The organism is Microbacterium wangyouchuni, assembly GCF_054072595.1.
Map to the genome: position 1 here is coordinate 166,936 of NZ_JBSVRM010000005.1, position 114,286 is coordinate 281,221.

General features: G+C 65.2%; 106 protein-coding genes and 1 tRNA gene (2 of these 107 running past the window's edge). 52 read left to right on the plus strand and 55 right to left on the minus strand.

The window, feature by feature from the left end; genetic code table 11:
• On the minus strand, positions 1-310 hold the 5' end (the start) of the coding sequence (locus ACW5CM_RS10380; RefSeq protein WP_457124947.1) for a DUF4166 domain-containing protein. It extends 311 nt beyond the left edge of the window; the window shows 310 of its 621 coding nt (coding positions 1-310); the start codon lies at positions 308-310; its stop codon lies off the left edge, out of view.
• Between the two features lie 25 nt (positions 311-335).
• A complete protein-coding gene (locus tag ACW5CM_RS10385; protein ID WP_438254981.1) occupies positions 336-767 on the minus strand; it encodes an Lrp/AsnC family transcriptional regulator in 432 nt (143 codons plus the stop codon).
• Positions 768-895: 128 nt separating this feature from the next.
• Between ACW5CM_RS10385 and ACW5CM_RS10390 the strand changes: the two genes are divergently transcribed.
• Together ACW5CM_RS10390 and ctlX are read left to right on the plus strand one after the other, a co-directional pair.
• Positions 896-1,924, plus strand: coding sequence for an ornithine cyclodeaminase (locus ACW5CM_RS10390; RefSeq protein ID WP_457124948.1), 1,029 nt, complete (start codon positions 896-898; stop codon positions 1,922-1,924).
• A 31-nt stretch (positions 1,925-1,955) separates the two neighbouring features.
• On the plus strand, positions 1,956-2,861 hold the full coding sequence (gene ctlX / locus ACW5CM_RS10395) for a citrulline utilization hydrolase CtlX (protein WP_457124949.1): 906 nt from the start codon (positions 1,956-1,958) through the stop codon (positions 2,859-2,861).
• A gap of 51 nt (positions 2,862-2,912) precedes the next feature.
• Here ctlX and ACW5CM_RS10400 read toward each other — a convergent pair whose 3' ends face one another.
• The 18 genes from ACW5CM_RS10400 to hrpA all read right to left on the minus strand — a co-directional run bounded on the left by ACW5CM_RS10400 (position 2,913) and on the right by hrpA (position 23,865).
• Entirely contained in the window at positions 2,913-3,959 is a 1,047-nt protein-coding gene (locus ACW5CM_RS10400) for an NYN domain-containing protein (RefSeq protein ID WP_457124950.1), read from the minus strand.
• Entirely contained in the window at positions 3,952-4,953 is a 1,002-nt protein-coding gene (locus ACW5CM_RS10405; protein WP_457124951.1) for a Gfo/Idh/MocA family protein, read from the minus strand. The genes ACW5CM_RS10400 and ACW5CM_RS10405 overlap by 8 nt, the downstream gene beginning before the upstream one ends.
• Positions 4,954-4,957: 4 nt before the next feature.
• Positions 4,958-6,016, minus strand: coding sequence for an LLM class flavin-dependent oxidoreductase (locus ACW5CM_RS10410; protein ID WP_457124952.1), 1,059 nt, complete (start codon positions 6,014-6,016; stop codon positions 4,958-4,960).
• 13 nt (positions 6,017-6,029) lie between these two features.
• Positions 6,030-7,322: an O-acetylhomoserine aminocarboxypropyltransferase/cysteine synthase family protein gene (locus tag ACW5CM_RS10415; RefSeq protein ID WP_457124953.1), complete on the minus strand. Its 1,293-nt coding sequence runs from the start codon at positions 7,320-7,322 to the stop codon at positions 6,030-6,032.
• Entirely contained in the window at positions 7,319-8,038 is a 720-nt protein-coding gene (locus tag ACW5CM_RS10420) for an alpha/beta hydrolase (RefSeq protein ID WP_438254992.1), read from the minus strand. Before ACW5CM_RS10420 ends, ACW5CM_RS10415 begins: the two co-directional genes overlap by 4 nt.
• Before the next feature lie 64 nt (positions 8,039-8,102).
• Positions 8,103-8,939, minus strand: a complete 837-nt coding sequence (locus ACW5CM_RS10425) for an ABC transporter ATP-binding protein (protein ID WP_439255968.1) — start codon at positions 8,937-8,939, stop codon at positions 8,103-8,105.
• A complete protein-coding gene (locus tag ACW5CM_RS10430; protein ID WP_457124954.1) occupies positions 8,932-9,744 on the minus strand; it encodes an ABC transporter ATP-binding protein in 813 nt (270 codons plus the stop codon). Before ACW5CM_RS10430 ends, ACW5CM_RS10425 begins: the two co-directional genes overlap by 8 nt.
• Complete coding sequence (locus ACW5CM_RS10435; protein WP_457124955.1) at positions 9,741-10,601, minus strand: ABC transporter permease; 861 nt, start codon at positions 10,599-10,601, stop codon at positions 9,741-9,743. The genes ACW5CM_RS10430 and ACW5CM_RS10435 overlap by 4 nt, the downstream gene beginning before the upstream one ends.
• A complete protein-coding gene (locus ACW5CM_RS10440) occupies positions 10,598-11,557 on the minus strand; it encodes an ABC transporter permease (protein WP_457124956.1) in 960 nt (319 codons plus the stop codon). The genes ACW5CM_RS10435 and ACW5CM_RS10440 overlap by 4 nt, the downstream gene beginning before the upstream one ends.
• 18 nt (positions 11,558-11,575) lie before the next feature.
• Positions 11,576-13,117, minus strand: a complete 1,542-nt coding sequence (locus tag ACW5CM_RS10445) for an ABC transporter substrate-binding protein (RefSeq protein WP_457124957.1) — start codon at positions 13,115-13,117, stop codon at positions 11,576-11,578.
• A gap of 53 nt (positions 13,118-13,170) precedes the next feature.
• A complete protein-coding gene (locus ACW5CM_RS10450; protein ID WP_457124958.1) occupies positions 13,171-14,562 on the minus strand; it encodes an LLM class flavin-dependent oxidoreductase in 1,392 nt (463 codons plus the stop codon).
• A 332-nt stretch (positions 14,563-14,894) separates the two neighbouring features.
• Complete coding sequence (locus ACW5CM_RS10455; RefSeq protein WP_457124959.1) at positions 14,895-15,158, minus strand: hypothetical protein; 264 nt, start codon at positions 15,156-15,158, stop codon at positions 14,895-14,897.
• Between the two features lie 82 nt (positions 15,159-15,240).
• Positions 15,241-16,185 (minus strand): quinone oxidoreductase family protein, encoded by a 945-nt coding sequence (locus ACW5CM_RS10460; RefSeq protein WP_457124960.1) that lies wholly within the window; start codon positions 16,183-16,185, stop codon positions 15,241-15,243.
• A 71-nt stretch (positions 16,186-16,256) separates the two neighbouring features.
• A complete protein-coding gene (locus ACW5CM_RS10465) occupies positions 16,257-17,084 on the minus strand; it encodes a MetQ/NlpA family ABC transporter substrate-binding protein (protein ID WP_457124961.1) in 828 nt (275 codons plus the stop codon).
• Between the two features lie 34 nt (positions 17,085-17,118).
• On the minus strand, positions 17,119-17,862 hold the full coding sequence (locus ACW5CM_RS10470; protein ID WP_438255006.1) for a methionine ABC transporter permease: 744 nt from the start codon (positions 17,860-17,862) through the stop codon (positions 17,119-17,121).
• The gene (locus ACW5CM_RS10475; RefSeq protein WP_457124962.1) at positions 17,859-18,836 is read right to left on the minus strand and encodes a methionine ABC transporter ATP-binding protein; all 978 of its coding nucleotides are present in this window, start codon (positions 18,834-18,836) and stop codon (positions 17,859-17,861) included. The genes ACW5CM_RS10470 and ACW5CM_RS10475 overlap by 4 nt, the downstream gene beginning before the upstream one ends.
• 127 nt (positions 18,837-18,963) lie before the next feature.
• Positions 18,964-19,791 (minus strand): alpha/beta fold hydrolase, encoded by an 828-nt coding sequence (locus ACW5CM_RS10480; RefSeq protein ID WP_439255976.1) that lies wholly within the window; start codon positions 19,789-19,791, stop codon positions 18,964-18,966.
• A 30-nt stretch (positions 19,792-19,821) separates the two neighbouring features.
• Positions 19,822-23,865, minus strand: a complete 4,044-nt coding sequence (gene hrpA / locus ACW5CM_RS10485) for an ATP-dependent RNA helicase HrpA (RefSeq protein ID WP_457124963.1) — start codon at positions 23,863-23,865, stop codon at positions 19,822-19,824.
• A gap of 114 nt (positions 23,866-23,979) precedes the next feature.
• Between hrpA and ACW5CM_RS10490 the strand changes: the two genes are divergently transcribed.
• The 5 genes from ACW5CM_RS10490 to ACW5CM_RS10510 all read left to right on the plus strand — a co-directional run bounded on the left by ACW5CM_RS10490 (position 23,980) and on the right by ACW5CM_RS10510 (position 28,310).
• Entirely contained in the window at positions 23,980-24,642 is a 663-nt protein-coding gene (locus ACW5CM_RS10490; RefSeq protein ID WP_457124964.1) for a hypothetical protein, read from the plus strand.
• On the plus strand, positions 24,639-24,932 hold the full coding sequence (locus ACW5CM_RS10495; protein ID WP_457124965.1) for a transcriptional regulator: 294 nt from the start codon (positions 24,639-24,641) through the stop codon (positions 24,930-24,932). Before ACW5CM_RS10490 ends, ACW5CM_RS10495 begins: the two co-directional genes overlap by 4 nt.
• Before the next feature lie 58 nt (positions 24,933-24,990).
• Positions 24,991-25,827 (plus strand): aldo/keto reductase, encoded by an 837-nt coding sequence (locus ACW5CM_RS10500; RefSeq protein WP_457124966.1) that lies wholly within the window; start codon positions 24,991-24,993, stop codon positions 25,825-25,827.
• Between the two features lie 76 nt (positions 25,828-25,903).
• Positions 25,904-26,473: an FMN reductase gene (msuE, locus tag ACW5CM_RS10505; RefSeq protein WP_439255981.1), complete on the plus strand. Its 570-nt coding sequence runs from the start codon at positions 25,904-25,906 to the stop codon at positions 26,471-26,473.
• A gap of 37 nt (positions 26,474-26,510) precedes the next feature.
• Complete coding sequence (locus ACW5CM_RS10510; protein WP_457124967.1) at positions 26,511-28,310, plus strand: thioredoxin domain-containing protein; 1,800 nt, start codon at positions 26,511-26,513, stop codon at positions 28,308-28,310.
• A 15-nt stretch (positions 28,311-28,325) separates the two neighbouring features.
• On the opposite strand, the gene ACW5CM_RS10515 is transcribed toward ACW5CM_RS10510, so the two are convergent.
• Positions 28,326-28,919 (minus strand): HAD-IA family hydrolase, encoded by a 594-nt coding sequence (locus ACW5CM_RS10515; RefSeq protein ID WP_457124968.1) that lies wholly within the window; start codon positions 28,917-28,919, stop codon positions 28,326-28,328.
• Positions 28,920-29,018: 99 nt separating this feature from the next.
• Here ACW5CM_RS10515 and ACW5CM_RS10520 point away from each other — a divergent pair, with 99 nt between their 5' ends.
• The gene (locus ACW5CM_RS10520) at positions 29,019-30,473 is read left to right on the plus strand and encodes an HNH endonuclease signature motif containing protein (protein WP_457124969.1); all 1,455 of its coding nucleotides are present in this window, start codon (positions 29,019-29,021) and stop codon (positions 30,471-30,473) included.
• 36 nt (positions 30,474-30,509) lie between these two features.
• Here the strand turns inward: ACW5CM_RS10520 and ACW5CM_RS10525 are convergent, their stop codons facing one another.
• Entirely contained in the window at positions 30,510-32,063 is a 1,554-nt protein-coding gene (locus ACW5CM_RS10525; protein ID WP_457124970.1) for a dolichyl-phosphate-mannose--protein mannosyltransferase, read from the minus strand.
• A gap of 36 nt (positions 32,064-32,099) precedes the next feature.
• On the opposite strand from ACW5CM_RS10525, the gene rsmI reads away from it, so the two are divergent.
• Positions 32,100-32,921, plus strand: coding sequence for a 16S rRNA (cytidine(1402)-2'-O)-methyltransferase (gene rsmI, locus ACW5CM_RS10530; protein ID WP_457124971.1), 822 nt, complete (start codon positions 32,100-32,102; stop codon positions 32,919-32,921).
• Here the strand turns inward: rsmI and ACW5CM_RS10535 are convergent.
• A complete protein-coding gene (locus ACW5CM_RS10535; protein ID WP_457124972.1) occupies positions 32,913-33,494 on the minus strand; it encodes a hypothetical protein in 582 nt (193 codons plus the stop codon). The genes rsmI and ACW5CM_RS10535 overlap by 9 nt on opposite strands.
• A 107-nt stretch (positions 33,495-33,601) precedes the next feature.
• Here ACW5CM_RS10535 and ACW5CM_RS10540 point away from each other — a divergent pair, with 107 nt between their 5' ends.
• The 12 genes from ACW5CM_RS10540 (at position 33,602) to ACW5CM_RS10595 (ending at position 48,254) form a co-directional block, all read left to right on the plus strand.
• Positions 33,602-34,804 carry a sensor histidine kinase gene (locus ACW5CM_RS10540; RefSeq protein ID WP_457124973.1) on the plus strand — a complete coding sequence of 401 codons (1,203 nt, stop codon included), beginning with the start codon at positions 33,602-33,604 and terminating at the stop codon, positions 34,802-34,804.
• Positions 34,797-35,441: a response regulator gene (locus tag ACW5CM_RS10545; RefSeq protein WP_457124974.1), complete on the plus strand. Its 645-nt coding sequence runs from the start codon at positions 34,797-34,799 to the stop codon at positions 35,439-35,441. Before ACW5CM_RS10540 ends, ACW5CM_RS10545 begins: the two co-directional genes overlap by 8 nt.
• 32 nt (positions 35,442-35,473) lie before the next feature.
• Positions 35,474-37,066 carry a methionine--tRNA ligase gene (metG, locus tag ACW5CM_RS10550; protein WP_457124975.1) on the plus strand — a complete coding sequence of 531 codons (1,593 nt, stop codon included), beginning with the start codon at positions 35,474-35,476 and terminating at the stop codon, positions 37,064-37,066.
• 21 nt (positions 37,067-37,087) lie between these two features.
• Positions 37,088-37,984, plus strand: coding sequence for a TatD family hydrolase (locus tag ACW5CM_RS10555; RefSeq protein ID WP_457124976.1), 897 nt, complete (start codon positions 37,088-37,090; stop codon positions 37,982-37,984).
• Positions 37,985-38,126: 142 nt separating this feature from the next.
• On the plus strand, positions 38,127-38,975 hold the full coding sequence (rsmA, locus tag ACW5CM_RS10560; protein ID WP_457124977.1) for a 16S rRNA (adenine(1518)-N(6)/adenine(1519)-N(6))-dimethyltransferase RsmA: 849 nt from the start codon (positions 38,127-38,129) through the stop codon (positions 38,973-38,975).
• Positions 38,976-38,984: 9 nt separating this feature from the next.
• Positions 38,985-40,052, plus strand: a complete 1,068-nt coding sequence (mgrA, locus tag ACW5CM_RS10565; protein WP_438255039.1) for an L-glyceraldehyde 3-phosphate reductase — start codon at positions 38,985-38,987, stop codon at positions 40,050-40,052.
• A 7-nt stretch (positions 40,053-40,059) separates the two neighbouring features.
• Entirely contained in the window at positions 40,060-40,995 is a 936-nt protein-coding gene (locus tag ACW5CM_RS10570) for a 4-(cytidine 5'-diphospho)-2-C-methyl-D-erythritol kinase (protein WP_438255041.1), read from the plus strand.
• 143 nt (positions 40,996-41,138) lie between these two features.
• Positions 41,139-42,152 carry a LacI family DNA-binding transcriptional regulator gene (locus ACW5CM_RS10575; RefSeq protein ID WP_457124978.1) on the plus strand — a complete coding sequence of 338 codons (1,014 nt, stop codon included), beginning with the start codon at positions 41,139-41,141 and terminating at the stop codon, positions 42,150-42,152.
• Positions 42,153-42,293: 141 nt separating this feature from the next.
• The gene (gene mmsA / locus ACW5CM_RS10580) at positions 42,294-43,844 is read left to right on the plus strand and encodes a multiple monosaccharide ABC transporter ATP-binding protein (protein WP_457125047.1); all 1,551 of its coding nucleotides are present in this window, start codon (positions 42,294-42,296) and stop codon (positions 43,842-43,844) included.
• Positions 43,841-45,196, plus strand: a complete 1,356-nt coding sequence (gene mmsB / locus ACW5CM_RS10585; RefSeq protein ID WP_438255044.1) for a multiple monosaccharide ABC transporter permease — start codon at positions 43,841-43,843, stop codon at positions 45,194-45,196. The genes mmsA and mmsB overlap by 4 nt, the downstream gene beginning before the upstream one ends.
• Before the next feature lie 39 nt (positions 45,197-45,235).
• The gene (locus ACW5CM_RS10590) at positions 45,236-46,360 is read left to right on the plus strand and encodes a substrate-binding domain-containing protein (RefSeq protein ID WP_457124979.1); all 1,125 of its coding nucleotides are present in this window, start codon (positions 45,236-45,238) and stop codon (positions 46,358-46,360) included.
• An 85-nt stretch (positions 46,361-46,445) separates the two neighbouring features.
• The gene (locus tag ACW5CM_RS10595) at positions 46,446-48,254 is read left to right on the plus strand and encodes an ABC-F family ATP-binding cassette domain-containing protein (RefSeq protein WP_457124980.1); all 1,809 of its coding nucleotides are present in this window, start codon (positions 46,446-46,448) and stop codon (positions 48,252-48,254) included.
• Here the strand turns inward: ACW5CM_RS10595 and ACW5CM_RS10600 are convergent.
• Both ACW5CM_RS10600 and ACW5CM_RS10605 read right to left on the minus strand, forming a co-directional pair.
• Positions 48,247-49,206, minus strand: a complete 960-nt coding sequence (locus tag ACW5CM_RS10600; protein WP_457125048.1) for a pseudouridine synthase — start codon at positions 49,204-49,206, stop codon at positions 48,247-48,249. The genes ACW5CM_RS10595 and ACW5CM_RS10600 overlap by 8 nt on opposite strands.
• A gap of 19 nt (positions 49,207-49,225) precedes the next feature.
• Positions 49,226-49,720: a MarR family winged helix-turn-helix transcriptional regulator gene (locus ACW5CM_RS10605; protein ID WP_438255056.1), complete on the minus strand. Its 495-nt coding sequence runs from the start codon at positions 49,718-49,720 to the stop codon at positions 49,226-49,228.
• Between the two features lie 79 nt (positions 49,721-49,799).
• Between ACW5CM_RS10605 and ACW5CM_RS10610 the strand changes: the two genes are divergently transcribed.
• From ACW5CM_RS10610 to ACW5CM_RS10630, 5 genes are all read left to right on the plus strand, one after another.
• Positions 49,800-49,871 (plus strand) — tRNA-Gln (locus ACW5CM_RS10610).
• A gap of 1 nt (position 49,872) precedes the next feature.
• Positions 49,873-51,303 carry a bifunctional UDP-N-acetylglucosamine diphosphorylase/glucosamine-1-phosphate N-acetyltransferase GlmU gene (gene glmU / locus ACW5CM_RS10615; protein WP_439255992.1) on the plus strand — a complete coding sequence of 477 codons (1,431 nt, stop codon included), beginning with the start codon at positions 49,873-49,875 and terminating at the stop codon, positions 51,301-51,303.
• A gap of 8 nt (positions 51,304-51,311) precedes the next feature.
• Positions 51,312-52,346, plus strand: coding sequence for a ribose-phosphate diphosphokinase (locus ACW5CM_RS10620; RefSeq protein WP_439255993.1), 1,035 nt, complete (start codon positions 51,312-51,314; stop codon positions 52,344-52,346).
• Between the two features lie 31 nt (positions 52,347-52,377).
• Positions 52,378-53,949, plus strand: coding sequence for a flavodoxin reductase (locus tag ACW5CM_RS10625; RefSeq protein WP_439255994.1), 1,572 nt, complete (start codon positions 52,378-52,380; stop codon positions 53,947-53,949).
• A 246-nt stretch (positions 53,950-54,195) separates the two neighbouring features.
• Positions 54,196-55,023, plus strand: coding sequence for a DUF559 domain-containing protein (locus ACW5CM_RS10630; RefSeq protein ID WP_457124981.1), 828 nt, complete (start codon positions 54,196-54,198; stop codon positions 55,021-55,023).
• Positions 55,024-55,216: 193 nt separating this feature from the next.
• On the opposite strand, the gene ACW5CM_RS10635 is transcribed toward ACW5CM_RS10630, so the two are convergent.
• Genes ACW5CM_RS10635 through ACW5CM_RS10645 form a run of 3 tightly spaced genes read right to left on the minus strand, consistent with a single transcriptional unit; the run spans position 55,217 to position 58,250 of the window.
• The gene (locus tag ACW5CM_RS10635) at positions 55,217-56,722 is read right to left on the minus strand and encodes a sensor histidine kinase (RefSeq protein ID WP_457124982.1); all 1,506 of its coding nucleotides are present in this window, start codon (positions 56,720-56,722) and stop codon (positions 55,217-55,219) included.
• The gene (locus ACW5CM_RS10640) at positions 56,719-57,447 is read right to left on the minus strand and encodes a response regulator transcription factor (protein WP_438255065.1); all 729 of its coding nucleotides are present in this window, start codon (positions 57,445-57,447) and stop codon (positions 56,719-56,721) included. The genes ACW5CM_RS10635 and ACW5CM_RS10640 overlap by 4 nt, the downstream gene beginning before the upstream one ends.
• Positions 57,448-57,491: 44 nt before the next feature.
• The gene (locus ACW5CM_RS10645) at positions 57,492-58,250 is read right to left on the minus strand and encodes a FadR/GntR family transcriptional regulator (RefSeq protein ID WP_438255067.1); all 759 of its coding nucleotides are present in this window, start codon (positions 58,248-58,250) and stop codon (positions 57,492-57,494) included.
• Between the two features lie 137 nt (positions 58,251-58,387).
• Between ACW5CM_RS10645 and ACW5CM_RS10650 the strand changes: the two genes are divergently transcribed.
• From ACW5CM_RS10650 to manD, 7 genes are all read left to right on the plus strand, one after another.
• Positions 58,388-59,704 (plus strand): ABC transporter substrate-binding protein, encoded by a 1,317-nt coding sequence (locus ACW5CM_RS10650; RefSeq protein ID WP_438255069.1) that lies wholly within the window; start codon positions 58,388-58,390, stop codon positions 59,702-59,704.
• 74 nt (positions 59,705-59,778) lie between these two features.
• Positions 59,779-60,705 carry a carbohydrate ABC transporter permease gene (locus ACW5CM_RS10655; RefSeq protein ID WP_457124983.1) on the plus strand — a complete coding sequence of 309 codons (927 nt, stop codon included), beginning with the start codon at positions 59,779-59,781 and terminating at the stop codon, positions 60,703-60,705.
• Entirely contained in the window at positions 60,702-61,586 is an 885-nt protein-coding gene (locus tag ACW5CM_RS10660; protein WP_438255072.1) for a carbohydrate ABC transporter permease, read from the plus strand. The genes ACW5CM_RS10655 and ACW5CM_RS10660 overlap by 4 nt, the downstream gene beginning before the upstream one ends.
• A gap of 2 nt (positions 61,587-61,588) precedes the next feature.
• Positions 61,589-62,116 (plus strand): gluconokinase, encoded by a 528-nt coding sequence (locus ACW5CM_RS10665; RefSeq protein WP_457124984.1) that lies wholly within the window; start codon positions 61,589-61,591, stop codon positions 62,114-62,116.
• Positions 62,113-63,264 carry a galactonate dehydratase gene (gene dgoD, locus ACW5CM_RS10670; RefSeq protein WP_438255074.1) on the plus strand — a complete coding sequence of 384 codons (1,152 nt, stop codon included), beginning with the start codon at positions 62,113-62,115 and terminating at the stop codon, positions 63,262-63,264. The genes ACW5CM_RS10665 and dgoD overlap by 4 nt, the downstream gene beginning before the upstream one ends.
• Positions 63,265-63,285: 21 nt before the next feature.
• Complete coding sequence (locus ACW5CM_RS10675; RefSeq protein ID WP_457124985.1) at positions 63,286-63,957, plus strand: bifunctional 4-hydroxy-2-oxoglutarate aldolase/2-dehydro-3-deoxy-phosphogluconate aldolase; 672 nt, start codon at positions 63,286-63,288, stop codon at positions 63,955-63,957.
• Positions 63,954-65,192 (plus strand): D-mannonate dehydratase ManD, encoded by a 1,239-nt coding sequence (gene manD, locus ACW5CM_RS10680; protein WP_457124986.1) that lies wholly within the window; start codon positions 63,954-63,956, stop codon positions 65,190-65,192. Before ACW5CM_RS10675 ends, manD begins: the two co-directional genes overlap by 4 nt.
• A 77-nt stretch (positions 65,193-65,269) precedes the next feature.
• Here the strand turns inward: manD and gndA are convergent, their stop codons facing one another.
• Positions 65,270-66,721: an NADP-dependent phosphogluconate dehydrogenase gene (gene gndA, locus ACW5CM_RS10685; protein ID WP_438255078.1), complete on the minus strand. Its 1,452-nt coding sequence runs from the start codon at positions 66,719-66,721 to the stop codon at positions 65,270-65,272.
• A 112-nt stretch (positions 66,722-66,833) separates the two neighbouring features.
• The gene (locus ACW5CM_RS10690) at positions 66,834-66,959 is read right to left on the minus strand and encodes a hypothetical protein (protein ID WP_438255079.1); all 126 of its coding nucleotides are present in this window, start codon (positions 66,957-66,959) and stop codon (positions 66,834-66,836) included.
• A gap of 224 nt (positions 66,960-67,183) precedes the next feature.
• Here ACW5CM_RS10690 and ACW5CM_RS10695 point away from each other — a divergent pair, with 224 nt between their 5' ends.
• Together ACW5CM_RS10695 and pth are read left to right on the plus strand one after the other, a co-directional pair.
• Positions 67,184-67,789 (plus strand): 50S ribosomal protein L25/general stress protein Ctc, encoded by a 606-nt coding sequence (locus tag ACW5CM_RS10695; RefSeq protein WP_438255080.1) that lies wholly within the window; start codon positions 67,184-67,186, stop codon positions 67,787-67,789.
• Positions 67,790-67,873: 84 nt separating this feature from the next.
• Positions 67,874-68,455, plus strand: coding sequence for an aminoacyl-tRNA hydrolase (pth, locus tag ACW5CM_RS10700; protein ID WP_438255081.1), 582 nt, complete (start codon positions 67,874-67,876; stop codon positions 68,453-68,455).
• An 8-nt stretch (positions 68,456-68,463) separates the two neighbouring features.
• Here pth and ACW5CM_RS10705 read toward each other — a convergent pair whose 3' ends face one another.
• From ACW5CM_RS10705 to sdhC, 8 genes are read right to left on the minus strand one after another with little or no spacing between them, the layout of a single operon-like run.
• Positions 68,464-69,063 carry a hypothetical protein gene (locus ACW5CM_RS10705; protein WP_457124987.1) on the minus strand — a complete coding sequence of 200 codons (600 nt, stop codon included), beginning with the start codon at positions 69,061-69,063 and terminating at the stop codon, positions 68,464-68,466.
• Positions 69,064-69,097: 34 nt separating this feature from the next.
• Positions 69,098-70,102, minus strand: coding sequence for a tryptophan--tRNA ligase (gene trpS / locus ACW5CM_RS10710; RefSeq protein WP_457124988.1), 1,005 nt, complete (start codon positions 70,100-70,102; stop codon positions 69,098-69,100).
• A 31-nt stretch (positions 70,103-70,133) separates the two neighbouring features.
• Complete coding sequence (locus ACW5CM_RS10715) at positions 70,134-70,973, minus strand: exodeoxyribonuclease III (RefSeq protein ID WP_438255085.1); 840 nt, start codon at positions 70,971-70,973, stop codon at positions 70,134-70,136.
• Between the two features lie 9 nt (positions 70,974-70,982).
• Positions 70,983-72,140, minus strand: a complete 1,158-nt coding sequence (locus ACW5CM_RS10720; protein WP_457124989.1) for a YihY/virulence factor BrkB family protein — start codon at positions 72,138-72,140, stop codon at positions 70,983-70,985.
• Positions 72,141-72,189: 49 nt separating this feature from the next.
• A complete protein-coding gene (locus ACW5CM_RS10725) occupies positions 72,190-72,951 on the minus strand; it encodes a succinate dehydrogenase iron-sulfur subunit (RefSeq protein ID WP_438255088.1) in 762 nt (253 codons plus the stop codon).
• 2 nt (positions 72,952-72,953) lie between these two features.
• Positions 72,954-74,759, minus strand: coding sequence for a succinate dehydrogenase flavoprotein subunit (sdhA, locus tag ACW5CM_RS10730; RefSeq protein ID WP_457124990.1), 1,806 nt, complete (start codon positions 74,757-74,759; stop codon positions 72,954-72,956).
• Between the two features lie 22 nt (positions 74,760-74,781).
• Positions 74,782-75,237 carry a succinate dehydrogenase hydrophobic membrane anchor subunit gene (locus ACW5CM_RS10735; RefSeq protein ID WP_438255090.1) on the minus strand — a complete coding sequence of 152 codons (456 nt, stop codon included), beginning with the start codon at positions 75,235-75,237 and terminating at the stop codon, positions 74,782-74,784.
• Positions 75,237-75,671, minus strand: a complete 435-nt coding sequence (gene sdhC, locus ACW5CM_RS10740; protein WP_438255091.1) for a succinate dehydrogenase, cytochrome b556 subunit — start codon at positions 75,669-75,671, stop codon at positions 75,237-75,239. The genes ACW5CM_RS10735 and sdhC overlap by 1 nt, the downstream gene beginning before the upstream one ends.
• A 166-nt stretch (positions 75,672-75,837) precedes the next feature.
• Here sdhC and ACW5CM_RS10745 point away from each other — a divergent pair, with 166 nt between their 5' ends.
• From ACW5CM_RS10745 to ACW5CM_RS10785, 9 genes are all read left to right on the plus strand, one after another.
• Positions 75,838-76,953, plus strand: coding sequence for a mannose-1-phosphate guanylyltransferase (locus ACW5CM_RS10745; RefSeq protein WP_438255093.1), 1,116 nt, complete (start codon positions 75,838-75,840; stop codon positions 76,951-76,953).
• Positions 76,954-77,080: 127 nt separating this feature from the next.
• Positions 77,081-78,178, plus strand: a complete 1,098-nt coding sequence (locus ACW5CM_RS10750) for a BMP family lipoprotein (protein ID WP_439256004.1) — start codon at positions 77,081-77,083, stop codon at positions 78,176-78,178.
• Positions 78,179-78,288: 110 nt separating this feature from the next.
• Positions 78,289-79,833 (plus strand): ABC transporter ATP-binding protein, encoded by a 1,545-nt coding sequence (locus ACW5CM_RS10755; RefSeq protein ID WP_457124991.1) that lies wholly within the window; start codon positions 78,289-78,291, stop codon positions 79,831-79,833.
• The gene (locus ACW5CM_RS10760; protein ID WP_439256005.1) at positions 79,830-81,110 is read left to right on the plus strand and encodes an ABC transporter permease; all 1,281 of its coding nucleotides are present in this window, start codon (positions 79,830-79,832) and stop codon (positions 81,108-81,110) included. The genes ACW5CM_RS10755 and ACW5CM_RS10760 overlap by 4 nt, the downstream gene beginning before the upstream one ends.
• Positions 81,107-82,387, plus strand: coding sequence for an ABC transporter permease (locus ACW5CM_RS10765; protein WP_438255099.1), 1,281 nt, complete (start codon positions 81,107-81,109; stop codon positions 82,385-82,387). The genes ACW5CM_RS10760 and ACW5CM_RS10765 overlap by 4 nt, the downstream gene beginning before the upstream one ends.
• Positions 82,388-82,394: 7 nt before the next feature.
• Entirely contained in the window at positions 82,395-82,793 is a 399-nt protein-coding gene (locus ACW5CM_RS10770) for a cytidine deaminase (protein ID WP_438255100.1), read from the plus strand.
• Positions 82,790-84,085 (plus strand): thymidine phosphorylase, encoded by a 1,296-nt coding sequence (locus ACW5CM_RS10775; RefSeq protein ID WP_438255101.1) that lies wholly within the window; start codon positions 82,790-82,792, stop codon positions 84,083-84,085. The genes ACW5CM_RS10770 and ACW5CM_RS10775 overlap by 4 nt, the downstream gene beginning before the upstream one ends.
• A gap of 72 nt (positions 84,086-84,157) precedes the next feature.
• On the plus strand, positions 84,158-85,276 hold the full coding sequence (locus tag ACW5CM_RS10780; RefSeq protein WP_457124992.1) for an adenosine deaminase: 1,119 nt from the start codon (positions 84,158-84,160) through the stop codon (positions 85,274-85,276).
• Positions 85,277-85,300: 24 nt separating this feature from the next.
• On the plus strand, positions 85,301-86,455 hold the full coding sequence (locus ACW5CM_RS10785; RefSeq protein ID WP_438255104.1) for a polysaccharide deacetylase family protein: 1,155 nt from the start codon (positions 85,301-85,303) through the stop codon (positions 86,453-86,455).
• On the opposite strand, the gene ACW5CM_RS10790 is transcribed toward ACW5CM_RS10785, so the two are convergent.
• The 10 genes from ACW5CM_RS10790 to ACW5CM_RS10835 form a co-directional block, all read right to left on the minus strand.
• Positions 86,456-87,190, minus strand: a complete 735-nt coding sequence (locus tag ACW5CM_RS10790) for an alpha/beta hydrolase (protein WP_457124993.1) — start codon at positions 87,188-87,190, stop codon at positions 86,456-86,458.
• A 40-nt stretch (positions 87,191-87,230) separates the two neighbouring features.
• Positions 87,231-88,202: an SDR family oxidoreductase gene (locus ACW5CM_RS10795; RefSeq protein WP_457124994.1), complete on the minus strand. Its 972-nt coding sequence runs from the start codon at positions 88,200-88,202 to the stop codon at positions 87,231-87,233.
• A complete protein-coding gene (locus ACW5CM_RS10800; protein ID WP_438255108.1) occupies positions 88,199-89,149 on the minus strand; it encodes a bile acid:sodium symporter family protein in 951 nt (316 codons plus the stop codon). Before ACW5CM_RS10800 ends, ACW5CM_RS10795 begins: the two co-directional genes overlap by 4 nt.
• Entirely contained in the window at positions 89,146-90,435 is a 1,290-nt protein-coding gene (locus tag ACW5CM_RS10805; protein ID WP_457124995.1) for a flavin-containing monooxygenase, read from the minus strand. Before ACW5CM_RS10805 ends, ACW5CM_RS10800 begins: the two co-directional genes overlap by 4 nt.
• Positions 90,436-90,511: 76 nt before the next feature.
• Positions 90,512-91,669, minus strand: a complete 1,158-nt coding sequence (locus ACW5CM_RS10810) for a mannitol-1-phosphate 5-dehydrogenase (RefSeq protein WP_457125049.1) — start codon at positions 91,667-91,669, stop codon at positions 90,512-90,514.
• 14 nt (positions 91,670-91,683) lie between these two features.
• A complete protein-coding gene (locus ACW5CM_RS10815; RefSeq protein ID WP_438255111.1) occupies positions 91,684-92,118 on the minus strand; it encodes a PTS mannitol transporter subunit IIA in 435 nt (144 codons plus the stop codon).
• Positions 92,119-92,179: 61 nt separating this feature from the next.
• Positions 92,180-93,742, minus strand: coding sequence for a PTS mannitol transporter subunit IIBC (locus tag ACW5CM_RS10820; protein WP_438255112.1), 1,563 nt, complete (start codon positions 93,740-93,742; stop codon positions 92,180-92,182).
• A complete protein-coding gene (ptsP, locus tag ACW5CM_RS10825) occupies positions 93,739-95,424 on the minus strand; it encodes a phosphoenolpyruvate--protein phosphotransferase (protein ID WP_457124996.1) in 1,686 nt (561 codons plus the stop codon). Before ptsP ends, ACW5CM_RS10820 begins: the two co-directional genes overlap by 4 nt.
• Positions 95,421-95,705 (minus strand): HPr family phosphocarrier protein, encoded by a 285-nt coding sequence (locus ACW5CM_RS10830; protein WP_438255114.1) that lies wholly within the window; start codon positions 95,703-95,705, stop codon positions 95,421-95,423. Before ACW5CM_RS10830 ends, ptsP begins: the two co-directional genes overlap by 4 nt.
• Positions 95,702-96,019, minus strand: a complete 318-nt coding sequence (locus ACW5CM_RS10835; RefSeq protein WP_438255115.1) for a PTS sugar transporter subunit IIB — start codon at positions 96,017-96,019, stop codon at positions 95,702-95,704. The genes ACW5CM_RS10830 and ACW5CM_RS10835 overlap by 4 nt, the downstream gene beginning before the upstream one ends.
• A gap of 151 nt (positions 96,020-96,170) precedes the next feature.
• On the opposite strand from ACW5CM_RS10835, the gene ACW5CM_RS10840 reads away from it, so the two are divergent.
• Positions 96,171-98,093: a BglG family transcription antiterminator gene (locus ACW5CM_RS10840; RefSeq protein ID WP_457124997.1), complete on the plus strand. Its 1,923-nt coding sequence runs from the start codon at positions 96,171-96,173 to the stop codon at positions 98,091-98,093.
• A gap of 16 nt (positions 98,094-98,109) precedes the next feature.
• Here the strand turns inward: ACW5CM_RS10840 and ACW5CM_RS10845 are convergent, their stop codons facing one another.
• The 3 genes from ACW5CM_RS10845 to ACW5CM_RS10855 all read right to left on the minus strand — a co-directional run bounded on the left by ACW5CM_RS10845 (position 98,110) and on the right by ACW5CM_RS10855 (position 100,988).
• Positions 98,110-98,373 carry an HPr family phosphocarrier protein gene (locus ACW5CM_RS10845; RefSeq protein ID WP_457124998.1) on the minus strand — a complete coding sequence of 88 codons (264 nt, stop codon included), beginning with the start codon at positions 98,371-98,373 and terminating at the stop codon, positions 98,110-98,112.
• 87 nt (positions 98,374-98,460) lie between these two features.
• The gene (locus ACW5CM_RS10850) at positions 98,461-100,158 is read right to left on the minus strand and encodes a phospho-sugar mutase (RefSeq protein WP_457124999.1); all 1,698 of its coding nucleotides are present in this window, start codon (positions 100,156-100,158) and stop codon (positions 98,461-98,463) included.
• The gene (locus ACW5CM_RS10855; protein ID WP_439256014.1) at positions 100,155-100,988 is read right to left on the minus strand and encodes a purine-nucleoside phosphorylase; all 834 of its coding nucleotides are present in this window, start codon (positions 100,986-100,988) and stop codon (positions 100,155-100,157) included. The genes ACW5CM_RS10850 and ACW5CM_RS10855 overlap by 4 nt, the downstream gene beginning before the upstream one ends.
• Positions 100,989-101,046: 58 nt before the next feature.
• Here ACW5CM_RS10855 and ACW5CM_RS10860 point away from each other — a divergent pair, with 58 nt between their 5' ends.
• Positions 101,047-102,486, plus strand: coding sequence for an NAD(P)H-quinone dehydrogenase (locus tag ACW5CM_RS10860; RefSeq protein WP_438255122.1), 1,440 nt, complete (start codon positions 101,047-101,049; stop codon positions 102,484-102,486).
• Between the two features lie 61 nt (positions 102,487-102,547).
• Here ACW5CM_RS10860 and ACW5CM_RS10865 read toward each other — a convergent pair whose 3' ends face one another.
• Both ACW5CM_RS10865 and ACW5CM_RS10870 read right to left on the minus strand, forming a co-directional pair.
• A complete protein-coding gene (locus tag ACW5CM_RS10865; RefSeq protein ID WP_438255123.1) occupies positions 102,548-104,314 on the minus strand; it encodes an acetyl/propionyl/methylcrotonyl-CoA carboxylase subunit alpha in 1,767 nt (588 codons plus the stop codon).
• Between the two features lie 78 nt (positions 104,315-104,392).
• A complete protein-coding gene (locus ACW5CM_RS10870; RefSeq protein ID WP_457125050.1) occupies positions 104,393-105,034 on the minus strand; it encodes a Maf family protein in 642 nt (213 codons plus the stop codon).
• Positions 105,035-105,057: 23 nt separating this feature from the next.
• Between ACW5CM_RS10870 and ACW5CM_RS10875 the strand changes: the two genes are divergently transcribed.
• From ACW5CM_RS10875 to ACW5CM_RS10900, 6 genes are all read left to right on the plus strand, one after another.
• A complete protein-coding gene (locus tag ACW5CM_RS10875; protein WP_457125000.1) occupies positions 105,058-106,272 on the plus strand; it encodes a class I SAM-dependent RNA methyltransferase in 1,215 nt (404 codons plus the stop codon).
• A 28-nt stretch (positions 106,273-106,300) separates the two neighbouring features.
• Positions 106,301-106,963 (plus strand): response regulator, encoded by a 663-nt coding sequence (locus tag ACW5CM_RS10880; RefSeq protein WP_439256017.1) that lies wholly within the window; start codon positions 106,301-106,303, stop codon positions 106,961-106,963.
• Complete coding sequence (locus ACW5CM_RS10885; protein ID WP_457125001.1) at positions 106,953-108,182, plus strand: sensor histidine kinase; 1,230 nt, start codon at positions 106,953-106,955, stop codon at positions 108,180-108,182. The genes ACW5CM_RS10880 and ACW5CM_RS10885 overlap by 11 nt, the downstream gene beginning before the upstream one ends.
• Positions 108,179-109,183 (plus strand): hypothetical protein, encoded by a 1,005-nt coding sequence (locus ACW5CM_RS10890; protein ID WP_457125002.1) that lies wholly within the window; start codon positions 108,179-108,181, stop codon positions 109,181-109,183. Before ACW5CM_RS10885 ends, ACW5CM_RS10890 begins: the two co-directional genes overlap by 4 nt.
• A gap of 219 nt (positions 109,184-109,402) precedes the next feature.
• On the plus strand, positions 109,403-110,656 hold the full coding sequence (locus ACW5CM_RS10895) for an ROK family transcriptional regulator (protein WP_457125003.1): 1,254 nt from the start codon (positions 109,403-109,405) through the stop codon (positions 110,654-110,656).
• Between the two features lie 96 nt (positions 110,657-110,752).
• Positions 110,753-113,755 (plus strand): alpha-mannosidase, encoded by a 3,003-nt coding sequence (locus ACW5CM_RS10900; RefSeq protein WP_457125004.1) that lies wholly within the window; start codon positions 110,753-110,755, stop codon positions 113,753-113,755.
• 110 nt (positions 113,756-113,865) lie between these two features.
• Here the strand turns inward: ACW5CM_RS10900 and ACW5CM_RS10905 are convergent, their stop codons facing one another.
• Complete coding sequence (locus ACW5CM_RS10905) at positions 113,866-114,084, minus strand: acyl-CoA carboxylase subunit epsilon (protein WP_438255130.1); 219 nt, start codon at positions 114,082-114,084, stop codon at positions 113,866-113,868.
• On the minus strand, positions 114,081-114,286 hold the 3' end of the coding sequence (locus ACW5CM_RS10910) for an acyl-CoA carboxylase subunit beta (protein ID WP_438255132.1). It continues 1,393 nt past the right edge of the window; the window shows 206 of its 1,599 coding nt (coding positions 1,394-1,599); the start codon falls outside the window, past its right edge; it ends in the stop codon at positions 114,081-114,083. The genes ACW5CM_RS10905 and ACW5CM_RS10910 overlap by 4 nt, the downstream gene beginning before the upstream one ends.

Sequence of the window (114,286 nt, forward strand, 5' to 3'; positions counted from 1 at the left end):
CACGCATCGTCCACCCCTGACCGGGGAGGAGAAATTCTCGCTCGCTGACCACGCGGCCGTCGATTAAGCGGTTGGTGACGCGGAAGGGAACGCTCAGCTGCCACCCGGCGTAGATCACACCGCGCTCGTGCAGCGGGCGCAGCAGCGGCCACAGCCACCGTCGCGGTGTGCCGACTCGGCTGAAGGTGCCTTCGCCGATACCGATGTGCCCCTCGGGCAGCGACGAGAAGTATTCACGCAGGTGCGGATGTAGCTGATCCAGGCGATCGCCGAGTATCTCGGCGTAGGGCGATTGCGAGACGTGGCGCACGCTCTGAGCCTATCCGCCGGAGTGCTCAGCGCAGCACACTGGACAGCAGCAGGCTCGTCTGCGAGTTCTGCACGCCCTCGATCGAGCGGATCAGCCCGAGCAACCGGTCGAAGTCACCGAGGGTTTCCATGCGCAGCTGGGCGACCAAATCCCACCCGCCGTTGGTGCTGTGCAGGGCGATGATCTCGGGGATGCCGCGCAGGCGCCGAATGACCGTGTCGGTGGTGCGCCCCTCGACCTCGATGAGCGCAATGGCGTGGATCGTCAGCGGATCGGCTTCATCGCGCACACGCGCTGTGAAGCCGATGATCGTGCCGTTTTCCTGCAGCCGGTCGATGCGGGCCGACACGGTCGCGCGCGAGACATCCAGCATTCGCGCCAGGGCCGCACTGGATGCCCGACCATCCTGGCGCAGTGCCGCCAGCAGCCGGCGGTCGAGGTCATCGAGGTGTTTCATGTACACATCGTAAAGCGATACTGACCAGAATGCGCATGTTCTGATGATCCGCTCGGCAATGTGCGCATTGATCTTGCATATCGCCAACGCGTACCGTGGGGACGGAACAACGACAAAAGGGGAAGATCATGACGCGCTTGGTCGATGTCCGCAACATGAGCCGGTGGATCGCAGATCATGGTCCCCAACGCTGCATCACGGGAATGATCGACTACCTCGACGCGGACTTCCGTCGCTGGGAGCAGTTCGACAAGACGCCCCGTGTTGCCAGCCACACCCCCTTCGGCGTGATCGAGCTGATGCCCACCAGCGATCACGAAACGTACGGCTTCAAATACGTCAACGGGCATCCCTCCAACCCGCAGCGCGGATTCCAGACCGTCACCGCCTTCGGCGTCCTCGCCGACGTGCACAACGGCTATCCGACCTTCCTCGCCGAGATGACCCTGCTCACGGCTCTCCGCACGGCCGCCACCTCAGCCCTCGCCGCCCGCGCTCTGGCTCGCCCGGATTCGCAGGTCATGGCGATGATTGGAACCGGCAGCCAGGCGGAGTTCCAGGCGCTCGCCTTCCGGCAGGCGCTCGGCATCGACACGCTACGGGTCTATGACGTGGATCCGGATGCCATCGCCAAGCTCGCTCGCAATCTGACACCGCTCGGCTTCAGCATCGAGGCCGCCTCATCGGCAGCTGACGCGGCTCGCGGTGCAGACATCATCACGACATGCACGGCCGACAAGCAGCTCGCCACAGTGCTGCACGATGCCGATGTCGCAGCGGGGATGCACGTGAATGCCATTGGCGGAGACTGCCCCGGAAAGACTGAGCTTGACCCGGCGATCCTCGACCGTGCACGCGTGTTCGTCGAGTACACGCCGCAGACCCGCATCGAGGGTGAGATCCAGCACCAGAGCGACGACTTCCCCGTCACCGAGCTGTGGGAAGTGCTGCTCGGCCGTAAGGAAGGGCGCACCTCCGCGGCAGATATCACCCTGTTCGACTCAGTCGGCTTCGCCATCGAAGACTTCTCGGCACTGCGCTACGTGCGTGACCAGGTCGCCGGTACGGACTACGAGAGCGAGATCGATCTCGTCGCAGCACCGGAGGACCCCAAGGATCTGTTCGGCATGCTCGGCGCGTTCTCTCCGGTCGGCTGAGGTGTCGGTCCAGGCGCCCAGTGCGGTCGTCATGGTGCGGCCGCAGCGATTCCTCCCCAACCCGGAGACAGCGGCCGACAACGTGTTTCAGGCGCTGCCGGAAGTTGCCCGCGATGAGGTCGCCCGACTGGCGCACGACGAGGTCACGCGCGCCGCACAGACACTCACCGAGGCGGGCGTGAGAGTTCACCTCTTTGACGACACCGATCCGCAGCGACCGGACAGCGTGTTTCCGAACAACTGGTTCTCCACGCATCCCGGCGGCCACGTCGCACTCTTCCCGATGTATGCGCCGAACCGGCGCACGGAGCGTCGGGCCGACATCGTCGAGATGCTGAAGAGGCAGTACCGGGTGCAGCAGGTGATCGACTACTCCGGGATGGAGCCTGACGGCCTCTTCCTGGAGGGCACCGGCGCGATGGTCATCGATCATGAGTTGCGCATCGTGTACGTGGCCCGCTCCCGGCGCGCCGATCCCGTGCTGCTGGAGAGATTCTGCTCCATGTTCGGTTATGAGCCGATGGTGATGGATGCCGTCGACCAGACCGGCGCACCGATTTATCACACCAACGTGATGATGACGATTGCCACGGACTTCGTGATGGTGGGCCTCGGACTCATTGCCGATCATGCTCGTCGTGAAGAGGTCGTCATGCGCCTGGGCGCACGCGGGCGGCGGGAGATCATCGACCTGACTGCCTCGCAGATCGCATCATTCGCCGGGAATGCGATTGAGCTGCAGGCGGACGGTCGTCGCATCCTCGCGCTCTCGACCCGCGCGCTCGCAGCGTTGCGGGACGATCAGCGCGCTGTCATCGAGCGCAGTTGCGAGATCATCGCCCTGCCGGTGCCGACGATCGAGCTCGCCGGCGGATCAGTGCGCTGCATGATCGCCGGTCTGCACCTCGACGCGCGGGAGCTGGTCCGCTGGCCCTAGAGGGGGAGAGCCTGGGGATCCCCGCCGTCAGCTCGGCAGCCTCCCCGCTGCCTAAGCGCCCTCGCGCAGGCGGACCACCCGCTCGTGGCCGGTCTCTTCAAGCTCGGTGATGTCGTCGCGAGACTTGAGGAAGTCCGAGAACGACCGGTAGCCGAGCGCCTTCTCACTGAACGACGGATCCATGCGGCGCATGTGCGTCTTCACCGCAGAGCTGTGCAGCCACTCATCCGCACCGGCTTTGTCGTGCCCGAGGCGAAGCGCGCGCTCAAGCAGCAGGGTGGCTTCTTCCTGCTCGGTGGTCGGAGTCGGCTCAGTCTCTTCGGCGGGCGCTGCGGGCTCGGCAGGCTTGGTCGCCTTCTTCGTGCGGCCCTTGGACGCGGCCTTGGGCTTCGTCGCGGGGGCTTCGGGCGCGGCATCCGGGGTGGTACGGGGCGCAGCCGGCTCGGCATCCGCAGTTTTCCGCGACGCAACCGGCTCGGTGACCTGCGGTGTCACAGGCTCAGCGGGTGGGGCCGCCTGCTTGGGCACGGGGCGTACGACACCCGGCAGCGAATCATAGGACTCGAATTCGTCGCACGCGGCGGCCAGCGACTTGGCTGTGGATCCTGCGACGCCCACGCCGATCACATAACGTCCGAGGCGCTTGCAGCGCTGTGCGAGAGGAACGTAGTCGCTGTCGCCAGCGACGATGACCACGTGGGTGAGGTCGGGGAGGCGGAACATGTCTTCCACAGCATCCACGGCCAGACGAATGTCGGCACCGTTCTTCGCGTACGCGGCGGCGGGGAACAGCTGCACAAGGTCGACCGCACGAGCGACGAGCTGCGAGCGGTACTCAGCATTCACGTGGGATGACCAGTCGGCGTAGGCGCGAGTGAGCACCAGCGTGCCGAAGGATGCGGCGTAGTCGATGATCGCACCGACCTCGATCATCGCGCCCCGGAGCCGCTCGATGACGTCAGGATCATTCGGGTTCTCGGTGATGCGCTGCCGGTCCTTGCCGTAGGCGTTTCGCCCGTGCACGCGGTCGTACCAAGAGATGACGATGTTGTCGAAGTCGAGGTAGACCGCGACGCGAGGGTCCTGGGGATCAGACATTTGCGTTCCTCTCGCTCGGGTAGCGGACGCCGATTTGGGCGCGGATCTCATCGAGCGTTCCCATGATCGCGACGGACTCCGCGAGGGGGAGCGGCAGCAGGGCACCCGCGGTGTCTCCAGCGGCTACTGCGCCTTCGGCGGCGAAGGCCTGGTACTGCATGCCGCGGCCGTCGATCTCTGACTCGTAGCTCTCGAGAACCGAGCCGTCCGGGCCGATCACACGGAACGAGGTCGGGCAGTACCAGACACGGTCGATCTCGATGCGCGCCTGGGTTCCGACGATCGTGGCGACGTTGGCACCGGCTGCCCGCGAGGAGGAGATGCTGGTTGATACGGCGCCGCCCTCGTGCGTCATGAGCGTTGCGACTTCGGCGTCGGCGCCGGTCTCCACCAGACGAGCGACGGCCTTGATGGAGGTCGGGGCACCGAGGATGTCCCAGATGAACGAGACCGGGTAGATGCCGAGATCCAGCAGTGCGCCGCCGCCGAGCTCCAGCGCGTTGAGGCGGTGAGTCGGGTCGGAGGGGAGCAGCTGCGTGTGATCGGCGGTGACAGCTCGGATCTCTCCCAGCGTGCCCTCGGCGATGATCTCGCGGATGCGCACCATGTGTGGCAGATACCGCGTCCACATCGCTTCCATCGCCAGCAGCCCGCGTTCGGTGGCGATGCGCTGCAGATCCTCTGCTTCGGCGCGGTTCAGTGTGAACGACTTCTCCACGAGCACGTGCTTGCCTGCTTCCAGAGCGAGCTTCGCGCCGGCATGGTGCATCGGGTGCGGGGTGGAGACGTAGATGATGTCAACATCCGGATCGGCGACCAGAGCCTCGTAAGAGGCGTGCGCACGCGGGATCGAGAACTCTGCCGCGAACTTATCGGCCGAAGCCTGCGAACGCGAGCCGACAGCGACCAGATCGAGTCCGGCGGTGCGCAGATCAGAAGCGAACGAATGGGCGATGCCGCCCGTGGCGAGGATTCCCCAGCGAAGACCAGTCATGCTTTCAGCGTAGAGCAGATGTGAGGGCATCCTGCGGGACCAGCGGAAATACCTGTTCGGCGATCCGCTCGAGCTCCTCATCCAGCGGGGAAGCCTGGATCAGCAGCAGCGTGATGCCGGCCTCGGCATATGCGTTGATGCGCTCGGCGACTTGCTCGGCGGTGCCGACCAGATCGGGTCGCAGACCGCGGGTGCCGACGGAGTACTCGCGCCTGCTGACCTCCAGCGAGAGCTGTGAATTCTCACGGAACTGCTCGAACGAGGCGTATCCGGGGGAGGCCGGATCGACCGTAGTGATCCGGTCGAGCTCTCGCCGCGCCTCGGCCTCGGTGTCGCGGACGATGACGTATGCCGGCATCCCGAATTCTGACACCGGCCGGCCATGCAGACGATCGGAGCGGGCATTCATATCGGCGACGTTGTCACGCACTTCGTCGAGTGTGCCGCCGTGCATGACGTAGGCATCGGCGAAGTCGGCGATCACCTCCCGGCCGGCCTCGCTCTCGCCGCCGGCGAAGACCACCGGATGCGTGGACGGCTTCGGCTCGACGATGGTGTCCTCGAACTCATAGTGGTCGCCGGCGAAGCTGAACGGCGTCCGCTCCCACAGCCCGTTGAGCACCTCGACGAACTCTTTCGCCTGGGTGTAGCGCGCATCGTGGGCGGGGAAGTTGCCGCCGAACTGCCGTGCCTCTTCAGCCCACCAGGCCGCGACGACATTGAGAGCGATGCGGCCGGGAGCTACCGTGTCGAGGGTGCTGACGGTCTTGGCGAGCACGGCGGGGAGATGGAAGCCGGGACGGACGGCGGTCATGACGCGCAGATGATCGGTGACGGCGAGGATCGCCGCCGACAGCGACCAAGCCTCCAGGCTGGGTGCGTCGATTCCCTTGCGGTCGTTCAGGTACAGCTCGGGAACGAGGGTGGTGTGGAAGCCGAGCCGATCTGCTTTCACCGACACTTCGCGGATGTAATCCCAGGTCGCAGCCATCCGCCCCTCGTCGGTGACGTTGCGCAGGAAGCCTCCGTAGACGGGTGTCCAGTATCCGAGGTTGATGCCCATGGTGCTCCAGTCGTCAGGCGTACGTGAGTGCGCGGTCGAGGTCGGCGATGATGTCGGCAGGATCTTCCAGACCGGCGCTGAGGCGGATGGTGTTCAGTGAGATGCCGGCGGCTGCCCGCTGCTGCGGATCCAGGTGCGAGTGCGTCATGGATGCCGGATGCGCGACGAGGCTGCGAGCATCGCCGATGTTCGCGACCAGCCGCACGGTCTCGAGGGCATCGATCACCCGGCCGGCGCGGGCTTGTGCCGCGTCGTTCTCGGGGCCGGCGAGATCGAAGGAGAACACGGAGGGAACACCCCGCGGCAGGTAGCGTTCGGCGAGTGGATGCCAACGGTTGTCAGCAAGGCCGGGGTGATGGACGGCCGCGACCTTCGGATGCTTCTGCAGATGCCGCGCGATCGTGAGCGCCGTCGTGCTCTGACGGGACACCCGCAGATCGAGCGTCTCGATGCCCTGCAGGATCTGCCAGGCATTGAACGGCGACAGCGACGGGCCGAGGTCGTGCACATACTTCGACTTCACGAGCGCCGCGAAGGCCAGTCCGATGCCGAAGCGCTCCCACAGGATGAGGTCTCCGAACCGCTTGTACGGCGCGGTGAACTGCGGCCAGCGCTCGGGCTCTGCGCCGAAATTGAAGGTGCCCTGGTCAACGACGACACCGCCGAGCGAAGTGCCGTGGCCGCAGAGGAACTTCGTCGCCGAATGCACAACGAAGTCGGCACCGTGCTCGCCGGGACGGATCAGATACGGCGTGCCAACAGTGTTGTCGACGACGAGGGGGATGCCGGCATCGTGGGCGATATCTGCAACTAGGCGGATGTCGAGCACCTGTGCCACGGGGTTCGCGACGGACTCGGCGAACAGAACACGGGTCTCCGGTCGGATCGCGGTGCGCCAGGCATCCGCATCATCCTGGTCGACGAACGACACCGTGATGCCGAAATCGTCGAGCGTGTCCTGGAGCAGATCGACCGTGCCGCCGTACAACTGGCTGGCGGCGACGATATGCCCACCGCGCGCAGCGAGAGCGAGCAGGGTGACGGCGACGGCGGCCTGCCCGGAGGCGACGGCGACGGCTGATGCGCCGCCCTCCAGCGTCGCCACGCGCTCCTCCAGAACCTGCTGGGTGGGGCTCGCGTTGCGGCTGTACAGATTGCCCGGGGTGCGCAGCGCGAACAGGCCTGCGGCATCCGCGAGCGAGGCGAACTCGTAGGCGGCGGTTTGATAGATGGGAGCGACGGCACTGTTCTGCGGCACGCCGGTGACGTATCCGGCCTGTACCTGCTGGGTCGCGAACGCGGTCATGCGTCGGCGGGTTCGTGTCGGTCTGCTCCCTGAACCTGTCGAAGGGCGCGAAGCACGGGTGTGTGCACGTCTCCGCCGCGCAAGCGCTCGAGCCACAGCACGATGGATGCTGCGACGCTGCGGTGCGAGACGTCGTTCAGTGCGTCGTGCAATCCGTCGATGGTCTCGACCAGCTCCAGATCGGGCACTGCGCTCAGCAGGGAGGCAGTTTCGGTGATCGGGGAAACCCGATCTGCCGAACCGTGGAAGGCGAGCACCGGAACGGCAACGGCGGCCAGGTCAGCGGATGCGGGGACAGGCTCGACGGCGACCGGCGCGGTGCGCGCCTCATCCGTGCCGAGCACGCCGAGGTGCAGCGGGCAGGCCGTGCGTTCCGCGTCGGTCGGCTGGGCGGTGACGGCGTCGCCCTCGGCATCGATCGGGGTCCCGGCGATGATGGCGGCATCGGCTGTGGCGCCCTGCGCGAGCACGCGGAGAACGGATGCAGCGCCGGAATCAGAGCCGACGAGCACGCGCGGTGCATCCACGGTGTCGAGCCACGCGCCTGCGGCATCAGCATCCGCTTCGAAAACGCCGACGGTGTATCCGTCGGCGCTGAGCCGGCGTCCGAATCGCTCGTACACGGCGGCGCGCTCGCCGCGGCCGGTGATAACGGCGAGTGTGCCGCGCACGCGGGCGGCAGGCCAGACGGCGGAGGGAGAGATGTTCGTGCTCATGCGATCCATCCTTGGGTCTGGGACCCCGCGGCGCGCGGGATGTGTCGAACTGTTGCGGTCCCGGTCATAGTGTGAAGCTCTGAAGTGCGGTTCGCAGCTCTTTCCGACGTTCTCGATTCGCGCCAGCTACCGTCAGCGTCGGAGCGGATTCGATGAGCAACTTTGTGTAGGGATGCTGCGGATTTGCGAGGACATCGATGGTGGGTGCATCCTCCACGATCTCGCCCTGGTACAGCACGATCAGCCGATCGGTAACGCCCGCGATGGAGCCGAGGTCGTGTGAGATGAACAGCTGCGCCAACTGCCGTTCAGTACCGGCGAGCCTGAGCAGATCGAGCACCTGGACCCGGCTGGAGGCATCGAGCGCGCTGACCGGCTCGTCAAGAATGAGCAGGTGCGGCGCCAGCACGAGTGCCCGAGCGAGCACGATCCGCTGACGTTGTCCGCCGGAGAGTTCGCTCGGAAGTCGGGCTCCGAGCGCCGGGTCAAGTCCGACGAGTCGGATTGCTTCTGCGACGCGTTCGCGTGATTGCGCGACCGAGATCCCACCACGAATTGCGAGTCCCTCTGCGACAGAGTGATCCACGCTCACGTCGGGGTCGAGGCTGCGCAAAGGATCCTGATAGACGTACTGCACCGTTCCGGATCGCCGAAATGCGCGTAGCGGCCGTCCCCGCAGGCCAGCGAGGTCGTTACCATCCACGGACACCGTGCCGGAGAACACCGTGGTGAGGCCGAGCAGACTGCGAGCAAGAGTGGACTTTCCTGATCCGGTTTCGCCGATCAGGCCGACTCGCTCCTCGGCGCCAATGGTGAGCGAGATGTCACGCAGTACGGCGCGGCCTCGCGTGCGGCCGCCATAGCCGAGCGTGGCGTTCTCAATGCGCACAAGATCAGACATGCGCGACTTCGCGATTCAGGAAGCGATCCAGCCCGTATTCCGCGTGAGCTGTGAGGAGAGAGCGCGTATACGGGTGCGCGGGTGACTGCAGAACATCGGCAGAGGTTCCGGATTCGATGATCCGACCGTGCTGCATGACGTGAATGCGTTCGCACAGGTGGGCGACGACAGGAAGATCGTGCGATACAAACAGCACGGCGAGCCCAGTCGTAGCGCGCAGGTCAGCGATTACATCGAGCACTTCGGCCTGCACCGTGACATCGAGCGCGGTGGTGGGTTCGTCGGCGATGAGTAGTTCCGGAGACTCTGCGATCGCAATCGCCAGAAGCACGCGCTGCAGCATGCCGCCGCTGAGTTCGTGGGGGAGTCGGTGAGCTGTTAGCTCGGGCGTGGACAGGCCGAGGTCTCCGAGAGCCGTGACTGCGCTGGACCAAGCATCGCGCCGACCGCGCCCATTTTTGAGCCGGTGTACCTCTGCGAGCTGTCGTCCGACACTGATCGAGGGATTCAGATAGGAGCCTGGATCCTGGAACACTGCGCCGATGCGCGTGCCACGGATTCGGCGCCACTGCGATGGCGTTGCGGACGCGAGGTCGACGTCATCGAAGACTATTCCGAGAGCAGTGACGTTCAGCGACTCCGGCACGATTCCGAGCACGGCGCGGCAGGACAGCGACTTGCCGCTGCCGGACTCACCGACGATGCCCAGGGCCTCGCCTCGCTCGAGACGGAAGGACACATCATCGACGAGCGCCAGAGCGTCATCGGTTGTGATCGTCAGATGCGAGACCTCGAGCAGTGTCATGCGGATACCTCCTGGGGTGTCGACGATTCAGCTGGTGTAGAAGCGCGGTGAGTCTGGGCGTCGCGCAGCGCATCGGCCAGAGCGTTGAATGCCCAGACGGTAGCGACGATTAATGCAGCCGGGGCGAGGGGACCGAGGGGACGCTGATACAGATACTTCAGGTCGCTCGCAAGCAGGCCACCCCACGTCGGTTCGGGCGGGACGACGCCGATCCCGAGGAAGGTCAGCGAGGCGACGATGACGAGCGCAGCTCCGGTGAGCCCTGCGGCCGTGACGGTGATGGCGGGCAAGACATGACGCCAGACGTGCCTGCGCAGAATCCAGAACGTGGACGCGCCCATCAACTCTGCGGCCTCGACATACTGCGAGTGCGATGCGGTCAACGCGGCCGCGCGCGTCACCCGGAAGAACGCGGGGGAGATGAGAATGCCGACGGCGCACATCGCCTGGGGTACTCCGTTGCCCAACAAAGCCGTCATCGCGATCGCGAACACGAGAAAAGGCAACGTCATGAGTGCGTCCGTCAGCCGGAGCGCGAACCATTCGAATGTGCGAGAGAGGTGAACTGACAGCAGCGCCGGAACGACGCCGAGGACAAGTCCGATCACGACGGCCATCAGCGCAGACAGTACCGAGAGCGGCGAGCCAGTGAGAAGTCGGCTCAGAACATCACGCCCCAATTCGTCGGTGCCCAGCAGATGAGCCAGGCTGGGCCCCTGCAACATCACGGATGTGTCCTGCGCGTACGGATCCTGCGGTGCCAGCAGCGGGCCGAACACGGTGAGCACCGCGATAAGCAAGAGAATCGCCAACGCCAGCTTCGCGCTCGTCGGGCGGATGACAGCGATGAACTTCATATCGCACTCCTTCGCGAAGCAGGCTGGAGAGCCGTCAGCGTAATGTTCACGAGGACGTTGAACAACAGCACCAGAACGATCGCGACGACCAGAGTGCCCTGCACCACAGGAACGTCGCCACGCAGTGCGGAATCGGCCGAGAGTAGACCGAAGCCCGGCATATTGAAGATCGTCTCGGTGACGACTGCACCTCCCAGAAGCGCAGGAATCTTCATTCCCAGCACGGCGACCGCGGGACCGGCCCCGTTGCGAAGTGCGTGGTTGAGCAGGATGCGCCGCGGATGAAGACCCCGCACAGTCGCACCGATGATGTATGGCTGATCCAGCGAATGTACGAGTCCGGTGCGAAGCTGACGGGCAATGTCCGCTGCCGGATCCAGGCTCAGCGCCACTGCGGGCATGATGATCAGCTGAAACCACAGGCCCGGGTTCTGGCCGAACGGAACGTACCCCGAAGATGGCAGCAGGTGCAGCCATACGCTGAATACGACGATCAGGCCGATCGAGACCACGAACGGAGGCAGCGTCGACACCACTGAGGTGACGGCTGTGATCGCACGGTCAATCGGGCGCCCCTGGTTCACCGCTGCGATACCGCCCAGCACTACGCCCGATACGATCCCCAAGACGAGGGCGACCGAGACGATCGAGGCGGTGATGGCCAGACGCTGTCCGATCAGCTCCGAGACGCTGAATCCGTTGTACCAGCTGGCGCCGAGGTCTCCGCTCAGCATCGACCCCATCCACGTGAAGTAGCGCAGCAGCACCGGCTGATCGAGGCCCAGTTCCGCGTTGATTTGCGCGATGCGCTCGGGTGTCGCCTCATCCCCCGACAGCGATGCGGCAGGGCTCAGACCGCTCGCTGCGCCGAGGACGAAGGTGATGAGCGTCGCGAAGATGAACACCGGCACGACTATGAGTGCTGTGCTGCCCAGTAGGCGCGCGAACTTCATCATGACGTCAGGTCTGCGGGTTCAACCGCTGACCTGCACTCCTTCCCAGCGCACCTGTGAGGGAAGCAGATTGAGTTCACTCACGCTGGAGCGAGAGACGAATACCCAGGGATTGCTGTACAAGTAGTTCGTCGGAGACTGCTCGACGCCCACACGCACGGCGTTCCACAGGACCTCCTGGTAATCCGGGGAGTCGATCGGCGTCGCGCGCACAGCATCCAAAGCCGCGAGGAACTCGTCTGAGGAATGCGGACCGCTCAGGTTCATGATGCCGTCAGGGCCGTATGTCGCGAGCAGGTTCGCGACGGGTGACTCGCGCCCAATCGTCCCGTCCAGAGCGAGCTGCGGCGACTTAGCGACGTAAACCTCGTCCTGCCATGTCGTGGAGCCGGTGGGCACCAGACTGATGGTGGAGTCGATGCCGATATCTGCGAGCTGTGACTGTGTGAGCTGTGCGTCCAACTCGCTGCCAGCGTGCGCGGTGATCTCGATCGAGAGGTCACCGTCTTCGTAGCCCGCGTCGCTGAGGATCTGGCGTGCCTTGTCGGGGTCGTAGCCCCAGATTTTCTCAATCTCCGGGTTGAAGGCGATGTACCCCTCCGGGAACGGCTGATGCGTGATCGTGCCGGTGCCGGCGGTGACGGCGTCAACGAAGGCCTGGCGATCGAACGCGTAGCGGAGAGCCGCGACGACGGCCGGGTCATCAAGCGGAGCCTGGTTGAGGTTGAGTGATGCGTCGCTGGCCGCGAGCGTGCCCGCGATGGTCACGGTGAGCCCCGCCTTCTCGGCCTGCTCGATCTGAGTGGCGGGCAGTCGTGCGACATCTACCGACCCGGACTGCACTGCGGATACGACGGTGGCGGCGTCCAATGCTGTCGTGAGCTTGAATCGATCGATGTGGATGTTGTCGGCGTCCCAGTAATCGTCGTTCTTCACGAATGACGCGTGCGATTCCGCGACGAAATCGGTGAGCACGAAGGGGCCGGCGCCGACCGGAGCGGCGGCGAGCTTCTTCGGGTCTTTTGCAGCGGTAGGACTCGCGATGGCGCCGGTGCGGCCGGCGACTAGATACGGGATCTGATAGTCGACCGTGGCGAGGTGCAGAGTGACCTCGGTCTCTGAATCAGCGGTGACGCTCTCAAGATCTGCCAGCTGGTCACGCAGATGCGAGCCTGACTGCTCCTTGCCTCGTTCGAAATGGGCCTTTACCGCTTCGGCATCCAACGCGGTGCCGTCACTGAAGGTCAGATCGTCTCGCAGCGTGAACGTGATCGCGGTCCCGGTGTCGTCATATGCCCAGGATTCGGCGAGGCTCGGTTCGACGTTTCCGTCCTCATTCAACCGGGTGAGCGAGGCGTAGGGGAGCGAGATGGTGTTGATGTCGTTGCCAGTGCGACTTGCCACCGGATCCCAGGAGGTCGGCAGGCCAAACGACCACCGCAGCACCGAATTATCTTCACCCGAGGCAGGACCATCGTCGCCTGCCGAAGCGCACGCCGACATACCCACGGTGAGTGTCACTGCGATAGCTGCTGCGGCGAGGGAGTGCCAGGATCTGGTCACGGTCGATCTTCTTTCTGTGGGGGGCGTGCGGAGTGCGGATGATGGCGGGATGCTCAGGCGATGACGCTGAGCGCGTCGGCCCGGGTGATTTCTGACTGAGCGGATGGCGTTGTGGCATGCCGATTCTCGAGGAAGGGCAGCCCGAGATGCTCGCGCAGGGTCGTCCCGGTGTAGTCCGCGCGGTGAAGGCCACGCTCCTGCAGGATCGGGATCACTTCGTTGACGAACCTGCGGAACTGAGACGGATGCGAGACGTAGACGTTGAAGCCGTCGACGGCGCCAGCTTCGAACCACTCCTGTAGTCGATCGGCAACGGTGGCGGCCGAGCCGACGAACGGCGATGGGCGCAGCGCAGACAGACGCTCGACTACCTGGCGCAGCGTGAACGAGTCCTTTTCGGCGAATCGGACGATCGATTCTGCGTTTGTTCGGAAGCTGCGCTGGGCGAGATGCAACACATCAGGGAACGGGGCATCCAGGTCATACTGCGTGAAGTCATGCCAGCCGAACGGTCGTCCCAGCTCGGCCAGCGTGATGTCGAAAGAGTTGCTCAATTCGTGCTGCGCACGCTCGATCGCTCGGGCGTCATTGTCGGTGTCGCCGACGACGATGCGCGTGCCCGGGAGGATCAGCACGTGATCAGGGTTGCGGCCGGCCGCTGCCGCGCGCCCTTTGACGTCTTCTGCGAAGGCGATGTCGTCAGGGATATTCGAGGCGTGTGTGAAAATTCCGTCGGCGAAGCGTGCGCCGAGATCACGACCGTCATTGCTGTCGCCAGCCTGGAAGATGACCGGCTGGCCCTGCGGGGAACGCTGGATATTGAGGGGACCGGCTACGCGGAAGAACTCGCCGTCATGGTGGAGCTCGTGAACTTTCGTGGGGTCGAGGAACACGCGGCTTTCACGATCACGCGGGAAGGCGTCGTCTTCGTAGCTGTCCCACAGCGCCTGCGAGACTTCGATGTGTTCGGCAGCCCTGCGGTACCGCGTGGGGTAGTCGAAGTGCTCATCGAGGCCGTAGTTGGTGGCGGTGCCGGCATCTCCGGTGGTCACCACGTTCCATCCGGCGCGGCCGCGACTGATCAAGTCGAGTGAGGCGAAGCGGCGGGCAAGGTTGTACGGCGTGTTGTAGGACGTGGTTGCGGTGCCGACGAGTCCGATGCGCTCGGTGGCGACCGCGAGGGCAGAAAGCAGCGTCAGCGGCTCAAGCCGGTTCAGGTAGTGCGGCGGGGAGTGCGGGGTGATGAACTGACTGTCGACGATGAACACCAGGTCGAACTTCGCCTGCTCAGCGAGCTGTGCGTACTCGATGTACCAGTCGATGTCGACGCTGGCGTCTCCGGGGATCTCCGGATCCAGCCAGCGCAGTTGATCACCGGGGCCACCGGTTCCGGTCAGAATCGCTCCGAACTTGATCTGACGCTGGGTGGTGTTCTCGTATGCCATGCCCTGTTCCTCTCATCGCTTTTGACGATTCTGAGGTGTGCGGTGGGCACAAGAGGGGTTCGTGTCACACTGTGTGGCTTCATGACGTCGCGTGACGCCACAACGTTGCTGACGTCAGGGAGATGCTGTGTGGCCGTTCGCGGCGACTGGTGCCGCTGCTCCGCGAAGGTGCTCGCCGGCGAGACGAGGCTCGTGCGGCCGCCTGAGAGCGTGCTGCCCGCCGGTGCCAGTTGTTCTTGCTACGGGCCGCGTACTGTTCGACAGCTCTGCGTGTGCGTCTGGGCCTGCCCGAGATCGCTTTCGTCGTGGCCGACAGTACCCATAGCCCGCGATCAGAACGGTGGGGTGCCGTAGGCCTTCTTGTAGCGCCGCTTCCAGACCTGTCGGACGAAGCCGATGTACATTCCGACAGCGCCGGGAACGACCCAGAAGATCAGCACAATTACGCCGGAGACGGCAGGGGCTGCCCCGCCTCCGTGCCTGGTGAACAGGAACACCGACAGCAGAATCCCCACAACGCAGAATGCGCCGAAAAATAGGATCTCGACGACCGGCTGCTGGAGTCGGGGGACACCGCTGCGTCCGGGAGCATTCATGAACGTGAATGGTTCCGGGGGGACTGATGAGTCGCTGGGATCCCTCAAACTTGGCACTGCCGGAGGCGACGGGCGCGGACGATCACGGCACCAGCGTTATCTTGCCGCGGGCGGAGTGTTCCTCGACCATGCGGTGGGCCACGGCGGCTTCGGCGAGCGGCAGCGTGGCGCCGAGCTCGATCTGGAAGTCTCCGGCCGCGATAAGTTCGATCGCTACACCGACGGCCTCTGCGCGCCAGGCGAGCTCCTGCGCCGTGAGCGGCTCGGGAGAGCCGCCGCTGAAAGCACGGATGCCGAAGCTGGCAGCATCCGGGCCGCGAACGATCGTCGCAATGCGATCGCGGTCAGTAACGAGTTCAAGGGAGGTCTCAATCGCCTCATCGGTGCCGATGCAGTCGAGCGCGACGGTGACGTCGCCATCCACAGCTGCCCGCACGCGGTCCGCGAGACCATCGCCGTATGCAACAGGGATCGCGCCGAGCTCGCGCAGATGCTCGTGGCGAGCCGGGCTTGCAGTGGCGACAACGGTTGCGCCCCAGGCGACAGCAAACTGAATCATGGCCTGTCCCACAGCGCCAGAACCGGCGTGCACGAGCAAGACATCGCCGTCTCCGACATTGAGCGAACGCAGGCACTGATAGGCGGTTCCGATCGGGATGCTGAGACCGGCGCCCTCGGCAGCGGTCACGGCATCCGGAAGCAGATCGAGATTCTCCACCTTCACGACGAGGTGAGTGGCGTACGTGCCCACAGTGCCGCCGATTGCCACACGGTCGCCGACGGCGAATTCGCTCACGCCCTCGCCGAGTGACTCGATCACTCCTGCGCCGTCGAAACCGACGCGGCGCGGCTGGGTGATCGGGGCGCCGGGGCGGGCGCCGCGGCGCAGCTTCGCATCCAGCGGGTTGACGCCCGCTGCCTCGATCCGCACCACGACCTCACCGGGGCCGGCGACAGGATCGGGGATCTCTACGAGCTGAAGGACATCAGGGGTGCCGAGTTCTGTGTACACGATCGCGTGAGCCATGACGCCAGGCTACCGGCAACGAGCAAAGCCCTCACATCCGAAGATGCGAGGGCTTCACAACGGCGCTGAGATCAGCCGACGGGGACGATGAGTCCCTTCCACGTCTCCAGGATGAACTCCTTGGTGCGGTCATCGTTGAGAAGTTCGATGAGAGCCACGATGCGCGGGTCATCCTTGAGCTCGGGACGAGTGGCCAGCACGTTGTAGTACTTGCTGTCGGTGCCCTCGAGGAGGATCGCCTGCTCGTCGGAGAGCCCGGCCGGAATCGCGAACGACGCGGTCACGAAGGCAGCGTCGTTGTCGGGCAGAGCGAGTGCGAGCGAAGCGTTCTCGATCTCGACAAACTTCAGATCCTTGGGGTTGTCGGTGATGTCGGTGATCGTGGTCGCGTTGTCCTTGATCTCGATGATGCCTTCGGCGGCGAGCAGCTCGAGCGCACGACCCTCGTTCGTCGGGTCGTTCGGGATCGCAACCGTGGCGCCCTTTTTGAGCTCGTCAAGGCTGTCGATCTTCTCGCTGTAGAAAGCTGCGGCCGGCAGGTAGATGTCGCCGAGGGAGATCAACTCGTCTCCGGCCTGCGTGTTGTAGGTGTCCAGGAACGTCGAGTTCTGGAACAGGTTGGCATCGATCGAGCCGTCCGACAGCGCCGGGTTCGGCGTGTTGTAGTCGGTGAACTCCTGCCACTCGATCGTGAGCCCCTTCTCCTCGGCGAGGTTCTCGGAGACCCACTTCAGCATGTCGCCGGCCGGGACCGGCAGAGCGCCGACCTTCAGCGTGCCGAGGCCCTCAGAGCCGTCGGCGGCCGGAGTGGAGTCCGATCCGGCACAGGCGGTGAGGCCGAGTGCAAGGGCGCCTGCGGCGGCGATGGCGATGCCGCGAGTGAGAGAGGAGAAAGACATGATGATGCTCCGGGGTGTCAGGGGTGAAAGGAAATCAGGCGCCGACGGCGATGACGTCGGCAGAGTGCGAGGCACGATTGGCGTGATCGAGACGGCGCGCAAGCACGTTGCATGCCCACTGCACCAGCAGCACGATCACGAACAGCACGATCACGACGGCGACGATGTGCACCCAGCTGTAGCGCTGGAAGCCGTAGGTGAGCGCGACGTTTCCGAGCCCGCCGCCGCCGACGACGCCGACCATGGCGGAGAAGTTGATGATTGAGGTGATGGTCGTTGCGATGCCGAGCACGATTGCCGGTCCGGTCTCGGGGAGGATGACGCGCCGCACGAGCTGCCAGCGGGTGGCCCCGAGCGAATCGGCCGCCTCGAGCAGACCCGAATCGACCTCCTTGACGGCGATCTCCACAACGCGCGCGAAGAACGGAATCGCGATGAGCGTGAGCGGGAAGATCGCAGGCCCCGTGCCGATGAACGAGCCGAGCAGGAGTCGGGTCAGCGGAATGAGCGCGATCATCAGAACGATGAACGGCACCGATCGACCCAGGTTCACGATGAACCCCAGCAGCCGGTTGATGATCACACCGGCCGTGGCGGAGCCGAACGGAGTCGCCAGGAAACGACCCTTCTCCGTGCCGACGAGCACGATGCCTAGCGGGAGACCGACGACGATCGTGATGAGGATGGCGACAGCGGTCATCCAGAGCGTTTCGAGCGTGCCCTTGAGCATGACGTCGAACAGATCGGGCCAGAAGTCCGGGGATGTGTAGTCGATCATGCTGCTTTCACCACTTCGACGGCTACGTCGTGCTCGGCGAGGAACGCCTGAGCGCGAGCGAGAACTGCGGGGTCAGCCGGAAGCGCCAGCCGAGTACGACCGGCCTGTGATCCGGCGATGTTCTCGATCGTGGCGCCGAGGATCGACACATCCAAATCCAGAGCGCGTGCGAGGAGCGTGATGGTCGGCCGCTCAGCCTCTTCGCCAGCAAAGGTGAGGTCGATGACCGCGGAGCCCGGCATCTCGGGGACATCGCCGAGTGGGAACAGGTCTCGTGCCAGACGGCTGCCCGGCGTGCGGATGAGATCGATCAGGGCACCCTGCTCGACCACGCGACCGTGCTCGAGGAGCGCTGCGGCATCACAGATCTGCTTCACAACAGCCATCTCATGTGTGATGAGCATGATCGTCAGTCCCAGCTCGCCCGACAGCCGCTTCATCAGAGCGAGGATCTGGCGGGTGGTGTCGGGGTCGAGTGCGCTGGTCGCCTCGTCCGAGAGCAGGACGCTGGGGCGGGATGCCAGGGCGCGGGCGATGCCGACGCGCTGACGCTGTCCGCCGGAGAGCTGCGCCGGGTAGGCACCGGCGCGGGAGGCGAGACCGACCAAGTCGAGCATTTCGAGGGCATCCTTCGTGCGGTCGCCACGTGCACGACCGACCGCTTCCAGCGCGAACTCCACGTTCTGGGCGATCGTACGGTTTCCCACCAGATTGAAGTGCTGGAACACCATGCCGATGCCGTGCCGGGCTGCGCGCAGTTCGTTGCCGGCCAGATGCGAGATCTGCACGCCGTCGACGACGACGCGTCCGGAGTCCGGGCGCTCGAGTGCATTGACGGTGCGCAGCAGCGTCGATTTGCCGGCACCGGACTGGCCGACGACGCCAAAGATCTGACCGCGGGGTATCTCGAGCGAGACATCGTCGAGTGCGCGGGTGCCGCCGAACGACCGGCTGACGTGCTCGATGGTGATCATAGGAATGCCAAGGGCCCCTTTCGGGGAAGAAGAGGAGGTGAGAAATCAATTCTCACCCGATCGCCCGGTTGGCGCTAATCGAGATGACGCCGTGTGACAGGCGCTCAGGCCTCGCGCAACACCTTTGTTATGCGCTGCGGCTGTGCGGTGTCGAGGCGACAAACTCGACGATGGCATCCAGCGTCGGCTGATGGCTTTCCAGATGCGGGAGATGAGCGACGCCGCGGAGCTCGATCAGTTGTGACTGCGGGATGGAAGCCGCGGCATGCCGCGCGTTCTCGCGGACGTGCTTCAGATCGAGGTCGCCGACGAGGAGGAGGGTCGGTACGGAGATCCGACCGAGTTCGGAGAAAGCATCGGGCGTGGCTGTGGGGTCTCCGGGATCAGCAGCAGCGAGCGCACGACCGTTCATCTCCAGGAAGCGTGTGCGCGCGGGCCCTGTGACGCGACCTTCGTGACCGGGCCCGTCCAGCCAGACGTGGGCCTCGAGCCGATTGATCTCATCGAGATCCCCACGCGAGTCGGCCGCATCGATCGCAAGATCAAGTTCGGCGACCACAGGCTCGAGTGCTGGTTCCGGAGCGCCGCTGATGGCGGGTGCGATCAGCACCAACGCTGAGACTCGCTCCGGATGCGCGAGCGCAAGATCGATCGCTGTGCGCCCGCCCATCGAGCAGCCCACGACGATCGCTCTGTTCACGTTCGAGGCATCCAGAACAGCGAGGGTATCGGTGACGGGCGACCACCCGTCGTCTGCGTCGTACGTGGTCTCGCCGTAGCCACGCGCGTCGTACCGGATGCTACGCACGCCCGCGCCGAGGTGCTCGACCAGATGATCCCAGGAACGCAGATCGGTGACGCCCGCATGGATCAGCAGTACCGCGGCGCCGTCAGTATTGCCGCTCGCTTCTGCGGACAACTGGGCAGCTCCTGACGGGACCGTTTGCCGATTCATCTCGCCAGGGTATCTCGCGCGACGTTTCGCTCAGCGTGCCGCGAGCACTTTCTGGATGCGCTGCGGCGAGACCGGCTGTGCGGTACCGAGCCGCTGTGCGAAGACGCTGATGCGGAACTCTTCCAGCAGCCAGCGCGCCTCCTCAAGCGCGGGGGCTGCATCTCGGGGGAGCGGCACCGTCCCCCCAGCATCCTCAAACGCCTTCGCCATACGTTCGTACTCGGTCATGCGGGTGCGATCCTTGCCCGGTTCGCTCTCGAGCGTCTTTAACCGGTCGAGCATGCCGTCAAGATAACGCGGGAAGTGCGCCAATCGCTCGGTGCCTGCCGCCGAGATGAATCCCGGATGCAACAGGCCACTGAGCTGCGTGCGGATATCGTTCAGCGGACCGAGCAGAGCAAGCGAGTTTTGCGACTTGATGCCGCGCTCGACCTCGCGCGACTTCGTGAGAATCTTCGCGACGAGGGAGACGGTCGTGAACAGCTGATCGACGTGCGTCGCGCTCACAGCATCCCGTGCGGCCACGAACTCCGACTCGGTGCGGATGATCGCATCCGATCGCAGCGCGGCGCGTACGACCGCGACTCTGGCATCTTCGATCAGAGCAGCGACCGACGAGTACGGCGATGCTGCCAGCGCGAGCTTCTCCTGCGAGGTGAGATGTCCCTGCACGTACGAGGCAGGAGAGGGAACGCTCAGCAGGATCAGGCGCACCACGCCGTCGCTGGTCGCGGCGTTTGCGGCATCCGCTGTCGACTCGACGCGGATCGACACGGTTTTACCCTGGTCAACGATCGCAGGATAGCCGCGGACGACACCGCCGGCGACCTTCGTGTCGAGCACCTCGGGGAGATCTCCGAAGGTCCACGAGGTGAGGCCGTCCTGCTCGATCGGCCCCCGTGCGGATGCTGCGGCAACAGCGTTTGCGTCGGGCCGGGGTCCTCGACGATTCTGCTCCGGCCGTGCGATCGACCGGGCGACACTCGCGCGGGCGCGATCTGACAGCTGCGACTGAAGGTCGCTGAGATCTCGTGCGGAACCTGCCACCCGGCCGCGTTCATCGACCGCACGGAAGTTCATCCGCAGGTGCCCGGGCACGCGCTCGTCGTCGAAGTCGGAGGCGTTCACCGGCTGATTCGCCAGTGGCTGGATCAGGCGGGCGAGTGCTTCTTTCATGGAGCGTTGCGGCCGTCCGCCGTGCCGCTCCGGCCCCTCTTCCGCAAGCACTTCGCCGAACTTGTCAGCCCAGTCCGCGGCCGGGACCACATGTCGGCGGATCGTCTTGGGCAGTGCTCGAAGAAGGGCCGTGACGAGTTCTGCACGCAGGCCCGGCACCTGCCAGTCAAAGCCGCGATCCTCGATCTGTGCCAGCAGCGCCAACGGCACGACGACGCTGACGCCGTCGTCCGCAGCACCGGGCTCGAAACGGTACGCGAGCCCGAGAACCTGATCGCCCTGCGTCCAGCGGGTCGGGAACTCATTCTGATCGGCGCGCTCATCGTCTTCGATCAGATCGCTCTCGCGCATGACCAGCAGCTTCGGGGTCTGTTGCAGCGATTCGCGCCACCACTTCTCGAACGAGCGCACGTCGAACACATCGGCGGGGACGCGCTCATCGTAGAAGCGGAACACCTCTTCATCGCCGGCGAGGATGTCGCGGCGGCGCTCGCGTTCCTCGAGCTTCTCGAGTCGCTTGCGCAATTCGTGGTTGCTGCGCCAGAACGCGCTGACGCGCTTGTCGAGTCGGCTCGGATCCCACTCTCCCTCGACCAGTGCATGACGCAGGAACATCTCTCGTGATGCGGCCCGGTCGACGCGGGCGAACTGAATGCGCCGACGCGGAACGATCTCGACGCCGAAGAGCGTGACCTTCTCGTAGGCGATGGCCGATCCGGCATCCTTGGACCAGTGCGGTTCCGAGATTGACCGCTTCGCGAGGTCACCGGCCAGAGACTCAGCCCACGCCGGGTCGATCGCGGCGACGGTGCGGGCGAAGGTTCGGGAGGTCTCGACGATCTCGGCGGCCATGACCGCCTGCGGCGCCTTCTTGCGCAGGCCCGAGCCTGGGAAGATCGAGAAGCGGATGCCGCGTGCTCCGCGATATTCGGCGATGCGACGCTTCGGATCTTTCTGGCTCTTCGCCTGCCCCTTGGGGGGTGTCTTGGTGTTGCGCTCATCGAGCGTTCCGATCTGAGACAGCAGCCCGGACAGCAGCGCGCGATGGATCGCGTCGGGGTCAGCCGCCGCATCCTCCTTCGATGACGTCCCCGTTTTCACGAGCGAGCGCAGCTGGCGGTGCACGTCGAACCACTCCCGCACGCGCACATAGTTCAGGTGCTCAGAACGGCACATCCGTCGAAAAGCGCTGGAGCCGAGCTCGCGCTGCTGCTCGCGCAGATGGTTCCACAGGTTCAGGATCGCGAGGAAGTCACTCGTCGGATCCGTGAATCGCGCGTGCATCTTGTCGGCGGAGTCGCGCACATTCTGCGGTGCATCCTGGGACGGCCGTTCGCGTACGTCTTGGATCGTGAGACCGGAGACGATCGCGAGGACAGCAGCGGTGACGTCGGCCCCTGAGCCCGCCGAAGGGGTCTGCGCCTCGAGCAACATTCGTGCGAAGCGGGGGTCGATCGGCATCCGCGAGATCTCACGGCCGATCTTCGTCAGCCGCGGGCTCTCAGGATTCGCTCCCTGAGCCTGTTGAAGGGTCACTGCACCGAGCTCGGTGAGCAGGTCGAAGGCCGCGCGGATTCCGCGGGAATCGGGCGGGGTGAGAAACGGGAAAGCCGTGATGTCGCCGAAGCCGAGTGACAGCATCTGCAGTACGACCGCAGCGAGGGATGTGCGCAGCACTTCGGGTTCGGTGAACTCCGGGCGCTTATCGAAGTCGTCTTCGCTGTAGAGGCGGATCGCGATGCCGTCGCTGGTTCGTCCCGCGCGTCCCGAGCGCTGGTTCGCCGACGCCTGCGAGATCGCTTCGATCGGCAGTCGCTGCACCTTCGAGCGGTTGCTGTAGCGGGAGACGCGTGCCGTTCCCGTGTCGATGACGTATTTGATGCCGGGGACGGTCAGGCTCGTCTCGGCGACGTTCGTAGCCAGAACGACGCGGCGCCGGACACCCGCAACGCGGCTTTTTTCGAAGACGCGGTGCTGCTCAGCGGCGGACAGGCGCCCGTACAGGGGGAGAACCTCCACCGGCGCCGATGCTGACGTGTACGCGGCGCGCACAGCATCCGCGGCATCCCGGATCTCGGCCTCGCCGGGCAGGAACACGAGCACGTCACCGGGCGCTTCACGATCGAGCTCGCGCAGCGCCGCAACGATCGCGGAGACCTCGTCCTCGGCTTCTCCGGCCGCTGTCGCCGCCGCTCCCGATGCATAACTCCTGAACTTCTTGCCAGAACGTGCTGAAGTCGGCCCGGGAGAGGCCCCGGCCGCGGTTTCTTCAGGAGTTGTGCTCGCGTCGGCCGGAGCTCGGTACCGAATCTCGACCGGATAGGTGCGGCCAGACACCTCGATGACAGGAGCCGGGATGCCGGCAGGGGACGCGAAATGCTTCGCGAAGCTCACCGGATCGATCGTCGCCGAGGTGATGATGACCTTGAGATCCGGGCGCTCCGGCAGGATGCGAGTGAGGTAGCCGAGCAGAAAGTCGACGTTGAGGGATCGCTCGTGGGCCTCATCGATGATGATCGTGTCGTATCGGCGCAGGAGCCGGTCCCGGTGGATCTCGTTGAGCAGGATCCCATCGGTCATCAGAGCGATCTTGGTTGTGGCCGACACTTTGTCGGTGAAGCGCACTTTGTATCCGACGCTGGTTCCCAGCTCCACCTGCAGCTCTTCCGCGATGCGCTCGGCGATCGTTCGTGCGGCGAGGCGACGCGGCTGCGTATGCGCGATGTTCTCTCGCCCGAGTTCGAGGCAGATCTTGGGCAGCTGCGTCGTCTTACCCGACCCGGTGGCTCCTGCCACGACCACGACCTGGTGATTGCGGATGGCATCAGCGATCTCATCCCGCGCGGCGCTGACGGGCAGTTCCGAGGGATAGGTGATGACGAAATCGGCAGTAGACATAGCCCTCCATCGTATGACGAGGCCGCCCTGATGTGCGCGCGGGCATTGACATGCAAAGTGGTTTGCAGTACAAAGTTAACCATGACCAGACAGACCCGAGAACGGAGTACGACCATGTCACTCGATGAAGAGCCTCTTGACCCGGCCGAGATGCTGGCGCTGATGAGGGATCAGCAGCGCAGCGTCGCAGGGCAAAAGGGTGCGTTCGTGCCGTTGATCCTGCTGTCGTGGGGCATCGCCTGGCTGTTCGGGTTCGGCGCGCTGTGGCTGATCGATGGCCGTGGTGCCGCGTTCTCGCTGCCGATTGGGGTGGCGATCGGCGCATTCGTCGTGCTTCTGGGCGGGGCAGGAGTCCTGTCGACCGTTCTGGGGATCCGTTCGGGCACGGGCCTGCGCGGCGGCAAGGACTCCGCCTTCGTCGGAATCATCTACGGACAGTCCTGGTGGGTCGGCTGCCTGGCGATCTTCGCGCTCGGCCAGGCGCTCGTGCTTCAGGGTATGCATTCGGATCTGCTGAGGGTCTTCTACCCGTCGGCGTACATCTTCTTCGTCGGCGTCATGTTCGTCTCGGCCGCGGCGATCTGGCGTGCTGTTCCGATGCTGATTCTGGGTGGCTGGTCGATCATCGTCAGTGCTGTGGCGCCGTTCGTCGGCTATCCCGGTCAGTACCTCGTCTACGCGCTGGCCGGCGGTGGGGGATTGCTGATCGTCGCGCTGTGGACGTGGATATGGATGCGGCGAGCACGCAGCCGCATGGCTCCGGGTGCGCGATCATGACCGAACTCGATCCGGTCATCCATGCGGCAGCGCGACTGCGGATCACGGCGGCACTTGCGACGCTGGCAGACGAGGAGAGCATCGCCTTTCCGCGTCTACAGGAGCTGCTGGACATGACGGCAGGCAACCTCTCCACGCATCTGCGCAAGCTTGAGGATGCTGATTACATCGCCGTGGAAAAAACCCACCAGGGGCGGACTCCGGTGACCTACATCGGGCTCACCCGCACCGGTCGACGCGCTTTCGAGGATTACACCGAGGCCCTTCATGCGGTGCTCGGACAACGATGATCGACATTCGGAGTCATCTCGGGCCGGTACCTGTCATCACAGGTCGTAGGCTGAACGCATGACGATTCCCACCATCACTCTCAATGACGGCTTCACGATTCCGCAGCTCGGCTACGGCGTCTTCCTGGTTCCGCAGGAGGAGACCGAGAAAGCTGTCAGCGAAGCGCTCGAGGTCGGCTACCGCCACATCGACACCGCCGCGATCTACGGCAACGAAGAGGGCGTCGGCGCCGCTATCGCAAAGAGCGGTATCGCCCGCGAAGAACTCTTCATCACCACGAAGCTGTGGAACGACCGCCACGATGGCGACGAGCCCGACAAAGCGATCGCCGAGAGCCTGGAGAAGCTCGGCATCGATCAGGTCGACCTGTACCTCGTGCACTGGCCGACGCCTGCGAAGGACAACTTCGTGCACGCATTCGCCAAGCTCGTCGAGCTGCGCGAGCAGGGCCTGACCCGCAGCATCGGCGTCTCGAACTTCCTCGTCCCGCACCTCGAGCGCGTGGTCAAGGAGACCGGCGTCACACCCGCGGTGAACCAGATTGAGCTGCACCCGGCGTACCAGCAGCGCGAGGTCGTCGCGTGGGCTGCTGACCACGGCATCCGCATCGAGGCCTGGGGTCCGCTCGGCCAGGGCAAGTACGACCTGTTCGGCACCCCCGCTGTCGCCGAAGCCGCCACCGCGCACGGCAAGAGCCCTGCGCAGGTCGTGCTGGGCTGGCACCTGCAGAAGGGGAACATCGTGTTCCCGAAGTCGGTGCGCATCGAGCGCCTGCGCGAGAACCTCGATGTGTTCGATTTCACACTGACGGATGCAGAGATCGCAGCGATCGACGCACTCGACCCGCTCGATGGATCCGGCCGCGTCGGCAGCCACCCGAACGAGTTCAACTGAGACGCATAATTGCGTTGGATGACGCCCTGTGTCGCTTCGTGCGCCACAGGGCGTCGTCGTCGCTAGCGTCGTCGCCATGACCACGCCATTCCGCATCGTCGCCGTCTCCGGCTCACTGCACGAGCCCAGCAAGACGACCGCGCTGCTGCGCGCTATCTCCGCAGCCATCGCCGAGCGCGCGGACTGCGAGGTGCTGCTGATCGAACTGACCACGGTCGGGCCGGCGCTGGCCGGAGCCCTGCGTCGCGATGATCTGCCGTTGCACATCGAGGAACAGTTGGTCGCGATTGAGCAGGCTGACCTGCTGATCGTAGGCAGTCCGGTGTACCGGGCATCCTTCACCGGCCTGTTCAAGCATCTGTTCGACTTCGTCGGGCAGTATGCGCTCGTCGGAACGCCCGTGCTGCTGGCGGCGACCGGCGGGGGAGAGCGGCACGCGCTGATGATCGAGCATCAACTGCGACCGCTGTTCTCGTTCTTCCAGGCGCTCACGCTGCCGCTGGGGGTGTATGCGAGCAACACTGATTTCGACGGGTATCGAGTCAACTCCGAGGTGTTGGCAGGGCGCATCGCGCTCGCCGCCGAACGAGCACTGCCGCTGGTCAGGTATGCCGCGTCACGGTCGGTGGAGTCGCTGGTCAGCTGAGCTGTTCGGCTCGCCGGCCGGGGCGTACCGTGAGGGCATGGTCAATCGCCTCGCCGACACGCTCAGCCCCTACCTGCGGGCGCACGCCGATAACCCCGTCGACTGGTTCGCCTGGGGTCCGGAAGCGTTCGCCGAGGCGCAGCGGCGGAATGTTCCGATACTCATCTCGATCGGCTACTCCACGTGTCACTGGTGCCATGTGATGGCTCGGGAATCGTTCTCCTCTCCCGAGATCGCAGGGCTCGTCAACCGGGACTTCGTGGCGGTGAAGGTCGACCGCGAGGAGCATCCGGATGTCGACGCGGCCTATATGGCCGCGGCATCTGCGTTCACGCAGAATCTGGGGTGGCCGCTGACTGTTTTCACGACGCCGCAGGGGCGCACGTTCTACGCGGGGACCTACTGGCCGCCAGAAGCGCGTGCGCAGATGCCCGGGTTTCGTGACGTGCTCGCCGCGGTGCACGAGGCATGGATGCTGCGCCGTGAGCAGGCGATCGAGTCGGCGGATGCCGTGGCAGAAGCACTGGCGCAGGCGGCGGTCGTTACTCCATCCGACCTGCCGTCGACGGTGGCGCTGGCCGTGGCTGCCGAGGCTATCGCCGCACGGGAAGACGCGATGTTCGGCGGTTTCGGCGGTGCACCGAAGTTTCCCGTGGCGACGACACTCGGGTTTCTCCAGCGGCCATTGCTTCGGCGTGAGACCCCGGATGCGGCAGCCTCGGCGGAACGTTCGTTGGCTGCGATGGCGGCATCCGATCTTCGCGACAGTCTCGAGGGCGGTTTCTTCCGGTACGCCACACAACGCGATTGGACTGTGCCGCACTACGAGCGAATGCTGACCGATAACGCCCAACTGCTGGATGTCGCCGTGCGCGCCGGCGACGACGCGACGGCTCGCGGGGTCGTCGCGTTCCTCCTTGACGTGCTGCGCCGGGATGGTGGGGCGTTCGGCGCTGCGCAGGACTCGGAGTCGTGGATCGAGGGGCAGCGCAGCGAAGGCGGTTATTATCGTGCCGCTTCTCGTGAAGGACTCGAGCCGCCAGCGGTGGATGGCAAGGTGATCACCGGATGGAACGGGCTCGCGATCGCAGCCCTCGCCCGAGCGGGCGCGGCGTTGGACGAGACTTCGTGGGCGGATGCTGCTGCGCAAGCCGCATCATTCGTATTGTCGGTGAACCGTTCGCCGGATGGTCGACTCGTGCGCGCCTCACTGGACGGGGTGGCATCGACGGCGGTGGCGACACTCGCCGATGTGGGCCTGTTCGCGGAGGGGCTGTTTGCGCTCGCGGTGGCGACCGGAGAAGTGCGGTGGGCGTTGGCGGCGCGCGAGCTGCTGGATGACGTGCTCGACGGTGGCGTGGACGGCGACCCCGTGCTCGCAGCGCAGAATGTGGCGGCGGCACCGGACCAGACGGACGGGGATCTGCCGTCCGGAACAGCAGCGGTCGCGGGTGCCTCGCTGGCGGCCTGGCGACTGGGCGCGGGTGAGAAGTACCGGGCAGCCGCCGAAGAACAGGTACGAGCACAGGTGGCATCCGCTCTGCAGAACCCCTTCGCGCACGGCTCGCTGCTGGGAATCGCCGCAGCACTCATCGACCTGCCCCGTCAAGTGGTCGCAGTGACGGAGGCTCGCGCGGGTGCGCTCGCCGCGGCATCCCGTCGCCTCGACGCGGACGTGATCGCCATCGTGACGCCCGCGCAGGCAGGCGCTTTCGCGGATGCCGGGTTCGAGCTGTTCGCGGGGAAGGACGCGGCCGTAGAGCTCGCGTACGACTGCCGGGCGTTCGTCTGCCGGTTACCCACCGCGGATGCTGGCGAGCTGCTGCTCGAGCGCTGAGGAGCGCTGAGCGCTTCAGCCCACGGCAATGCCGTGGGCGCGGAGCGCGCCTCGCAGCTCTGCGATTCCGACGAAATGGTGGGTGCGGATGCCGAGGGTTTCTGCCCCGGTGAGTTTTGCGGGCGAGTCGTCGGTGAAGAAGACCTGACCGGCGGTGAGCCCGAGTACGTCGAGAACGTGTTGGAATGCGCGTTGGTCAGGTTTCGCGTGGCCGATGGTGGCGGAATTGAAGATCGGGTCGAAGTGCGCGGTGAGCCCGGCCGCCACCATCTCTTCGGGGATCGTGTCGGTGCCGTTCGTGAGGATTGCGGTGGTGAGCCCGAGGTGCGCGAGTTCGTTCGCGAGCGTCACGACGGCCTGGTCCACGGTGGCGCGCTGGCGGCCCCACTCTTCGGCGGCGGCCTCATTAGCGACGTCGACGGCAATCTGCCCGATCCATTCCTGGCGACTGATTCTGCCCGTCGTGACCTGATCGAGGGCTGCGGTCGAGAATGCTGCGCGGGTGAGCGCGCCGGGGTCGACCCCGGCGCGCTGTTCGATGTCGGCGACAGCGGCTGAATCGAAGTGTCGAACAACCCCGTCGAGGTCGAAGAGGACGGCGCGGATCATGGTCGCCATTCTGCCCGCAAAAACTCGGTTCAACTCGTGGTTGAGGGTTTGCGGCGAATCTTTGTTCGAATGTCGGTGGTGGTCGATTAAATGGAAGGTATGAACAGCGTTGTCGCCCAGATCGAGAGTCTCGACGAGACTCTCGCCAGCGCGGTGCGCGAAATGTTCGCAACCGAGACGATTCCCGATCTTGCGGGCGAAGACATCGCGGCGCTTCTGGTGGCGACCGGAAAGCTGCAGCGACGGCTCGAGGGACTACAGGTAGAGGCAGCAGTGCAGGTGAGCGAACGCTCCCAGGGTATTCGCGATGAGCGACTCACCACGGCGTACGGCTGCGCGCGTCCGACCGAGATGGTGCGGATGCTGACGCTCAGCGATTCACGTTCCGCTAACAAGCGGATGAAGGCAGCCGGCTTCGTGCAGCGAGTACGCGGCATCACCGATGGGGCTTTTCTTCCGCCGCGTTACCCGATGCTGCGGGACGCGATGATTTCGGGCGACCTGGGTCTGGAGGGCTTCCTCGCTGCGATCGAACCGCTCGAGGCCGCTGGCGCGCGGATCACCGCCAGCGCGCGAATCGAGGCCGACCGCCAGCTGGGGGCATTCGCTCGGGGGATCTACAGCGATCTTGATTCCGGTTCGGATGCTGTGCAGGGCCCCTTGCCGACCCCCGAAGAACTCAGAGCGCTCGCGACGGTGCTCGTTGCCTACCTTGACCCCGATGGTGCCGAACCCTCCGACGACGTGGCACAGCGCGAGCGCAGCTTCACCATCGGGCGGGTTCGCAACGGCACCGCTCGCGTGGCCGGCAACCTGCTGCCCGAGGTCGCCGCTCAACTGAAACTGCTGATGGACAGCTCGTTGAATCCTCAGGTTGACGGCCCGCAAGATCTGGGCGTGCACTTTGTTCCCTCTGAAGACGAAGCGCTCGGTGATGACGGCTCATGCCCCGACACGACCTATGTCGACACGCGCACTCGCACGCAGAAGCAGCACGATGCCTTCGCGAGCATGGTGAATGTTGCTGCTCGGGCCGGAGACGTCTCCGATCTCGGTGGAGCCGCGCCAACACTCATCGTCACAGCGAACGCCGAAGACTACGCCACCGGAACCGGATGGGGAACGGTCGTCAACACCGGAGACCTCGTGCCGATGAGCGTCGCCGCCCAGACCGCGTGCGCTGGCGGTATTCAGCGGGTCCTCTTCGATGAGAATGGCCGCATCGTGTCGCTGGGAACCTCCGCCCGGATCTTCAACGCCCTGCAGCGTCGGGCGATCGTGATTCGCGATGGCGGATGCGTGGTTCCGGGATGCATGATCCCGGCGACCTGGTGCGAAGTGCACCACGTTCAGGAACACGCGGCCGGCGGCCCGACCCACACCGATAACGGGGTACTGCTGTGCTGGTTCCACCATCGCACGCTGCATCTTTCGCATTGGCAGGTTCGAATGCGAGACGGGCTGCCTGAGATTCGGGGTCCGGCATGGTGGGATCGCGAAAGGCGCTGGTGGCCGGCCAGAAAAAGTCGGCCGAAAGCGCGGCAACCCGTCTGACCGCTGACCAGTGACCAGTGACGCTGACCAGCCGGGTCAGATCCAGGTGGGGATCCAGTTGTGGATCAACCAGAAGTCGTATGGCACGTTCATTCCCGTCCACACCGGATAGAAGAACGCCGAGACGAGCACCGCGGCAACGAGGAAGACGATGACGGTGCGCTCGCCGGCCTGGCGGCGATGCAATCGGTCATCTCGACCTCCAGCGATTTCGCGCAGTGCGAGCACCAGCGCAAGCACGAGGAACGGCATCATCACCACGGTGTAGAACTGGAAAATCGTCCGGGTCGGATACAGCAGCCACGGCAGATACGTGACGGCCAGCCCCACCAGCGGCATCGCGAATGTCCACGGCGCCGGTTCGCGCACGATGAGACCGCGCACGATCCGGTACAGCAGGAACACCGCCGCCGCGACGCCGGCCCACCAGATCAGTGGATTGGGGAGAGTTGAAACGACCGAGATGCAATGGTCCGTGCCACAGGACTGGTCATCTCCTACCCACACCGCTGTCGGCCGAATCAGGAATGGCCACTGCCAAGCAGCGCTGGCATAGGGATGCCCGGTGCTGAGCCCGACGTGGAATCCATAGATCGACTGGTGATAGTTCCACAGGGCGACCAGTGGGTTGTCTGAACTGCTCCGGTCGTAGCCCCCTGCCGTCACGAGCCACCCGGACCAGGTGATCAGATACGTGACCAGAGCCGCCGGCACCAGCAACAGGAACGAGACCGGACCCTGCCGGCCAACGGCATCCATCGGCCAGAAGACGATCCCCGCGCGGCGGCGAGCGAGCGCATCGGAGATCACGAGATACAGCCCGAAGCCGGCCAGAGCGTACAGGCCCGACCACTTCACCGCCGACGCAGCGCCGAGCGCCACACCGGCAGCCACCACCCAGGGACGGCGCCAGAGAATCCGGCCCCACAGGCGCTCGCGGTCATCGCGGTGATCGGATGGCAGCTCAGGGGGAATGCTTCGCCTGCGGTCGTAGAGGATGAACAAGAAGCCCAGCAGGATGAAGAACGTCAGCGGACCGTCGAGCAGTGCGATGCGACTCATCACGATGCTGAGGCCATCGATCGCGAGCAGGAGGCCGGCGACGCTCGCAACGACGATCGACCGGGTCAGTTCTTTGGCAACCAGGTACACGAGCAACACGGTCAGGGTGCCGATCACTGCGGTACTCAGGCGCCATGCCGCGCTGTTTCCCGCTCCGAACAGCCCCATTCCCAGGGCGATGAGCCATTTGCCCAGAGGTGGGTGCACGACATAGCTGCCGGTCTCGCTGAGGGTCCCCGTGTCTCCGGTGACGAACGACTCGTTCGCGCCGTCACCCCACGTGCCTTCGTAACCGAGGGCCCACAACGACCAAGCATCCTTGGCGTAGTACGTCTCGTCGAATGCCAGAGCGTAGGGATGCGCCAGGTTCGATAGGCGCAGCGCTGCGGCCAGTGCCGTGATCACCAGCGGGGCGAGCCAACGGATGACGCGGTTCCACTCCGGATCGAGCAGGAGACGATCACGCACCCGGCCCCATCGCGTCAGGCGCTCGCTCGATGCTGGAGGCAGGGGCACAGGCGCGGTCACGGGATAAGCCTAAGTCGTCGCACATAGGCTGAACGTGTGATCATCCTTGCTGCGACACCGATCGGCAACCTCGGAGACGCTTCCCGTCGACTCATCGAGGTGCTCGAGAACGCCGAGATCGTCGCGGCCGAAGATACTCGCACCACCCAGCGGCTGCTGCGGGCGCTCGAGATCGAGAACCGTCCGCGGCTGATAGCCCTGCACGATCACAACGAGAAGCACAAGGCCGCCGAACTGGTCGCGCTCGCAGCGGAGCAGGACATCGTCGTCGTCAGCGATGCCGGGATGCCCGCGGTCAGCGATCCCGGTTACGCTCTGGTGGCCGAAGCCGTCGCGCAGGGGGTCACCGTCACCGCGATCCCCGGACCCAGCGCTGTTCTCATGGCTCTGGCGATCTCTGGCCTGCCGACTGATCGCTTCACATTCGAAGGGTTCCTGCCGCGAAAGTCGGGGGAGCGACGCTCGACGCTGCGTGCTCTTGCCGCTGAACCTCGCACCATGGTCTTCTTCGAATCTCCCGCACGCCTTGCCTCAGCGCTCGCCGACATGGGGGAGGCCTTCGGAGAGGATCGCCGCATCGCCGTCTGCCGTGAACTGACGAAGTTCTACGAAGAGGTTCGGCGCGGCACGGCCCCTGAGCTGGTCAAGTGGGCCGAAGCCGGAGTCAAGGGTGAGATCGTCGTCGTCGTTGAGGGTGGGGCACGAGTCGAGACTTCGGCGGAGGATGCTGTCGCCCAGGTGCAGCAGCTCGTGGCCTCCGGCATCCGATTGAAAGACGCCTGCGCAGAAGTCGCCGCGGCGACGGGCCTGTCTTCGCGCGACCTCTACCAGCAGGCGCTCGCCGCGCGCTCACAATGACCGCTCCGATGCAGTCTCGTCCTCCTGGCCCGCGGGCTGCACGAGGGAAGCGACGCTGACCCAGACCGGCCAGCCGATGAACCACACACCCGTCACGAGCCACACCCGCCAGATCCAACTGGTGAGTTCAGCGGTGCGTGTGGGGTCTGCGACAATCCACGAGATGCCGCCGAGTACAACGGTGGCGATCACCGCGCACAGCACCATTCGGCCCCAGTCCTTCCACTCGTGCAGGACTCGGGCGCGGCCGCGCGCTGGCACTTTCGTCGGTGCTGGACCATTCGCGAAACGGTGCGCGAACCAGACGTCGACGCTGTGAATGACGCGATGCCCGAACGCGACGGTGAAGCCGAGGTAGACGGCGCCGAGACCATGTGTAAAGTCGGCGGTAGCGCCGGCGACAGTGAGATCCCATGCGATGAGGCTCAGCAGGGCGATGTCGAGCAGCGGCACGCAGAGCAGCAACAGCGTGGATAGTCGTTTCATCCGTAACAGATAGCGGGCGGCGAGGCCGCCGAACAGCACGACCCAGAAGCCGATCTCACAGGCGAGGATGGCGGCGAAGATGTTCATGCTTCCACGCTGATCGAAATGTCGCGGGCACGGATCCTGCGACCGGCCGGGATCGTCTCCTTCGTTCGAAGGAGGTCGGAGGCCTGAAGATCGGGCAGGATGAACATATGCTGTGGTCGCGCCTTGCCTGGGGCATTCATCAGGTGAATGCCCGGCCTCGTACCCGCGACACGATTGTCGCCGTCGCGTACCTGGTGCTGGGTCTCCTGCTGCTGCAGTTCGGCGGGTACGGTATCTGGGCGGCTCTTCTCTCTTTCCCGGCGATGGGGCCGTGGAGCACAGGGAGTGGCTTTCTGCTGCTGTTGATCCTCATGTCGGCGCTGGCGGTCCTGCGCTCATCCCGCCCGTTCCTCGTCCTGGTGCTCGGCACGCCACTCGCTGCGTTCGACTTCTTCCTCGGCGGCAGTCTCGGGGTCGTGCTGCTGTTCGCCGATTTCGTCTACTGCGCCTTCCGCTACGGCGGCGATCGTGGCGTGCGGACCCTGCTGGTGACCATCGTCGGGACGATCGCGGCGACGGCGCTGACCCTCCTGTTCTGGCCCGGGGTCTCGGTGCAGGTCGTCACGGTCGTCCTCCAGTGGGCGCTCATTGTGCTGATCGGTGCGCTGTGGGGCTGGAACGTGCGCAGCGAACGACAACGCACCCGCACGGTGATGAGCGCGGAGCATCGGCAGGCCACGCAGCAGCTGCGGCAGAAGATCGCCCACGATCTGCACGACCTCGTCGCCAACCAGATCGCCGTCGCAGGGCTCAATATCGAAGCTGCGCGGCTGCGGTTGGGACAGATGACCGAGATATCTGCTGAGGCGGAGGAGAGCCTCACACAGGCAGCCCACGGCACCGACGAGGCGCACCGCCAGCTGCGTCGCCTCATCGCCGTGCTCACCACGGTCGATGACCTCGCCGACGAGACCGCGCCGCTCAGCATCCAGCACATCGACGACCTTGTGCCTATCGGCCGCACTCTCGTGCGCGAAGGCGCCGACCTCGACGTCGCGCTGACCGCATCGCCGCGATCAGCCGGAGTTGCGATGCGCGCCATCCACGAACTCGTAGTGAACGCCGTCAAACACGGCGAGGGCGACATCGTGCTGCGCACGCGAGCGGGAGAGTCCGGACCGGTCACTGTGCAGATCGAGAACCGCATCGCCTCGCCGGGTGCATCCCGCACCGCCATCGCCGGATCCGGCATCGGCATCTCGGGTGCGACCCTGCTGCTGGGCGGCATCGGTGCGAGTGTCGAATCCGCGCCGACGGGGGACGGATGCTGGAGGGCGGGCCTTGCCCTGAAGGAGGAGCAATATGGCTGACGGCATCCGCGTTGTCATCGTCGACGACCATGAAGCAGTCCGCAGGGGTGTCGCGGCCATCTTGCAGGTGGACCCGGGTATCGAGATCGTCGGTGAGGCAGAGAACGGCTTCGATGCCGTCGATCTGTGCCTGCGCGAGCAACCCGACGTCGCACTCGTGGACCTGCGGATGCCGGGGACCGACGGTATCTGGGCGACGGAGCGGATCACCGCCGCGACCCGAACACGAGTGCTGATGCTCACCACCTTTGATTCCGACGACCTCATCGCCGCTGCGCTGGCAGCCGGCGCGCACGGCTATTTGCTGAAGACGACCCGCGGCGCGGAGCTGATCCAGTCCGTGCACCATGTCGCCGCGGACCGTCATGTCATCGATCCTGCGATCGCGGGCGGACTCATCGCGCAGCTGAATCGGCGGAGCGACCAGCAGCCGACGCCCGCAGCACCGCTTCCCGATCTCACCCCGCGCGAGAGCGAGGTGCTCGCTCTGGTCTCCGTTGGTCTCACGAATCAGCAGATCGCCGACCGCCTGCACATCGGTATCACCACGGTCAAGACGCATGTCGGCGCGCTCTACGACAAGACCGGGGCATCCACCCGTGTGCTGCTGGGGCAGCTCGGCCGCCATACGACGTAACCACCCAGTCGATCCGGCCTAGAATCGAGAGCATGCCCGCAGGCGAATCTTTCTATATCACCACGCCCATCTACTACCCCTCCGATGTGCCCCACATCGGCCACGGGTACACGTCGGTGGCGGTCGACACGCTCGCGCGCTGGCACCGCCAGTCGGGTGATGACACCTGGATGCTGACCGGAACCGACGAGCACGGTCAGAAGATGCTCCGTGCCGCCGCGGCGAACAACGTCACCCCTCAGCAGTGGGTCGACAAACTCGTCACGGAGAGCTGGTTTCCGCTGCTGGAGACGCTCGACGTCGCCAATGACGACTTCATCCGCACCACGCAGGAGCGGCATGAGCGCAACGTGCAGGTGTTCTTCCAGCGGCTCTACGACTCGGGGTACATCTACGCCGGCGAGTATGAGGCGCTCTACTGCGTCGGCTGTGAGGAGTTCAAGCCCGACAGCGAGATCGTCGACGGCACCGGTCCCTTCGAGGGGCTGAAGGTCTGTGCGATCCACTCCAAGCCGCTGGAGCTGCTGCAGGAGAAGAACTATTTCTTCAAGCTCAGCGAGTTCCAGGATCGACTGCTCGAGCTGTACAAGACCGAACCTGATTTCGTCCGCCCATACTCGGCTCGCAACGAGGTCATCTCGTTCGTCAGTCAGGGGCTGAAGGATCTCTCCATCTCCCGCTCCACCTTCGACTGGGGCATCCCGCTGCCCTGGGACGATTCGCACGTCATCTACGTGTGGGTAGACGCGCTGCTGAACTACGCCACCGCCGTCGGGTACGGCGCTGCTTCTGGAACTGAGGCCGAGGCGCTGTTCGAGCGCCGCTGGCCTGCCTATCACGTGGTCGGCAAGGACATCCTGCGCTTCCACGCTGTGATCTGGCCAGCGCTGCTGATGGCGGCCGGCGTCGAGGTGCCCAAGGGCGTCTTCGCGCACGGCTGGCTGCTGGTCGGCGGAGAGAAGATGTCCAAGTCGAAGCTCACCGGCATCGCACCGACGGAGATCACCGACGTCTTCGGCTCCGACGCGTACCGCTACTACTTCCTCTCTGCGATCGCGTTCGGCCAGGACGGCTCGTTCAGCTGGGAAGACCTCGCGGCTCGATATCAGGCAGAGCTCGCCAACGGCTTCGGCAACCTCGCCTCGCGCACGGTCGCGATGATCGAGAAGTACTTCGGGGGTATCGTGCCCGAAGCCGCCGAGTACACCGAGCAGGACCTCGCGATCCAGAAGATCGTGGCGGATGCCGCTACCGCAGCTGACGCAGCCATCGAGCAGTTCCGCATCGACGAGGCGATCCACTCCATCTGGACGATCGTCGACGCCCTGAACGGCTACATCACCGAGAACGAGCCGTGGGCGCTCGCCCGTGATGAGGATCAGCGCGGACGCCTGGGCACGGTGCTGTACACGTGCGCCGAGGGCCTGCGAGCGCTCAGCGTGCTGCTGTCGCCGGTGATGCCGCAATCGACCGAGAAGCTCTGGTCGGCGCTCGGCGCGGCAGAGCGCCTGGGCGCTCTTCAGCAGCAGCCCGTCCGAGAGGCCGGTACCTGGGGCCAACTCACCCCCGGAACCAAGGTCGAGACCTTGGCTCCCTTGTTCCCCCGCGTAGAGTCCACCCCATAACCACCCCGCGAAACTTCACCTATGTCTGCAAAAGCGCCCGAAGTAGTGACATACGTGAAGTCTCGCGAGCCTGGAGGGCGCAAGGATCTCAGGTATCCGGCGGCGCCGGAGGCGCTCACCGTGGGTGTGTACGACAACCATGCGCATTTGGAGATCACGGACGGAGTCGAACCGCTCAGTCTGACTGAGCAGCTTGATCGCGCACAGGCCGTCGGCGTCATGGGCGTAGTTCAGGCATCCGGCGATATCGAGTCTTCGCGCTGGGCGGTGGATGCCGCGGCATCCGATCCGCGCGTGCTCGCGGCCATCGCGATCCACCCGAACGACGCGCCGGTATACGCCGAAGCCGGCCAGCTCGACCATGCGATCAGCGTGATCGATGAGCTGGCAGCACATCCCCGTGTGCGGGCCATCGGCGAGACCGGCCTGGACTTCTTCCGCACCGAAGCCGATCGTCACGCGCCCCAGTTCGAGAGCTTCGAAGCCCACATCGCGCTCGCGAAGAAGCACGGCATCGCGATGCAGATCCACGACCGGGATGCCCACGATGCGGTGCTCGAAACCCTGGCTCGAGTCGGGGCCCCGGAGACAACCGTGTTTCACTGCTTCTCCGGCGATGACGCGATGGCGAAGATCTGCGCGGATGCCGGGTACTACCTGTCCTTCGCCGGCAACCTCACCTTCAAGAACGCGCAGAACCTGCGCGATGCGCTCAAGGTCACCCCGATCGATCGGATCCTGATCGAGACGGATGCGCCGTTCCTGACCCCGGTGCCGCTGCGCGGCCGTCCGAACGCCCCGTACCTGATCGCGCACACGCTGCGGTTCATGGCATCCGAGCTCGCGCTCGACGTCGACGAGCTGGCCACTCGAATTGCCGCGAACACCCTCGCGGTCTACGGCAGCTTCACCGACTGAGTTTTCGCGCTCAAACTCGGTACAGATGTCGGTTGATTTCTACACCTGTATGCAGAGACCCCTCGATTCGACCGACTCCCGTGATTTTCGACCGACAGGTGTACCCGCAGGGTCCGCGCAGAGCATGGGGGAGAATGGCAGGATGACTGTCACACTGCTCGGCGCCACCGAGATCCGCCGCCTCGCCGCTGAGCTCGATGTCACTCCCACCAAGAAGCTGGGGCAGAACTTCGTCGTCGATGCCAACACCGTGCGCAAGATCGTGCAGGTGGGCGGCGTGCAGGCGGGCGAGCGGGTTGTCGAAGTCGGCCCGGGGCTCGGATCGTTGACGCTCGCGATTCTCGAGACCGGAGCATCCGTCACCGCGGTCGAAATCGACCACCGACTGGCGGCGCGGCTCCCGGAAACAGTGGCAGCTCACGGCGTACCCGCGGATGCTCTCACAGTCGTCGACGCCGATGCCCTGAGCGTGACGGAGCTTCCTGGCGACCCCACAGTGCTCGTCGCGAACCTGCCGTACAACGTCTCGGTGCCGGTGCTGCTGCACTTCATGGAGACTTTCCCGCAGCTCCAGCGCGGCGTTGTCATGGTGCAGGCTGAGGTCGGCGAACGCGTCGCTGCCGGTCCCGGAAACAAGATCTATGGTGTCCCGAGCGTCAAAGCTGCCTGGTACGGGAAATGGCGTCTGGCCGGCACCGTGTCACGGCAGGTGTTCTGGCCGGTTCCGAACGTCGACAGCGTCCTGGTCGCCTTCGAGCGGTCAGACGACGTGCGCGGTGACGAAGACCTCCGCCGGGCTACCTTCCGCATTGTCGACGCCGCCTTCCAGCAGCGTCGCAAAATGCTGCGACAGGCACTGGCGGCGGTTCTGGGCGGCACAGCGGCCGAGGCATCCGCAGTTTTGGAAAAAGCCGGTGTCGCGCCCACCGCGCGCGGAGAGCAACTGAGCATCGACGATTTCGTGCGCATCGCTGAGGCGCTTCGCGGCTAATCTGGAGGCGTGACTGAATCTCCGCGCTTCCACACCAATGTTCCCGAGATCCACCGCCCCTATGTGGCGAAGGACGACCGCTACGAGCAGTTCGAGTACCGTCAGGTCGGTACCTCGGGCCTGTACCTGCCGCCGATCTCGCTGGGCTTGTGGTGGAACTTTGGCGATAACATCCCGCTGGACAACCAGCGCGCTCTGCTGCGCCACGCCTTCGACCGCGGCATCACCCACTTCGACCTGGCCAACAACTACGGCCCGCCGTACGGCTCCGCCGAGAAGAACTTCGGTCGGATCTTCAGCGAGGACTTCCGCCCGTACCGCGACGAGCTGATCATCTCGTCGAAGGCCGGCTGGGACATGTGGCCCGGCCCCTACGGCAACTTCGGCAGCCGCAAGTACCTCATCGCGAGCGCCGAGCAGTCGCTGACGAGCATGAACCTCGACTACGTCGACATCTTCTACTCGCACCGGGTCGACCCGGTGACCCCGATCGAAGAGACCGTCGGAGCGCTGGACACGCTCGTGCGCCAGGGCAAGGCTCTCTACGTGGGAATCTCCTCGTACAGCGCTGAGCGCACCGCTCGTGCGGTCGAGGCCGCCCGTGAACTCGGCACTCCGCTGGTGATCCACCAGCCCTCGTACTCGATTCTCAACCGCTGGACCGAGGCCGAGCTCAACGACACCCTGCGTACGGAGGGCCTGGGGGCCATCGCCTTCACCCCGCTTGCCCAGGGACTGCTCACCGACAAGTACCTCGGTGACGGCACCGCAGATCGTGCGCAGAAGCGCGGTTCTATTTCGGAAAAGCCGCTCTCGCCCGAGGGCCTGGAGATTCTGCGCGGACTCAATGGCATTGCCCAGGAGCGCGGCCAGTCGCTGGCGCAGATGGCGCTGCAGTGGACCCTGCGCGACCCGGTAGTGGTCTCGGCGCTGATCGGCGCGTCGCGCCCTGAGCAGCTCGACGAGAACATTGCCGCGGTCAAGGGCCCGGCGTTCACTGCCGACGAGCTCGCCCGCATCGATGCGCTCTCCGACGGCATCGACGTCGATCTGTGGGCTGTGTCCTCCACACTGTGAGCCGATCATGACACTCGCCGCCGTCCCCGCACAGGTGCACGTGCGTGCCCCGGGCAAGATCAACGTGTACCTCGGGGTCGGCGGCCGACACGATGACGGTTACCACGCCCTCGCCACGGTTTTTCAGGCGGTATCGCTGTACGAAGACGTGATCGCCTACCCGGCCGATGACTTCTCGTTGAGCGTATCGGGGCTGGACGACCCGAGCACGGTGCCGGTGGATGACCGCAACCTTGCCATGCGCGCGGCCAAGGTCCTGGCCGCCGCCACCGGATACGCCGGCGGTGTGCACCTGGAGCTGCGAAAGAGCGTACCGGTCGCCGGCGGCATGGGCGGAGGCTCAGCGGATGCCGCGGCCGCCCTCGTCGCGTGCGACGCACTGTGGGAGACGGGGCTATCGCCCCAGCGCCTGCACGAGCTCGCAGCACGGCTGGGGGCAGACGTGCCATTCGCGTTGCATGGCGGAACGGCAGTCGGCACCGGGCGTGGCGATCAGCTGAATCCGGCGCTCGCGCGCGGGCGCTTCGACTGGGTGCTGGTCACCAGCGATGAGGGGCTGTCGACTCCGACGATCTACGCACGGCTCGACGAGCATCGTGAGGAGACGGGTGCTCTCGCCGATGACCCGCCCCTGTCTCTCGACGTCCCGGTCCTCGTGCTGCAGGCGCTGCGCTCCGGAGATCCGCGGGAGCTCGCCGCGTGTCTGCATAACGATCTGGAGGTTCCGGCGCTGCTGGAGCGTCCGGCGCTGGATGACACGATCAAAGCGGGATTGAACGCCGGCGCGCTCAGCGGAATCGTTTCCGGCTCAGGGCCGACCGTCGCCCTGCTGTGCGAGACTCCCGAGGCTGCCCAGTACGTGCAGAACTCGCTGCAGGGGCTGGGATACACAGCCCTGCATGTGCACGGTCCGGTGCCTGGGGCACGCATCATCGCTTCCTGAGATCGTCCTCGGATCGTCCCCGGCTCCCGGCGCGTCGCTCACCGCGATCGTCCCGCAAACCGTCGCAGAGATGCGCGCTTCGCGTGCAAAGGGACATAATGGGTGACGTATGTGACCGTGCACACGCTGAAGGAGGCGATGCGATGGCAGCCTCTGGCGAACGTGCACGGATCCCGAGCATTCGTGACGTCGCGCGCCTCGCAGGCGTGTCCCATCAGACTGTTTCGCGCGTTCTGAACGAGCACCCCAGCATCCGGCCGGAGACGAAGAAGCGCGTGCAGGACGCGATCGAGGTACTCGACTACAAGCCGAACCTCGCCGCCCGCGCGCTGGTCACCAGCAAGTCGCGAACCATCGGTGTCCTGTCGGCCACCATCGGAGAATTCGGCCCCACCGCGTCGATCGCCGGCATCGAGGATGCTGCGCGTGCGGAGGGCTATTCGGTGACCACCGTGAATCTTCCCGATACGACTCCGGAAGCCATCGGTGAAGCAATTCGTCAACTCGCTCGCGAGCAGGTCAGCGGTGTTGTCGCCCTGGCCCCACAGGTGCGGGTGTTCAACGTGCTGCGCGGGATGGCGGCCGGGGTCCCGATCGTGAGTCTGCAGGCGGCCTCCGGTGCCGCGGGCTTCGAACTGTCGGCGGACCAGGTCGCCGGTGCGCGCGCGGTCACTGAGCACTTGATTTCGTTGGGACACACCGACATCCTGCATCTGGCAGGTCCGCAGGACTGGATCGAGGCGGAGTCGCGCATGCGCGGCTATCTCGAAGCGCTGCGCGAGGCGGATCTGCCGACATTTCCCCCCATCCGCGGTGACTGGACGGCGGATTTCGGCTACTTCGCCGGCACCGAACTCGCTCGTCGGCCGGATTTCACCGCGGTGTTCGCCGCCAACGATCTCATGGCGATCGGGCTGATGCACGGGTTCCGGGATGCCGGTTTCGATGTGCCCGGTCAGATCTGTGTGGTCGGCTTCGACGACATCCCTGTCGCAGCCCACGTCTGGCCGCCCTTGACCACCGTGCATCAGGATTTCGCGGCGCTCGGGAAGCGAGCTGTGGCCATGCTGCTGGCGGAGATCCGGGGTACGGCAGTACCGGAGTTCTCGCCGATCGTGCCGGAGCTTCGGGTGCGCGCCTCCAGCATCTCTCGGTAACGACCGCATCTCGATAGGCGGGCAGAAACAATCTCTGCTTGACAGCGGCGTCCGGCAGGCGCAATATTGTGTCTCATGTGAACGGTCACATTGAGGTGGGCCGTCAAGTATCGAGGATGATTCGTGAGCAGCACAGCAACGATGCCAGCGGTGGCCGGGCCGATCTTGGAGATGCGCAACATCACCAAGGAGTTCCCGGGCGTGAAGGCTCTGTCCGACGTTTCGATCACCGTCAAGACCGGCGAGATCCACGCCATCTGCGGAGAGAACGGCGCAGGCAAATCAACCCTGATGAAGGTGTTGAGCGGGGTCTACCCGTTCGGGACCTATGACGGCGACATTCTGATCTACGGGCAAGAGCAGCGTTTCAAAGACATCGCCGCCAGCGAGCAGGCGGGCATCGCCATCATCCACCAGGAGCTTGCGCTCATCCCCGAACTGTCGATCACCGAGAACATCTTCCTGGGCAACGAGATCGCCCATTTCGGCACGATCGACTGGCGTGCGGCCAAGACACGGGCGATCGAGCTGCTGGCACGCGTCGGACTCGACGAGGACCCCGACGTCGCGGTCAAGCACCTCGGCGTCGGCAAGCAGCAGCTGATCGAGATCGCAAAGGCGCTGAACAAAGACGTCCGCCTGCTCATTCTCGACGAGCCGACCGCGGCGCTCAACGAGAATGACTCCCAGCAGCTGCTGGATCTGATTCTCGGGCTGAAGGCCAAGGGCATCGCCTCGATCATGATCAGCCACAAGCTCAACGAGATCGAGCAGATCGCCGACGAGATCACCATCATCCGCGACGGTCGCACAGTCGAGACGCTCGACATCAGCCGTGGTGAGATCAACGAGGACCGCATCATCCGCGGCATGGTCGGTCGTTCTCTCGAAAGTCGCTATCCGGATCGCACTCCGGAGCTCGGTGAAGTCTTCTTCGAGGTCAAGGACTGGGTCGTGCAGCATCCGACGGTCTCCGAGCGCATGGTCGTCAAGGGCTCCAGCATCAATGTCCGCCGCGGCGAAGTGGTCGGCATCGCCGGCCTCATGGGCGCCGGGCGCACGGAATTCGCGATGAGTATCTTCGGCCGCTCCTACGGCACATATCTGGGCGGCACGCTCGTCAAAGACGGCGAGGAGATCGTCCTCCCGGACGTGGCATCCGCTATCCGCCACGGCCTCGCCTACGTCAGCGAAGACCGCAAGGCTCTGGGCCTGAACCTGCTGGACACCATCAAGCGGGCCATCGTCTCGGCGAAGCTGTCGAAGATCGCGCGTCGAGGGGTCGTCGACGACCGCGAGGAGTATGCGGTCTCGGAGCGCTATCGCAAGGCGCTGCGCATCAAGACGCCCACGGTTGATGAGGGCGTCTCCAAGCTCTCCGGCGGAAACCAGCAGAAGGTGGTGCTGGCGAAGTGGATGTTCACCGACCCCGACCTACTCATCCTCGATGAGCCGACCCGCGGCATCGACGTCGGCGCGAAGTACGAGATCTACTCGATCATCAACGAGCTGGCCGCAGCGGGGAAAGGCGTCATCGTCATCTCCAGTGAGCTGCCAGAGCTGATGGGCATCTCCGACCGCATCTACACGATTTTTGAGGGACGCGTCACCGACTGCATCGACGCGGACCAGGCAACTCCGGAGGCGCTCATGCGCAGCATGACCTCCACGAACCAGAAGGCAACGGCATGAGCACGACGACTGAGACCGAGAAGCGCGGCTTCCACTTCGGCGACATCAGAAAGATGCTGGGAGGTAACGGCACCTCGTCGCTGCGCCAGTTCGGCATCCTCGGGAGCCTGGTGGCGATCGTCCTGTTCTTCCAGGTCGTCACGATGATGCGCAACCCCAACGGGGCGACGCTTTCGCCGAACAACCTCATCAACGTCATCAACCAGTATTCCTTCATTCTGATCCTCGCGATCGGAATGGTGATGGTGATTATCATGGGCCACATCGACCTCTCCGTGGGGTCGGTCGCGGCGTTCGTCGGAATCATCGTGGCCAAGTCCATGACCGACTGGAACCTCCCGTGGCCGCTGGCGATCGTGCTGGGTCTGGTCGTGGGCGCTCTGGTGGGAGCGTGGCAAGGGTTCTGGGTGGCCTATGTCGGGGTGCCGGCGTTCATCGTGACCCTGGCGGGCATGCTGTTCTTCCGCGGTGCGAACCAGTTCATCGGCCAGTCCACGACCGTGCCGGTGCCGAAGGAGTTCGTCGTCATCGGAGCCGGATACATGCCGGAGATTCCGATCCCCGGCATGAACTTCAACGTGCCGACCATGATTCTCGCGGTGATCGCGGTGGCCTGGGTGATCTTCTACGAGTTGCGCACCCGTCGCATTCAGCGCCGAATGGGCTCGGAAACAGCACCGGTCTGGGTGATCGCGACGAAGATCATCGTTCTTTCGGTGATCATCCTCGGCGCCGGCTGGCTGTTCGCCACCGGCCGCCCCGGCACCAGCTTCCCGATCTCCGGGCTGATCCTGCTCGCACTGGTGATCCTCTACACCTTCATCACCCGCAACACCATTTTCGGACGCCACATCTACGCGGTCGGCGGCAACCGTCAGGCGGCGCGCTTGTCGGGCGTGAAAGACCGCTGGGTCGACTTCTTCGTCATCATGAACATGTCGGTGCTGGCAGCCCTCGCCGGAATGATCTTCGTCGCCCGGTCCCAGGCCTCCGGTCCCGGTGACGGCAACATGTGGGAGCTCGACGCGATCGCCGCGGTCTTCATCGGCGGTGCGGCCGTATCCGGCGGTATCGGCACGGTGATCGGATCGATCATCGGTGGATTGGTGATGGCCTTCCTCAACAACGGCATGGCGCTGCTCGGGCTCTCCGCCGACGTCGTCTCGATGGTCAAGGGACTCGTGCTGCTGCTCGCCGTCGGAATCGACGTCTGGAACAAGCAGCAGGGACGCCCCTCCATCATCGGATTCCTCACCCGTCGTCGAGCCCGGACAGATGATTTCGGCTCCTCGACCCTGCAGACCCCCGTCGCCGACGGCGCGAACGGGAAGAAGGGGACGAGCTCGCGCTGAGCGCGTTCGTTCCCCGACCCCTTGAGAGAAAGTGATCGCATGAAGAAAATCGCAGTAGCGGCGACAGCGTTGGTCGTCACAGGTGCACTGGCATTGACCGGCTGTGCCGGCGCCGAGCGCGGCGGCGGCACGGACGAGAACACCGGCGGCGAAGAGACCACCGGTTTTGCAGCCGATGCGACCATCGGTGTCGCGCTTCCGGACAAGACCAGTGAGAACTGGGTCCTGGCCGGTCAGCTGTTCAAGGACGGGCTGGAAGAGGCCGGCTTCACGGCCGACGTGCAGTACGCACCGGCCAGCAACACCGTCGCCGAGCAGCAGAACCAGATCCAGGCGATGGTCACCGGCGGTGCGAAGGTCATCATCATCGGTGCGAAGGACGGCAAGCAGCTGGCGACCCAGGTGCAGGCGGCCCAGGATGCCGGTGTCAAGGTGATCGCGTACGACCGACTGATCGAGAACACCGAAGCAGTCGACTACTACGTCGCCTTCGATAACTTCAAGGTCGGCCAGCTCCAGGGCAACGCCCTGCTGGAAGGCCTCGACGCGAACGCCGGCCACGAAGCCCCGTACAACATTGAGCTGTTCTCCGGCTCGCCGGACGATGCGAACTCGAAGGTCTTCTTCGAGGGGGCGATGGACGTGCTTCAGCCGAAGATCGATGATGGAACTCTCGTCGTCGCATCCGGTCAGACCGATATCGGACAGACCGCCACAGAGGGCTGGCTGGCGGAGAACGCGCAGAACCGCATGGACACGCTCATCACCTCCACCTACGGTGGCGACACCGTGATCGATGGTGTGCTCTCGCCGAACGACACCCTCGCCCGCGCCATCCTCACCGCGGTGCAGCAGGCCGGTAAGGACGTCCCGGTCGTCACCGGTCAGGACTCCGAGGTCGAATCGGTGAAGTCGATCATGGAGGGCGTGCAGTACTCCACGATCAACAAGGACACGGCACTTCTCGTGGAGCAGGCCATCAAGATGGTCGGCCAGCTCCAGAAGGGCGAAGACGCCGAGGTCAACGACACCGAACAGTACGACAACGGCGCGAAGATCGTTCCGGCGTACCTGCTCGAGCCGCTGATCGTCACGAAGGACAACGCCGCTGAGGCGTACGCCAACGTGCCGAGCCTGCTGGAGATTGTGGAGTCGTACAAGTAACGACTTCCGCTGGGGACGTGCGAGCCGTCCGGGCCTGGCGCCCGGGCGGCTCGCTGCGTAGGATCGCGGCTACCCTGGTAAAGACATGGCACATCTTCTCGGGGCCGAAGGCCTCCACCTGGAATACCCCACCAAGGTCGTTTTCGACTCCATCACCCTCGGCATCGAGGAGGGCGATCGGATCGGTATCGTCGGACGCAACGGCGATGGAAAATCGAGCCTGCTCGCGATGCTCGCGGGACGCAAGGAACCCGATGGTGGGCGCGTCACGATGCGCGCCGGCACGACGGTCGGCGTGCTCGACCAGGCTGACACCCTCGACGACTCCCTCACGGTCGCACAGTCGGTCGTCGGCGACATGCCCGAGTACGAGTGGGCTGGCGACGCACGTGTGCGCGACGTCATCCAGGGACTGCTTGCTGATCTGGACTGGGATGCCCCGGTGCGAAGCCTCAGCGGTGGGCAGCGGCGCCGCGTGGCGCTCGCGACTCTCCTGGTCGCGGAGTGGGACATCATCGCGCTCGATGAGCCCACCAACCACCTTGACGTCGAGGCGATCACCTGGCTTGCGGGGCATCTGAAGAAGCGTTGGTCGACGAACTCCGGCGCATTCCTCGTGGTCACACACGACCGGTGGTTCCTCGATGAGGTGTGCACGGAGACCTGGGAAGTGCACGACCGCGTCGTCGAAGCGTTCGAAGGCGGCTACGCCGCATACATTCTGCAGCGCGTTGAGCGTGATCGGATGGCCGCGGCCAGCGAAGCCAAGCGACAGAACCTCGCTCGCAAGGAGCTCGCCTGGCTGCGCCGGGGAGCGCCGGCGCGCACGGCCAAGCCGAAGTTTCGCATCGATGCCGCGAACGCTCTCATCGAGGACGTGCCGGAGATCCGCGACACGGTGTCGCTGCAGTCGCTGGCCGTTTCCCGCCTCGGCAAGGACGTCGTCGATCTGCTGGATGCCGGGGTCACCTACCCTGCCGGCGAATTCGGTGGCCCGCGCGAGGTGCTGCGCGATGTGGAATGGCGCATCGCGCCGGGGGAGCGCACCGGCATCCTCGGTGTCAACGGCGCCGGGAAATCGACGCTCCTGGGACTGGTGGCAGGAACCATCGAACCCACCAGCGGCCGGGTCAAGCGCGGCACTACGGTGAAGGTGAAGACGCTCACCCAGCGCATCGATGAGCTCGGGGCCGTCTGGAACGATCCAGTGCGCACGGTCATCGCGAATCTGCGCACCGAGTACACCTTCGGCAGCGGATCCAAGGCGCAGGCGCTCACTCCCAGCCAGCTGCTGGAGCGTCTCGGCTTCACCTCCGCCCAGCTCTCGACGCCGGTGAAGGATCTCTCCGGTGGTCAACAGCGCCGTTTGCAGCTGCTGCTCGTGCTGCTGGACCAGCCCAACGTGTTGATCCTTGACGAACCGACCAACGACATGGACACCGACATGCTGGCAGCGATCGAAGATCTGCTGGACTCGTGGCCGGGAACGCTCCTCGTTGTCAGCCATGACCGCTACTTCCTCGAGCGCGTCACCGACCAGCAGTACGCCGTGATGGGCGGGCGGCTGCGTCACCTGCCCGGAGGCGTGGACGAGTATCTCCGTCTGCGCACTGCTGAGCAGAGCGGCGCGCCAGCGGCAACCGCAACGGCAACCGCAAAGACGCCCAAGCTCGATGGTGCGGCCTTGCGCACCGCGCAGAAAGAAGTAGCCGCGGCCGAGCGCAAGATTCAGAAACTCACTCAGCAGGTCGACAAGGCCAAGCACGCACTCGTCGAGCACGACCAGTCCGATTACGCGGGGCTGGGCGAGAAGATGAAGCAGATCAGCGCGCTGGAAGCGGAGATCGAAGAGCACGAGCTGCGCTGGCTCGAGCTCAGTGAACAGCTCAGCTGACGCCCTGAGAGAGTTGTGATGTCGGCGCGTACTGCAGAGTGCGCCGCGTCATGAATTTGCGCTCGTTTCCCGACAGCGGGTCGATGAAGCGCAATTCTCTGGCGAGGAGCTGCAGCGGGCGCTGGTGGTCATCTGGCTTCTCGTCGGTGAGTACCGGATAGAGATTGTCGTGCAGGATGCCGGCGCCCACCGACGCGAGATGCACCCGCAGCTGGTGCATCTTTCCGGTGTGCGGACGAAGCAGCGTGTGGATGACGTCGTCGTCGGAATCGATGAGTTCGACGACGGTTTCCGAGTTCGGCTCACGAACGTGATCGACCTCGACACACACCTGCGCACGAAGCTTTTCGATATGGCAGCGCACCGTCAGCGGGAACGATTGCCCGTCGAGTGAGGGGGAGTCAGGATCCCAGCGCTCAGGACGGGAGGACACCGCTTCATAGACCTTCTCGATCTCGCGGCGTTGAAACAGCATCTGATAGGCGCCGCGTGTCTGCACCCGGGCGGAGAACATCAGAATCCCGGCAGTGGCTCGATCCAGCCGGTGAATCGGTGCGAGATCGGGATTGTCGAGCTGTCGCCGCAGCCGCACCAGCGCCGAATTCTGCACATATCTTCCGGCAGGGGTGGTGGGCAGGAAGTGCGGCTTGTCGATCACGACGAGATCATCGTCCTGATGCAGGATCTCGGCGTGAAACGGAATCTCGGTCTCAACCGGCGGCTCCCGGTAGTACCAGATGAACTCCGCAGCATCCAGCGGAGCATCCCGACTCACCGCTGAGCCGTCGGCCATGACGATCTCGCCGCGATCGAACCGCTCCAGCAGGAACTGCTCATCCAGGTGGAAGAAGCGCTCCACCATGTACGCACTGATTGTCGGCCACGGCCCGGTGTGTGGCAGGTGCAGACGCGTCGCGCCCACACCGTCTCGCATGGGCAGCGGCGATGCCATCGCCATCAGAAACGACCCATCAGGCGTCGTAACTCAGGCTGAGCTTGCGCAGGAGCGCGGCCATTCGGTCGCGGTCTGCTCGGGAAAGCGCGCGCAGCAGCTCGGCCTCGATATCGACAAGGCGGGTGATCGCGGCATCCACGCGCACGCGGCCGTCGTCCGTCAGGGTCACCAGGACGCTGCGTCCGTCACCGGGATCGGCCTGCCGCCGAACAAAGCGGCGCCCGACCAGACGATCGATGCGGTTCGTCATCGTGCCGCTGGAGACGAGCGTCTGCTGCATGAGCTGCTTCGGCGAGAGCTGAAAGGGATCACCGGCCCGGCGCAGCGCTGAGAGTACGTCCCATTCCCAGGAGTCGATGTCGCTACGGCGGAAGACATCACGCCGGGCGCGATCGAGATGCTTCGACAGCCGGTCCATCCGGGAGAGGACCTCCAAAGGGGAGAAATCGAGGTCGGGGCGCTGGGCGTTCCACGCGCGGACGATCCGATCGACCTCGTCTGTCTCGTTCATATCTCCATTATCGGATGCCTTCGGCAGACCAGCCGCCGTGAGCATGGCAGAATTGTCACGCGGCCTCTCGGGGCTGTGGTCCGCCGTGGTGTAATGGCAGCACGACAGCCTTTGGAGCTGTTAAGTCCAGGTTCGAGTCCTGGCGGCGGAGCATGACGGAGAACAGACTCGCGATCATCGTGCTCGCTGCAGGGCAGGGCACTCGGATGAAGTCCCGGTTGCCCAAGGTGCTGCACACGATCGGTGGACGCTCGCTCATCGGGCATGTGCTGAAGGCCGCGGATAGCCTCGGCGCGGAGTCCGTCGAGGTCGTGGTGAGACACGAACGCGAGCAACTCGTCCAGGCGCTCGCATCCGCGCATCCGAACGCGATCATCGTCGACCAGGATGAGATTCCGGGTACCGGACGTGCTGTAGAGGTCGCGCTCGAGGCGATTCCCGCTTTCGACGGCGATGTTCTCATCCTCTCCGGCGACTGCCCGCTGGCGGATGCTGCGACGCTGACATCGTTCATCGCCGAGCATCGTGCAGCCGACGCTGCGGCAACGCTCATGACCGCGGTCCTTGACGATCCGACTGGCTACGGCCGCGTCATCCGCAATGCCGAGGGTGACGTCGATCGCATCGTCGAGCAGAAGGATGCCTCCGCCGACGAGGTTCTTGTCCGAGAGATCAACGCCGGCATGTACGTCTTCCGCGCCTCCGCGCTGCGCGAGCACCTCCCGACGGTCGGTGTCGACAATGCCCAGGGGGAGAAGTATCTGACAGATGTGCCGCAGCTGCTGCGTCGTGCTGGGGACCGAGTGGCGGCATCCGTCGTCTCAGATGTCACGGTGACCTACGGTGTCAACGACCGCGTGCAGCTGGCCGAGGTCGGCCGACTCCTCAACCAGCGGATCGTCCGTGGCTGGCAGCGCGAGGGCGTCACCATCATCGACCCGGCGACAACCTGGATCGACGACGAAGTGAAGATCGCGCCCGACGTGACGGTCCTCCCGAACACGATCATCGCCGGCGCGACCGTCATCGAAGCCGGAGCAGTGATCGGCCCGGACACCTCATTGGTCGACTGCGAGATCGGTGCGGATGCTGTTGTGCGCCGAGCCGACGCGACACTCGCCGTCATCGGCGCCGGAGCGAACGTCGGGCCGTTCGCGTATGTTCGCCCGGGCACCGTCCTCGGCGCGAACGGCAAGATCGGCACCTTCGTCGAGACGAAGAACTCGCAGATCGGCGAGGGCAGCAAAGTGCCGCATCTCTCCTACGTCGGCGATGCGACGATCGGTGAGCGTGTGAACCTCGGCGCCGGTGCAATCACCGCGAACTATGACGACATCGCCAAGCACCGCACCGAGATCGGTGACGAGGTGCACACCGGATCGCATAACGTCTTCGTCGCGCCGGTTAGGATTGGTGCTGGAGCGAAGACCGGAGCGGGAGCGGTAGTCCGCAAGGACGTCCCCGCTGGTGCACTGGCCTTGAGCGTCGCCCCTCAACGAAACGTCGAGGGGTGGGTCGAGAAGAATCGAGCCGGGACGGGCGCTGCACAAGCGGCCTCCCGGGCCAACACAGCCACAGAGTAAGGCAGGGCATGGGGCACAAGAAAAAGACCGTTGAACTGGATCGGGACAACGGCGTGGCCCCCGGGCTCATCGCGAAGAACAAGAAGCGGCTCGTCGTGGCCGGCGGCCGTTCGCACCCGGAGCTCACAGCCGCGGTGGCCAACGGCCTCGGAATCCAGCCGGCGCCCGTAGAGCACCGCACGTTCGCTTCGGGGGAGATCTACGCCCGCTTCGAGGTGTCGATCCGCGGTTGCGACCTGTTCCTGGTGCAGACATTCGGTGAACCGGTCAACGAGTGGCTCATGGAGACGCTCATCATGATCGACGCGGCTAAGCGTGCCTCGGCCAAGCGCATCACCGTCGTCGCCCCCTACTACCCGTATTCGCGGCAAGACAAGAAGGGCCGCGGGCGCGAGCCCATCAGCGCCCGTCTGGTCGCTGATCTGCTCAAGACCGCGGGTGCTGACCGTGTCATGAGCGTCGACCTGCACGCCGCGCAGATCCAGGGCTTCTTCGACGGACCGGTCGACCACCTGTTCGCCAAGCCCGTGCTGCTCGAGCATTTCCGTGAGACGCTGACCGCTGAAGACCGTGAGACGCTCACGATCGTCTCGCCGGACATGGGCCGTGTGCGCGTTGCCGACACCTGGTCGGACAGCCTGGATGCACCGCTGGCGATCATCCACAAGCGTCGCGACCCGAAGGTTGCCAACCAGGTCTCCGTGCACGAGATCGTCGGCGCGGTCGAGGGGCGCACCTGTCTGCTGGTCGACGACATGATCGATACCGGTGGCACCATCGTCAAGGCTGCGCAGGCACTGAAGGCGGCTGGTGCGCGCCGCGTCATCGTGGCAGCAACGCACGCGATCTTCAGCGACCCGGCATCCGAGCGTCTGCAGGACGAGTCGATCGATGAGGTCGTCGTCACCGACACGATCCCGCTGTCCGCCTCGCGGCAGTGGGATGGACTCACGATCCTGCCGATCGCTCCGCTGCTCGGCCGGGCGATCCATGAGGTGTTCCAGGACGGATCGGTCACCAGCATGTTCGGCGGCGACGCCTAGCACGCGCTCTCAGCAAGCCCGAGGTTCTGTGATGTCTTCATTCACCGCTGTGCGGCAGCGGGTGCTCTCGATCCTCGGTGCCGTGTCGATGTATCGGCTGGTGTTCTTCGCGCTCGTGGCGCTCGCGCTCATCGCGCTACTGCTTTCGGCGATCGGCGGGATCGTGTCGCCGACCCCGGTGGAGATCGTGGTCTCGTTCGTCGTGCTGGCTGCGGTGATCTCCGCTGTCGATGCCGCGGCCCAGCGGGTGCTGCATCTGCCGTGGCGCGTGGAATCCTCGCTCGTTACCGCGCTGATCCTGCTGTTCGTGATGCGTCCCGGCACAGACCCTGCGGCCCTCATCGGGCTCGCTCTGACGGGCGCTGTGGCGAGCTTGTCGAAGTACGTCATCGCCTGGCGTGGCCGCCATATCCTCAATCCGGCGGCATTTGGTGCAGCCGTGGTCACGCTGATCGGATCCTTCGGCGCATTCGAATGGCTGGGAACGTCGGCATCGTGGTGGGTGGGTAACGCGGCGCTCGCGCTTCCCGTTGCACTGTTCGGACTGCTCGTGCTGTGGCGCACCGAGAAGATTCGGGTCGTGCTGGTGTTCGTGCTGATCGCGGTCGGCACCGCGGTCGTGCGCCAGGCCGTGCAGGCCCAGCAGCTCGGCGTCGAGTTCGACCTGTCTGCGGCTGTGCAGTTCGCAGTGCTGCAGTCGCCGTTCCTGTTCCTCGGGGTGTTCATGGTGTCCGAGCCGCTGACCAGTCCGCCCCGGCGCTGGCAGCAGTTCGCTGTCGCAGCGCTGGTGGGGCTGCTCGCTGGTTGGCCGATTCTCATCGGGGGATTGTTCACCCTCGGACAGGAGCGGGCGCTGCTGATCGGCAATCTGCTCGCGGTCGCCTTCGCACTGCGCGGGTCGGTGCGGCTGACACTGCAGAAACGTGAGTTCATCACCCCGACCGCGCAGGAGTTGACCTTCCGAGCTCAGGGGAAGTTGAAGTTCATCCCCGGTCAGTACCTCGAGCTCGATGTGCCGCATCACCGCCCGGATGCGCGAGGCACCCGCCGCGAGTTCAGCATCGTCTCTGCGCCGGCAGATCTTCCGACCCTGCGCATCGCGTACAAGAACGGTGATCAGAAGCATCCCTCGTCGTACAAACGGGCGCTTGCGGCCGCGCAACCGGGAGCGACGCTGGCTGTGACCGGAACCTGGGGCGACTTCGTCCTGCCGCACGGCGATGCGCCGGTGCTGATGGTGGCGGCCGGAATCGGCGTGACACCGTTCGTCTCGCAGCTGCGGCAGTTGCAGGCTGACGGGCTGCAGCGCGACGTCGTGCTCGTCTATGTCGCAGCCGAAGCGATGGAGCTGGCATTCCGCGCGGAACTCGAAGCGACCGGAGTACCCACGATCGTGTTCACTCGGGATGCCCCGCAGGCGTTGCCGGAGCACTGGCACTGGGCACAGGGCGTGCGCCTGGATGCCGCTGGGCTTGAGCGAGTCGTGCCTGATCTGCCGAGTCGGCACGCGTTCATCTCCGGGCCGCCGCGGCTGCTCGCCGACCTCGCCCCGGCCCTGCAGAAGGCCCGGTCACTCACGACCGATGCCTTCGCCGGATACTGACTCGTCCTCGCCCAGCCTCGCCCAGCCTCGCCAGGCCCGCCAGACCCGCCAGACCCGCCCTCGGTCCGGATGCAGGGCGATCGTACAGATGCAGGGCGAAACGCCGTGGGATGCCACTGCAGGCGTGCTTCGGCCCTGCAAGTGTGCGGCCCTCACTAGTTCTGCACACTCCGTACGGATGCAGGATTCTTCCACATTCGTCGTGTGGACCGTATTCCGGCACCGAGGATGCGGGATCATCGGCAGATGCTTCAACCAGCTCAGATCATTGTGTCCGAGGGCGGCATCGCCCGTGGGGTCCGATTGCAGGAGTTCGGATTTTCACGTCGGATGCTGTCGCACGCTGTGCGCGGCGGAAACATTCTGCGGCTACGCCCGGGTGTGTTCGCCTTACCCGACACGAATCCCGACCTTGTGGAGGCTGCACGCCACGGCGGCGCCGTCACCTGCGCTCGCGCGCTGCGCCTGCACGGTGTCTGGACCCTGAACGAGGACGAGGACGTGCACGTCTGGTTGGGCGGCACCGGGAGAGTGCATCATCCCTCAACCTGTTCGTGTGTCGGCCATTTCTTCGCCGGACCGATGAAGCTCGGACTGGCGCCGCTGGACGTGGTGCTGGTGCATGTCTACCATTGCCACGGCGATGAAGCCTTCTTCGCTGCGCTGGAATCGGCGCTGCGCCAGCGGAAGATCAAGGCCGTTGCGAAAGCTCGAATCCGACAGCGCCTCCCGGTGGGCGCACGATGGTTGGTCGACCTTGCCCGTTCCGACGCTGACAGCGGGCTGGAATCATTGCTGCGCCTGCGTCTTGAGCTGCTCGGCATCCGGCTCGACTGTCAGGTCTCGATACCGACTGTCGGACGGGTGGACTTCGTCGTCGACGGCCGACTGATTCTCGAGACGGATGGGAAAGAGAATCACGATGGCGAGTCCGAACGGCACAGAGATCTCATGAGGGATGCCGCGGCATCTGCCGTTGGGTACGAAACGCTCCGCTTCGACTACGCGATGGTCGTGTACAACTGGTCCATCGTCGAAGCGGCGATCCTCGCCGCCCTTGCCAGACTCGTCTGATGCCCTGGACTGGTGCCTGGTGCCTGGTGCCTGGTGCCTGGTGCCCTGGTGCCCTGGTGCCCTGGTGCCTGGTGCCTGGTGCCTGGTGCCTGGTGCCTGGTGCCGGTCCGGATGCAGGGCGATCGTACGGATGCAGGGCGAAACGCCGTGGGATGCCCCTGCAACTGGGCATTGGCCCTGCAAGTGTGCGGGGCTAGGCGGCCGCAGACCCCGCGGGGAGGGGGAACCGTGCCGTGAACGTCGTATCGCCGGGAGCGCTTTCGACCGTGATCGTGCCGCGGTGGCCTTCCACGATGGCCTTGGCTATGGCGAGCCCGAGACCGGTGCCCCCGGTCTGACGGGTACGGGAATCGTCGCCCCGGGCGAATCGGGCGAACAGCTCCTCACGAACATGCGGGTCGATTCCGGGGCCATTGTCGTGCACGCGGATGAGTGCTTCATCACCCTCGCGCGCGACGCCCAGGGTGATCTCGGTGCCCTCCGGAGTGTGGGTGCGCGCGTTCGCGAGCAGATTCGCAACGACCTGGTGCAGGCGTCCGGCATCACCGGGCATGCTGACGGGTTCTTCTGGAACATCGATGCTCCAGCTGTGATTCGGCCCGGTGGGGCGCGCATCCGCGAGGCCCTCCAGCGCAAGCTGGGTGAGATCGACGGTACCGTGGACGAGCTCTTGCCCTTCATCTAGACGTGCCAGCAGCAGCAGATCTTCGACCAGCCTGGTCATTCGCAGCGACTGCGCCTGAATGCGCTCCAGCGCCATCCGAGTGTCCTCGGTGGTGCGCGCAGCCCCCGGCGTTTCGGTCTGCAGTGCTCGCAATGAGAGCTCCGAGTATCCGCGGATAGAAGCCAGCGGCGTGCGCAGTTCGTGGCTGGCATCCGCGACGAAGCGTCGCATCCGCTCTTCGTTCTGCTGACGAGAGGCGAGTGAGTCGTTGACGTGATCGAGCAGCGTGTTCAGCGAGGCGCCGACGATGCCGATCTCGGTGCGCGGATCGGCTTCCGTTGCGGGAACGCGCTCGGTGATCGTCACCGCTCCGCGGTCCAACGGTTGGTTCGCGACGCGCGTGGCTGTGCGGGCGACGGCGCGAAGCGGCGCCAGGCTGAAGCGGATCGTCACGGCCGTCGTCAGCGCGAGCAGGATGAGCCCGCCCAACGTCGCCAGTGTGATCACGGTGAGCAGCTGCGCCAGGGTGCGATCGTCCGGCGGCAGTCCGGTGACGATGGCGATTTCGTTGCCGCGGGCATCGGCGACCTGAGTGACTGTGACCCGGAAAGCGCCCAGATCGCCCAGCCTGATCGATGCGCTGCCCGAGGACTGAACGGCCCTGTCGATCGCGATCAACTGTGTGTCAGTGAGGACGGTCGTGCCATCGGCTGTGGCGACGACGCCGCTTGCTCCATCGGCTGAGGCTATGGCCAGCAGGACGGCGGACGAAGGGAAATGCTGGCCGGCGAGAACCGTCTGCGCGGTGATCGGTTCACCAGAGTCGGCGGACGACTCTGCCTGTGCTGCCGTCAGATACGTCGTCTGGGCTGCGGTCGTCTTCACCTGCTCCTGGAGCTTGCCCTCCAGCGCCCGCCCGAGCGTCGCGCTCGTGATGACCGCGACAATGATGAGGATGAGCGACACGAACCCGATGACGGCGCACAGCAGGCGCGTCTGCAGGGTCAGTGGTCTCGTCAGCCCCAGTGAGGTCACTGCGGGGCCTTGATCATGTATCCGACGCCGCGCACGGTGTGCAGCAGGGGAGTGCGCCCGGCGTCGATCTTCTTGCGCAGGTACGAGATGTACAGCTCGACGACCGAGGACTTGCCGCCGAAGTCGTAGCTCCACACGCGGTCGAGGATCTGCGCCTTCGACAGCACCCGGCGCTCATTGCGCATGAGATAGCGCAGCAGTTCGAACTCGGTTGCGGTCAGTTCGATCTCGGTGCCGGCGCGCTCGACCTCGTGACTGTCCTCGTTCAAGGTGAGGTCACCGACGCGCAAGATTGACTGTCCCTCGTCGCTGCTGGCGAGGCCGGTGCGGCGGATGATGGCACGCAGGCGCGCGATCACCTCTTCGAGGCTGAAGGGCTTGGTGACGTAGTCGTCGCCGCCGGCCGTGAGGCCGGCGATACGGTCGCCGACGGCGTCCTTCGCGGTCAGGAACAGCACCGGAACCAGGTTGCCGGATTCACGCAGACGGCGCAGGACGCTCATGCCATCCAGATCAGGCATCATGATGTCGAGCACCAGCGCGTCGGGTTCGAACTCGTGGGCGACCTGGAGGGCTTCGAGTCCGGAGGATGCCGTTCGCACCTCCCATCCCTCCATCCGCAACGCCATCGCCAGCAGGTCGGTGAGCATCTGCTCGTCGTCGACAGCCAGGATGCGCAGTGCAGAGCCGTCGGCGCGATGCAGTTCAGGCAGATCGTGGGTCATACGACCATTCTGTGGAATCAGCTATGAAGAATCTATGGAGTCCGCTATGCGCTCCCTGTGAGTTCTTGCGTCCAGATCGAACTCATCTCGTCGAGGGTGCGGTCCATGATCGCGATCATGGACGACGCGGCCTTGTCCGCGTTGCCGGTCTGGATGGCCGTAGCGATATCGACGTGCATCTGCAATGCCTCGGATGCTGGGAACTTCGGCATCAGGTTGTACTGGGTCCGTCCGGTGAGCACTTCGGCGACCAGATGGTGCAGTTGCGCGAACATCTCGTTGCCGCTCATGGTGAGGATGAGGGAGTGGAACTCCTTGTCGAGCGCGAGGAAGCCAGCAGTGTCACCCTCTTTTCCTGCGGCCCACAGGCGTCCGGCGAGGCCGACGAGATCGCTGGCCTGATTCAGCGGTGCTCGCATCGCAGCCAGGCGTGCTGCTGCGGGTTCGATCGCACCGCGCAACTCCGTCAGCGAACGCAGCTGCGCCACGCGGCTGGGGCCGGCGAGGCGCCAGCGGATGACCTGCAAGTCGTACACGTTCCACCGGGTGAGAGGGAGCACGCGCATACCTACCCGTCGCTTGGGCGCCACCAGCCCCAGCGCCTCGAGTGCACGCAGCGCTTCACGCACCACCGAGCGGGAGACTTCGAAGCGCGACTCGATCGACTCCGTGGTGAAGGTGGTCTCCGGCCCGATCACGCCCGAGCAGATTTCGCGCCCCAGCGTGTCGAGGACGAGGTTTCGCAGATCGCCTCGCACGACCACGGCGGGAGAGGCGGGATCAAGTACATTCTCTGCGGTCATGGTTAGATCTTATCTTTTTCATCACGACGGGTTGAAAAGTATGACTTATTGAAGATAACTTGGCCATTGAGCAGATGTAACAGGGCACCTGCGCCACGAGCCCCGCGATGATGCGAGTCTCAGGATGGAGAGTCACAGTGAAGTACGGATCCAAGACCGCCCGCTTCTTCGCGGCGGCAACAACAGCAGTGGTCGCCGGAGCGCTGGTCAGCTGCAGCGGCGGCACCGGTTCGGAGATCGACGAGACCGAAGGCATCGAGGGCGAGACGATTCGGGTCACCCTCGCCAACCATGTGTGGACCGAGACCATCAAGGAACTCATTCCGCAGTTCGAGGAGGAGACTGGCGCGACGGTCGAGATCAGTCAGCTCGCCGAAGATCAGCTCTCCGACCAGTACAACGTCAAGCTCAACGCCGGCACCGATGAGATCGACGTGCTGATGTATCGACCGCTGCAGGAGAACAAGCTGTTCGCCAGCAACGGATACCTCGCCGACCTCACCGAACTGGCCGAGGCCGACGCCGACTGGGACTGGTCCGACTTCCAGCCGGGTCCGGCATCCCTGACCACCTACGATGACCAGATCGTCGGCGTTCCGATTATCACCGAGCGCACCGTGCTGTACTACCGCAAGGACCTGCTCGAAGAGGCCGGCCTCGAGGTTCCGACCACGCTGGAAGAGCTCGATGCGGCAGCTGCCGCCATTCATGAACTGCACCCCGACGTCGCCGGCTACATCGGCCGCACCGGAAAGTCAGCTGCCGTCACTCAGTTCAGCGCATTCCTGTTCAGCTCCGGCGGACAGTGGATCAATGACGACGGCACCTCGGCCATCGGCAGTGATGAGGCGCGGGGTGCTTACCAGTACTACGGCGACCTCATCCGCAACCACACCGACGCCACGATCAACCCCGAGATGAGCTGGGCCGAGGCGTTCGCGGTGTTCCAGCAGGGGCAGGCAGCCTTCATCGCCGATGCCGACAGCCTCTACAAGAACATGACCGACCCGACGCAGTCCACGGTCTCGGAGCAGGTAGGTTTTGCTCCGTTCCCCGAGGGCGAGGCCGGATCCAAGCCGTACAACGTGGCGGCGTGGGCCCTCGCGGTCAACGAAACCGCTTCGAACCCGTCGGCCGCCTGGCAGTTCGTGCAGTGGGCGACGTCGAAAGACATCACCCTGGAAATGGCGAAGCTCGGCGTCTCCGGCGCCCGCACCTCGGTGTGGGAGAACCCTGAGGCGACCGCGGATTACCCCGAAGAGCTCGTCGAGGCGATCAAGATCAACGGCGAGAACGGCATCGGTCAGGACCGTCCGCTCGTGATCCAGGTGTCCGAGGCCCGCGAGATCGTCGGTGAGCCGATTGTCGTCGCGATCGCCGGCGGCGATGTGGATGCTGCCGTGGACTCATCGAACACCGCTTTCGACGAGTTCCTTCTCGAGGACTCCGAGTAACCATTCCCGTCCGCCGTGCCCCGGAGCATCCGCAACGACGCCCCGGGGCACGGCCAACCAACACGGAAACTCTCATGACTGCACTACAGAGCCCCGAGCAGGTCGGCACGCAGGAGCGCTTCAGCCGCTGGGCCAACCGGCACCGCAAGTGGCTGTTCGCCGGTCCCGCGATCGCGTTCACGACGCTGCTGCTGGTCATCCCGCTCGGCTGGACACTGTTTCTCAGCTTCACCGATGCCCAGCGATCGGTGCGCCGCAAGTTCGACTTCAACGGCCTCGAGAACTACGCCGAGGTACTCACCGACACCGAGCGTTTCTGGCCGGCGGTGTGGCGCACCTTCGCCTTCACCGGCGGCGCCCTCTTCTTCGAGCTGATCCTCGGGATGATCATCGCGCTGCTGCTGTGGAAGCCGTTCCGCGGCCAGGGCGCTGTGCGAACGATCATTCTCCTGCCGCTGGTGGCTACCCCGGTCGCGGTCGGCATGATGTGGCGGCTGCTGTTCGAGCCGAACATCGGCTTCGTCAACGAGATGCTCGGCTGGGTCGGAATTCCGCCGCAGCCGTGGCTGGCAGATCCGGCCACATCGCTTGCGACTCTGGTGTTCGTAGATATCTGGCAGTGGACGCCGATGGTCACACTCATCCTGCTGGCCGGTCTCACCAGCCTCTCCGAGGAGCCGCAGGAAGCGGCCAAGGTCGACGGGGCGAACAGTTGGCAGCGGTTCTGGTACGTCATCGTGCCGCTCATGCGCAGCGTTATCGTCGCGGCTGTCCTCCTGCGCGGTATCGACGCGCTGAAGACTTTCGACCTGCTCTATGCCACCAAGGGTAAGGGCGGTGGAGCCTTCCACGACGTGGAGACGCTCAACATCTACGCCTACGGTCTGAGCTTCGACTACAACGAGTACGGCCTGGCCTCGGCCGTCCTGATCCTGTTCTTCCTCATCATCCTCGGCGTGATCTGGGTCATCCAGATGCAGCGAAAGGTCAAGGACTCATGACCACCACGACCGACACCCGCACCCTCGTCATGAACGGCCAGAAGCCGGGGCGAACCCGGCGCAAGAAGGTCCGCATCGGCACGGTCGGACGAATCATCGGCCTGGTGGTGATCGTGCTGGCTTTCCTCGGGCCCATCGTCTGGATGGTGCTGGCCAGCTTCAAGTACAACGTGCAGATCTACGACGCGAGCAAGGCGTTCATCTTCGATCCCACGCTCGACAATTACGGCACCGTATTCGATCCGCGACGCGGCAACTACCTCGTCTACATCTGGAACTCGTTCTTCGTCGCATTCATGGCGACCGCACTGTCCATGGTGCTCGCCCTTCCGGCGGCATACGCGATGAGCCGATTCCTGATGAACAAATCCGCGATGGCCGTGCTGTTGGCGCGCATCATTCCCGGCGTCAGCCTGCTGGTGCCCTGGTACTTCATCTTCGCCCAGTTGAAGCTGACCGGCGGGTACTTGCCGCTGATCCTGTCGCACATGTTCGTGTCGTTGCCGCTGATCCTCTACATCATGATGTCGTTCTTCGATCAGATGCCGGAGGAACTCGAAGAGTCCGCGCAGGTGGACGGCCTCACCGCGATCGGGGCGTTCTTCCGGATCACCCTGCCGCTGTCGGTGCCCGGCATCGCCACGGCGACGATCCTGTCGTTCATCTTCTCGTGGAACAACTTCATGTTCGCTCTGGTGCTCTCCGGCAACTCCACTAAGACGCTGCCGGTGGCGATCTTCGACTTCATCGGGTATGCCTCGATCGACTGGGGAGCGCTCATGGCGGCATCCGTCGTCGTGACCACACCGATCATGCTGATCGCACTGTTCACACAGCGATACATTGTCAGCGGGCTGACCGCCGGCGCCACGAAAGGCTGAGTATGCGTGTGACTGCGAGCGTTGCCATCATCGTGATGGGCGTGCAGGGAATCGGAAAATCCACCATCGGACGTCTGCTGGCCGAACGACTGGACGTGCCGTTCATCGACGGGGACACTCTGCACTCCGCGGACAACATCAGCCTGATGGCATCCGGCACACCGCTCACGGACGCCGATCGCGAGCCCTGGTTGCACGAGGTGGGGGAGACCCTCATCGAGCACGCCGCATCCGGCGGTGTCGTCGTGGCCTGCTCAGCTCTGCGCCGCAGCTATCGCGATCTCATCCGCACCCATGCACCGCAGACCTACTTCGTGGACCCGTGGGCGCCGATCGAACTGATCCGTGAGCGCGTGCAGGCCCGATCCCACGAGTACATGCCACCGGAGCTGCTGGAGTCGCAGTACGCGACACTCGAGCCGCTGGCAGATGACGAGCAGGGGATCCGGGTCAGCGTGGTTCCGGCACCCGACGAGATCGTTGCCGAGATCTGCGCCGACTACCTCGTGAGCATGGGGGCCACGCAGTGACCGCCACCATCAGCAGGGTCGAATCGTTCCCGGTAGCGCCGCGTTGGCTGTTCGTGCGCATCGAGACCGACGACGGTTTGGTCGGCTGGGGAGAGGCCTCTCTGGAAGGGTACGGCGATGTCGTGCGGGCAGCCGTGGATCAGTTCGCGCAGTACCTGCTCGGCCGCGACCCGGGGCTCATCGAAGACCACTGGCAGGTGCTCACCAAATCGCAGTTCTACCGGGGCGGCGCGGTGCTCGCCAGCGCCGTGGCCGGCGTCGATCAGGCGCTGTGGGATCTCAAGGGCAAGCGCCTCGGGGTGCCAGTGCACGACCTGCTCGGCGGCGCCGTTCGCGATAGCATCCGTGCGTACGGCTGGGTGGGCGGCGACGACCCGCTGGAGGTGGCCGACCACATCGCCGCGCAGCTCGATGTCGGATTGACCGCGGTGAAGATGAACGCTTCGGGACGGATGGGCCGCAACGGCTCGGTCGCCGAGCTGCAGGGCGTGGTGGACCGCGTCGCCAGTGCGCGGGAAGTGCTCGGTCCCGACCGGGACGTCGCCGTCGATCTGCACGGCCGGTTCACACTGGCCACCGCACGTCGGCTCGCTCCGCTGCTGGAGCCGCTGCATCCCTTCTTCATCGAGGAGCCGGTCGTCCCGGAGAACTCGCACGTGATCGGGCGAATGGTGGATGCCACGACCATTCCGATCGCGACGGGGGAGCGACTCTACAGCAGACAGGAGTTCCTGCCGGTGCTGCAAGCGGGGATCGCGATCGCGCAACCTGATCTGTCGCACGCCGGCGGAATCTCTGAAGTGCGCCGGATCGCCGCGCTCGCCGAGACCTTCGATGTCACTCTCGCGCCGCACTGCCCGTTGGGGCCGCTCGCGCTCGCCGCGTGCCTGCAAGTGGGATTTGCGACGCCGAACTATCTCATTCAGGAGCAGTCGATCGGCATCCACTACAACCAGGGTGCCGAGGTTCTCGATTACGTTCTCGACACGACCCCGCTGCAGTTCGTCGATGGCGGTTTCGCGCGACCGGCCGGGGCTGGTTTGGGTATCGAGATCGATGAGCAGGCCGTGCGTGCCGCCGCCGGTCGCTGGCGGACGTGGCAGAACCCCATCTGGCGGCACGCCGATGGTTCGATGGCGGAGTGGTGACGCAGTGGTGACGAGGAGATTATGAGCACCGTAGACAATGCACAGCTCCGTGACCGGATCGCGTCCGATCGCCTGATCGCGATTCTGCGCGGAACGGACGTGGATGCCACCGTGGCCGCTGCGCGCACCCTGATCGCCGCTGGCATCACGACGCTCGAGGTCACCCTCACGCTGGCAGACGCCGAAGAAGCGATCGCCCAGATCGTGTCGGATGCTCCGGATGAAGCGCTGGTCGGCGCCGGAACCGTCCTCACCGAGCGCGATGTCGACCGGGCCGTCGCCGCCGGGGCGCAGTTCATGGTTACCCCCACGCTGACGGCATCCGTCGACTACGCGATCGCGCAGGGGATCGGAGTTCTGCCGGGCGTGTTCACTCCCACCGAGATCCAACGCGGAATGGACCTCGGCTCTGCCGCAGTGAAGCTGTTTCCGGCATCCGTTCTTGGCGCGGGATTCATCCAAGCCGTTCGAGACCCGCTCCCCGACGCACGCATCATCCCGGTCGGCGGCGTCTCGCTGGAATCCATCCCGACGTTTCTCGCGGCGGGAGCCTTCGGCTTCGGCATCGGAGGCCCGCTGGTGGGCGACGCCGCAGGGCCCGGCGGCGACCTGGCCGCGCTCGCCACACGCGCCGGCGCTTTTCGCGCCGTCATCGACGAGCATTCACCGCACGAAAGGAAGCACTCGCTGTGATCATCGACAAGGCAGAGGTCATCGTTACCAGCCCCAGCCGCAACTTCGTCACCCTGCGCCTGACGACCAGCGACGGGCATGTCGGCCTCGGCGATGCGACGTTGAACGGCCGCGAACTCTCGGTGGTGTCGTATCTGAAGGACCACGTGGTGCCGCTGCTGCTGGGGCGTGATGCGCACCGCATCGAAGACACCTGGCAATTCCTGTACCGCTCGGCATATTGGCGCCGTGGCCCCGTGACGATGGCCGCGATCGCCGCCGTCGACATGGCGCTGTGGGACATCAAGGGCAAGGCCGCGGGGATGCCGGTATATCAGCTCCTGGGCGGCGCTTCGCGCAGCGGACTGCTCGCCTACGGGCACGCGTCGGGCAAGGAACTGCCGGAGCTGTTCGACAGCGTGCATGCCCATCTCCAGGAGGGCTTCAAAGCGATTCGCGTGCAGACCGGCGTGCCGGGTCTCAAGTCGATCTACGGGATCGCATCGCAGGCGGTGGATGCCGGTGGCGGCGACGTCCGCTACGACCACGAGCCGGCTCGGCGCGGCGCGCAGCCGGTTCAGGAGGACTGGGACACGCGCGCGTATCTGCGGCACTTGCCCGGCGTCTTCGAGGCTGTGCGCCACGAGTTCGGCCCCGCACTGCCGCTCCTGCATGATGGACACCACCGGATGACGCCGATCCAGGCGGCGAAGCTGGGTAAATCGCTGGAGCCCTACGACCTGTTCTGGCTGGAGGACTGCACCCCGGCCGAGAACCAGGAGGCGCTGCGGCTCGTGCGTCAGCACACCACGACGCCGCTGGCCATCGGTGAGATCTTCAACACGGTGTGGGACTTCAAGGATCTCGTCCGCGAGCAGCTGATCGACTACGTCCGTGGCGCCGTAACCCACATGGGCGGCATCACGGCATTGAAGAAGACGCTCGACTACGCCGCGCAGTACCAGATCAAATCGGGCATGCATGGACCGACCGACATCTCGCCGGTCGGCATGGCTGCCGCGATGCATCTGGGACTCAGCATCCACAACTTCGGCATCCAGGAGTACATGCAGCACTCGTCGCAGACCGACTCGGTGTTCCAGCAGTCCTACACGTGGTCGGATGGAATGCTCCATCCTGGCGACGAGCCGGGACTCGGCGTGAGCCTCGACCTCGACGAGGCCGGCAAGTACCCGTACGAACGCGCCTACCTTCCTTATAACCGACTCGCCGACGGCACCGTTCACGACTGGTGACGAGATGACCGAGCTCATGCGTGCTGATGTGAAACGACGAAGTCCCGGCCGCAGGGGCCGGGACTTCGTCGTTCAGATCAGTGCGTGTCGACCGCTTCGATCTCGGTGCGGTCGCCCGACCACTGCGTGTGGAAGGTGCCGTCCTTGTCGATGCGCTTGTAAGTGTGCGCACCGAAGAAGTCGCGCTGACCCTGCACGAGGGCTGCGGGCAGGCGATCGGCCCGGATGCCGTCGTAATACGACAGCGACGACGAGAACGCGGGAGCGGGGATCCCAGCCTGTGCTGCGGCGATGACGACACGGCGCCATGCTGCCTGGCCGCGTCCGAGCGCCTCAGCGAAGTACGGCGCGGTCAGCAGAGCGGGAAGCTCCGGTGCTGCGTCGTAAGCGTCGGCGATGCGGTTGAGGAACTGGGCGCGGATGATGCAGCCGCCGCGCCAGATCTTCGAGATCGCACCGAGGTCGATGTTCCAGTTGTACTCTTCGGCGCCGGCGCGGATCTCGTCGAACCCCTGCGAGTAGGCGACGATCTTCGATGCGTACAGGGCAAGACGAACGTCTTCAATGAACGCATCGTGGTCGGTGACCGCGAACTCTGTCTCCGGGCCGGGCAGGTTCGCTGCGGCCGCGCGCTGCTCGGGGTGAGAGGAGAGCGAGCGGGCGAAGGTGGCCTCGGCGATACCGGAGACTGGAACACCCAGCGCGAGCGCGGTCTGCACCGTCCATGCGCCAGTGCCCTTGGCTCCGGCCTGGTCGAGGATGACATCCACCAGCGGCTTGCCGGTTTCAGCATCCACCTGGCGCAGTACCTCGGCGGTGATCTCGATCAGGTACGACTCGAGCTCGCCCGTGTTCCACTCCGCGAAGATCTCGGCGATCTCAGCGGGCGTCTTGCCGGTGCCGCGGCGGATGAGGTCGTAGGCCTCGGCGATCAGCTGCATATCGGCGTACTCGATGCCGTTGTGCACCATCTTCACGAAGTGCCCGGCGCCGTCGTGGCCGACGTGCGTGACGCACGGCTCGCCCTCGGCTACCGCGGCGATCGAGCGCAGGATCGGGCCGAGCGTGACCCAGGACTCGTTCGAGCCACCGGGCATGATGCTCGGGCCGAGGAGCGCACCCTCTTCGCCACCGGAGATCCCGGCGCCGACGAAGTTGATACCCGTTTCACGGACCGCTTTCTCCCGGCGGATCGTGTCGGGGAAGTAAGCATTGCCGCCATCGACGATGATGTCGCCGGGCTCGAACACCTCAACAAGCGAGTTGATGACCGCATCGGTCGGACCGCCGGCTTTGACCATGATGATCGCTGTGCGCGGCTTCTGCAGGGAGTCGGCGAATTCCTGATAGGTGGATGCCGGAACGAAACCGGCCTCCGGGTGTTCATCCAGGACGGTCTGTGTCTTCTCGTAGCTGCGGTTGAAGATCGCCACGCTGTTGCCCTCGCGGCTGGCGAGGTTGCGGGCGAGATTCGAACCCATGACTGCGAGTCCGACGACTCCGATGTTTGCCGTAGCGGCAGAGGACATTGATGCACCTTCCGTGAGGGAGAGCCCGCGGCAGGTGAAAGAAGCGTGCGGGTCGCTTCCAGGTTAGTCCCGCGTGTGGGCAGCTCCGGCCCGCATTACCGGTTACGAGCAGTCAGTCCTTGCGGTAGCCGGTACGGCCCATCGCGAACAGTGCTCCGATGGTGAGAACGGTTGCGCCGAGCGTCATCGCGCCGATGAGCCAGAAGATGGCGTGTGAGATAAAAGCGGCGTCAAGCATGCCGGACTCCAAATTCTGCGAGGGGAAGAGGGCCTGGCTTTCAGCCTACCCGGTCATCCGGTACGATAAAGGAGTTCCTCGGCGAGGGATGCTTCGCGTGCGTCGCATCCGTTATCGACGCGGCGAATCGAGCTCCGCGGCTTTTTCGTGTGTCGACGTCCGAGAATCTGACCATTAGACCACCACGCGACGAGCAATTCGTCGCGTGCCCCGAAGGAGAATTCATGTCTCAGGACACCAAGGTCCACGCAGAGGTTCGCGAGCAGTTTGGCAAGGGCTTCGCCCGTCGTCTGCGCGCTGCCGGCAAGATCCCCGCCGTCATCTACGGTCACGGCACCGAGCCGGTGCACGTGGCACTGCCCGGCCACCAGGTCTCGCTCATCATCCGCCGCGCGAACGCGTTGCTCGATCTCGACATCGACGGCACGGGCCAGCTCACGCTGGTCAAGGACGTGCAGCGTGACCCGGTGCGCCAGATCATCGAGCACATTGACCTCCTCGTCGTGAAGAAGGGCGAGAAGGTTCAGGTTGAGGTTCCGGTGCACACCGTCGGCGAGTCCTTCTCGGGCACGATCGTGACCGTTGAGCTCAACACGATCAAGCTCGAGGTCGAGGCCACCCACATTCCGCAGAGCCTCGAGGTCTCGGTTGAGGGTCTCGAAGAGGGCGCTCACATCACGGCCGGCGACGTCGTGCTGCCCAAGGGCGCGACTCTGATTGACGAGCCCGAGCTGCTGCTGCTCGCCGTCTCGGTCCCGGCTGCTGAAGTTTCCGCTGAGGACGAGGAAGCTGCGGCAGCAGCTCCCGCCGAAGCGCCTGCTGCCGAGTAATCACCAGCGCTGTGCACAGAGGGGACGCGAGCACATCGCGTCCCCTCTGTCGTATGCTGACGCCCGTTGAGGAACGAGAGGGAAATGGCTGATACCTGGCTGATCGTGGGTCTCGGTAACCCCGGACCCCGCTATGAGACCACGCGGCACAACATCGGCCAGCTCGTCACGGATGAGTTGGCGGGGCGACGCAACGAGAGCTTCCGTGAGCACAAAGCCGGAGCACGAGTCGTGGAGACGTGGCTGCGTCCCGGTGCCGACAAACTGGTACTGGCCAAGCCCAATTCGTTCATGAACGTTTCCGGAACTCCGGTGGCGGCTCTGGCGCGCTTCTACTCCGTTCCGCCGGAGCGCACGGTCGTCGTGCACGACGAGCTCGACATTCCCTTCGATACAGTCAAGCTCAAAGTCGGTGGCGGCCACGGCGGCCACAACGGGGTGCGCGATGTCGCTCGGGCGATCAGCACGGCAGACTTCCCGCGTGTGCGCGTCGGAATAGGGCGTCCTCCCGGACGCCAAGACGCGGCTGACTGGGTGCTTTCACCCTTCGGGAAGGTGGAGCGCGAGACGCTCGGCATTCTCGTCTCGGATGCGGCGGATGCTGTTGAGCTGCTCGTCGCCGAGGGATTGCTTGCCGCGCAGCAGAAGCATCACGCTCCGCGCTAGGTGCGTCCCTAGGTGCCGTAGAGCGAGACTGCTCCGGCAGCAGCCCCGGCGCTGAGTGCGATGAAGAGCACGATGAAGAAGATCACGGGAGCGATGACGCTCACGATTACGGCTGCGATGCCCCAACCTCGTCCCTTCTGCTGGATGATCGCGATGATGCCGAGCACGATCGCCGCGATGCCGGCAAGCGTGCCGATCCAGAATCCGATCTCGCCCCACAGCACCTGATCGCGCACGGGGGACAAGAAGGAGAGATCCTCATCGGCGCTGTCGATATCGATCATGATCGAAGGTAGGCCGGCCCCGATCTGGTACCCGGCGGCGCCGGCCAGGATCGGCGCGACCACCGCGGCGATGGATGAGAGCACGACAGCGATCACGCCGAGGAGAGGGGACTGCGGTGGCGTGGGCTGCGGTGCCTGATAACCACTGGAAGGCGCGCTGTAGCCGCCGACAGGAGCAGCAAAGGCGCCAGGAGGTGTGGCGTACGGCTGCTGGTACGCAGGTGCCGCGTATCCGGGCGCTGGCGCTGCCGGGTAGCCCGGTGCGGGCGGCACCGGCGGCACAGAGCCGGGGGGGACGGGCGGCGGAAACTGCGGATCGGTCACGCCCCCATTCTATTGGGCGTGACCGATCCGATCGTCAGACTCGACGCAGCAGCCCGACCTTGTCGTAGACGTCAGAAAGGGTCGCGTCCGCGACCTCGTCGGCGCGGGCGGCGTTCGCCGCGAGGATGCGGTCGAGCTCGGCGGGGTCATCGAGCAACTCGAGAGCGCGAGCGCGTACCGGCTCGAACTCTGCGACGACGACCTCGGCCAGGCCCTTCTTGAAATCGCCGTAGCCGCGGCCAGCATACTCATCCTCGATTGCCGGGACCTGTCGCCCGGAGAGGGCTGCGTAGATGGTGAGCAGGTTCGAGACACCCGGCTTGTTCTCCCGATCGAAGCGCACGCTGCCCTCGTTGTCGGTGACGGCGCGCATGATCTTCTTCGCCGATTTGGCCGGGTCGTCCAGCATCCACAGCACGCCGGCATCGCTCTCGGCAGATTTCGACATCTTCGACGTCGGGTTCTGCAGGTCGTAGATGCGCGCGGTGTCCTTCTGAATCACCGGCAGGGGAACGACGAACGTCTCACCGAAACGCGAGTTGAAGCGCTCGGCGAGGTCGCGCGTGAGTTCGACATGCTGCTTCTGGTCGTCGCCGACCGGTACGACATCGCTCTGATACAGCAGGATGTCGGCGGCCATGAGCACGGGGTAGGTGAACAGGCCGACGCTGGTGGCGTCAGCACCGTAGCGGCTGGACTTGTCCTTGAACTGCGTCATGCGCCCGGCCTCACCGAAACCGGTGAAGGTCGACAGGATCCACGCGAGCTCAGCGTGAGCGCGCACGTGCGACTGCACGTACAGCGTCGACTGCGACGGCTCGATGCCCGCGGCGATGTACTGCGCGGCCGTGCGACGGGTCTTCTCACGCAGCTCGGCCGGGTTCTGTGCGACGGTCAGGGCATGCAGGTCGACGACGGAGAAATACGCGTCATAGGAGTTCTGCAGATCCCGCCACTGCAGGAGCGCGCCGATGTAGTTACCGATCTGAAGAGAGTCGGCTGATGGCTGCATTCCGGAGTAAAGGCGAGGTTTGGTCACGTATCAATCCTACGGGGAGTGGGCGTGGGGATCAGTACGAGTAATCGACGATGACCGGGGCGTGGTCGCTCCAGCGTTCGGCATAGGATGCCGCGCGCGCAACGCTGTACGCCTGCACCCGCTCCGCGAGCCCGGGTGTTGTGAGGTGATAGTCGATGCGCCACCCGGTGTCGTTGTCGAAAGCCTGACCGCGCGCAGACCACCAGGTGTAGGGACCATCGATCTCGCCGTGGAAACGCCGGCCGACATCGATCCAGCCCAGGCCAGGGCCGACGGTGCCGTCGACGCCGGTCACGTCGATGCCCGCTGCGCCGAGAAAACGGTCGAAGTAGGCGCGCTCGCGGGGCAGGAAGCCGGATTTCTTGCGGTTGCCGCGCCAGTTCTTGATGTCGAACTCGCGGTGACCGACGTTGAGGTCACCGGTGACGACGGCGAGGGCATCATTGTCACCAAGCTGCTGCAGACGCGGGCCGAAGGCGTCGAGAAACTTCCACTTCTCATCCTGCTTGGGGGAGTCCGCCTCGCCGGAGTGCACGTAGGCGCTCACAACGGTCAGCGGGCGGTCTCCGAGGAGGAAATCGCCTTCGATCCAGCGCCCCTTCGAATCGAACTCGTCCGGACCGAATTCAGTGCGGCTGGCGATCACCGGCGTGCGGCTGGCGATCGCGACCCCCGCGCGGCCCTTGGCCGTGGCGGCATCGTGAACGAAGTGCCAGCCGGGCAGAGCCGACTCGATGTGTTCGTCCTGACCGCGCACCTCTTGCAGCGTCAGAATGTCAACTTCTGCGCTGTCGAGCCAGGTGCTCATTCCGTTGCGAGCGGCGGCTCGAATCCCGTTGACATTGACCGATGCGATACGCAGATGAGGCATATCTCAAGCCTAACCAGAGCCTCCGACGTCCGGCGCCGCGGCCTTGACGCTGGCGAGTTCGGTCGCGGCTGCTCTGACCGCGCGATTCTTGAGCCAGCGTTGATACCAGGACGCCTGTTCACGGTCGCGGACGGCATCGCGCAGACGCATGCGTGCTGCCTCCAGCAGCATCTCGTGCGCCGCATGACGCCGCTCCTGTTCGGTCTGCGCCAAGAACGGCACATCGCGATCGGTCGCGGTCACCGCGATCCACGCCGAGGCGACGAGCATGACCACACCGTTGATCCGGAACCACAGCAGCAGTCCGATGAAGATCGCGAACGTGGCCAGCAGCGGGTTGGTCGGGGTGTAGCTCAGCAGGAACCCCGCGCCGAACTGCAGCACCGTCATGGCGCCGCCGCCGAGGACGGCACCGGGCCAGATCGTGCGCCAGCGGAGGGAAGTGCCGGTCAGGAACCGCACCATCGCTGCCAGCGCCGATGACATCAGCGCGAACGAGACGACGATCGTGCCGATCCGGATCAGCACGTTCACCGTGGTCGATCCGGCATCCCAGCCGAGCAACTGCAACGCCCAGCTCAACACAGCTGCGCTCGCGTACGCCAGGGCCGAGCCCAGAATCAGCGCGACGCCGAGGATGACCGCGGCTAACAGGTCGCGCGCTTTCAGCAGCAGGTAGTTACGGCGATCCGGACGCAGGCCGAAAATGTCGCGGACAGCCCGTCGCGAGAATGTCACCCATCCGATCGCGGTCCAGATCAGCGCTATCAGGGCGATGAGACCGGTGATGGTGAGCACCCCGGTCGTGGTCTGCGCGATGTGGTGCGCCTGCTCCGGGGTGATCAGCCCGTGATCTTTGCTGATGAGACTGGGGATGTAGCTGTTGATGACACGGATCAGAGCGTCGACGGCCTCTTTGCTCCCGCCCAGCCACAGCCCGGCGGTAGCGAATGTCACATAGATGGCCGCGAAGATCGCGAACAGCGCCTGATAGCTCACTCCAGCGGCCAGGAGAAAACCGTTGTTCTGCAGGAAGTGCCGCCACACGCGTACCGGGAAGAGCTCCAGGGTGCGTTTGGTCAGTGCCGTTGCACGTTCCACGGCGGCATCGAGGCGCCGGGCCTCGGAGGTATCGGTTCCGGATGCACCGGTGGGGGAATCAGACACGCCCCCACCCTATCCAGGGCGGGGGCGTGTCGATGTCTGCGACCAGCGGTCAGCGGCGACCGCGGAGCACGGCCTGCTTGACCTCGGCGATGGCCTTGGTGACCTCGATGCCACGTGGGCACGCCTCGGAGCAGTTGAAGGTCGTGCGGCAACGCCAGACGCCCTCCTTGTCGTTGAGGATGTCCAGGCGGACCTCGGCATTGTCGTCACGCGAGTCGAAGATGAAGCGGTGCGCGTTCACGATGGCGGCGGGGCCGAAGTACTGCCCGTCGGTCCAGAACACGGGGCAGGACGAGGTGCACGCAGCGCACAGGATGCACTTGGTGGTGTCGTCGAAGATCGCGCGGTCGGCGATCGACTGCACGCGCTCCTTGCCCTTCTCCGGCGTCGAGCTTGCTACCAGGAACGGCTGAACCTCGCGGTAGGAGGCGAAGAACGGCTCCATGTCGACGATGAGGTCCTTCTCCAGGGGCAGGCCCTTGATGGCCTCGACATAGATCGGCTTCGAGATGTCGAGGTCCTTGATCAGCGTCTTGCAAGCGAGACGGTTGCGACCGTTGATGCGCATAGCATCCGAACCGCAGATTCCGTGTGCGCACGAGCGGCGGAATGACAGCGAACCATCGACCTCCCACTTGATCTTGTGCAGGGCATCCAGCACACGGTCGGTCGCGTAGAGCTCGACGTCATAATCGACCCAGCGCGGCTCCGCGTCCTTTTCAGGATCGAAGCGGCGCACGATGAACGTGACCAGGAACGACTGAATTGCCGGCTCTGCGGCGGCAGGAGATTCTGCGACGGCGTTCGACATGGTCAGTACTTCCTCTCCATCGGCTGGTAGTTGGTGATGACAACCGGCTTCCAGTCGAGTTTGATGTGATCGGCCGGCGTCGAGGAGTGCGGGTCACCCGTCAGATAGGCCATGGTGTGCTTCATGTAGTTCTCGTCGTCACGCTTGGGGAAGTCGTCGCGCATGTGACCGCCACGGCTCTCCTCGCGGTTCTGAGCGGCGTAGACGACGACCTCGGCGATATCGAGCAGGAAGCCCAGCTCGACGGCCTCGAGCAGGTCGGTGTTGAACCGGTGGCCCTTGTCATCGACGTAGACGTTCTTGTATCGTTCGCGCAGTTCCGCGATGACGCCGAGCACGTGCTCAAGCGACTCGTGGGTGCGGAACACCTGGGCGCCGCGGTCCATCTCGTCCTGCAGCTTCTTACGCAGTACGGCGACACGCTCGGTGCCGTTGCTGTTTCGGAGGTGTTCGATCATGCCGGACACGAAGGCGGCCGGGTTTTCCGGCAGCGGGACGAACTCCGCCGTCTTCGAGTACGCGACGGCGTTGCGGCCGGCGCGCTTTCCGAAAACGTTGATGTCGAGCAGCGAGTTCGTGCCCAGACGGTTTGAGCCGTGCACCGACACGCACGCGCACTCACCGGCGGCGTACAGCCCCGGCACGACGGTGTTGTTGTCGGAGAGCACCTCGGCGTCGTTGTTCGTCGGGATGCCACCCATGGCGTAGTGAGCCGTCGGCATCACGGGCACGGGATCGGTGACCGGGTCCACGCCCAGGTACGTGCGGGCGAACTCGGTGATGTCGGGGAGCTTGGTCTCGAGAACCTCGGCACCCAAGTGCGTGCAGTCGAGGTAGACGTAGTCTTTGTTGGGGCCGGCACCGCGACCGTCGAGGACTTCCTGCACCATGGAGCGCGCAACGATGTCGCGGGGTGCGAGGTCCTTGATGGTGGGGGCGTAGCGCTCCATGAATCGTTCACCGGATGCGTTGCGCAGAATGGCACCTTCGCCTCGTGCACCTTCGGTGAGAAGGATGCCGAGACCGGCGAGGCCGGTGGGATGGAACTGGAAGAACTCCATGTCCTCCAACGGCAGGTTCTTGCGCCAGATGATTCCGACGCCGTCACCGGTGAGGGTGTGCGCGTTGGAGGTCGTCTTGTAGATCTTGCCGAAGCCGCCGGTTGCGAAGATCACGGCCTTGGACTGGAACACGTGCAACTCGCCCGTGGCCAGGTCGTACGCGACGACGCCCGCGACCTGCGTGTTGCCGTCGGCATCCTGGACCGTGACCAGATCGAGCACGTAGAACTCGTTGAAGAAGTTGATGCCGAGGCGGACACAGTTCTGGAACAACGTCTGCAGAATCATGTGACCGGTACGGTCAGCGGCGTAGCAGGCGCGGCGCACGGGGGTCTTGCCATGCTCAGCGGTGTGACCACCGAAGCGGCGCTGGTCGATCTTGCCTTCGGGGGTGCGGTTGAAGGGCAGGCCCATGTTCTCGAGGTCGATGACCGCGTCGATGGCTTCCTTGGCCAGGATTTCGGCAGCATCCTGATCGACGAGGTAGTCGCCGCCCTTGACGGTGTCGAAAGTGTGCCACTCCCAGCTGTCTTCCTCGACGTTCGCGAGGGCGGCAGCCATGCCGCCCTGCGCCGCACCGGTGTGCGAGCGGGTCGGGTACAGCTTGGAGATCACCGCGGTGTTCGCGCCGGGGCCAGCTTCGATGGCCGCCCGCATTCCGGCTCCACCGGCACCGACGATGACGACGTCGAACTGGTGGTAGTGAATGCCGTCGCGGATGACGGAATCCTGAGTCTCAGTAGTCACTTCTCGTTGCTCTCTTCTCAGCTCAGTTGGCGGGGAATACGCCCATAGCGGCGCATTCGGCCACGAGTGCGCTGCCCTCGGTGAGGCCGAGGCATGGGTCGAAGGTGAAGACGACCAGGGTGCCCAGCACGATCAGCAGTGCAGCCGCGAGGCCGATCGCCCAGACCAGGGCTTTACGGATCTTCGGGTTGATCACATAGTCATTGACGATGGTGCGCATGCCGTTGCCACCGTGGATGAGAGCCAGCCACAGCATCAGCACATCCCACCACTGCCAGAACGGCGTGGCGAACTTGCCGGCGATGAACGCGAAGTCCAGGGCGTGGATGCCGTCACCGGTCATCAGGTTGACGAACAGGTGGCCGAAGATCAGCACGATCAGTACGACACCGGATGCTCGCATGAACACCCAGCCCCACTTCTCGAGGTTGATTCCGCGGCTGCGGCGCGCCGGTGCGACAGTGGTCTGTGCAGACATCAGTGGCCTCCTCCGAATCCGGCGAATGCGAGCGCGAGGTGACGGCCGGCGAACCCACCGAGGAGGATCAGCCAGACGGCGATGACGCCCCAGAACATCTGCCGCTGGAAACGTGCGCCCTGCGACCAGAAGTCGATCAGGATGATGCGCAGGCCATTCATCGCGTGGAAGATGATCGCAGCGACCAGGACGACTTCACCCAGTGCCATGATCTCGTTCTTGTAGGTGCCGATCACGGCGTTGTACGCCTCAGGGGAGACCCGAATCAGCGCCGTGTCGAGCACATGCACTAACAGGAAGAAGAAGATTGCGACTCCGGTGATGCGATGAAGCACCCACGACCACATGCCTTCGCGTCCTCGATAGAGGGTTCCGCGTGGGGCTTTGGACGTGGTTTCCGAAATCGACGGTGTCAAGCGAGTGCCTGCGGACACGGTCGTCCTCCCTGGTCGATGCGTTGTCGGCACCGCATCCTGAGTCCGAACTGAGCGCAGGGGTGCCCGATCGAGTCCTATCCTATTCCCGTTCCTGTGTCGGGACGAGGAAGGCTCACCTAAGTATCTCGATATCAAGATTGTTTTGGAGGGATACGCTGGTGTCATGACCGAGCCGTTCGACGACTTCTATGCAGTGATCCCCGCCGGTGGCATCGGCAGCAGGCTGTGGCCGCTCTCGAGAGCAGATGCGCCCAAATTCCTGCACGACCTCACCGGGTCAGGCAATTCGCTGCTGCGCGACACCTGGGATCGGCTGGAGCCGATGACCGGACCCGACCGCATCGCGGTCGTCACCGGACGCGCGCATCGGGCAGCGGTCGAAGCGGAGCTTCCCGGCATCGCCGACATGAACGTGTTCCTGGAGTCCGAACCCCGCGACTCAGCAGCAGCGATCGGCCTCGCCGCCGCGATCCTGCACCGCCGCGATCCCGATGTGATCATCGGGGCGTTCGCGGCAGACCACGTCATCCGCGGAACCCGCACTTTCGAGTTCGCCGTGCAGCAGGCAGTCGCGGTCGCACGCGCCGGTTACATCTGCACGATCGGCATCCAGCCTTCGGAGCCCTCCGTCGGATTCGGTTACATCGAGAAGGGTGACGAGCTCGTCGTCGACGGTGCGCCGGAGGCCGCGACGGTGGTGCGCTTCGTGGAGAAGCCCGACCTGGAGACGGCCAAGACCTATTTCGCCGACCGCTCGTTCCTGTGGAACGCGGGCATGTTCATCTCCCAGGCGAGCGTGTTGCTGGATGAGCTCGCAGCGAACGAACCGGAACTGCACGCCGGCCTGCTCGAGCTCGCCGAGGCCTGGGACGACCGCGAGCGGCGCGGGCCCGCCGTTGACCGCATCTGGCCGAACATCAAGAAGATCGCCATCGACTATGCGGTCGCAGAGCCCGCGGCAGACAAGGGGCGCCTCGCCGTGATCCCGGGGCACTTCGACTGGGATGACGTGGGAGACTTCGCCTCGCTTACGAAGCTCATCAGCAATGGCCGCAAGAACGATCTTGCCGTCCTGGGGCCGAAGGCCCGGGTGCTGTCGGATGCCGCCACCGGGATCCTCGTCAGCCAGACCGAACGCGTTATCAGCCTCGTCGGGGTGAAGGACATCGTGGTCGTCGACACTCCAGACGCACTGCTGGTCACCACGACCGAGCACGCTCAGCGGGTGAAGGGCGTCGTCGAGTCGCTCAAACTGACCGGTCGTGGAGATGTTCTCTAAAGAAGCTCGCGGTCTGTTTCGGGTTTATAACCATTAACCGCAAGTGTTCTCAATGGATGCGTAACACTGGGTAACTTGTACAGTGGGGCCTTGCGATTGGCGCAGGCCAGTACTCGTGGAGGCTAACGTGACTATTACCACCAAGAAGCGCGCACTCGCAGCGCTCGTGGCGACCGGCGTGGCCGTCGCATTGGCCGGCTGTGGAGCAGCTCCGGAAGAGACCGACGGCGGGACCGCCGGCGGCGGCGAGGCCATCGATTTCCTGCCCTGCATCGTCTCGGACGCCGGTGGCTTCGATGACAAGTCGTTCAACCAGCTCTCCTACGAGGGCATGGTGCAGGCGGCCGACGAGCTCGACGTCGAGTACAAGAACGTCGAATCCAACAGCGAGACCGACTTCGCCCCGAACCTGGAGAGCCTGGTCTCCCAGGGCTGCAACGCGGTCATCTCGGTCGGCTTCGCCCTCTCGGCAGCCACCGTCGAGAGCGCACTGGCCAACGAGGGCATCGATTACATCCTCGTCGACGACGCTGCCGACAACGACTTCGACGGCGAGAAGGATGCCGACAACGTCAAGCCGCTGCTGTACAACACGGCTGAGGCCGCATTCCTCGCCGGTTACCTGTCGGCTGGTTACTCGGAGGCCGGCAAGGTCGGCACCTACGGCGGCATGGAATTCCCGACCGTGACGATCTTCATGGACGGCTTCTACCAGGGCGTCAACTACTACAACGAGCAGAACGGCACCGCCGTCGAGGTCGTCGGCTGGGACGGATCGACCGGTTCCTTCACCGGTGGCTTCGAAGCTGGCCCCGAGGCGAAGACCGTCGCGCAGAACATCATCGACCAGGGCGTCGATGTGCTGCTGCCCGTCGGCGGACCGATCTACCAGTCGGGTCTGCAGGCGATCAAGGAGTCGAACCGCGACATCGCCCTGATCGGCGCTGACGCTGACCTGTTCGTCACGGACCCGAGCACTGAGGACTTCGTCCTGACCTCCATCCTCAAGGACATGAAGCTCTCGGTGTATGAGGCAACCATGAGCAGCGCGAACGACGAGTTCGACTCCGAGGCTTACATCGGAACCCTCGAGAACGACGGCGTCGGCATCGCCGAACTGCACAACTTCGAAGACAAGGTAGACCCTGCGCTGTGGACCGCTGTCCAGGACCTGCAGCAGCAGATCATCGACGGTGACGTCACCGTCACCTCGTACCTCGACTGATCGAGACGATCACCAAGGGGAGGCCGGCCAACAGCCGGTCTCCCCTTGCCGATGTTCGGGTGTCTACAGGCGCCTGGGATGAAGCACCTTTGCTGGTTAGGATCTGACACATGAAGCTTGAACTGCGCGGCATAACGAAGAGGTTCGGCGCGCTGACTGCCAACGATCACATCGATCTCACGATCGAGCCGGGAGAAATCCACTGTCTCCTCGGTGAGAACGGTGCGGGCAAGTCAACGCTGATGAACGTTCTTTACGGCCTGTATCAGGCCGACGACGGTGAAATCCTGCTCGACGACGTCGAACAGCACTTCGCCGGCCCTGGCGATGCGATGGAAGCCGGCATCGGAATGGTGCACCAGCACTTCATGCTGATCCCGGTATTCACGGTGGCCGAGAACGTCATGCTCGGGCACGAGAAGACCCGCTTCGGCGGGCGACTTGATCTTGCAGCGGCTCGCGCGATGGTGCGCGAGATCTCCGACCGGTTTGGGTTTCATGTCGACCCGGATGCGATCGTCGAGGAGTTGCCTGTCGGCGTGCAGCAACGGGTAGAGATCATCAAGGCGCTGTCGCGCGACGCGAAGGTGCTCGTGTTCGATGAGCCCACCGCCGTGCTGACACCGCAGGAAACCGATGAGCTGATGGCGACGATGCGCCAGCTCAAGGAATCCGGCACATCCATCGTCTTCATCACGCACAAGCTGCGCGAGGTGCGCGAGGTCGCTGACCGCATCACGGTGATCCGCCTCGGCAAGGTCGTCGGCGAAGCTGTTCCGACTGCCAGCAATGAAGAGCTTGCCTCGCTCATGGTGGGGCGCGCGGTTGAACTGACCGTGCACAAGGAAGCTCCGAAGCTGGGGGAGGAATCCCTCGTCGTGCAGGGGCTGACCGTCACCGATCCGTTCGGCACCGTGCTTGTCGATGATGTCTCGTTCTCGGTGCGCGCCGGTGAGGTGCTCGTCATCGCCGGTGTACAGGGCAACGGACAGACCGAACTCACCGAGGCGATCGTCGGATTGCAGCCGCGGGTTGAAGGAAGCATCAAGCTCAATGGCAAGGAAATGCTCGGCCAGTCGGTGCGCCAGATTCTCGATGACGGGGTCGGGTTCGTTCCGGAGGATCGCAGCGTTGACGGACTCGTGAAGGAGTTCTCGATCGCCGAGAACCTGATGCTGGACCGCTCAGTGGGCGCCCCCTTCGTCACCGCCGGCACCCTGCAGCTGAAAGCTCTTGACACCTTCGCCCACGACAAGATCGAAGAGTTCGACATCCGCACGCAGGGGCCCTGGCAGCAGGCCGGCAACCTGTCGGGCGGCAACCAGCAAAAGGTCGTACTTGCGCGTGAGCTGAGCCGAGAACTTTCTCTGTTCGTGGCCGCGCAGCCCACCCGCGGAGTGGACGTCGGCTCGATCGAGTTCATCCACAAGCGCATCATCGAAACGCGTGACTCGGGAATCCCCGTGGTCGTCATCTCTACCGAACTCGATGAGGCCGCAGCCCTCGCCGATCGCATCATGGTGATGTATCGCGGCAAGGTCGTCGGCATCGTCCCCGGCGACATCAGCCGCGCGAAGATCGGTCTGATGATGGCCGGTATGGCCAGCACTTCGACAGGCTCAGTGAGCGAATCGACCGAGGAGGCTGGCGCATGAGCAGCACCGACATGAAGCCGATCGTCTCCCCGCCGGGAGACTTCGGAACTGAACCCTCCCGCTGGCAGGGTGCTTTCCGCCGGATCACCACAGGCAACGGCATGATCTCGGTGCTCTCCGTGATCCTGGCCCTGATCGCCGGGGCGATCATGATCGCGTTCACGGACCCTGACGTGCAGCGGACAGCCGGCTACTTCTTCTCTCGCCCGCAGGACATGCTCGCCGCGGTTTGGGCGTCCATCTCCGGTGCATACACGGCGCTCTTTCAAGGTGCGATCTACAACTTCCGCGTCGACGGCTTCGCGGCGGGCATCAAGCCGTTCACCGAGACCCTGAAGTTCGCGACTCCACTGATTGCGGCTGGTCTGGGTGTCGGTCTGGCGTTCCGCGCCGGCCTGTTCAACATCGGCGGCCAAGGCCAGATGCTGATGGCTGCAGCCGCCGCTGGTTGGGTGGGCACAAGCATGAACCTGCCGTGGCCGATGCACATGCTGGTCGCGATCCTCGCCGGCATCGTCGCCGGTGCGCTGTGGGCTGGTATCGCCGGCATCCTGAAGGCGCGCACAGGCGCGCACGAGGTGATCGTCACGATCATGCTCAACCACATCGCGGTCTATCTGCTCGCCTGGATGCTGGCAACGCAGGGCATCCTGCAAGCTCCGGGGTCCAAGAACCCGAAGACCGCGGCGATGGCCGAATCGGCCATCCTTCCCGGCATCCTCGGGCCGCAGTACAAGCTGCACGCTGGCTTCATCCTGGCGCTGATCGCGGTGGCGTTCACCTGGTGGCTGCTTGAGCGCTCCAGCCTCGGATTCCGATTCCGTGCGGTGGGGGAGAACCCGGCAGCCGCCCGTGTTGCTGGCATCAGCGTCGGAAAGATGTACTTCCTCGTGATGATGATCGCCGGTGGTCTGGTCGGCATCGCCGGTGTCAGCCAGATGCTCGGAACCGTCACCAGCGGATTCGGCGGCGACATCGACGCCGGTATCGGCTTTGACGCAATCACCGTCGCGCTGCTGGGCCGCTCCACGCCGCTGGGTATTCTTGCCGCCGGCATCCTGTTCGGCGCGTTCAAGGCCGGTGGCTTCGCTATGCAGGCGTCGGAGAACGTGCCGATTGAGATCGTGCTCGTGGTGCAGTCGCTGATCGTGCTGTTCATCGCAGCCCCGCCGCTGGTGCGTGCGATCTTCGGTCTGCCGCAGCCCGGCGCACGAAGAAAGAAGCCAAAGAAGAAGCGGAAGAATGCCGCGCAGATCGCCGAGGAGGTGTCCGCATGACCGCCACCGTCGAAACGGTCGTCAGCGACGAGCAGCGCCACGTCACTGTCACCTCATGGAAGACGCCGATCATCTTCGGACTGTTCACTGTGCTGTTCGCGCTGCTGCCGCTGCTCGTTCCGCGTGAGGGCGCCAGCACCTTCCGACTTGTCCGCTCAGCCGAAGCGGCCATTCAACTCCCTGAGATCGTCCTGCCGGCGAACCTCACCGCCTGGATCGCCGTGGTGCTGCTTGCCGCCGTGACCGTGCTGGCTGTGGTCTGGACGCGTGCGAAGCGGAAATTGCCGCTGTGGCTCACCGTCATCTACGTCGTCATCCTGATGATCGGCTTCCTGGCCTGGGCTGCTGCGGGTGGAACGCTGCCGATGATCGGTCTGCTGGGCGGAGCGCTCGCGCTGGCGACGCCGCTGATCTTCGGTGCGCTGGGCGGTGTGATCGGCGAACGCGTCGGCGTTGTCAACATCGCCATCGAGGCGCAGCTGCTTGCCGGTGCCTTCATGGCCGCGGTCGTCGGATCCGCAACGGGAAGTCCGTGGGCCGGCCTGGTCGCTGCGATGTTTGCCGGAGTGCTGGTGGCTCTGGTGCTGGCCGTCTTCACGATCACGTACTACGTCAACCAGGTCATCGTGGGTGTCGTGCTCAACGTGCTGGTCGCCGGCCTCACGACGTTCCTCTACCGCCAGGTGCTGAACCCCAATGACGCCACGTTGAACTCGCCCACGCTGTTCCCGGTGATTCCGATACCGCTACTGAGTGAGATCCCGGTGTTGGGGCCGGTGCTGTTTCGTCAGACGATCATCGTGTACCTGATGTACATCACGGTGTTCCTCGTCTGGTTCGGGCTGTACCGCACGCGCTGGGGACTGCGCCTGCGTGCGGTCGGCGAGCACCCGCAGGCCGCGGACACGGTCGGTATCAAGGTGATTCCGACCCGGTATTGGAACGTGATGCTCGCCGGAGCCATTGCCGGTATGGGCGGCGCGTTCTACACGCTGGTCACGAACCCGCAGTTCGGTCGCGAGATGACCGCGGGCGCGGGGTATATCGCGCTGGCCGCGGTGATCTTCGGTAAGTGGGATCCGATCCGAGCGACCCTGGCAGCGTTGCTGTTCGGCTTCGCCACGAACCTGCAGGGTGTGCTCAGCGTCATCGGGTCTCCGGTGCCCAGCCAATTCATGCTGATGCTGCCGTATGTCGTGACGATCTTCGCCGTGGCGGGTCTGGTTGGACGCTCTCGTCCGCCAGCGGCATCCGGCGAACCATACATAAAGAGCTAGAGGAAATATGACTGACATCGACTGGGACGAGTTGCGTCACGTCGCAACCGAAGCCATGCACCGGGCATACGCGCCATATTCGCGCTACAAGGTGGGGGCGGCTGCCCTCGTCGCCGATGGGCGGATCGTCTCGGGATGCAACGTCGAGAACGCCTCCTACGGTGTCGGACTGTGCGCGGAATGCGCACTGGTCGGTGACCTGCATATGTCCGGCGGTGGGCAGCTGGTCGCGTTCGTCTGCGTGAACGGCGACGGGCAGACGATCATGCCGTGCGGACGCTGCCGTCAGCTGCTCTATGAACACGCGATGCCGGAGATGCTACTGGAGACAGTGTCCGGCATCCGCACCATTGACGAAGTCCTGCCGGATGCATTCGGCCCGCGAGATCTGGAGACGATCCGATGAGCACCCCCGAACCCTACGACGCCATTGACGTCATTCGCGCGAAGCGTGACGGCGGCATCGTTCCTGAATCCGAGCTGCGCTGGATGATCGACGCCTATACCCGCGGATACGTCTCAGACGCTCAGATGGCCTCATTCGCGATGGCGATCTACCAGCGCGGCATGCAGCGCGATGAGATCCGCGTGCTCACGGACGCGATGATCGCTTCCGGTGAGCGGATGAACTTCGAGGGCCTCGGCAAGAAGACCGTCGACAAGCACTCCACAGGTGGCGTCGGCGACAAGATCACCCTGCCGCTGGCTCCGCTGGTGGCATCTTTCGGCGTCGCCGTGCCGCAGCTGAGTGGCCGAGGCCTCGGCCACACTGGCGGAACGCTCGACAAGCTCGAATCGATTCCCGGCTGGCGTGCGGCGCTCAGCAATGAGGAGATGTTCGCCCAGATGCAGGGCGACGTCGGCAGCGTGATCTGCGCTGCCGGCTCGGGCCTGGCCCCGGCCGACAAGAAGTTGTACGCCCTGCGCGATGTCACCGGAACCGTCGAGGCGATCCCGCTGATCGCCTCGAGCATCATGTCGAAGAAGATCGCCGAGGGCACCGACGCCCTGGTGCTGGACGTGAAGTTCGGCTCCGGCGCATTCATGCAGGACATCGACCGTGCCCGCGAGCTCGCGCGCACGATGGTCGCCCTCGGTACCGACTCGGGAGTGGCGACCACCGCGCTGCTGACCGACATGAACGTGCCGCTGGGCTTGGCTATCGGCAACGCCAATGAGGTGCGCGAATCCGTTGAGATTCTCGCCGGCGCCGGACCCGCCGATGTGCGCGAGCTCACCATCGCCCTGGCCCGCGAGATGCTCGCACTGGCCGGACTCCCGGATGCTGACGTCGAAGCGGCGTTGGACGATGGACGGGCGATGGACACCTGGAAGGCGATGATCCGCGCGCAGGACGGTGACCCGGATGCTGCGCTGCCAGTGGCACGCGAAACCCATGTCGTTACGGCTCCTGCCGATGGCATCGTCACACAACTCGATGCGCTGCCATTCGGTATCTCGGCATGGCGTCTCGGCGCCGGCCGCGCACGCGCTGAAGACCAGGTCGTGCATGCTGCCGGCATCGATCTGCACGCGAAACCGGGCGATCGGGTCACTGCTGGGCAGCCGCTGTTCACGCTGTCTGCCGAAGATGAGTCCCGCTTCCCGCGTGCGCTGGACGCGCTCGAGGGTGCCTGGGCGATCGGCGATGCGGCCCCGACTGTCGGACCGCTCGTTCGCGAGCGCATCACCGCGTAGGCTGGAATATCCGCCGCGCGTTCACCTGGGACAGGATCCGGGATCAGGCGCCGGTCTCTGAGAGGAAAACCCATGGCGATCGCCTCCGACGGTGACATCAAGATCGACGGCGTCTCGCTGCGCGCCCTGCCGAAGATCTCGTTGCACGATCATCTCGACGGCGCCGTGCGCCCGGCTACGATCATCGAACTCGCCGCCGAGGCCGGTCTTGAACTGCCCGCCAGTGACGAACAAGGACTCCGCAACTGGTTCGCGAAGCAGAGCGACACTGACTCGCTGGAGGCGTACCTCACGGCGTTCGAGTACACCGTCGGGGTCATGCAGACCGCTCCCGCCCTGACTCGCGTCGCGCGTGAGTTCGTCCAGGATCTGGTCGCCGACGGCGTGATCTACGGCGAAGTCCGCTGGGCTCCCGAGCAGCATCTGGCAGGCGGGCTGTCGCTCGATGAGGCTGTCGAGGCGGTGCAGCAGGGGATCGAACAGGGCGAGGATCTCGCTGACCGCGACGGGCACAGCATCCGGATCGGTCAGATTCTCAGCGCGATGCGTCACGGCGATCGCTCGCTGGAGATTGCCGAACTAGCCCTCAACCACCGCGATAGCGGTGTGGTCGGTTTCGATATCGCTGGTCCCGAAGATGGTTTCCCGGCATCCGATCACCGTGCGGCTTTCGATCTGCTGGCCGAGAACTTCATGCCGGTCACGGTGCACGCCGGGGAAGCGGCAGGGCTCGCATCCATTCGCAGCGCTCTGTTGGATGGACGCGCGCTGCGTCTGGGCCACGGTGTGCGTCTGGTCTCTGACCTGGATGTCATCACCCGCGAGGGCGATGAGGTGCAGGTGAAGTTCGGCGACCTGGCGCGCTGGGTGCGCGACCGGGAGATCCCGCTCGAGTTGTCGCCGTCGTCGAACGTGCACACCGGCGCCATCGAAGCGTGGGGGAGTGACATTGCCGATCACCCCTTCGATCTGCTCTACCAGCTCGGATTCTCCGTCACGGTGAACGTCGACAACCGCACGATGAGCGGAACATCGCTCACCCGTGAGCTGGCTCTTCTCGTCGAAGCGTTCGGCTACGATCTCGACGACCTCGAGACTTTTCAGTTCAATGCCGCTTCGGCAGCGTTCCTGCCGGTCGAAGAGCGCGAAGAACTCGTCGAGATGATCGCTGAGGGATTCCGGGGCGTATGACGCTCAGCCCATAGGATTCTCACTATGGGCACCGAGAGCAGTCGAAGTCAGCGCACCGAGCGACGAGCGCGGATTCGGCGCAATCGGCGGATCTGGCTGATCAGTGCGATTGCTGTGGTCGTCGTGCTGGGCGTGAGCCTGACCGTCGTGCTGTCGAGCCTGCGCGCACCCGCTGAGGCCGAGGTGTCGCCTGCGACCACGTCGCCGGCGCCCACGCCAGAGCAGACCGTGCTGACGCCCGTGGAAAAGCTGCTGGCCGATGCCGATGATCCGCTGGCGTGCGTGGTGAGCTTCACCGGTGACGGCATCGCCGACGATCCTCTGCTCCAGCGGCAGGACGCTCTGTACGCGGCTCTTCCGATTCCGGCCCGCGACGGGATGGCCTTCGGAGGCTGGTATACCACTGCGGAGGCTGCGGCCGCGTTCCAACCGGAAGCGCGCATCAACGGTTCGGATGCTGTCGTGTGCGAGGATCAGCAGATCGAGCTGTTCGGATCATGGATGCCCGCCGAGCAGAACGCGGCGGCCGGTACCGAGGTGCCGATCCTGATGTATCACCAGTTCACCACCCGCCCGGAGGGCGAGGATGGTTGGCTGCGCGGCAACTACGCCTACATCGGTGATTTCGAAGCACACATGACGCATATCGCCTCGACCGGGTTCTACCTGCCGACCTGGGATGAGCTGAGCGCCTTCATCGACGGACGGCTCCACCTGCCTCAGCGTTCGGTGATCGTGACCGATGACGACGCCGATCAGACCTGGTTCGATCTGGCTGTACCAATCGTGGCGCAGCAGCAGGTTCTCGCCACGTCGTTCATGGTGACCGCCTACCGCTCCGACCCAGCGCCGTCGCCGTATGTGCTGCGCCGCTCGCACACGCACGACATGCACCAGGCTGGCGCCAACGGCGATGGCCTGATGGTGAATTGGACGGCCGCGGAGATCGCCGCCGATCTCAACACATCGGGAGACATCCTCGGCGCGCGAGAGGTGATCGCCTATCCCTATGGGCACTTCAACGACACCGCGAAGCAGGGCGTCGCAGATGCTGGCTACGAGATGGCACGCACCATTGAACCGGGGAAGGTCGTCATCGGCACCGATAAATACGCCCTGCCGGTGGTGCGGATCGACTACGGGATGGGGTTGGACTCGCTGATCTCACGCATCGGGTGATCAGTTCAGGAATGAGCTGACCAGGTCGGTGACGATCGCGTGCATCTCGTCTTCAGAGATCGTCGGGGTGCCGTCACCTGCCTGCGACCCGTAGTCGCCGAAGGACGCGTGGGATGCGCCATCAATCTCGACCAGCTCAGCACTTTCTGGGAGCAGATGCCGCGCATCCGCGATCTTGGCGGGCGTCGATAGCCCGTCCTCGCTGCCGGCGAGGCTCAGCACGTCGAGATCTGTGGCCGAGAGGTCGGTGGCACAATACGATCCGAACAGCACGAGAGCATCGGCATCCGCCGCCAGCTGGCAGGCGCGCACGCCGCCCAGAGAGTGTCCGCCGACGCCCCAGGAATCGATCTCCGGCGCAGCGGAGGTGAAGGCATCCAGTCCGCGAAGATCGAAGAACGCAAGATTCAGCCAGGGCCGGGTGATCACGACCGTGGTGCCCTCTTCAGCCACACCCTGCAGGATGGCGACGTACGCCCACGGATCAACCTTGGCCCCGGGAATGAACACCAGCCCGATCTCGGAATCGCCGTCTGCGGGGGAGAGCACGATGCCCTCCGGGGCATCCTCGATCGTGATGTGTGGGTTGTCCAGCGCGCTCGTGAGCGGGGTCTTCTCCGCTGCCATCACGCCGATCTGAGTCCATGCGAGCACGCCGCCGAGCAGCAGAACAATGAGGATGAGGATGCCCCATCCAACTCTGGCCATGATCCGGCGGCGTCGCTTCTCGTGCACAACGTCCAGAGTATCTGGGCTGCTCCGCTCGGACGGGCGGTCAGATCCGGGAAGCGACGACGTGCGGATGCGTCGCCAGATACTCCTCGAACGCTTCGCGACTGGTTCGGGTCGGTGTGAATCCGAAATCAGCCTTCAGCCGGTCATTCGCCAGAACCGGGCGGTAACGCAGAAACGGCACCTTCTCCGGGCCGTGGGGTGTCAGCCGCAGCATTCGTCCGATCCCGAGCGCAGCGACCAGCACCCACGCCGGGATCGTCAGCAGCGGTTTACCCAGCCGTGCTGAGATCTCCGACACGGTGAGGCGTCCGTCGCCTGCCACGTTGTAGATCCCGGCCGGGCCGTCGGTTGCGGCACGCACCATCGCCGCGGCGACATCATCGACCCAGATGAAAACGAAGGGGGAATCGGAACCGGCAATGCGCAGGATCCGCCGCCCATCCCAGAGCCCCGTGATCTGGTTGTGCACGTCGGGGCCGAGGATCGTGCCGATGCGGAATATCACCTGTTCCAATTCCGGATGCGTGTCGCGGTACTCCGCGAGCATCTCCTCGACCAGCCGCTTGTGCTTCGAATAGGGAAAAGCGTCGTTGCCGCGCAGCGGCTGGGACTCGTTGATCCACTCCGGGGTGTCAGGGTGATAGCCGTAGGCGGCCCCGGAACTGGACACCACAATGCGCGACACACCCGCCTCCACGCATGCCGCCAGCACATTTGCGGAACCGGTCACATCGACGCGGTACTCGAGATCGACATCAGCGCCGGGGTTGACGATGGCGGCGAGGTGCACCACGGTGTCGATGCGGTGTTCCCGCAACACGGGAGCGATGCTCGCGGCATCCGTCACATCCAGCACGACGTGCGTGACGTCGGCATGCGCGTGGCCACGTTGTGCAGCGCTGGCGCGCAGATCCGCCGCGACCACGATTTCCACATCCTCACGCACCGCGAGCATCGAGGCGACATGCGTGCCGAGAAAACCGCTCCCGCCGGTGATGAGAACGCGCCTCATGTACCGTCCGCCGTGCGGCGGGCGCTCGCGTCACCGGACGCCGATCCGGTGCGCTTGCGCGTATGACGTGCCCAGAGGCTGGCGACCACGAGTCCCGCGATGATGTCCCAGATGCCCCACCACCCGGCAACGATCGCCATGCCGCCGAGACCATCGAAGAACGCGAACACGAGTCCCAGGCCGAGCCCGGCATTGCGGATGCCGACCTCGAAGGTGATCGCTTTGCGTTCGCGGGTGCCCAGGCCTCCCGCGACGGCTGTGCCGTATCCGAGAGCGAGCGCGACCGCATCGTGCACCGTCACCACGAGCAGGATGACCCCGAGCACCTGGATGAAGACCGACCAGTTGCCCACGAGAGCCACGACGATGAAGCCGACCAGAGCGATCAGGCTGAACCACTTCACGAACGGGTGCGCCTTCGCGGCAACGACAGGCAGCTTCGCGCGCACCAGAAGCCCGACGGCGAAGGGCACACCGATGATGAGTACGATCTCCAGCAGCATCTTCATCGGTTCCAGCGCCACCTGCTTCAGCACGGTGCTTGCGGTGGGGTGCAGCGAACCCCAGAAGGCGATGCTCAGCGGCATCGCGATGATGTAGAGCAGGTTGCCGACGGCGGTCATCGACACCGATAGTGCCACGTTGCCGCCGGAGCGGTGCGTGAGCACCTGCGAGATGTTTCCCGGTGGGCAGCATGCCACCAGGATCATCCCCATCGCCATAGATGCTGTCACCGGCAGCACCAGCGTCAGAGCGAAGGTGACGAGGGGTAACAGCAGCAGTTGCGCGAGGATCGCGATGATGAACGGCTTCGGATGCTTGGCCACGACCCGGAAGTCGCTCGGGGCGGTGTCCAGAGCGATGCCGAGCATGATCAGACCCAGCACAACGTTCAAGATCGTGAGGGACCCGGGAGTGAAACTCAGGGTGACATCGTCGACGTTCACGCGGCATCCATCGCGGTGCGCTCGGCACGCACGGCCGCACGGTACGCATAGTTGTTCACGTAGTACGCCATGCGGTCAAGACCGAGGTAGTGATAGCCGCCGGTGACGTCCGGCCAGGGCGCACCGGTGACCCGAGCGCGGAAGCGCTCCGCGCGGGCGGGGTCGCGCTCGGCCGCGGCGAGGAACGCGGCAAGCAACTCGGCCTGCTCGAACCGGCCCTGCCAGCCGATGCCGGATGCCTCGATCATCCCCATCATGTACAGCCCGTTGAACGAGGCCGGGAACATGTTCAAGAACAGCCGAGGAGCCGCGCCGTGCCAGGACAGGTGCTCATGATCGACGAACGGATAATTCAGCGAGTAGCCGGTCGCGAGGAGCACGAGGTCGTAGTCACCGCTCGTGCCGTCGGCGAAGTGCACCGTGTTGCCGTCGAACCGGTCGATGTCGGCGCGGATGCGCAGATCGCCCTGCCCCAGATGACTCAGCACCATCGTGTTCACGATCGGGTGCGATTCGTAGAGGCGGTAGTTCGGCTTCGGGAACCCGAATCGCACCGGATCCCCGGTGAACGCTTTCAGCACACGGGTGTCGATGGCCTGCTTGATCCGGGCGGGCAGCGGGCGGCCCTGGTTGAGCGTGTCGGAGGGGCGACCGAACAGGTAGCGCGGCACGAAGTAGTACCCGCGCCGCACGCTCATATCCACCGATGTCGCATGGTGAACGGCGTCGACGGCGATATCGCATCCGGAGTTTCCCGCACCGATGATCAGCACCCGCTTGCCATCGAGTTCGCTGGCGTTCTTGTATGCGCTGGTGTGCATGATCTGACCGGCGAACGACCCGCGAAACGTCGGCACACTGGGCTCGGCGAGCGTGCCATTGGCGAGGATGACGCCCGCGTACCAGCGGGTGTTCTCGCCGTCGGGGCCGGTCGAGGTGAGATCCCAACCACCGTCACGCGGCTGAAGGCGCATCACCCGGGTGTCGAAGCGGAACAGGGCGGCGAGGCCAAAGTGATCGGCGTAATCCTGGAAGTACTGCCGCAGCACCCGGTGATCGGGATAGTCGACCTTGCTGCGCATCGGGAACTCGGCGAACTCGGTGGTCGTTCGTGATGAGATCAGGTGCGCCGAGGCATACATCGTGCTGCGCGGATTGTCGATGTCCCAGAGCCCGCCCACCCGGTGCGAGGACTCGTAGCCGTCGACCTTGATGCCACGTTTCTGCAGCGCTCGGGCTGCGGCCAGGCCCGAGGGTCCGGCACCGATGATGGCAAAACTGCTCATTCTTCTCCCCGCACGACGGTGTGCACGATCCGCCCCTTCGGGTAGAGCGGATACCCCTTGATCGTAGCCGCGGAGTTCAGTCCATACGCAAGTCGCGCTGCCGCGCGACGAACACCTCGTGCACGGCGGCGAAGAGCGGATGCTCCGGCTCGAGCCCGGTGACGGTCGACGTGAGTACATCGGCGTCCTCGGAGAGCAGCATCCGCTTCAGCTCAACGGATTGCTCATCGGCAGGGTCGTCGAATGCGACGGCGGCGGCGACAGCATCCACGAGTGCCCGCGTCGACAGGTCGCGTTCAGCGGCCTGGACAGCCGGGCCGATGAAGCGTTCATGGCGGGAGAGCTTACGCAAGGGCTGGCGCCCCACGCGCGCCACGGTGTCAACGAGAGCGGGGTTGCGGAACCGATCCAGGATCGTGCCGCGGTACTCCGCGAGCTCAGCCGGATCCAGGCCGTGCACGGCGGTGAGCATCGCTGAGGTCTCCTCCAGTGCAGCGCTGACGCGGGCGGCGATGCTCGGATCGGCGAGGGCGTCCGAGATCCGCTCGATCCCTGCCAGCGCGCCGAAGTATGCCGTCGCCGCATGTCCGGTGTTCACCGTGAAGAGCTTGCGCTCGATGTATGGGCCGAGGTCGTCCACGAAATGTGCGCCGGGAATGTTCGGCAGGTCACCGTTGAAGGGGCCCGCCTCGATCGCCCATTCGAAGTACGGCTCCACGGTGACGTTGACGCCGCCGCCTTCCGGCTGTGCGGGCACGATCCGATCGACCGCGGTGTTCGCGAAGACTGCGCGGCCGAGGATCTCGACCGCGTCAACGCCCGCAGCCTTCTCGATCTCGACACGCAGCTGATCGGTTGCACCGATGGCGTTCTCGCAGGCCATGACCTTCACCGGCGCGCGATCGGCGGAGCGGCGGCTGAGTCCTGCAACGATGGCCGGTGCGATGAAGCGCAGCACGGTCGGCCCGACAGCGCAGGTGACTACGTCTGCGGTCGCGACTTCATCTGCCACGGCATCCGGATCGGTCTTGCTGTTCACCGCGCGAAAGCCAGTGACGACGTGATCGACGCCGCCGGGGCCCGCCTCGTGGACGGTGTACGAGTCGGCGGCGTTGATGGCATCCACCAGGGCGTCAGCGACATCGGAGAAGACGAGTTCGTAGCCGCCCTCGTGCAGCAGCAGACCGACGAAGCCGCGTCCGATGTTGCCGGCGCCGAAGTGAACGGCTTTCATCCCGCGTTCACCGCTCATGATTCATTGACAGCAGAGAGCAGGGCGAACAGCTCATCGGGAGTCTGTGCGGCGTTGAGTTTCGCGACGTCGTCCTCTTCGGAGAACAGGATCGCGATCTGGGAGAGAATCTCGAGGTGCTCGTCGCCTCGACCGGCGATGCCGATCACGAAGGTGGCTTGGTCGCCGGCCCAGTCCACGCCGCCGTCGTAACGGACGACGGACAGTCCAGAATCGAGGATCGCGGACTTGGTCTCGTTGGTGCCGTGCGGGATGGCCAGGCCATTGCCCATGAAGGTCGACACCGTCTCTTCGCGCAGACGCATCGCATCGACGTAAGCGGGAGTGACGGCGCCAGCCGCGACGAGGATATCGGTCGCCTCCTGCAGCGCGTCATCCTGGGTGGCGGATCCGGCGTGGATACGAACCTGGCCGATTGTCAGAATGCCCATGATTTCTCCTTCATTGTGAGGTGGGGGCGGATGCAGCTCGCATCCGCCCCCACCAGATCGATTACTCGTCGGATTCCTTCTGCTCGCGCACCATCTCGACGACCTCTTCATACTGCGGGGCATTCATGAAGTTGTCGACGGAAACATGCAGCGAGTTCGGGGACTGCCCCTTCGCGCGATCGGTCAGCTGCTGCTGGGTGATCACCAGGTCGGCTGTGCCGTCGAGGTTCGCGATGGCCTGGTTGACGACGGTGACGCCTTCGACTCCGGCCTTCTTCAGCTTGTTGCGGAGCACACTTGCGCCCATGGCGGACGAGCCCATTCCCGCGTCGCAGGCGAACACGATGTTGCGGATCGGAGCGGTGGCGACGGCGGTGGCCGATGCCGTGGTCGCGGATGCTGCTGCGGCCATGCCGGACAGTGTGCTGGAGGACTTGCCCTTGTTCGCCTCGGTCTTCGCGATCGCTGCGGCCAGCGGGTCGCCGCTGGCGGCTTCGGCTGCGATGTCGCGCTTGCGGGAGGCGAGCAGGATCGGCGCACAGATGGCAAACGTTACCGCTGCGGAGAACACCACCGAGCAGATCACACCGAGGTGGCTGCCCGGGGCAGTCTGGATGAGCACCGCGAAGATCGATCCCGGGGCCGCCGGAGCGACGAGACCCGCCTGGAAAATCATGTTGGTGGCCACGCCGGTCATACCACCGGCGATCAGACCGAGGATCAGCATGGGCTTTGCGAGCACGTACGGGAAGTACACCTCGTGGATACCGCCGAGGAACTGGATGATGAACGCGCCAGGCGCTGTCGCCCGGGCGACGCCCACACCGAACACGGTCAGCGCGAGCAGCATGCCCGCGCCGGGCCCGGGGTTGGCCTCGATGAGGAACAACAGGCTGCGTCCGGTCTCCTGAACCTGCTCGGTTCCGAGCGGAGTGAACACACCGTGGTTGATGGCGTTGTTCAGGAACAGCACCTTGGCGGGCTCGACGATGATGCTCGCCAGCGGCAGCAGTCCGGTCTCCACGAGCCAGCCCACAGCGCTACCGAGGATGTCGGTGATCCAGCGCATGACGGGCGCGAGCCAGAAGAACGATCCCAGTGCCATGAAGAAGGCCACGAAGCCAGCCGAGAAGTTATCGACGAGCATCTCGAAGCCGGGCTTGACTTTGCCTTCCCACGGCTTCTCAACCCACTTCAGTACGAGCGCGGTCAGCGGGCCGACGATCATGGCACCGAGGAACATCACGGTGCCATCGGCACCGCTGATGACGCCCATCGCCGCGACGGCGCCCACGACACCACCGCGGTGCCCGTGCACCATCCGGCCGCCCGTGAACGCGATCAGCAGCGGCAACAGGTACGTGATGATCGGGCCGACGAGGCCGGGGTAGTTGACATCGCCGATCGTGCCGCCACCGAGAATGGCGGAGTCGGCCCACTGCCAGGACTCGACCGGGCTGTTGCTGCCGAGCCAGCCGTCGGGGATGAATAGCGCGGTGATGAAGCCCCAGGCGATGAATGCTGCGATGTTCGGCATCACCATGCCGGACAGGAACGTGCCGAACTTCTGCACGCGTACTCTGAGGCCGCCCTTCTTCGGCGCCTCTGTTGACGTCGTCGTCATGATGTCGTCTCTTTCTGGTGTGAAGGGAGGACCGCGGCAGCATCTGCCACGGCATTGCGTGCACCGGTGGCGTCATCCGCCGCCAGTGCCACTTCGGCAAGGCGCTTGGCCTCATCGAGGGTGCGCTCTGAGAGCGCGAGTCGAACATCTGCGAGCGCGGCGGGTGCCATCGACAAACTGGTGGCGCCCAGGCCCACCAGCACGACGGCCAGCAGCGGGTCGGCGGCGGCTTCACCGCAGATTCCGACCGGCTTTCCGGTGCGGACGCCGGCGGCGCCGACCTCACCGACCAGACGCAGCACGGCCGGATGCCAGGGATCCTGGAAGCCTGCGACCGAACCGAGCATGCGGTCAGCGGCCATCGTGTACTGGGTGAGGTCGTTCGTCCCGATCGAAGCGAAATCCGCGTGCGCGAGCACCCGGTCGGCGAGCAGCGCGCTGGCGGGAACCTCGACCATGACCCCGGCCGTCTTGATGCCGTACTCACGGGCGAGAGAGGTGAAGTACTCCGTCTCCTCGACGGTGGTCACCATCGGCGCCATCACCCACAGATCAGCATCGGTAGCCGCATCCGCCTCGGCGAGCGCGGTGAGCTGTTCGCGCAGGATATCTTCGCTGGCGCGCAGGGAGCGCAACCCGCGAAGCCCCAGCGCCGGGTTCTCCTCATGGGCGTCGTTGAGGAAGGCCAGGGGCTTGTCGGCGCCGGCATCCAGCATCCGCACCACGACCTTCTTGCCGCTGAATGCGGCCAGCAACTCCTGGTAGGACTGGCGCTGTTCGGCGACGGTCGGCGCCTGCGCGGAGGAGAGGAAGAGGAACTCGGTGCGGAACAGTCCGACGCCCTCAGCGCCACGGGCCACCGCGTCTTCGGCGTCAGCCGGCTTTCCCAGGTTCGCCAGCAGAGCGATCGCCGTGCCATCGGCGAGTGCGCCCGGTGTCGGCGGTGCGCTCTCGGCGGCGTTGCGTGCGGCTGCCCGCTGCGCTGCGCGTCCGAGCTGTTCGACGCTGGGGTCGGTGGTGACGGTGTTCGCACCGGCATCGACGATCACCATCGTCCCGTTCTGCAGTGACGGAGCATCCGCCGCCCCCACGATCGCGACGATGCCCTTCTCCCGAGCGAGGATCGCGGTGTGAGAGGTCGGGCCGCCGTCGCTGGTGACGAGGGCGAGCACCTGGTCGAGGTTCAGTAGGGCTGTGTCGGCAGGGGCGAGATCGCGTGCGACGAGCACGAAGGGATGCCCGGGATCGGGCACACCGGGAGCGGCGACGCCGCGCAGTTCGGCGAGCACGCGCTGGGCGATGTCGTCGAGGTCTGCGGCGCGCTCGCCGAGATAGCCTCCGACGGCTTCCAACGTCGCGCGGAATCCGGCGAAGGCGTCGTGCACGGCCCACTCGGCGGTGCTGCCGTCGTCGATTCGCGTGTCGACCTCGTCTTGCAGCGTCGAATCTTCGGCGATCATCGCCTGGGCTTCGAGCACTTCCTGAGCGGATCCGCCGGCGGCGTCAGCGCGCTTCTGCAGCTCTGCGGCAACCGCCGCGACCGCTTCACGCGCACGCGTGCGCTCCGCTTCCACGCCGAGAGCGCTGGGAGTGCTCTGCGGGTCTGGCAACGCCTCAGCCATGCGCACGACCGGCCCTTGAGCGACGCCTGAGCCGATGCCGACTCCTCTGAGCTCAGTCATCCCGCTGACTCCTGATCGTGATCGGTGGTGATCAGCTCGGTCAGCGCGTCGAGCACACCGTCCGCTCCGTCTCCCTCAGCCGACAGCGTCACGTAGTCGCCGTACTCGAGGGCGAGGGCGATGATGCCGAGGATGCTGGCGGCGTTGACCGGTTTGCCGGAATCCTTGGCGATGGTCACCGGGATGCCGGACTCTTTAGCTGCCTGGGCGAAGATCTTCGCCGGGCGGGCGTGCAAGCCGTGGGATGAGCCGATTCGGACGGTTCGTGAGACAGCAGTCATGATGTTCCTTTCGCAGCGGATGAGGAGGCGGAGATCGCGGTCTGAGCGATCGCGAGAGTACGGGAGCCGTCACGATCGGCGAACACATCAGCCGGAAGTACGGCGACGGTTCCGCTGGCTGCGGCACCGATTGCGTCGAGGCGTCCGGAGAGGTGCGGGCCGATGAGGACGAGATCGGCGAAGGCTGTGGCGACGGTGCTCTCCGTCCCGGCGGAGGTGTCCCAGTCGAAGCCTGCGTCGGATGCCGCTCGTCGGAGTCGCTGTGCGACGAACGTGCTCGATGCGCCCGCGCCGCACACCACCAGAATCCTCATTGATGCCACCTCTTCCTGTTCTCCATTCTGGGAAATTCCTGTGAGGGATGCCACCAGGTTCCTTTCCGCCCCTGCGGAACACCGGGCGTCGCCCCGGGATGCTCCCCGGACTGGCATCATGGGAAACCAACGCACTCAGCGGAGGAGGACGATGTCGCGCCAGCGTCAGGACCAGCTCCTGCAGGCATTGCTGCGTCAGGACGACTGGGCGACGGCAGCCAGCCTCGCCGATGTGCTCGGGGTCACGCCGCGCAGCATCCGCTCCTATGTCGCATCCCTCAACGCGCGTACTCCTGCCGCCGACGCTGTCGAATCCGGGCCCGCCGGGTACCGCGTCGGCATCGGTGCGCACGACGCACTGCGCATTCGCGTCGCCGGAGAATCGGCGCCACGCGACCGCCTGCACGCACTGGTGCGGATGCTGTTGGACGCGGCTGACGGCATCGACATCTATCAGACCGCTGAGCGGATGCATGTGAGCGAGGCGACGGTGGAGTCCGACCTCACCCGCGTGCGGGGCCTGCTGGGAACCGGCGAGCTCCGGCTGGAGCGCGACCGCGAAGTCGTTCGTCTGCGCGGAACTGAAGTCGCCCAACGGCGGCTGTTGAGCAGGCTGGCGCACGACGAGATGGATACCGGGTCGTTCCATCCGGAGAGCATTCGTCGCGCACTGACCGGCACGACGGTCGCCGCCCACGCCGTGGCTCCGTTCAAGACGGCACTGGTGCGCGAGCTCGGTGAGCTCGGCTACTTCGTCAACGAACTGGCGATCTCGGATGTGCTCCTGCACATCGCGATCGCCGCGGATCGCGTCTCTGCCGGGCGCGCATTGGAGACACCGCTTGCCGGCACGTGGGAAGAGATTCCCAAGCTCGGCGGCGTCATCAGCCGCCTCGCGGGCGAGCACTTCGGTGTGGCGCTCGGTGACGGCGACAGCGCCCATCTGGCGACGCTGGTGCTGACCCGGGCCATCGCGCCGGGGCAGGGCACGGCATCCGATGCGGTGCGCAGCGGGGTCGACCCGGCCGTTGAAGCCGCCGTGCGCGCCGAGATCGTGCAGGCGGCGGCGGACTACCAGGTCGATCTTGTCGACGAGGCTTTCATCCTGCGTCTCGCGCTGCACGTGCAGAATCTCCTGCGCCGCGCCGAGGAGCAGGCCTGGACGCGCAATCCGCTGACGCGCTCTCTGAAGTCGTCATATCCGATGATCTTCGAGGTCGCCGTCTCGATCGCCAGCGGGCTGCACGACCGTCTGGGCGCGCCCATTCACGACGACGAGATCGCATACATCGCTATGCACATCGGCGGTCGGCTCGAGCGAAGCCGCAAGGCCGAGACGATCCTCACGGCCACAATCGTGTGCCCGGGCTATTACGAACTGCACGAGTTGCTGCGCTCCAGCGTCGATCGTTCGCTGGGCTCCTCGGTCGAGGTCATGAGCGTCGTGACCACCGTCGACCCGGACTGGGCGAGCATCGACACCGATCTCGTTCTCACCACGATCGACCCCGGAGCCAGCGGCGACCGCTTCGTGCGGATTCAGCCGTTCCTCACCGACGCCGATGTCGAGCGGGTCTCGCAGACTGCCGCGCGCATCAGGCGCGGGCGACGACTCACGCACCTGCGGGAGGAGCTCTCGCGATACTTCTCCGCTGGCGCCTATGTGCACCCGCTGCCCGATGAGGGTGAGGAAGCCGTCATCCGCCGGCTCGGCGGACTGCTGGTGGATGCCGGCCTCATCGGTGATGACTACGTTGAGAACACGATCGTGCGTGAGCGGATGTCGTCGACCGCGTTCACAGATGCGCTGGCGGTGCCGCACGCACTGCAGATGACCGCTCAGCGCACCGCGATCGCGATTGGCGTGGCGGACGGTTCTGTCGCCTGGGGCGAGGGGCGCGTGCAGGTCGTCGCGCTGGCCGCCTTCAGCGAGAGCGATCGCACGGCGTTCCAGACGGTGTTCGAACAGCTGGTCGAGGTGTTCAGTGAGCGCGATAGCGTGCAACGGATCGTGCGTCGCGGTACGACCTTCGAAGGGCTGCTCGACGAGCTGGTCGCTGTCATCGACGGCTGATTCGCACCGACCCAGTTCAGGCCTGCGGATCCAGCACAGCCGCCATCGCGTCGAGCACCGCATCCGCAGCAGGTGCTCGGGCGGTGCGCAGCGTGATCAGCTCGCCATCATCCAGTGCCAGGTCCATCACGGCCAGGACGCTTGAGACGTCGACCACGACGCCCGCAGACGTGGTCAGGGTCACCGGTTCCGTATACGCCAGAGCGAGACGGGCCAACTCCGCGACAGGCCGCGCATGCAGGCCGTTGTCGGAGTTGATCACCACCTGTCTCATCCGCATCGGATGCCTCCTGTTCGAGTGTTCCTGGCTCTTCCAGCGATGGTAGCTGTGCTCAGGCCGTGACGGTCCTGCCGACGAGGACCAGTGTCAGGAGCGCTCCTCCAACAGTGCCTGCGCGCCGGATTCCAGTTCGGCGACGATGGCTTTCGCCTCCGCTGCCGAGGGCGCCTGAGCATCCAGGTAGACCTTGAGCTTGGGTTCGGTGCCACTGGGGCGAACGATCACCCGCGAACCGTCGGCGAGCCGGTATCGGAGCACATCACCGGAAGGCTCGCCGGAGGCTGCCTGCATGAGGTCCTCGGCAGAGTCGATCACCGTGCTGCCGATGCGCGTGGGCGGCAGCGTGCGCAGCGAGAGCATGACCTTGCTGATGATCGACAGGTCCTCGACGCGCACCGCCACCTGGCCGCTGGCGAAGTGGCCGTAGGTCTCACCGAGGTCAGCCAGCAGGGAGCCGATCGTCTCGCCGCGCTCGTGCGCCTCGGCGGCGAGCCCGAGCACAGCGATCGCGGCAGAAATGCCGTCCTTGTCGCGTACCGTCTCCGGGTTCACCAGGTATCCCAGCGCTTCTTCGAACCCGAACACAGCCCCGGGTGCGCGGGAGATCCACTTGAAGCCGGTCAGCGTTTCGTGGAAGTCCAGCCCATGGTGCGCGGCGATCACGCCGAGACCGGGAGAGGAGACCAGTGAGCATGCCAGGGATGCGCCGGCCTGGCCCTCCGCCGCGCGGGCGGCTCTGGCACCGAGCAGCAGACCGATCTCATTGCCGCTGAGGCGACGCCAGCCGCCGGCGACGTCGGGGTCCGGGATCGCAACGCCCAGGCGATCCGCATCGGGATCGTTGGCGATGATGAAGTCGGCGCGGGTGCGCCGAGCCGCGGCGAACGCGAGATCCATGGCGCCGGGCTCTTCCGGGTTCGGGAACGCGACCGTACGGAAGGTCGGGTCGGGGCGAAGCTGCTCGCCGACAGTCTTCGGGTGCGAATAGCCCGCCTCGCGGATGATCTTCGAGAACGTCTCCCAACCAACACCGTGCATCGCGGTGTACACCCAGGTCAGCTCCTGTGCGGCTGCCGGCGCCGGGGCGACGGCGGCAGTGGCGGTGATGTACGCCTGAACCAGATCTTCACCGGCGACCTCGTACGTGGCCGAGCGCGGCAACGTCGTGATGCTTCCGGCGTCCGCCACGCGTTGGATGTGAGCTGCGATCTCAGCGTCAGCGGGCGACACGATCTGTGCTCCGTCGTCCGCGCCGCCGAGGTACACCTTGTATCCGTTGTCGGCCGGCGGGTTGTGGCTGGCCGTCACCATGACACCGGCATCTGCACCGAGGTGCCGCACCGCGAAGGCGAGCACGGGGGTGGGTAGCAGACGCGGCAGCAGAATCGTGCGCAGCCCGGCGCCGGCGAACAGTTCAGCAGAATCCAGCGCGAACCGGCGCGAGTTGCGGCGACCGTCATAACCGATCACGACGGCGGGGGTGCTGCCGCCTGCGCGTGTGAGCAGATACGAGGCGAAGCCGCTGGCAGCCTGCGCGATCAGCACGCGGTTCATCCGGTTGCTACCGGCGCCCAGGGCACCGCGCAAGCCGGCGGTGCCGAAGGCGAGGCGGGTTCCGAAACGGTCGTCGAGATCGGCGACGGCCGTGACGTCTCCGGCAGCGGCCCGGGTGATGATTCCGGCCAGCTCGTCGCGGGTTTCCGCATCCGGGTCCTGGCGCAACCAGGCGCGCGCCTGGGACAGTCGTTCGGTGATGTGCTCGGCGGTCTCGGTGTACTCGCTCACAGCGCCGCCACCACACGTGCCAGCAGATCCGAGATCACCGGTTCCGCTTCCTTGCCGGCCTCGATCACTTCGGTATGGCTCAGCGGTGTCTTCTGGATGCCGGCGGCGAGGTTCGTGATCAGCGAGAAGCCGAGCACCTCCATGCCTGCTTCGCGAGCGGCGATCGCCTCCAGCGCCGTCGACATGCCGACGATGTCGCCGCCGATGGCCTTCGCCATCTGCACCTCGGCCGGAGTTTCGTAGTGGGGTCCGCGGAACTGCGTGTAGACGCCTTCATCGAGCGAAGAGTCGACCGTGTGGGCGATCTCGCGAAGACGCGACGAATACAGGTCGGTGAGGTCGACGAAGTTCGCGCCCTCGAGCGGCGAATCGGCGGTGAGGTTGATGTGGTCGCTGATGAGAACGGGCTGGCCCGGCTTCCACGTCTCACGGATGCCGCCGGCGCCGTTGGTGAGCACCATGATCTTGGCCCCCGCGGCCGCGGCGGTGCGGACGCTGTGGACGACGCGGCGAACGCCGTGGCCCTCGTAGTAGTGGGTGCGTGCGCCGATCACGAGAACGTGCTTGCCGTTCGGGGTGCGGATGCTGCGCAGAGTGCCGACGTGGCCCTCCAAAGCAGGCTTCGAGAAGCCGGCGACGTCGGTGGCGGCGATGGTGGCGACGGTCTCGCCGATGAGCTCGGCGGCTTTTCCCCAACCGCTGCCGAGGGTGAGGGCGATGTCGTGCTTCTCGATGCCGCTCAGCCGTGCGATGTCAGCGGCGGCGCGGGCTGCGACCTCGAACGGATCAGCGTTCGGAGCGTCGAGAGGATTGTCGTGAATGTCGGTCATGGATCCACTCTAAGCAAGGTGACGGCAAGAGGGGGAGGAGTGGGGAAGAATAGAGGGTATGTCTTCCACTCCTTTCGAGCGCACTCAGCGCGTTGCCGTTCTCGGCGGCGGCCCCGGCGGTTATGAAGCGGCGCTCGCTGCTGCCCAACTCGGCGCCGAGGTCACCCTCATCGAACGCGTGGGAGTGGGCGGATCTGCCGTCCTCACCGACGTGGTGCCTTCGAAGAGCCTCATCGCCACCGCGGATGCCGCCGTGGCGATCGCGGAGGCCAGCGACCTCGGAGTGCAGTTCTATGCCAAGGGCGGGAACGGCAAGCCGTTGAAGCCCGAGATCGCGATCAACCTCGCCGCCGTCAACAAGCGTCTGCTGGCGCTCGCCGGACAGCAGTCCGAAGACATGCGCAACACGCTGCTTGAATCCGGGGTGCGGATCCTCTCCGGCCACGGCCGTCTCGAGGGGCCGAACGCGATCACCGTGTCGACGGGGCCCGGCGGCACGGACTTCGATCGTGTCGAGGCCGACACCATCATCGTCTCCGTCGGTGCATCGCCGCGTGAGCTCGATAGCGCCAAGCCCGACGGTGAGCGCATCCTCACCTGGACGCAGCTGTACGACATGAAGGCGCTCCCGGAGCATCTGATCGTGGTCGGTTCGGGTGTCACCGGTGCGGAGTTCGCCTCGGCATATATGAACCTCGGTGCACAGGTCACCCTCGTTTCGAGCCGCGATCAGGTTCTCCCCGGCGAAGACCCGGATGCCGCGCACGTGCTTGAGAAGGTCTTCAAACGCGGTGGCATGACGGTGCTCTCCAAGTCGCGGGCCGACAGCGTCGAGCGCACCGAGAACGGCGTGCTCGTCACGCTTTCCGACGGACGCACGGTTGAGGGCAGTCACTGTCTGATGGCCGTCGGGTCGGTGCCGAACACCGCAGGCATCGGCCTGGAGGAGTCCGGCATCGAGCTCACCGAGTCTGGGCATGTCCGGGTGAACCGGGTCGCGCGCGCTTCGGTGCCGAACGTCTACGCGGTCGGCGACTGCACGAACTTCATGCCGCTGGCATCTGTCGCATCGATGCAGGGGCGCACCGCGGTGTTCCATGCGCTCGGTGACATCGTCATCCCGCTCGACAAGATCAAGGTCACCTCGAACATCTTCACCGCCCCCGAGATCGCAACGGTCGGGTACGGCGAGAAGGATGTCGAGAATGGCGCGGCCGACGGCCTCGTCTACAAGCTGCCGCTGGCTGCCAACCCGCGCGCGAAGATGATGGGGATCAAGGACGGCTTCGTCAAGATCATCGCCCGCAAGGGCTCGGGCACCGTCATCGGCGGAGTGATCGTGGCGCCCAAGGCCTCGGAGCTGATCTACCCGATCGCAGTGGCCGTGGAGCGTCGTTTGACGGTCGATCAGGTTTCGCGCGTTTTCGCCGCATACCCGTCGCTGTCCTCGAGCATTACGGATGCTTCGCGCGCGATGCACCTCGTCAATATCAGCTAGGCGCGTTTCGATCGCCTCGAGGCGAGGCGAGGCGAGGCGAGGCGAGACGCTCGCCTCGGGGTCAGTCGATTGTGAGCAGCTGGTGCCCGGCCGAGACTGTGGCGCCGGCGGTCGCATTGATGTTGGCGATGACGCCGTCCTTGTGTGCCTGCAGCGGCTGCTCCATCTTCATCGCTTCGAGCACGACGACCAGGTCGCCCTTGACGACCTCCTGGCCCTCTTCAACGGCGATCTTCACGATGGTGGCCTGCATGGGCGACTTGACCGCGTTTCCGGATGCCCCGGCTGAGACAGAAGTGGCGTGGCTGCGGCGCGACGGCGGCACAGCAGCGGGGCGCCCTGCGGTTCCGGCAGCGACGGTGACGCGCTCGGGCAGGCTGACCTCGAGCCGCTTTCCGGCGACCTCGACGACGACCGTGTGGCGTGCCGGGGCTGCGGCTGGGGCTTCCAGCTCGCCGTCCCAGGCCGGGATGTCATTGTCGAACTCAGTTTCGATCCAGCGGGTGTAGATGCCGAACGAGCCGCCTTCTGCGGTGAATGCTGGGTCGCGGACGACCTTGCGGTGAAACGGCAGCACGGTGGGGAGTCCGGAGACCTCGAACTCATCGAGCGCACGACGCGCACGCTCAAGCGCTTCATCGCGGGTGCGTCCGGTGACGATAATCTTCGCCAGCAGGGAGTCGAAGGCGCCCGATACAGCGTCCCCCGCAGTAACGCCCGAGTCCAGACGGATGCCCGGGCCACCGAACGTCTTGAAGACGTGGATCGGGCCCGGCTGCGGCAGGAAGCCGCGACCGGGGTCTTCGCCGTTGATGCGGAACTCGAAGGAGTGGCCCACCGGCGTCGGATCGTCGTAGTCGATTGTGCCGCCAGCGGCGATGCGGAACTGCTCGCGTACCAGGTCGATGCCGGTGACCTCTTCGGAGACCGGGTGCTCGACCTGCAGGCGGGTGTTCACCTCGAGGAACGACACCGTGCCATCAGCGCCGATGAGGAATTCGCAGGTGCCGGCGCCGACGTAGCCGACCTCTTTGAGGATCGCCTTGGATGCCGAGTACAGCAGCTCGTTCTGCTCATCGGTGAGGAAGGGAGCGGGTGCTTCTTCGACCAGCTTCTGGTGACGGCGCTGCAGTGAGCAATCGCGCGTGGAGATGACGACGACGTTTCCCGCGGCATCCGCCAGACACTGGGTCTCGACGTGGCGGGGCTTGTCGAGATACTTCTCCACGAAACATTCGCCGCGTCCGAACGCGGCAACGGCCTCGCGGGTCGCGGACTCGAACAGCTCGGCGATCTCGTCCAGTTCACGGGCAACCTTGAGTCCGCGTCCGCCTCCGCCATAAGCGGCTTTGATCGCGATCGGCAGTCCGAACTCTTTCGCGAAGGCGATGACCTCGTCTGCGGTTTCGACCGGGCCAGGGGTTCCGGGGGCCAGGGGAGCGCCCACCCTCTCGGCGACGTGACGTGCGGTCACCTTGTCGCCGAGCGACTCGATGGCTTCCGGTGACGGGCCGATCCAGATCATGCCGGCGCCGATGACGGCGCGGGCGAAGTCGGCGTTCTCAGCGAGGAACCCGTAGCCCGGGTGCACAGCATCCGCTCCCGAACGGCGGGCGATCGAGAGGATCTTGTCGACCTGCAGGTACGTGTCTGCGCTCGTCTCCCCGTCGAGGGCGTAGGCCTCGTCCGCCAGACGCGAGTGCATCGCGTCTCGGTCCTGGTCTGCGTAGATGGCAACCGAGGAGATCCCGGAATCACGAGCGGCGCGGATGATGCGTACGGCAATCTCGCCGCGGTTAGCGATGAGGACCTTGGCGATAGCGGGCATGAATGTCAGCCTAGCGAGATCACGCCCGATACTTTTGACGACCCCCCACAAGAAATTGTCGAAAACGTAGCGCGATGTCTACGACCACAGATCCGTCCACGTGATGCCGAGTTCTGCGCACAACCGACGGATCGTCGATAGCGACATGCCGACGACCGTCGATGGGTCCCCATCGACACGGGTGATGAATGCCCCGCCGAGGCTGTCGACGGTGAAGGCGCCTGCGACGTGCAGCGGCTCTCCGGTGGCGACGTATGCCGCGATCTCCTCGTCAGTGATGTCGGCCGCGAACGATACGGCGGCCTCGGCGACAGCGGTCGCCTCCTGCGGCTCAGCGCCCGGCCGAACCCGGAATACCGAATGTCCGGAGTGCAGCACGCCGGTGCTGCCGCGCATCAGCTTCCACCGCCGGATCGCCTCCTGCGCGGTGTACGGCTTGCCGTAGACCCGCCCGTCCAGGGCGAACATCGAGTCGCCGCCGATCACCAGGCCGTCGAAGGAAGCGTCCTGGGCTGCGAGCCGGTGTGCAACATCAGCAGCCTTCGCTCGAGCCAGCAGCAGCACGAGCTCGTCCGGCGCCAGATCGCGCCCGCGTTCGGCCGCCGCAGCGGCGGCCACGGCATCCTCGTCCGTCTTCGGAGAACGGGTGATCGGCTCGATGCCTGCCTGGCGCAGCAGCATGAGGCGGGCGGGGGAGGTCGAAGCGAGGCAAACCTGCATGTTCACCACCGTATCCTCGTAGGATGCCCTCTTCTGCACGCGACCTCGACCTCGATATCACCGGCATTGCGCACGGTGGCACTTTCATAGCCCGTCACGAGGGTCGAGTGGTATTCGTCTCCGATGCGATTCCGGGAGAGCGGGTGCGCGTGCGCATCACTGACCCGGCGGGTGGATCGGCGGCCGACACGCGGAAGTTCTGGCGCGGCGAGACCGTCGAGGTGCTGGACGCGTCGCCGCACCGACGTTCGCACGTGTGGGCTGAGGCCGACATAACTCGTGACCCTGCCGACCGCGCCGGCGGCGCCGATCTCGGCCATATTAATCTCGATCACCAGCGCACGCTGAAGCGTCAGGTGCTGCAGGAGGCGTTGGACAAGTTCGCCGGCCCCGGCCTTGAGGCACCGGCCGTAACGCCGGTAGACGATGGCGACGGCACCGGCTGGCGTACGCGCATTTCGCTGCACGTCGACGATGACGGTGTGGTCGGTCCGTACGCCGCTCGCAGTCACCGGGTCATTCCGGTCTCCTCCTACCCACTGGCGCGGCGCCGTGTGCGCGCCGAAGCGCTGTCGATCAAGAACGCCAAGCCCGGGCGCATCGATCTGGTCGAATCGGCCGATGGCAGCGTGCACGTGCTTCGCCGCCCGCAGAAGGGCAAGCGGCCGGTCGCTCCCGTCATTCGGGAGAAGGTCGGCGAGCGCACATTCCAGGTGGATGCCGATGGCTTCTGGCAGGTGCATCCGGCAGCGGCAGCCACGTTGGATTCCGCCGTGAAGCGCGCCCTCACCGGACGCGTTGAAGCCGGCTCGGCGCATCTTGACCTGTATGGCGGTGTTGGTCTGTTCTCTGCCTCGCTCGCCGATCTCGGCGCGACGGAGATCGTCACCGTGGAATCCAGCAGCCGGGCAACCCAGCATGCTGCCCGAAATCTCGAAGACTTCGGCGTCAGCGCCGTCACGGCACGAGTCGACCAGTACCTCGCCGGTGCGGCAGGCGGAGCGCAGGTCGGCACCGTGGTGCTCGATCCGCCGCGCGCCGGTGCCGGTCGCGCCGTTGTCGAGGGCATCCATGCGCTGAGTCCCGAAGCGATCGTCTATGTCGCCTGCGATCCGGTCGCGCTCGCTCGTGATCTCGGCACCTTCCGTGCACTCGGCTGGCAGACCGGTTCTCTGGAGGCCTTCGATCTGTTCCCGCACTCGCATCATTTCGAGGTCGTCGCACTGCTCACCCGATGAATACTCAGCAGATCGATAGGCTGGACTCATGAGCAGGGTCGCACTCATCGATGATCACGAGTCCGTCCGCCTCGGACTCGAGCTTGCGTGCGAGCGGGGCGGGGCGCAATCTGTGGTCTTCTCCGGCAGCACGGTCGGGTCGTATCTCGAATGGCGAAAGTCCGCGCGCGCGGCATCGGCCGATGTCGTCGTGCTCGATCTGACTCTCGGCGATGGCACGACGGTTACCGAGAACGTGACCGCGCTGGTCTCGGACGGGGCGAGTGTCGTGATCCACAGCGTGGCCGATCGACCGGCAGCTGTGCGCGAGGCGCTGGCCGCCGGTGCCGCCGGTGTCGTGAGCAAATCTTCGTCGCTGGACGACGTCCTCGACGCGATCAGCACGGTCGCCAGAGGTGACGCACTGAACAATGTCGAGTGGGCGAGCGCTGTTGAGGGTGACCGCGAGTTCGCGGATGCGCAGCTGGCCGCCCGTGAGCGCGAGGTGCTCCGGCTGTACGCCACCGGGTTGCCGCTGAAGGTCGTCGCCGAGCGGCTCGGGGTCGCATACTCCACGGCGAAGGAGAACATCAACCGGGTGCGTGTGAAGTACGTCGAGGTCGGGCGCCCCGCGCGGACCAAGATCGATCTGCTGCATCGCGCGATGGAAGACGGCATCGTCACCGGCGAGGGGCTCACGGGTGTCGGCTGACACCGCCCTCAGCGATGCGTGGAGCCGCATCCCTTCACCGGGCACGGCCGAGACGGAGTTCGAGCGTTTCACCGGTAAGCGGATGGAGCGCATCCTGGCCACGGTCGTCGCGATCGGTTCGGCTTTGCTTGGCGTTCAAGCGCTGGTTGCCGCCGCCGCGGGTATTTCGCGGGGGGCGACGCCCGGGTACACGACGCTCGTCGCGATCGTCTACGTGCCGCTGATCGCGATGCTCACCGCCTGCGTGCTGGGGCGTGCGGTCAGAGTCTCGGCCGGGGTGTTTGCGATCGTCTACGTGATCGCACTTGCCGCGTGGCCATTGGTGGTCGATGCTGGCGCCGGCGACGGACAGCCGTGGATCTTCTTCCTGGTCAACGTCGGGGTCGCTGCGGCGATGCTCGCCTTTCCGATGAAGCTGCAGCTGGTCTGGGCGTTCGGGGTGCCACTGGTCTACGGCTATGTGCGGCTGGTCGAGGGCGAATTCACGAGCCGGTTCTGGACGATGACCGCGTTCGACGTATCGTTCACGATCATCCTCGGCATCGTCATACTGTCGCTCGGGTGGATGTTCCGCTCGGTCGCAGCCGGCGTCGATGATGCTCGTGGCCGCGCCGTGGCCTCATACGCTGCGGCGGCGGCCGCTGCCGCGGCAGAAGAAGAGCGGGTCGCGATCGCCGCGCTCATGCACGACAGCGTGCTGGCCGCGCTCATCGCCGCCGAACGCGCTGCCACCGACCGGGGTCGCGATCTCGCCGTCTCGATGGCCAGAGAAGCGCTGACGAGGCTCGCGAACACGGATGCCGGCGTCGCCCAGGAAGGCAGTGACGAACCGGTCGGAACCGCGCAGGTCGTCGTCGAGCTGCGCCGGGCCCTGTCCGAGCGCGGCGCCGACGCGATCGTCGAAGAGCAGGGGACGGCCGGTCCCATTCCGGGGCGGGTCGCACGAGCGGTCGTGCTGGCTGCACGTCAGGCCATCGGAAACTCCGTCGATCACGCGCGGGGGCGCGGGCTGCATCTGATCGTCAATGGTTACGGAGCGCGGGGGCTCTCGGTGACGGTGTCCGACACGGGGCCTGGTTTCGATGTGGATGACATCGGCGAGGACCGCCTCGGCATTCGAGGGTCCATCATCGCGCGGATGGCGGGTGTCGCCGGCACCGCGACCATCGTCTCAAGCTCGGTGGGAACCACCGTCACGCTCGGATGGGAGCGCCCATGAATCGCTCTGTGCGCAGCATCGCCACCGCGCTCGCGGTCGGATTCGCCGTCTATTTCGCTGCTCGTGCCGTGTGGTGGATCGTGCAGCCGACGGCTCCGCTGGTCATGGTCGCAGCGATTCTGCTCTACCTGATCGTGATGCTGGCCACCGTGCTGATGGAGACTTCGGGCGGGATCCGGATGCCGCTGTGGTGGGGCGTGGTCGCCGTGGTCGCCAGCAGCGTGATTCCGACGATGGTGAGTGCTTCGCTGCAGCCGACGCATCGCACCGAACCCTTCGCAACCTGGTACATCGGTGCGCTGGGGCTGTTGGCCGTGGTGTGCATCGTCCGGCGGCGTCCGATTGCTGGCTGGCTGGTACTGCTGGTGCTGACGGTGGCGTCCGCAGTGCATCTCGGATTCGTCGTCGCGCTGGAGTTGGGTCTGGTCGGCTCGATCATGTGGACGCTGGTCGCGCAGCTTCTGGTGCTGTTCTGGGACCGTGCGGTGCGTGACACCGAACGCCTGGCAGATATTCAGCAGGCGGTGTCGGCCTGGCATGCAACTCAGCTGGTGCGCCAGCGGGAGCGTCGCGTTCGGGTGCAGTACGCACTGGCGACAGCGGGTCCGGTCCTGGCGCGCACGGTGGCTTCGCACGGCCGACTCACCCCGGAGGAACAGCTTGCGGCCCGCCTTGCCGAGGGGCGTCTGCGCGACGAGCTTCGCGGTGCGAGTCTGCTCAACGACGCCGTTCGTACCGCGATTCAACAGGCTCGACTTCGGGGTTCGGCAGTCACCGTGTTCGACGAGGGCGGGCTGAACGAACTCGATGAGCTGCGTCGCGCCGAGATCCGCGACGAACTGGCGGAGGTACTTTCGCGCGCCGACGCCGGACGCGTGATCATTCGTGCCGCGCAGGATGCGCGCACCGCAGTCACCGTAGTGGGGCGATCGGGTGCCGGCGATTCCTCAGACGAGGACACCGTCGGGCTTTGGCATGAGATTCCTCGCGAGCGCGACTGAGCTGCAGCGCGGCTGAGGCAAAAAGATGGGCGAGGGGCGGCTGTTAAGCCTGCCCCTCGCCGTGTGCGGTGCAGTTACCCGAAAACTGACCGCGGATGGTCGACCCGCGTCTGCCTACCCTGGGGCAGAGAGACCGACCGAACGCGAAGCGTTGAATCAAGTCTGTCGAAGCGCAAGCAAATTGTCTGTAGGTATTTTGGGGGACAAGAATTCCGGGTCATGCGTCATGATGGAGCGGTGAGTGTGCGGCGCCGTGGAACGAATCTTCCCAAGATGGGCGACTTCAATCAGTCCGTGATCTTGGAGGTGATCCGTCGATCCGTCGAGGGGTTGAGCCGGACCGAACTGGCGGATGCGACGGGGCTCTCCGCGCAGACGGTGACGAACATCACCCGCCGGCTGCTGGATGACGGCCTGATCGAAGAGGCCGGTCGCGTCATCGCGGGGCCGGGCAAGCCGCGCACGACGTTGCGTTTGAACGCATCGAGTCGGATGTCGATCGGTGTGCATCTGGATCCGGCCGTCATGACGTTCGTGCTGCTGGACCTTGCCGGCGCAGTGATCCAGCGCAGTACGCGGCGCACTCCGACCAATGATCCGCGCCAGATCATCAAGACGATGGCGGCATCGGTCGACGACCTCATCAAGCGCTCCGGGGTGGAGAGGGAGCGGATCTCCGGGATCGGCGTTGCGACGCCGGGACCGCTGGATGCCGCTCGAGGCACAGTCATTGACCCGCCGAAGCTTCGAGACTGGCATCGAGTGCCGCTGCGGGATGCCCTGGCCGAGGCGACGGGATTCCGCGTCACTCTGGAGAAGGACACCACCGCAGCGTCGGTCGCCGAACTGTGGACCGGGGCAGGTCCCGCTGACGCCTCATTCCTGTTCGTATATCTGGGCACCGGCATCGGCACCGGACTCGTGCTGGACGGCGAGGTCGTTCACGGTGCATCCCGCAACGTCGGCGAGGTCGGCCACATCATGGTCGATGCCGATGGTCCGGAGTGCGGATGCGGCAGGCGAGGATGCGTCGAGGTCGTCTGCACCCCGCAGGCGATCGTCGAACGTGCCGAGCGGGCCGGTGTCTTCGCCGATGATCGTTTCAGCAGCGATGCGGGCTTTGTCGATGACCGATTCACGGAGTTGTGTGCGCGCGCAGCGGCGAAGGATGCCGATGCCATGGCCGTGCTCCTTGAAGCAGTCGGGCACCTGTCGGTGCTCATCTCGAGCCTGACGAACATGCTGGATGTCGATCGCGTCGTGCTGGGCGGACCTTTCTGGGCGCGCGTTGAGGCGCAGTATCTGAACGAGTTGCCGAAGCTGTTGGAACGGCAGAGCGCCACGAGCGCGGTCCGTGATCTCCCGGTGTTCGGCACTGTCGTCGGCGACGATGTGGCGGCGGTGGGGGCAGGGTGTGTGGTGCTTGACGAGGTGCTGTCGCCTCGGGCATCCGCTCTTTTTCTCGATCACTGAGCCGAGCTGCACGACAGAGTATTGCGAAGCTCTTGACAGGAGTAAATCTAATCGATTTACTATTAGGTATCCCTTCGCTTTGGAGTTCGCTGCCGAATGCATGACACATCCGTGTTGATCGAAGCTCGTGTACGTCGTTTCATCGAAGAGCGTCTGTTACCGAATGTGTACCTGGATCGGGTGCCGCTGACTTTAGCGAGCTGGGATGTGCCGGGGGAGCCGGTACCGTTCGCTGATGCTGTAGGTCAGGTCTTTGAACCGTTCGTCGTAGGGATGCGCTGGGGCCGTCCGTGGGGGACGACGTGGCTACGAGTGACAGGAACGGTACCGGAGGCACCCGGTGCCGAGTTGCTCTTCGACCTCGGCTTCAACGCGGCCGAGCCCGGATTTCAAGCAGAGGGCACTGTCTACCGGCTGGACGGCACGATCGTCAAGGCGGTGGAGCCGCGCAATGCCCACGTACCGCTGGACGCGGCTCCGGGGGAGTCCTTCGAGCTGTATCTCGAGGCGGCCGCCAACCCGGATGTCGCCGACGGCTTCCGCGACTTCCTCCCGACGCCGCTGGGAGAGTTGGAGACGGCCGGCACCGACCCGCTGTACACCTTCGCCTGCGCAGACATCGCCGTGCGCGACATCGTCGTGTGGGAGCTGTTGCAGGATGCGCGTGTGCTGGTGCAGCTGATGGCTGAGCTGCCCACGGGATCGCCGCGGCGCGCTGAGATCCTGCGCGCGCTGGAGCGAATGGTCGACGCCGCTGACCCCGACGATCTCTCGGGTTCGGCTGCGGATGCACGGGCAGAGCTCGTCGGCGTGCTCTCATCGCCGGCATCCGCTTCTGCGCATCGCATACATGCGGTCGGGCACGCGCATATCGACTCGGCCTGGCTGTGGCCGGTGCGCGAGACGCAGCGGAAGATCGCGCGGACCTTCTCGAACGTGCTGTCGTTGCAGCGGGAGACGGACTTCGTGTTCGCGGCTTCGTCGGCGCAGCAGTATGCCTGGCTGAAGCGGTATCAGCCGGAGCTGTTCTCGCGGGTGCGCGAGGCGGTGGCATCCGGCCGTTTCGTGCCGACCGGCGGAATGTGGGTCGAGTCCGACACGAATCTCCCGGGTGGCGAGGCGCTGGCGCGTCAATTCGTGCGCGGCAAGCGATTCTTCATCGAGGAGTTCGGTGTCGAGCCGTTGGATGTCTGGTTGCCCGATTCCTTCGGTTACTCGGCGGCGCTGCCGCAGATCGCGCGCGCGGCGGGTTCGCGGTGGATGCTGACGCAGAAGATGTCGTGGAACGAAACGAACACGATGCCGCACCACACTTTCTTCTGGGAGGGCATCGATGGATCACGTATCTTCACGCACTTCCCGCCCGTCGACACTTACAGCGCGCAGCTGACAGCGGCGGAGCTTGCCAGGGCCGAGCGTCAATATGCCGAGAAGGGCATGGCGAACACGTCGCTCGTGCCGTTCGGATACGGCGACGGCGGTGGCGGCCCTAACCGTGAGATGCTGGCCGCGGCGACGCGCCTGCGTGATCTGGAGGGATCGCCGACGGTTACGCTGTCCAGTCCCGCGGAGTTCTTCACCGCGGCGGAGGCGGAGTATCCGAATCCGCCGGTGTGGTCGGGGGAGATGTACCTCGAATTCCACCGCGGCACCTACACCTCGCAAGCGCGCACGAAGCGTGGCAATCGGCGCAGCGAACATGCGCTGCGCGAGGCGGAGCTGTGGGCGACGGCAGCGGCATTGCGCGGTGGGACGTATCCCTATGACGAGCTGGATGGGATCTGGGAGACCGTGCTGCTGCAGCAGTTTCACGACATTCTGCCGGGCACATCGATCGGGTGGGTGCATCGGGAGGCCGAGCGCCGTTACGCCGAAGTGCTGGCGGCGACAGAGCGGATCATCGCAACGGCGCTGGAGAAAGTCGTCGGTCAGGGTGAGACCGCGTTGGTTGTGAACGCCGGGCCCTACGCGCAGGACGGCGCGTCCGCGATGGGGATCGCCGCCGCCGTGCGGCGCGAGGCAGAGCCCGCGACAGTCGTGCGCAGAGATGGCGGATTCGAGCTGTCGAATGAACACCTGACGGTTTACATCGACGGCGAGGGGCTGCTCGGTTCGCTCATCGTCCGTGCGACCGGACGTGACGCGATCGCACCGGGGGAGAAGGGCAACCTCCTGCAACTGCACCGTGACACGCCAACGCAATGGGACGCCTGGGACATCGATGAGCACTATCGCCGTCATGTCATCGACCTGACCGATGTGGTCTCGATCGAGCACAGCGCGCATCCCACTGCGGCAGTCGTCTGCGTGGTTCGCGGCCGGGGGGCCACGCGAATCACGCAGACCCTGACCCTGGCCGCAGACGCGCAGGCGCTTGATATTGAGACGACGGTGGACTGGCGCGAGCGGCAGAAGCTGCTCAAGCTGACTTTTCCGCTGGATGTGCATGCCGATCAGGCCAGCTCGGAGATCCAGTTCGGGCATGTGCGGCGTCCGACGCACGCGAACACCTCATGGGACATGGCACGCTTTGAAACGGTCGCGCACCGGTGGGTGCATGTCGGCGAGTCAGGTTTTGGCGTTGCAATCGCGAACGATGCGACGTACGGTCACGACATCACCCGCGCGCCGCGTGAGGGAGGCGGCACGATGACGAATGTGCGACTTTCGCTCGTTCGGGCGGCGATGTATCCCGATCCGGACGCCGATCAGGGTGAGCACACCTTCCGGGTCAGTATTCGCCCGGATTCTTCAATTGCGGATGCCGTGCACGAGGGGTATCGGCTGAATCTGCCGACGCGCACGCTCGTCGGGGCGGATGGCTTCGCCCCGCTGGTTTCGGTGTCATCGGATGCGGTGGTGGTGGAAGCGGTGAAGCTCGCCGAGGATCGCAGCGGAGATGTAATCGTTCGACTCTACGAGGCGCACGGCGGTCGTGCAGCGGCCAAGTTGTCGACGTCGTTCGAGTTCGACCGCGTGTGCGAGACGGATCTGCTGGAGCGCGAAGTGGATGCTGTGGCGCTTGATGGCGACGATCTCACGTTGCGCCCGTTCCAGCTCGTCACGCTGCGTTTCGCCGCGCCGCGCCTCGTCGGCTGAACCGGCCAGCTCCAGGTGCGTCGGAATCAGCCTGAGCTTGTCGCCGATTCCTGAGCTTGTCGCCGATTCCTGAGTCTGTCACCGATCACTGAGCCTGTCGAAGGGCGGAATCAGCCCGAGAATCGTCCCCACGGGATGTCACGCCGCAGCGGCTTGCGCAGCGGGCGTTGGGTTCGTTGCCATGCGGAAACGCTCGGCTCTTCGGCGACAGCATCCGCTGCTTCGCGCTCATACGCGTCAGTGACGACCGCCATGAGGGCGGCGAGTTCTTCCTCATTCGCGTTGCCGCGGATGATTCGGACGTCGGGTGCGTGATCGGGATCGGTCACAGCGGGATGTTCCCGTGCTTTTTGGGAGGCAGCTCCTCGCGCTTGCCGCGCAGCGAGCGCAGTGCCTTGGCGATCGAAACTCGGGTGTTGGCCGGCTCGATGATGCCGTCCAGCTCTCCGCGTTCCGCAGCCAGGAAGGGCGATGCGACGTTGTAGGTGTACTCGTTGGCGAGGCGCGTGCGCACTGCTGCGACGTCTTCGC

Bases quoted from the DNA above. Each gene is read 5' to 3' on its own strand.
- ACW5CM_RS10385 (WP_438254981.1), bottom strand. From the start codon at position 767: ATGAAACACCTCGATGACCTCGACCGCCGGCTGCTGGCGGCACTGCGC.
- ACW5CM_RS10390 (WP_457124948.1), top strand. From the start codon at position 896: ATGACGCGCTTGGTCGATGTCCGCAACATGAGCCGGTGGATCGCAGAT.
- ctlX (WP_457124949.1), top strand. From the start codon at position 1,956: ATGGTGCGGCCGCAGCGATTCCTCCCCAACCCGGAGACAGCGGCCGAC.
- ACW5CM_RS10400 (WP_457124950.1), bottom strand. From the start codon at position 3,959: ATGTCTGATCCCCAGGACCCTCGCGTCGCGGTCTACCTCGACTTCGAC.
- ACW5CM_RS10405 (WP_457124951.1), bottom strand. From the start codon at position 4,953: ATGACTGGTCTTCGCTGGGGAATCCTCGCCACGGGCGGCATCGCCCAT.
- ACW5CM_RS10410 (WP_457124952.1), bottom strand. From the start codon at position 6,016: ATGGGCATCAACCTCGGATACTGGACACCCGTCTACGGAGGCTTCCTG.
- ACW5CM_RS10415 (WP_457124953.1), bottom strand. From the start codon at position 7,322: ATGACCGCGTTCGCGACCCAGCAGGTACAGGCCGGATACGTCACCGGC.
- ACW5CM_RS10420 (WP_438254992.1), bottom strand. From the start codon at position 8,038: ATGAGCACGAACATCTCTCCCTCCGCCGTCTGGCCTGCCGCCCGCGTG.
- ACW5CM_RS10425 (WP_439255968.1), bottom strand. From the start codon at position 8,939: ATGTCTGATCTTGTGCGCATTGAGAACGCCACGCTCGGCTATGGCGGC.
- ACW5CM_RS10430 (WP_457124954.1), bottom strand. From the start codon at position 9,744: ATGACACTGCTCGAGGTCTCGCATCTGACGATCACAACCGATGACGCT.
- ACW5CM_RS10435 (WP_457124955.1), bottom strand. From the start codon at position 10,601: ATGAAGTTCATCGCTGTCATCCGCCCGACGAGCGCGAAGCTGGCGTTG.
- ACW5CM_RS10440 (WP_457124956.1), bottom strand. From the start codon at position 11,557: ATGATGAAGTTCGCGCGCCTACTGGGCAGCACAGCACTCATAGTCGTG.
- ACW5CM_RS10450 (WP_457124958.1), bottom strand. From the start codon at position 14,562: ATGGCATACGAGAACACCACCCAGCGTCAGATCAAGTTCGGAGCGATT.
- ACW5CM_RS10455 (WP_457124959.1), bottom strand. From the start codon at position 15,158: ATGAATGCTCCCGGACGCAGCGGTGTCCCCCGACTCCAGCAGCCGGTC.
- ACW5CM_RS10460 (WP_457124960.1), bottom strand. From the start codon at position 16,185: ATGGCTCACGCGATCGTGTACACAGAACTCGGCACCCCTGATGTCCTT.
- ACW5CM_RS10465 (WP_457124961.1), bottom strand. From the start codon at position 17,084: ATGTCTTTCTCCTCTCTCACTCGCGGCATCGCCATCGCCGCCGCAGGC.
- ACW5CM_RS10470 (WP_438255006.1), bottom strand. From the start codon at position 17,862: ATGATCGACTACACATCCCCGGACTTCTGGCCCGATCTGTTCGACGTC.
- ACW5CM_RS10475 (WP_457124962.1), bottom strand. From the start codon at position 18,836: ATGATCACCATCGAGCACGTCAGCCGGTCGTTCGGCGGCACCCGCGCA.
- ACW5CM_RS10480 (WP_439255976.1), bottom strand. From the start codon at position 19,791: ATGAATCGGCAAACGGTCCCGTCAGGAGCTGCCCAGTTGTCCGCAGAA.
- hrpA (WP_457124963.1), bottom strand. From the start codon at position 23,865: ATGTCTACTGCCGATTTCGTCATCACCTATCCCTCGGAACTGCCCGTC.
- ACW5CM_RS10490 (WP_457124964.1), top strand. From the start codon at position 23,980: ATGTCACTCGATGAAGAGCCTCTTGACCCGGCCGAGATGCTGGCGCTG.
- ACW5CM_RS10495 (WP_457124965.1), top strand. From the start codon at position 24,639: ATGACCGAACTCGATCCGGTCATCCATGCGGCAGCGCGACTGCGGATC.
- ACW5CM_RS10500 (WP_457124966.1), top strand. From the start codon at position 24,991: ATGACGATTCCCACCATCACTCTCAATGACGGCTTCACGATTCCGCAG.
- msuE (WP_439255981.1), top strand. From the start codon at position 25,904: ATGACCACGCCATTCCGCATCGTCGCCGTCTCCGGCTCACTGCACGAG.
- ACW5CM_RS10510 (WP_457124967.1), top strand. From the start codon at position 26,511: ATGGTCAATCGCCTCGCCGACACGCTCAGCCCCTACCTGCGGGCGCAC.
- ACW5CM_RS10515 (WP_457124968.1), bottom strand. From the start codon at position 28,919: ATGATCCGCGCCGTCCTCTTCGACCTCGACGGGGTTGTTCGACACTTC.
- ACW5CM_RS10520 (WP_457124969.1), top strand. From the start codon at position 29,019: ATGAACAGCGTTGTCGCCCAGATCGAGAGTCTCGACGAGACTCTCGCC.
- ACW5CM_RS10535 (WP_457124972.1), bottom strand. From the start codon at position 33,494: ATGAACATCTTCGCCGCCATCCTCGCCTGTGAGATCGGCTTCTGGGTC.
- ACW5CM_RS10540 (WP_457124973.1), top strand. From the start codon at position 33,602: ATGCTGTGGTCGCGCCTTGCCTGGGGCATTCATCAGGTGAATGCCCGG.
- ACW5CM_RS10545 (WP_457124974.1), top strand. From the start codon at position 34,797: ATGGCTGACGGCATCCGCGTTGTCATCGTCGACGACCATGAAGCAGTC.
- metG (WP_457124975.1), top strand. From the start codon at position 35,474: ATGCCCGCAGGCGAATCTTTCTATATCACCACGCCCATCTACTACCCC.
- ACW5CM_RS10555 (WP_457124976.1), top strand. From the start codon at position 37,088: ATGTCTGCAAAAGCGCCCGAAGTAGTGACATACGTGAAGTCTCGCGAG.
- rsmA (WP_457124977.1), top strand. From the start codon at position 38,127: ATGACTGTCACACTGCTCGGCGCCACCGAGATCCGCCGCCTCGCCGCT.
- ACW5CM_RS10570 (WP_438255041.1), top strand. From the start codon at position 40,060: ATGACACTCGCCGCCGTCCCCGCACAGGTGCACGTGCGTGCCCCGGGC.
- ACW5CM_RS10575 (WP_457124978.1), top strand. From the start codon at position 41,139: ATGGCAGCCTCTGGCGAACGTGCACGGATCCCGAGCATTCGTGACGTC.
- mmsA (WP_457125047.1), top strand. From the start codon at position 42,294: ATGCCAGCGGTGGCCGGGCCGATCTTGGAGATGCGCAACATCACCAAG.
- mmsB (WP_438255044.1), top strand. From the start codon at position 43,841: ATGAGCACGACGACTGAGACCGAGAAGCGCGGCTTCCACTTCGGCGAC.
- ACW5CM_RS10590 (WP_457124979.1), top strand. From the start codon at position 45,236: ATGAAGAAAATCGCAGTAGCGGCGACAGCGTTGGTCGTCACAGGTGCA.
- ACW5CM_RS10595 (WP_457124980.1), top strand. From the start codon at position 46,446: ATGGCACATCTTCTCGGGGCCGAAGGCCTCCACCTGGAATACCCCACC.
- ACW5CM_RS10600 (WP_457125048.1), bottom strand. From the start codon at position 49,206: ATGGCATCGCCGCTGCCCATGCGAGACGGTGTGGGCGCGACGCGTCTG.
- ACW5CM_RS10605 (WP_438255056.1), bottom strand. From the start codon at position 49,720: ATGAACGAGACAGACGAGGTCGATCGGATCGTCCGCGCGTGGAACGCC.
- glmU (WP_439255992.1), top strand. From the start codon at position 49,873: ATGACGGAGAACAGACTCGCGATCATCGTGCTCGCTGCAGGGCAGGGC.
- ACW5CM_RS10620 (WP_439255993.1), top strand. From the start codon at position 51,312: ATGGGGCACAAGAAAAAGACCGTTGAACTGGATCGGGACAACGGCGTG.
- ACW5CM_RS10625 (WP_439255994.1), top strand. From the start codon at position 52,378: ATGTCTTCATTCACCGCTGTGCGGCAGCGGGTGCTCTCGATCCTCGGT.
- ACW5CM_RS10630 (WP_457124981.1), top strand. From the start codon at position 54,196: ATGCTTCAACCAGCTCAGATCATTGTGTCCGAGGGCGGCATCGCCCGT.
- ACW5CM_RS10640 (WP_438255065.1), bottom strand. From the start codon at position 57,447: ATGACCCACGATCTGCCTGAACTGCATCGCGCCGACGGCTCTGCACTG.
- ACW5CM_RS10645 (WP_438255067.1), bottom strand. From the start codon at position 58,250: ATGACCGCAGAGAATGTACTTGATCCCGCCTCTCCCGCCGTGGTCGTG.
- ACW5CM_RS10655 (WP_457124983.1), top strand. From the start codon at position 59,779: ATGACTGCACTACAGAGCCCCGAGCAGGTCGGCACGCAGGAGCGCTTC.
- ACW5CM_RS10660 (WP_438255072.1), top strand. From the start codon at position 60,702: ATGACCACCACGACCGACACCCGCACCCTCGTCATGAACGGCCAGAAG.
- ACW5CM_RS10665 (WP_457124984.1), top strand. From the start codon at position 61,589: ATGCGTGTGACTGCGAGCGTTGCCATCATCGTGATGGGCGTGCAGGGA.
- ACW5CM_RS10675 (WP_457124985.1), top strand. From the start codon at position 63,286: ATGAGCACCGTAGACAATGCACAGCTCCGTGACCGGATCGCGTCCGAT.
- gndA (WP_438255078.1), bottom strand. From the start codon at position 66,721: ATGTCCTCTGCCGCTACGGCAAACATCGGAGTCGTCGGACTCGCAGTC.
- ACW5CM_RS10690 (WP_438255079.1), bottom strand. From the start codon at position 66,959: ATGCTTGACGCCGCTTTTATCTCACACGCCATCTTCTGGCTCATCGGC.
- ACW5CM_RS10695 (WP_438255080.1), top strand. From the start codon at position 67,184: ATGTCTCAGGACACCAAGGTCCACGCAGAGGTTCGCGAGCAGTTTGGC.
- pth (WP_438255081.1), top strand. From the start codon at position 67,874: ATGGCTGATACCTGGCTGATCGTGGGTCTCGGTAACCCCGGACCCCGC.
- ACW5CM_RS10715 (WP_438255085.1), bottom strand. From the start codon at position 70,973: ATGCCTCATCTGCGTATCGCATCGGTCAATGTCAACGGGATTCGAGCC.
- ACW5CM_RS10725 (WP_438255088.1), bottom strand. From the start codon at position 72,951: ATGTCGAACGCCGTCGCAGAATCTCCTGCCGCCGCAGAGCCGGCAATT.
- ACW5CM_RS10735 (WP_438255090.1), bottom strand. From the start codon at position 75,237: ATGTCTGCACAGACCACTGTCGCACCGGCGCGCCGCAGCCGCGGAATC.
- ACW5CM_RS10745 (WP_438255093.1), top strand. From the start codon at position 75,838: ATGACCGAGCCGTTCGACGACTTCTATGCAGTGATCCCCGCCGGTGGC.
- ACW5CM_RS10755 (WP_457124991.1), top strand. From the start codon at position 78,289: ATGAAGCTTGAACTGCGCGGCATAACGAAGAGGTTCGGCGCGCTGACT.
- ACW5CM_RS10760 (WP_439256005.1), top strand. From the start codon at position 79,830: ATGAGCAGCACCGACATGAAGCCGATCGTCTCCCCGCCGGGAGACTTC.
- ACW5CM_RS10765 (WP_438255099.1), top strand. From the start codon at position 81,107: ATGACCGCCACCGTCGAAACGGTCGTCAGCGACGAGCAGCGCCACGTC.
- ACW5CM_RS10770 (WP_438255100.1), top strand. From the start codon at position 82,395: ATGACTGACATCGACTGGGACGAGTTGCGTCACGTCGCAACCGAAGCC.
- ACW5CM_RS10775 (WP_438255101.1), top strand. From the start codon at position 82,790: ATGAGCACCCCCGAACCCTACGACGCCATTGACGTCATTCGCGCGAAG.
- ACW5CM_RS10780 (WP_457124992.1), top strand. From the start codon at position 84,158: ATGGCGATCGCCTCCGACGGTGACATCAAGATCGACGGCGTCTCGCTG.
- ACW5CM_RS10785 (WP_438255104.1), top strand. From the start codon at position 85,301: ATGGGCACCGAGAGCAGTCGAAGTCAGCGCACCGAGCGACGAGCGCGG.
- ACW5CM_RS10795 (WP_457124994.1), bottom strand. From the start codon at position 88,202: ATGAGGCGCGTTCTCATCACCGGCGGGAGCGGTTTTCTCGGCACGCAT.
- ACW5CM_RS10805 (WP_457124995.1), bottom strand. From the start codon at position 90,435: ATGAGCAGTTTTGCCATCATCGGTGCCGGACCCTCGGGCCTGGCCGCA.
- ACW5CM_RS10810 (WP_457125049.1), bottom strand. From the start codon at position 91,669: ATGAAAGCCGTTCACTTCGGCGCCGGCAACATCGGACGCGGCTTCGTC.
- ACW5CM_RS10815 (WP_438255111.1), bottom strand. From the start codon at position 92,118: ATGGGCATTCTGACAATCGGCCAGGTTCGTATCCACGCCGGATCCGCC.
- ACW5CM_RS10820 (WP_438255112.1), bottom strand. From the start codon at position 93,742: ATGACGACGACGTCAACAGAGGCGCCGAAGAAGGGCGGCCTCAGAGTA.
- ptsP (WP_457124996.1), bottom strand. From the start codon at position 95,424: ATGACTGAGCTCAGAGGAGTCGGCATCGGCTCAGGCGTCGCTCAAGGG.
- ACW5CM_RS10830 (WP_438255114.1), bottom strand. From the start codon at position 95,705: ATGACTGCTGTCTCACGAACCGTCCGAATCGGCTCATCCCACGGCTTG.
- ACW5CM_RS10835 (WP_438255115.1), bottom strand. From the start codon at position 96,019: ATGAGGATTCTGGTGGTGTGCGGCGCGGGCGCATCGAGCACGTTCGTC.
- ACW5CM_RS10840 (WP_457124997.1), top strand. From the start codon at position 96,171: ATGTCGCGCCAGCGTCAGGACCAGCTCCTGCAGGCATTGCTGCGTCAG.
- ACW5CM_RS10845 (WP_457124998.1), bottom strand. From the start codon at position 98,373: ATGCGGATGAGACAGGTGGTGATCAACTCCGACAACGGCCTGCATGCG.
- ACW5CM_RS10855 (WP_439256014.1), bottom strand. From the start codon at position 100,988: ATGACCGACATTCACGACAATCCTCTCGACGCTCCGAACGCTGATCCG.
- ACW5CM_RS10860 (WP_438255122.1), top strand. From the start codon at position 101,047: ATGTCTTCCACTCCTTTCGAGCGCACTCAGCGCGTTGCCGTTCTCGGC.
- ACW5CM_RS10865 (WP_438255123.1), bottom strand. From the start codon at position 104,314: ATGCCCGCTATCGCCAAGGTCCTCATCGCTAACCGCGGCGAGATTGCC.
- ACW5CM_RS10870 (WP_457125050.1), bottom strand. From the start codon at position 105,034: ATGCAGGTTTGCCTCGCTTCGACCTCCCCCGCCCGCCTCATGCTGCTG.
- ACW5CM_RS10875 (WP_457125000.1), top strand. From the start codon at position 105,058: ATGCCCTCTTCTGCACGCGACCTCGACCTCGATATCACCGGCATTGCG.
- ACW5CM_RS10880 (WP_439256017.1), top strand. From the start codon at position 106,301: ATGAGCAGGGTCGCACTCATCGATGATCACGAGTCCGTCCGCCTCGGA.
- ACW5CM_RS10890 (WP_457125002.1), top strand. From the start codon at position 108,179: ATGAATCGCTCTGTGCGCAGCATCGCCACCGCGCTCGCGGTCGGATTC.
- ACW5CM_RS10895 (WP_457125003.1), top strand. From the start codon at position 109,403: ATGCGTCATGATGGAGCGGTGAGTGTGCGGCGCCGTGGAACGAATCTT.
- ACW5CM_RS10900 (WP_457125004.1), top strand. From the start codon at position 110,753: ATGCATGACACATCCGTGTTGATCGAAGCTCGTGTACGTCGTTTCATC.